The 115,343-nt window shown below is 38.3% G+C and carries 108 protein-coding genes, 6 tRNA genes, 1 other RNA gene, 1 pseudogene and 1 riboswitch (2 of these 117 cut by a window edge); of the genes and pseudogenes, 91 read left to right on the top strand and 25 right to left on the bottom strand.

All coding sequences use genetic code 11. From position 1 onward, the window contains the following. The 4 genes in view from TSYNT_RS08365 to TSYNT_RS08350 are tightly spaced (at most 7 nt apart) and all read left to right on the top strand, a layout consistent with a single transcriptional unit that may run on beyond the window. Nucleotides 1-478: the 3' portion of an ornithine cyclodeaminase family protein gene (locus tag TSYNT_RS08365; RefSeq protein WP_059033041.1), read on the top strand. The gene continues 539 nt to the left of window position 1, outside the view; the window shows 478 of its 1,017 coding nt (coding positions 540-1,017); the start codon falls outside the window, past its left edge; its stop codon occupies nt 476-478. After that, the gene (locus tag TSYNT_RS08360; RefSeq protein ID WP_059033040.1) at nt 469-1,140 is read left to right on the top strand and encodes an amino acid ABC transporter permease; all 672 of its coding nucleotides are present in this window, start codon (nt 469-471) and stop codon (nt 1,138-1,140) included. The genes TSYNT_RS08365 and TSYNT_RS08360 overlap by 10 nt, the downstream gene beginning before the upstream one ends. 7 nt (nt 1,141-1,147) lie before the next feature. Next, nucleotides 1,148-1,930, top strand: a complete 783-nt coding sequence (locus TSYNT_RS08355) for an amino acid ABC transporter ATP-binding protein (RefSeq protein WP_202859764.1) — start codon at nt 1,148-1,150, stop codon at nt 1,928-1,930. Continuing rightward, the gene (locus tag TSYNT_RS08350; protein ID WP_059033039.1) at nt 1,923-2,600 is read left to right on the top strand and encodes an amino acid ABC transporter permease; all 678 of its coding nucleotides are present in this window, start codon (nt 1,923-1,925) and stop codon (nt 2,598-2,600) included. Before TSYNT_RS08355 ends, TSYNT_RS08350 begins: the two co-directional genes overlap by 8 nt. Nucleotides 2,601-2,619: 19 nt before the next feature. On the opposite strand, the gene TSYNT_RS08345 is transcribed toward TSYNT_RS08350, so the two are convergent. Further along, the gene (locus TSYNT_RS08345; protein ID WP_059033038.1) at nt 2,620-2,901 is read right to left on the bottom strand and encodes a DUF503 domain-containing protein; all 282 of its coding nucleotides are present in this window, start codon (nt 2,899-2,901) and stop codon (nt 2,620-2,622) included. Between the two features lie 179 nt (nt 2,902-3,080). Here TSYNT_RS08345 and TSYNT_RS08340 point away from each other — a divergent pair. The 12 genes and pseudogenes from TSYNT_RS08340 (at nt 3,081) to TSYNT_RS08285 (ending at nt 8,949) form a co-directional block, all read left to right on the top strand. Further along, nucleotides 3,081-3,167 (top strand) — tRNA-Ser (locus TSYNT_RS08340). 47 nt (nt 3,168-3,214) lie between these two features. After that, nucleotides 3,215-3,309: transfer RNA gene (locus TSYNT_RS08335), tRNA-Ser, on the top strand. Nucleotides 3,310-3,316: 7 nt separating this feature from the next. Next, nucleotides 3,317-3,393, top strand: a tRNA-Arg gene (locus tag TSYNT_RS08330). A gap of 17 nt (nt 3,394-3,410) precedes the next feature. Continuing rightward, nucleotides 3,411-3,487, top strand: a tRNA-Arg gene (locus TSYNT_RS08325). A 31-nt stretch (nt 3,488-3,518) separates the two neighbouring features. Continuing rightward, nucleotides 3,519-3,989, top strand: a complete 471-nt coding sequence (tadA, locus tag TSYNT_RS08320) for a tRNA adenosine(34) deaminase TadA (protein WP_059033037.1) — start codon at nt 3,519-3,521, stop codon at nt 3,987-3,989. 44 nt (nt 3,990-4,033) lie between these two features. Continuing rightward, nucleotides 4,034-4,124 (top strand) — tRNA-Ser (locus TSYNT_RS08315). A 66-nt stretch (nt 4,125-4,190) separates the two neighbouring features. Beyond that, nucleotides 4,191-4,285 (top strand) — tRNA-Ser (locus TSYNT_RS08310). A 133-nt stretch (nt 4,286-4,418) separates the two neighbouring features. Beyond that, nucleotides 4,419-4,683: signal recognition particle sRNA large type (ffs, locus tag TSYNT_RS08305), an RNA gene on the top strand. Between the two features lie 63 nt (nt 4,684-4,746). Continuing rightward, nucleotides 4,747-6,483 (top strand): DNA polymerase III subunit gamma/tau, encoded by a 1,737-nt coding sequence (gene dnaX / locus TSYNT_RS08300; protein WP_059033036.1) that lies wholly within the window; start codon nt 4,747-4,749, stop codon nt 6,481-6,483. A 35-nt stretch (nt 6,484-6,518) separates the two neighbouring features. Continuing rightward, nucleotides 6,519-6,830 (top strand): YbaB/EbfC family nucleoid-associated protein, encoded by a 312-nt coding sequence (locus tag TSYNT_RS08295; protein WP_059033244.1) that lies wholly within the window; start codon nt 6,519-6,521, stop codon nt 6,828-6,830. Between the two features lie 11 nt (nt 6,831-6,841). Further along, on the top strand, nt 6,842-7,441 hold the full coding sequence (gene recR, locus TSYNT_RS08290) for a recombination mediator RecR (RefSeq protein ID WP_059033035.1): 600 nt from the start codon (nt 6,842-6,844) through the stop codon (nt 7,439-7,441). Between the two features lie 975 nt (nt 7,442-8,416). Then, nucleotides 8,417-8,949, top strand: a pseudogene (locus tag TSYNT_RS08285) (DUF2703 domain-containing protein). Between the two features lie 229 nt (nt 8,950-9,178). Here the strand turns inward: TSYNT_RS08285 and TSYNT_RS08280 are convergent. Beyond that, nucleotides 9,179-10,525: an acetyl-CoA hydrolase/transferase family protein gene (locus tag TSYNT_RS08280; protein WP_059033034.1), complete on the bottom strand. Its 1,347-nt coding sequence runs from the start codon at nt 10,523-10,525 to the stop codon at nt 9,179-9,181. A gap of 218 nt (nt 10,526-10,743) precedes the next feature. Between TSYNT_RS08280 and tsaA the strand changes: the two genes are divergently transcribed. From tsaA to TSYNT_RS08260, 4 genes are all read left to right on the top strand, one after another. Further along, nucleotides 10,744-11,178, top strand: a complete 435-nt coding sequence (gene tsaA / locus TSYNT_RS08275; RefSeq protein ID WP_059033033.1) for a tRNA (N6-threonylcarbamoyladenosine(37)-N6)-methyltransferase TrmO — start codon at nt 10,744-10,746, stop codon at nt 11,176-11,178. A 171-nt stretch (nt 11,179-11,349) separates the two neighbouring features. Continuing rightward, complete coding sequence (locus TSYNT_RS08270; protein WP_059033032.1) at nt 11,350-11,709, top strand: BlaI/MecI/CopY family transcriptional regulator; 360 nt, start codon at nt 11,350-11,352, stop codon at nt 11,707-11,709. Then, nucleotides 11,706-13,556, top strand: coding sequence for a M56 family metallopeptidase (locus TSYNT_RS08265; protein WP_202859762.1), 1,851 nt, complete (start codon nt 11,706-11,708; stop codon nt 13,554-13,556). Before TSYNT_RS08270 ends, TSYNT_RS08265 begins: the two co-directional genes overlap by 4 nt. A 286-nt stretch (nt 13,557-13,842) precedes the next feature. After that, complete coding sequence (locus TSYNT_RS08260; protein ID WP_059033031.1) at nt 13,843-14,319, top strand: VanZ family protein; 477 nt, start codon at nt 13,843-13,845, stop codon at nt 14,317-14,319. 25 nt (nt 14,320-14,344) lie between these two features. Here TSYNT_RS08260 and folK read toward each other — a convergent pair whose 3' ends face one another. The 4 genes from folK to queD are packed head-to-tail and all read right to left on the bottom strand — an operon-like array spanning nt 14,345 to nt 17,133. Continuing rightward, nucleotides 14,345-14,806 (bottom strand): 2-amino-4-hydroxy-6-hydroxymethyldihydropteridine diphosphokinase, encoded by a 462-nt coding sequence (gene folK, locus TSYNT_RS08255; RefSeq protein WP_059033030.1) that lies wholly within the window; start codon nt 14,804-14,806, stop codon nt 14,345-14,347. After that, entirely contained in the window at nt 14,794-15,984 is a 1,191-nt protein-coding gene (gene folP, locus TSYNT_RS08250; RefSeq protein WP_083497716.1) for a dihydropteroate synthase, read from the bottom strand. The genes folK and folP overlap by 13 nt, the downstream gene beginning before the upstream one ends. A 17-nt stretch (nt 15,985-16,001) precedes the next feature. Next, a complete protein-coding gene (folE2, locus tag TSYNT_RS08245) occupies nt 16,002-16,832 on the bottom strand; it encodes a GTP cyclohydrolase FolE2 (RefSeq protein ID WP_059033029.1) in 831 nt (276 codons plus the stop codon). Then, nucleotides 16,777-17,133 carry a 6-carboxytetrahydropterin synthase QueD gene (queD, locus tag TSYNT_RS08240; protein WP_059033028.1) on the bottom strand — a complete coding sequence of 119 codons (357 nt, stop codon included), beginning with the start codon at nt 17,131-17,133 and terminating at the stop codon, nt 16,777-16,779. The genes folE2 and queD overlap by 56 nt, the downstream gene beginning before the upstream one ends. Nucleotides 17,134-17,336: 203 nt before the next feature. Here queD and TSYNT_RS08235 point away from each other — a divergent pair, with 203 nt between their 5' ends. The 8 genes from TSYNT_RS08235 (at nt 17,337) to TSYNT_RS08200 (ending at nt 24,483) form a co-directional block, all read left to right on the top strand. Then, nucleotides 17,337-19,154 carry a BglG family transcription antiterminator gene (locus tag TSYNT_RS08235; protein ID WP_059033027.1) on the top strand — a complete coding sequence of 606 codons (1,818 nt, stop codon included), beginning with the start codon at nt 17,337-17,339 and terminating at the stop codon, nt 19,152-19,154. Continuing rightward, on the top strand, nt 19,144-19,614 hold the full coding sequence (locus TSYNT_RS08230; protein ID WP_059033238.1) for a PTS sugar transporter subunit IIA: 471 nt from the start codon (nt 19,144-19,146) through the stop codon (nt 19,612-19,614). The genes TSYNT_RS08235 and TSYNT_RS08230 overlap by 11 nt, the downstream gene beginning before the upstream one ends. A 63-nt stretch (nt 19,615-19,677) precedes the next feature. Then, nucleotides 19,678-20,010 carry a PTS sugar transporter subunit IIB gene (locus TSYNT_RS08225; protein ID WP_059033026.1) on the top strand — a complete coding sequence of 111 codons (333 nt, stop codon included), beginning with the start codon at nt 19,678-19,680 and terminating at the stop codon, nt 20,008-20,010. 2 nt (nt 20,011-20,012) lie between these two features. Next, nucleotides 20,013-21,359, top strand: a complete 1,347-nt coding sequence (locus TSYNT_RS08220) for a PTS sugar transporter subunit IIC (protein ID WP_059033025.1) — start codon at nt 20,013-20,015, stop codon at nt 21,357-21,359. Between the two features lie 62 nt (nt 21,360-21,421). Further along, nucleotides 21,422-21,943, top strand: a complete 522-nt coding sequence (locus TSYNT_RS08215; protein ID WP_059033024.1) for a GrdB-related putative oxidoreductase — start codon at nt 21,422-21,424, stop codon at nt 21,941-21,943. 66 nt (nt 21,944-22,009) lie between these two features. Further along, nucleotides 22,010-23,134: a Sapep family Mn(2+)-dependent dipeptidase gene (locus TSYNT_RS08210; RefSeq protein ID WP_059033023.1), complete on the top strand. Its 1,125-nt coding sequence runs from the start codon at nt 22,010-22,012 to the stop codon at nt 23,132-23,134. Between the two features lie 34 nt (nt 23,135-23,168). Beyond that, entirely contained in the window at nt 23,169-24,131 is a 963-nt protein-coding gene (locus TSYNT_RS08205; protein ID WP_059033022.1) for a glycosylasparaginase, read from the top strand. A 40-nt stretch (nt 24,132-24,171) separates the two neighbouring features. Next, nucleotides 24,172-24,483 carry a PTS sugar transporter subunit IIA gene (locus tag TSYNT_RS08200; RefSeq protein WP_238142666.1) on the top strand — a complete coding sequence of 104 codons (312 nt, stop codon included), beginning with the start codon at nt 24,172-24,174 and terminating at the stop codon, nt 24,481-24,483. A gap of 36 nt (nt 24,484-24,519) precedes the next feature. Here the strand turns inward: TSYNT_RS08200 and TSYNT_RS08195 are convergent, their stop codons facing one another. Genes TSYNT_RS08195 through TSYNT_RS08175 form a run of 5 tightly spaced genes read right to left on the bottom strand, consistent with a single transcriptional unit; the run spans nt 24,520 to nt 29,917 of the window. Then, a complete protein-coding gene (locus TSYNT_RS08195) occupies nt 24,520-26,388 on the bottom strand; it encodes a BglG family transcription antiterminator (protein WP_059033020.1) in 1,869 nt (622 codons plus the stop codon). Nucleotides 26,389-26,399: 11 nt separating this feature from the next. Next, on the bottom strand, nt 26,400-27,878 hold the full coding sequence (locus tag TSYNT_RS08190) for a M81 family metallopeptidase (protein WP_059033019.1): 1,479 nt from the start codon (nt 27,876-27,878) through the stop codon (nt 26,400-26,402). After that, complete coding sequence (locus tag TSYNT_RS08185) at nt 27,875-28,207, bottom strand: PTS sugar transporter subunit IIB (protein ID WP_059033018.1); 333 nt, start codon at nt 28,205-28,207, stop codon at nt 27,875-27,877. The genes TSYNT_RS08190 and TSYNT_RS08185 overlap by 4 nt, the downstream gene beginning before the upstream one ends. Nucleotides 28,208-28,247: 40 nt before the next feature. Continuing rightward, nucleotides 28,248-29,600 carry a PTS sugar transporter subunit IIC gene (locus tag TSYNT_RS08180; RefSeq protein ID WP_059033017.1) on the bottom strand — a complete coding sequence of 451 codons (1,353 nt, stop codon included), beginning with the start codon at nt 29,598-29,600 and terminating at the stop codon, nt 28,248-28,250. 17 nt (nt 29,601-29,617) lie between these two features. Further along, the gene (locus TSYNT_RS08175) at nt 29,618-29,917 is read right to left on the bottom strand and encodes a PTS sugar transporter subunit IIA (protein ID WP_059033016.1); all 300 of its coding nucleotides are present in this window, start codon (nt 29,915-29,917) and stop codon (nt 29,618-29,620) included. Nucleotides 29,918-30,147: 230 nt separating this feature from the next. Here TSYNT_RS08175 and TSYNT_RS08170 point away from each other — a divergent pair, with 230 nt between their 5' ends. From TSYNT_RS08170 to TSYNT_RS08135, 8 genes are all read left to right on the top strand, one after another. Next, a complete protein-coding gene (locus tag TSYNT_RS08170; protein ID WP_059033015.1) occupies nt 30,148-30,585 on the top strand; it encodes an ArsR/SmtB family transcription factor in 438 nt (145 codons plus the stop codon). Continuing rightward, nucleotides 30,557-31,522, top strand: a complete 966-nt coding sequence (locus TSYNT_RS08165) for an ABC transporter ATP-binding protein (protein ID WP_059033014.1) — start codon at nt 30,557-30,559, stop codon at nt 31,520-31,522. The genes TSYNT_RS08170 and TSYNT_RS08165 overlap by 29 nt, the downstream gene beginning before the upstream one ends. A 1-nt stretch (nt 31,523) precedes the next feature. Beyond that, a complete protein-coding gene (locus TSYNT_RS08160; protein WP_059033013.1) occupies nt 31,524-32,258 on the top strand; it encodes an ABC transporter permease in 735 nt (244 codons plus the stop codon). 177 nt (nt 32,259-32,435) lie between these two features. Beyond that, the gene (locus TSYNT_RS08155) at nt 32,436-34,454 is read left to right on the top strand and encodes a type I restriction-modification system subunit M (protein WP_059033012.1); all 2,019 of its coding nucleotides are present in this window, start codon (nt 32,436-32,438) and stop codon (nt 34,452-34,454) included. Then, complete coding sequence (locus tag TSYNT_RS08150) at nt 34,451-35,788, top strand: restriction endonuclease subunit S (protein ID WP_059033011.1); 1,338 nt, start codon at nt 34,451-34,453, stop codon at nt 35,786-35,788. The genes TSYNT_RS08155 and TSYNT_RS08150 overlap by 4 nt, the downstream gene beginning before the upstream one ends. Before the next feature lie 15 nt (nt 35,789-35,803). Next, complete coding sequence (locus tag TSYNT_RS08145) at nt 35,804-36,712, top strand: DUF5655 domain-containing protein (protein WP_059033010.1); 909 nt, start codon at nt 35,804-35,806, stop codon at nt 36,710-36,712. A gap of 19 nt (nt 36,713-36,731) precedes the next feature. Then, nucleotides 36,732-39,719: a type I restriction endonuclease subunit R gene (locus tag TSYNT_RS08140; RefSeq protein WP_059033009.1), complete on the top strand. Its 2,988-nt coding sequence runs from the start codon at nt 36,732-36,734 to the stop codon at nt 39,717-39,719. Nucleotides 39,720-39,870: 151 nt separating this feature from the next. Beyond that, nucleotides 39,871-40,548, top strand: coding sequence for a GGDEF domain-containing protein (locus TSYNT_RS08135; RefSeq protein WP_059033008.1), 678 nt, complete (start codon nt 39,871-39,873; stop codon nt 40,546-40,548). Between the two features lie 2 nt (nt 40,549-40,550). Here the strand turns inward: TSYNT_RS08135 and TSYNT_RS08130 are convergent, their stop codons facing one another. Further along, the gene (locus TSYNT_RS08130) at nt 40,551-40,943 is read right to left on the bottom strand and encodes a CBS domain-containing protein (RefSeq protein WP_059033007.1); all 393 of its coding nucleotides are present in this window, start codon (nt 40,941-40,943) and stop codon (nt 40,551-40,553) included. A gap of 195 nt (nt 40,944-41,138) precedes the next feature. Between TSYNT_RS08130 and TSYNT_RS08125 the strand changes: the two genes are divergently transcribed. After that, a complete protein-coding gene (locus tag TSYNT_RS08125) occupies nt 41,139-42,224 on the top strand; it encodes a VIT1/CCC1 transporter family protein (protein WP_059033006.1) in 1,086 nt (361 codons plus the stop codon). Nucleotides 42,225-42,408: 184 nt separating this feature from the next. On the opposite strand, the gene TSYNT_RS08120 is transcribed toward TSYNT_RS08125, so the two are convergent. Together TSYNT_RS08120 and bcp are read right to left on the bottom strand one after the other, a co-directional pair. After that, entirely contained in the window at nt 42,409-42,666 is a 258-nt protein-coding gene (locus TSYNT_RS08120; protein WP_059033005.1) for a CPF_0552 family protein, read from the bottom strand. Nucleotides 42,667-42,692: 26 nt separating this feature from the next. Next, nucleotides 42,693-43,157, bottom strand: a complete 465-nt coding sequence (gene bcp / locus TSYNT_RS08115; RefSeq protein ID WP_059033004.1) for a thioredoxin-dependent thiol peroxidase — start codon at nt 43,155-43,157, stop codon at nt 42,693-42,695. A 266-nt stretch (nt 43,158-43,423) separates the two neighbouring features. Between bcp and TSYNT_RS08110 the strand changes: the two genes are divergently transcribed. From TSYNT_RS08110 to TSYNT_RS08090, 5 genes are all read left to right on the top strand, one after another. Beyond that, on the top strand, nt 43,424-44,974 hold the full coding sequence (locus tag TSYNT_RS08110; RefSeq protein WP_059033003.1) for a coenzyme F420-0:L-glutamate ligase: 1,551 nt from the start codon (nt 43,424-43,426) through the stop codon (nt 44,972-44,974). 346 nt (nt 44,975-45,320) lie between these two features. Further along, nucleotides 45,321-45,899, top strand: coding sequence for a 2-oxoacid:acceptor oxidoreductase family protein (locus TSYNT_RS08105; protein WP_059033002.1), 579 nt, complete (start codon nt 45,321-45,323; stop codon nt 45,897-45,899). Beyond that, complete coding sequence (locus tag TSYNT_RS08100) at nt 45,896-46,237, top strand: 4Fe-4S binding protein (RefSeq protein WP_059033001.1); 342 nt, start codon at nt 45,896-45,898, stop codon at nt 46,235-46,237. The genes TSYNT_RS08105 and TSYNT_RS08100 overlap by 4 nt, the downstream gene beginning before the upstream one ends. After that, complete coding sequence (gene porA / locus TSYNT_RS08095; protein ID WP_059033000.1) at nt 46,227-47,408, top strand: pyruvate ferredoxin oxidoreductase; 1,182 nt, start codon at nt 46,227-46,229, stop codon at nt 47,406-47,408. Before TSYNT_RS08100 ends, porA begins: the two co-directional genes overlap by 11 nt. A gap of 12 nt (nt 47,409-47,420) precedes the next feature. After that, nucleotides 47,421-48,368 carry a thiamine pyrophosphate-dependent enzyme gene (locus TSYNT_RS08090; RefSeq protein ID WP_059032999.1) on the top strand — a complete coding sequence of 316 codons (948 nt, stop codon included), beginning with the start codon at nt 47,421-47,423 and terminating at the stop codon, nt 48,366-48,368. A 134-nt stretch (nt 48,369-48,502) separates the two neighbouring features. Here the strand turns inward: TSYNT_RS08090 and TSYNT_RS12045 are convergent, their stop codons facing one another. After that, nucleotides 48,503-48,628 carry a hypothetical protein gene (locus tag TSYNT_RS12045; RefSeq protein WP_272947403.1) on the bottom strand — a complete coding sequence of 42 codons (126 nt, stop codon included), beginning with the start codon at nt 48,626-48,628 and terminating at the stop codon, nt 48,503-48,505. A gap of 217 nt (nt 48,629-48,845) precedes the next feature. Here TSYNT_RS12045 and TSYNT_RS08085 point away from each other — a divergent pair, with 217 nt between their 5' ends. The 9 genes from TSYNT_RS08085 to TSYNT_RS08045 all read left to right on the top strand — a co-directional run bounded on the left by TSYNT_RS08085 (nt 48,846) and on the right by TSYNT_RS08045 (nt 59,716). Continuing rightward, complete coding sequence (locus tag TSYNT_RS08085; protein ID WP_059032998.1) at nt 48,846-48,974, top strand: RCKP-type rubredoxin-like domain-containing protein; 129 nt, start codon at nt 48,846-48,848, stop codon at nt 48,972-48,974. A gap of 8 nt (nt 48,975-48,982) precedes the next feature. Continuing rightward, nucleotides 48,983-49,390 carry a Fur family transcriptional regulator gene (locus TSYNT_RS08080; RefSeq protein WP_059032997.1) on the top strand — a complete coding sequence of 136 codons (408 nt, stop codon included), beginning with the start codon at nt 48,983-48,985 and terminating at the stop codon, nt 49,388-49,390. Nucleotides 49,391-49,800: 410 nt separating this feature from the next. Then, nucleotides 49,801-52,125: a vitamin B12-dependent ribonucleotide reductase gene (locus TSYNT_RS08075; protein WP_059033236.1), complete on the top strand. Its 2,325-nt coding sequence runs from the start codon at nt 49,801-49,803 to the stop codon at nt 52,123-52,125. Between the two features lie 274 nt (nt 52,126-52,399). Further along, on the top strand, nt 52,400-55,120 hold the full coding sequence (locus TSYNT_RS08070; protein ID WP_059032996.1) for a sigma-54-dependent transcriptional regulator: 2,721 nt from the start codon (nt 52,400-52,402) through the stop codon (nt 55,118-55,120). Nucleotides 55,121-55,260: 140 nt separating this feature from the next. Continuing rightward, complete coding sequence (locus TSYNT_RS08065) at nt 55,261-55,587, top strand: PTS sugar transporter subunit IIB (RefSeq protein ID WP_059032995.1); 327 nt, start codon at nt 55,261-55,263, stop codon at nt 55,585-55,587. A 28-nt stretch (nt 55,588-55,615) separates the two neighbouring features. Further along, nucleotides 55,616-56,893, top strand: coding sequence for a PTS sugar transporter subunit IIC (locus tag TSYNT_RS08060; RefSeq protein ID WP_059032994.1), 1,278 nt, complete (start codon nt 55,616-55,618; stop codon nt 56,891-56,893). Nucleotides 56,894-56,969: 76 nt separating this feature from the next. Then, the gene (locus TSYNT_RS08055; protein WP_059032993.1) at nt 56,970-57,296 is read left to right on the top strand and encodes a PTS sugar transporter subunit IIA; all 327 of its coding nucleotides are present in this window, start codon (nt 56,970-56,972) and stop codon (nt 57,294-57,296) included. Next, complete coding sequence (locus tag TSYNT_RS08050) at nt 57,297-58,385, top strand: DUF871 domain-containing protein (RefSeq protein ID WP_059032992.1); 1,089 nt, start codon at nt 57,297-57,299, stop codon at nt 58,383-58,385. 20 nt (nt 58,386-58,405) lie between these two features. Continuing rightward, nucleotides 58,406-59,716 carry a 6-phospho-beta-glucosidase gene (locus tag TSYNT_RS08045; RefSeq protein WP_059032991.1) on the top strand — a complete coding sequence of 437 codons (1,311 nt, stop codon included), beginning with the start codon at nt 58,406-58,408 and terminating at the stop codon, nt 59,714-59,716. A 19-nt stretch (nt 59,717-59,735) separates the two neighbouring features. Here TSYNT_RS08045 and TSYNT_RS08040 read toward each other — a convergent pair whose 3' ends face one another. The 6 genes from TSYNT_RS08040 to TSYNT_RS08015 all read right to left on the bottom strand — a co-directional run bounded on the left by TSYNT_RS08040 (nt 59,736) and on the right by TSYNT_RS08015 (nt 65,714). Continuing rightward, nucleotides 59,736-60,026, bottom strand: a complete 291-nt coding sequence (locus TSYNT_RS08040) for a TMEM165/GDT1 family protein (protein WP_059032990.1) — start codon at nt 60,024-60,026, stop codon at nt 59,736-59,738. Between the two features lie 138 nt (nt 60,027-60,164). Continuing rightward, the gene (locus TSYNT_RS08035) at nt 60,165-61,163 is read right to left on the bottom strand and encodes an ABC transporter ATP-binding protein (protein ID WP_059032989.1); all 999 of its coding nucleotides are present in this window, start codon (nt 61,161-61,163) and stop codon (nt 60,165-60,167) included. 13 nt (nt 61,164-61,176) lie between these two features. Continuing rightward, nucleotides 61,177-62,103, bottom strand: a complete 927-nt coding sequence (locus TSYNT_RS08030) for an ABC transporter permease (RefSeq protein WP_059032988.1) — start codon at nt 62,101-62,103, stop codon at nt 61,177-61,179. A gap of 12 nt (nt 62,104-62,115) precedes the next feature. Beyond that, on the bottom strand, nt 62,116-63,033 hold the full coding sequence (locus TSYNT_RS08025; protein WP_059032987.1) for an ABC transporter permease: 918 nt from the start codon (nt 63,031-63,033) through the stop codon (nt 62,116-62,118). 68 nt (nt 63,034-63,101) lie between these two features. After that, nucleotides 63,102-64,640, bottom strand: coding sequence for an ABC transporter substrate-binding protein (locus TSYNT_RS08020; RefSeq protein WP_059032986.1), 1,539 nt, complete (start codon nt 64,638-64,640; stop codon nt 63,102-63,104). 63 nt (nt 64,641-64,703) lie between these two features. Then, nucleotides 64,704-65,714 carry an ABC transporter ATP-binding protein gene (locus TSYNT_RS08015; RefSeq protein ID WP_059032985.1) on the bottom strand — a complete coding sequence of 337 codons (1,011 nt, stop codon included), beginning with the start codon at nt 65,712-65,714 and terminating at the stop codon, nt 64,704-64,706. A 666-nt stretch (nt 65,715-66,380) separates the two neighbouring features. On the opposite strand from TSYNT_RS08015, the gene guaB reads away from it, so the two are divergent. From guaB to radA, 7 genes are all read left to right on the top strand, one after another. Continuing rightward, entirely contained in the window at nt 66,381-67,829 is a 1,449-nt protein-coding gene (gene guaB / locus TSYNT_RS08010) for an IMP dehydrogenase (RefSeq protein WP_059032984.1), read from the top strand. A gap of 232 nt (nt 67,830-68,061) precedes the next feature. Next, a complete protein-coding gene (fusA, locus tag TSYNT_RS08005) occupies nt 68,062-70,143 on the top strand; it encodes an elongation factor G (protein ID WP_059032983.1) in 2,082 nt (693 codons plus the stop codon). 225 nt (nt 70,144-70,368) lie between these two features. Next, nucleotides 70,369-70,854, top strand: a complete 486-nt coding sequence (locus TSYNT_RS08000) for a CtsR family transcriptional regulator (RefSeq protein ID WP_059032982.1) — start codon at nt 70,369-70,371, stop codon at nt 70,852-70,854. Next, complete coding sequence (locus tag TSYNT_RS07995) at nt 70,851-71,411, top strand: UvrB/UvrC motif-containing protein (RefSeq protein ID WP_059032981.1); 561 nt, start codon at nt 70,851-70,853, stop codon at nt 71,409-71,411. Before TSYNT_RS08000 ends, TSYNT_RS07995 begins: the two co-directional genes overlap by 4 nt. Nucleotides 71,412-71,423: 12 nt before the next feature. After that, nucleotides 71,424-72,476 (top strand): protein arginine kinase, encoded by a 1,053-nt coding sequence (locus tag TSYNT_RS07990; RefSeq protein ID WP_059032980.1) that lies wholly within the window; start codon nt 71,424-71,426, stop codon nt 72,474-72,476. Between the two features lie 9 nt (nt 72,477-72,485). Continuing rightward, nucleotides 72,486-74,924, top strand: coding sequence for an ATP-dependent Clp protease ATP-binding subunit (locus TSYNT_RS07985; RefSeq protein WP_059032979.1), 2,439 nt, complete (start codon nt 72,486-72,488; stop codon nt 74,922-74,924). Nucleotides 74,925-75,019: 95 nt separating this feature from the next. Then, entirely contained in the window at nt 75,020-76,366 is a 1,347-nt protein-coding gene (gene radA, locus TSYNT_RS07980) for a DNA repair protein RadA (RefSeq protein WP_059032978.1), read from the top strand. 32 nt (nt 76,367-76,398) lie between these two features. Here the strand turns inward: radA and TSYNT_RS07975 are convergent, their stop codons facing one another. After that, entirely contained in the window at nt 76,399-76,794 is a 396-nt protein-coding gene (locus TSYNT_RS07975; RefSeq protein ID WP_059032977.1) for a nucleoside triphosphate pyrophosphohydrolase family protein, read from the bottom strand. Between the two features lie 433 nt (nt 76,795-77,227). Between TSYNT_RS07975 and TSYNT_RS07970 the strand changes: the two genes are divergently transcribed. From TSYNT_RS07970 to dapB, 3 genes are all read left to right on the top strand, one after another. Then, nucleotides 77,228-77,818, top strand: a complete 591-nt coding sequence (locus TSYNT_RS07970) for an IS110 family transposase (protein ID WP_162780996.1) — start codon at nt 77,228-77,230, stop codon at nt 77,816-77,818. Between the two features lie 69 nt (nt 77,819-77,887). Further along, nucleotides 77,888-78,484 (top strand): IS110 family transposase, encoded by a 597-nt coding sequence (locus tag TSYNT_RS07965; protein ID WP_059032975.1) that lies wholly within the window; start codon nt 77,888-77,890, stop codon nt 78,482-78,484. A 357-nt stretch (nt 78,485-78,841) separates the two neighbouring features. Then, nucleotides 78,842-79,615 carry a 4-hydroxy-tetrahydrodipicolinate reductase gene (dapB, locus tag TSYNT_RS07960; protein WP_059032974.1) on the top strand — a complete coding sequence of 258 codons (774 nt, stop codon included), beginning with the start codon at nt 78,842-78,844 and terminating at the stop codon, nt 79,613-79,615. Here dapB and TSYNT_RS07955 read toward each other — a convergent pair. Beyond that, nucleotides 79,582-79,944 (bottom strand): zinc ribbon domain-containing protein, encoded by a 363-nt coding sequence (locus TSYNT_RS07955; protein ID WP_059032973.1) that lies wholly within the window; start codon nt 79,942-79,944, stop codon nt 79,582-79,584. The genes dapB and TSYNT_RS07955 overlap by 34 nt on opposite strands. Nucleotides 79,945-80,112: 168 nt before the next feature. Beyond that, nucleotides 80,113-81,165: a nicotinate-nucleotide--dimethylbenzimidazole phosphoribosyltransferase gene (cobT, locus tag TSYNT_RS07950; RefSeq protein ID WP_059032972.1), complete on the bottom strand. Its 1,053-nt coding sequence runs from the start codon at nt 81,163-81,165 to the stop codon at nt 80,113-80,115. Nucleotides 81,166-81,263: 98 nt separating this feature from the next. Further along, nucleotides 81,264-81,454, bottom strand: a riboswitch (cobalamin riboswitch). A gap of 142 nt (nt 81,455-81,596) precedes the next feature. Here cobT and TSYNT_RS07945 point away from each other — a divergent pair. Together TSYNT_RS07945 and holA are read left to right on the top strand one after the other, a co-directional pair. After that, nucleotides 81,597-83,960: a DNA internalization-related competence protein ComEC/Rec2 gene (locus tag TSYNT_RS07945; RefSeq protein ID WP_059032971.1), complete on the top strand. Its 2,364-nt coding sequence runs from the start codon at nt 81,597-81,599 to the stop codon at nt 83,958-83,960. Next, nucleotides 83,957-84,913 carry a DNA polymerase III subunit delta gene (holA, locus tag TSYNT_RS07940; RefSeq protein ID WP_059032970.1) on the top strand — a complete coding sequence of 319 codons (957 nt, stop codon included), beginning with the start codon at nt 83,957-83,959 and terminating at the stop codon, nt 84,911-84,913. The genes TSYNT_RS07945 and holA overlap by 4 nt, the downstream gene beginning before the upstream one ends. Nucleotides 84,914-84,974: 61 nt before the next feature. Here the strand turns inward: holA and rpsT are convergent, their stop codons facing one another. Next, nucleotides 84,975-85,247, bottom strand: a complete 273-nt coding sequence (gene rpsT, locus TSYNT_RS07935) for a 30S ribosomal protein S20 (protein WP_059032969.1) — start codon at nt 85,245-85,247, stop codon at nt 84,975-84,977. A 289-nt stretch (nt 85,248-85,536) separates the two neighbouring features. Here rpsT and lepA point away from each other — a divergent pair, with 289 nt between their 5' ends. The 28 genes from lepA to TSYNT_RS07795 all read left to right on the top strand — a co-directional run. Then, a complete protein-coding gene (gene lepA, locus TSYNT_RS07930; protein ID WP_059032968.1) occupies nt 85,537-87,339 on the top strand; it encodes a translation elongation factor 4 in 1,803 nt (600 codons plus the stop codon). Between the two features lies 1 nt (nt 87,340). Then, complete coding sequence (gene hemW, locus TSYNT_RS07925; protein WP_059032967.1) at nt 87,341-88,468, top strand: radical SAM family heme chaperone HemW; 1,128 nt, start codon at nt 87,341-87,343, stop codon at nt 88,466-88,468. Nucleotides 88,469-88,553: 85 nt separating this feature from the next. Then, nucleotides 88,554-89,585 carry a heat-inducible transcriptional repressor HrcA gene (gene hrcA, locus TSYNT_RS07920; RefSeq protein WP_059032966.1) on the top strand — a complete coding sequence of 344 codons (1,032 nt, stop codon included), beginning with the start codon at nt 88,554-88,556 and terminating at the stop codon, nt 89,583-89,585. A 69-nt stretch (nt 89,586-89,654) separates the two neighbouring features. Then, the gene (gene grpE / locus TSYNT_RS07915; protein ID WP_083497715.1) at nt 89,655-90,266 is read left to right on the top strand and encodes a nucleotide exchange factor GrpE; all 612 of its coding nucleotides are present in this window, start codon (nt 89,655-89,657) and stop codon (nt 90,264-90,266) included. A gap of 15 nt (nt 90,267-90,281) precedes the next feature. Beyond that, nucleotides 90,282-92,135 (top strand): molecular chaperone DnaK, encoded by a 1,854-nt coding sequence (gene dnaK / locus TSYNT_RS07910; RefSeq protein ID WP_059032965.1) that lies wholly within the window; start codon nt 90,282-90,284, stop codon nt 92,133-92,135. Between the two features lie 38 nt (nt 92,136-92,173). Beyond that, on the top strand, nt 92,174-93,376 hold the full coding sequence (dnaJ, locus tag TSYNT_RS07905) for a molecular chaperone DnaJ (protein WP_059032964.1): 1,203 nt from the start codon (nt 92,174-92,176) through the stop codon (nt 93,374-93,376). Nucleotides 93,377-93,396: 20 nt separating this feature from the next. Continuing rightward, on the top strand, nt 93,397-94,341 hold the full coding sequence (gene prmA / locus TSYNT_RS07900; protein ID WP_059032963.1) for a 50S ribosomal protein L11 methyltransferase: 945 nt from the start codon (nt 93,397-93,399) through the stop codon (nt 94,339-94,341). A 19-nt stretch (nt 94,342-94,360) separates the two neighbouring features. Beyond that, nucleotides 94,361-95,113, top strand: a complete 753-nt coding sequence (locus TSYNT_RS07895; RefSeq protein ID WP_059032962.1) for a 16S rRNA (uracil(1498)-N(3))-methyltransferase — start codon at nt 94,361-94,363, stop codon at nt 95,111-95,113. Next, the gene (gene mtaB, locus TSYNT_RS07890) at nt 95,113-96,423 is read left to right on the top strand and encodes a tRNA (N(6)-L-threonylcarbamoyladenosine(37)-C(2))-methylthiotransferase MtaB (RefSeq protein ID WP_059032961.1); all 1,311 of its coding nucleotides are present in this window, start codon (nt 95,113-95,115) and stop codon (nt 96,421-96,423) included. Before TSYNT_RS07895 ends, mtaB begins: the two co-directional genes overlap by 1 nt. Before the next feature lie 98 nt (nt 96,424-96,521). Further along, on the top strand, nt 96,522-96,863 hold the full coding sequence (locus tag TSYNT_RS07885) for a histidine triad nucleotide-binding protein (RefSeq protein WP_059032960.1): 342 nt from the start codon (nt 96,522-96,524) through the stop codon (nt 96,861-96,863). A gap of 107 nt (nt 96,864-96,970) precedes the next feature. After that, nucleotides 96,971-97,156 carry a 30S ribosomal protein S21 gene (gene rpsU / locus TSYNT_RS07880; RefSeq protein WP_059032959.1) on the top strand — a complete coding sequence of 62 codons (186 nt, stop codon included), beginning with the start codon at nt 96,971-96,973 and terminating at the stop codon, nt 97,154-97,156. A 14-nt stretch (nt 97,157-97,170) separates the two neighbouring features. Next, nucleotides 97,171-97,617 (top strand): GatB/YqeY domain-containing protein, encoded by a 447-nt coding sequence (locus TSYNT_RS07875; RefSeq protein ID WP_059032958.1) that lies wholly within the window; start codon nt 97,171-97,173, stop codon nt 97,615-97,617. Between the two features lie 95 nt (nt 97,618-97,712). Beyond that, the gene (locus tag TSYNT_RS07870; protein ID WP_059032957.1) at nt 97,713-99,044 is read left to right on the top strand and encodes an NfeD family protein; all 1,332 of its coding nucleotides are present in this window, start codon (nt 97,713-97,715) and stop codon (nt 99,042-99,044) included. 3 nt (nt 99,045-99,047) lie between these two features. Next, complete coding sequence (gene floA, locus TSYNT_RS07865; protein WP_059032956.1) at nt 99,048-100,046, top strand: flotillin-like protein FloA; 999 nt, start codon at nt 99,048-99,050, stop codon at nt 100,044-100,046. 8 nt (nt 100,047-100,054) lie between these two features. Continuing rightward, entirely contained in the window at nt 100,055-100,459 is a 405-nt protein-coding gene (locus tag TSYNT_RS07860) for a hypothetical protein (protein WP_162780995.1), read from the top strand. A 214-nt stretch (nt 100,460-100,673) separates the two neighbouring features. Next, nucleotides 100,674-101,609 (top strand): PhoH family protein, encoded by a 936-nt coding sequence (locus TSYNT_RS07855; protein WP_059033233.1) that lies wholly within the window; start codon nt 100,674-100,676, stop codon nt 101,607-101,609. Nucleotides 101,610-101,618: 9 nt separating this feature from the next. Continuing rightward, nucleotides 101,619-103,712 (top strand): HD family phosphohydrolase, encoded by a 2,094-nt coding sequence (locus TSYNT_RS07850; RefSeq protein ID WP_238142664.1) that lies wholly within the window; start codon nt 101,619-101,621, stop codon nt 103,710-103,712. Then, complete coding sequence (gene ybeY / locus TSYNT_RS07845; RefSeq protein ID WP_238142663.1) at nt 103,709-104,185, top strand: rRNA maturation RNase YbeY; 477 nt, start codon at nt 103,709-103,711, stop codon at nt 104,183-104,185. Before TSYNT_RS07850 ends, ybeY begins: the two co-directional genes overlap by 4 nt. Nucleotides 104,186-104,203: 18 nt before the next feature. After that, nucleotides 104,204-104,575, top strand: a complete 372-nt coding sequence (locus TSYNT_RS07840) for a diacylglycerol kinase family protein (RefSeq protein ID WP_059032953.1) — start codon at nt 104,204-104,206, stop codon at nt 104,573-104,575. 35 nt (nt 104,576-104,610) lie between these two features. Continuing rightward, on the top strand, nt 104,611-105,363 hold the full coding sequence (gene recO, locus TSYNT_RS07835) for a DNA repair protein RecO (protein ID WP_059032952.1): 753 nt from the start codon (nt 104,611-104,613) through the stop codon (nt 105,361-105,363). 105 nt (nt 105,364-105,468) lie between these two features. Continuing rightward, complete coding sequence (gene ccpN / locus TSYNT_RS07830) at nt 105,469-106,101, top strand: transcriptional regulator CcpN (RefSeq protein WP_059032951.1); 633 nt, start codon at nt 105,469-105,471, stop codon at nt 106,099-106,101. A gap of 38 nt (nt 106,102-106,139) precedes the next feature. Beyond that, nucleotides 106,140-106,940: a pyruvate, water dikinase regulatory protein gene (locus tag TSYNT_RS07825; RefSeq protein WP_238142661.1), complete on the top strand. Its 801-nt coding sequence runs from the start codon at nt 106,140-106,142 to the stop codon at nt 106,938-106,940. 2 nt (nt 106,941-106,942) lie between these two features. Continuing rightward, the gene (gene ppdK / locus TSYNT_RS07820) at nt 106,943-109,597 is read left to right on the top strand and encodes a pyruvate, phosphate dikinase (protein ID WP_059032949.1); all 2,655 of its coding nucleotides are present in this window, start codon (nt 106,943-106,945) and stop codon (nt 109,595-109,597) included. Between the two features lie 186 nt (nt 109,598-109,783). Continuing rightward, complete coding sequence (locus TSYNT_RS07815) at nt 109,784-110,788, top strand: deoxyguanosinetriphosphate triphosphohydrolase (protein WP_059032948.1); 1,005 nt, start codon at nt 109,784-109,786, stop codon at nt 110,786-110,788. 152 nt (nt 110,789-110,940) lie between these two features. Continuing rightward, the gene (gene dnaG, locus TSYNT_RS07810) at nt 110,941-112,785 is read left to right on the top strand and encodes a DNA primase (protein ID WP_238142686.1); all 1,845 of its coding nucleotides are present in this window, start codon (nt 110,941-110,943) and stop codon (nt 112,783-112,785) included. Nucleotides 112,786-112,802: 17 nt separating this feature from the next. Beyond that, entirely contained in the window at nt 112,803-113,927 is a 1,125-nt protein-coding gene (gene rpoD / locus TSYNT_RS07805) for an RNA polymerase sigma factor RpoD (protein ID WP_083497725.1), read from the top strand. 56 nt (nt 113,928-113,983) lie between these two features. After that, nucleotides 113,984-114,667 (top strand): tRNA (adenine(22)-N(1))-methyltransferase, encoded by a 684-nt coding sequence (locus tag TSYNT_RS07800; protein WP_059032946.1) that lies wholly within the window; start codon nt 113,984-113,986, stop codon nt 114,665-114,667. Further along, a protein-coding gene (locus TSYNT_RS07795; protein WP_059032945.1) for a Nif3-like dinuclear metal center hexameric protein crosses the window boundary here: on the top strand, nt 114,664-115,343 show its 5' portion. 433 nt of this gene lie beyond the right edge of the window; the window shows 680 of its 1,113 coding nt (coding positions 1-680); it begins with the start codon at nt 114,664-114,666; its stop codon lies beyond the right edge, outside the window. The genes TSYNT_RS07800 and TSYNT_RS07795 overlap by 4 nt, the downstream gene beginning before the upstream one ends.

Below are 115,343 nucleotides of genomic sequence, written 5' to 3'. Positions count from 1 at the left end.
TGCAAATGAATTCAAGGATGAAATAGAAGTTATTCCTACAAATAGTGTAGAAGAAGCCGTAACCGGTGCTGATATTGTAGCTACAATGACTACAAGCAAGAAACCTTTTGTCAAGTCCGACTGGATAAAGAAAGGCTCCATGATTATACAGATGAGTTCCTGCGAAGTCGAGGGCGGCGTTGTAGAAAAAACCGAGAAGATTGTAGTGGACAGCTGGGATCAAATGAAAGAAAACGATCTTTCAATAATAAATCAAATGGTGCAGCAGGGCAAGATTGCTGAAGCAGACATATGGTCATTAAGCGATATAGTGTGCGGAAATAAGCCCGGCAGAGAAAATAATGATGAAATCACAATGTTTAGCTCCCGAGGAATGGGCGCTCATGATATAATAATCGGTGATTATCTGTATAAAGAAGCCGTAAAAAAAGGCCTCGGGCAGAAGTTGACATTATGGGATGAGGCGTTATGGGTTTAATGAACAGCAGTGCAATAAAAGTTTTTAAAAGCATTCCCTACCTCCTTGAAGGTGTGGGAATAACACTGGAAATTACAGTAATAGCCCTTGCCCTGGGAACAGTGGCAGGGCTTCTGCTTGCATTATGCAGGGTTTACGGCGGTACAATTCTGCACACTTTTGCACTATTTTACAGCAGGATAATACGAAGCCTGCCTTTGCTTGTGATATTATTTATGCTTTATTTTTTAGGTTCAGAAGTTGTAAATATACCGGCATTTTGGGCAGTAGTTATTGGCCTTGCCATTCATACAAGCGCGTATCAAATTGAAATTTTCAGAGGCGCGCTCCAATCCATAAGTAAGGGGCAGATGGAGGCTGCGTTAGCGCTGGGTATGAGCAAATATCAAAGCATATTTGCAGTTATTTTACCTCAATCTTTGCGTCGGGCTATCCCTTATTGGGCAAACGAAGCAAGCATAGTTTTAAAAGATTCTTCTATGGCATATGTGCTGGGCATTGCCGAACTTATGCGGCGAAGCGAATATGTAAGCGCTAGAACTGCTCAGCCTATGCTGACATATATAGTATCAGGGCTGATATATCTAATATTAACTTATGCATTTACGCGAAGCATGTCTAAAATCGAAATAAAAGTAAAGATTCCAGGTCTTGAAAGGTGAATTTTTGATGTCAAAACCAATTTTAAGAATCGACAATTTGCATAAAAAATTTAAAGATACAGAAGTGCTAAAAGGAGTAAGCCTTACCGTAGATGAGGGCGAAGTTGTTGTAATAATAGGCCCCAGCGGCACAGGCAAAAGCACCCTTCTTCGCTGCATTAATAGGCTTATAGAACCTGATGCAGGGGAAATTTACTTGGGTGATGAGAAAATTGAACCGGGTGTTTCGAATTTAAGTAAAGTCCGGCAGCGTATAGGCATGGTGTTTCAAGATTTTAATCTCTTTAACCACCTTACTGCTTTACAAAATGTTGCAATTGGCCCCATAAAGGTGAAAAAAATGGACAAAAAAGCTGCCTTAAAGCTTGCCATGCAAGAACTGGAAAGGGTCGGACTTGCCGACAAAGCCAATAGCTATCCGGCAGAGCTTTCAGGCGGACAAAAGCAGCGTGTGGCAATTGCCAGAGCCCTTGCAATGGATCCTGAGATTATGTTATTTGATGAGCCCACATCTGCCCTTGACCCGGAGCTGATAGGCGAGGTTTTGGAAGTTATGAAAAAACTTGCTGATGCCGGCATGACTATGCTGGTGGTAAGCCATGAAATGGGATTTGCCAGGGAGGCGGCAGACAGGATAGTGTTTTTAGAAGATGGCGTTATCGTAGAAATGGGACCTCCCGAAAAGATATTCAATAATCCTGAAAAAGAGCGCACACGGGAATTTATAAGCAAGATTGCAAGGCTGCACGGCAAGGCTCAAGATGTATCAGGGGCTGATTTGCATGATTGAACTGATACAGTTTTTTATCAAGATTTGGCCGGAACTTTACAAAGGTCTCATAGTTTCATTACAGCTTTCAGCAGGAGCTCTTGTATTAGGATTTGCAATCGGACTTCCCATGGCCCTTGCCAGAACTTATGGAAAAGGCCTTTTAAGGACATTAGCCACTGCATATATTGAGATTATTCGCGGTACCCCCATGATTGTGCAGCTGTTCATAATATACTACGGCCTGCCTGATTTTGGGATATTGCTTGACAGAATGCCTGCGGCTATTTTGGCTCTTGGAATAAACAGCAGTGCTTATCAGGCTGAATACTTCAGGGGAGCTATTTTGTCGATAGATGAGGGGCAGGGTCTTGCCGCTCAAGCCCTTGGAATGACGAAAAGCCAGACGATTGTAAACATCATACTTCCCCAAGCCTTAAGGATTGTACTGCCGCCTTGGTCCAACGAAGTGGTCTATATGGTAAAATATACATCAGTTGCATTTTTAATTGCCGTGCCGGAACTTATGGCCAGAGGCAAAATGCTTATTACTCAAACGTTTAAGCCTATTGAAACGCTGTTTTGGGTGGGTGTTGTGTATATCATTGTATTATCGATAATCGCAAAGATCGTGGATATATTCGAAAGAAAACTTGCAATACCCGGATTTCAAATGAGCAGAGAGGACTAAAATCTGCTCATTTTGCTTTCTACAATATTTCTTTATGAACCTCCTCTACGGTAAACCTGCCATCTGATTCCAAAAAGTCAAGGATAAGATCAAGCTGCCTGTCAACAAATTGTGTGTTATTTGATACACAAGCAATGCCTATAACGGCCCATCTCTTGACATCCTGCTGATCCACTTCGGCAATTGACACATTAAATTTATTTTTTACTTTGTCTATTACGCTTTTTACTATCTGTCTTTTTTCCTTTAAGGAAAAGAGATCTCCCAAAGAAAGCTTCACAGTAAGCGTTCCAACTATCACAAAAATCACCTGCCAAATATAATTACTTTTATCCTATCAGATGTAGCTGCTATATGCAATAATGCTGTATTTGGAACTTAAAGAATAGTAAGAGAGCCTTGAATCCAAATTTTATGTGGCTTTGACAGTGTTGACAAAAGAAGGATTATTGTGCTATACTTTAAAATAGTCATCGGACGGGAGGGGTGTCCGAGCGGTTTAAGGAGCTGGTCTTGAAAATCAGTGTCTCGAAAGAGCCGTGGGTTCGAATCCCACCCCCTCCGCCATAACTTGATACAAAAACAAAAGCCGTAAGATGCCGGGCTTTTGTAATGGAGAGATGGCCGAGTAGGTCGAAGGCGGTCGCCTGCTAAGCGATTATACGGACTAAAATCCGTATCGAGGGTTCGAATCCCTCTCTCTCCGCCATTTGCATGCGCCTGTAGCTCAACTGGATAGAGCGTCTGACTACGGATCAGAAGGCTGCGGGTTCGACTCCTGCCAGGCGCACCATTATATTGACCTTAATTGCGCCCGTAGCTCAGGAGGAAAGAGCAGCGGTTTCCTAAACCGCGTGCCGGGGGTTCGAGTCCTCCCGGGCGCACCATAAATATCTATGAAGTTTAGGGATTTTGAACATGTCTTTTTCTAAGCACTGCCAAGATGATGTTTTTTTTATGCAAGAAGCAATTAAAGAAGCAGAAAAAGCTGCCGAGTTAGATGAAGTGCCGATTGGCGCAGTAATTGTAAAAGACAACGAAATTATCTCGCGAGCTCATAACTTAAGAGAAACCCTGCAAGATGCTACAGCACACGCAGAGATTCTGGCAATTCGGCAAGCATGCAAGACTGTAGGCAGTTGGCGCTTGACAGATTGCACCTTATATGTTACTTTGGAACCCTGTCCTATGTGTGCCGGAGCTGCAATATTATCAAGGCTCAAAAAAGTAGTTTTTGGTGCAAAGGATCCGAAAGGCGGAGCTTGTGGAAGCTTGATTAATATTCTTTCAGATGAAAGATTCAACCATCAGCCTGAAGTAACAGGCGATGTGCTGGCCGATAAATGCGGCGATATTCTGAAGAAATTTTTTCAAGACAAACGGAAATAGTTGAACTATAAAGCTAGCAAAACCTGGCATTTACTTTTATTTGAGGAGAGATGGCCGAGAGGTTGAAGGCGCTCGCCTCGAAAGCGAGTGGACGGCAGCCCCGTCCCGTGAGTTCGAATCTCACTCTCTCCGCCATTTAGTAAATTTGCCAAGTGAATATATTATAAAAAAGTAAGTAGACAGCAATTCCAAAATCAACGTGGAGAGATGGCTGAGCTGGTCGAAGGCGCGCGACTGGAAATCGCGTAACCGTGCTAAAACGCGGTTCGAGGGTTCGAATCCCTCTCTCTCCGCCATTTAAATGTTAAAAGCAGCTGTTATACCAAAGGGCGTTTAGATCGCTGAGTGTAACAGCTTTTTTGATCCTTGATTTAAGGTGTAAAGTATAGTAAAATACAATTACTACTTAACAATTGGTTATAAGTTTTGCCGTGCTAGGCGGGGAGGTAGCGGTGCCCTGTACCCACAATCCGCTATAGTGGGGTCGAATTCCCTCCAGAGGTCTTTTCCCTGTGAGGACTGACTTTGGTAAGTGGTGACGATAATCGGGTCCTGCGCAATGAAAACTTTCGAACCCCGTCAGGTCCGGGAGGAAGCAGCGGTAAGGAAGCCCTTTCATGTGCCGCGGGGGAGCCTGATTGGAGCTAACTGCCATCGTAACGCTCGGAGGGTCAGATCGACGGAGGGTGCACGGCATATAAGTTTTAGCCGCCGGTTTATAATCGGCGGCTTTAAAAATAAGTGGGAGAGATTCTTAATGTCATATGTGGCCCTTTATCGCAAATACCGCCCCCAAACTTTTGACGAAATTGTAGGGCAAAAAGCCATTGTTACAACTTTAAAAAACCAACTAAAGACGGGGAAAATTGCTCATGCCTACCTTTTCTGTGGAATGAGAGGAACCGGCAAGACAAGTACTGCGCGAGTTTTTGCAAAAGCCCTAAATTGCGAAAAAGGCCCTGCTGAAAATCCATGCAATGAATGCGATACATGCCGAGCCATATCAAATGGCAGCATGATTGATGTAATAGAAATGGACGCAGCATCAAACCGCGGTATTGACGATATTCGAGATCTAAAAGAAAAAGTGAATTTTGCTCCTTCTCAAGGGCGATATAAAGTCTACATTATCGATGAAGTACATATGCTTACAACCGAAGCATTTAACGCGCTTTTAAAGACATTAGAAGAACCACCTGACTATGTTATATTCATTCTTGCCACAACAGAACCCGATAAACTTCCATCTACAATTTTATCTCGCTGTATGAGATTTGACTTTACACGAGTTTCTGTAAACGAGATTATAGGTCAATTAGAGAAGGTTACAGATGACTTAGATATAAAAGTGGAGAAAAGAGCATTATCCCAAATTGCAGCTTACTCCCAAGGCTCAGTAAGAGATGCGTTAAGCCTTCTTGACAAGGCAGCGGCTTTCGGAAAAGGAGAAATAACATATCAAGACGTTTTGGATTTGCTTGGAGCTGTTGGAAACGAAGTATTTTATGGGATTTCAAATGCAGCAGTAAAGGCCGATATCTCTGCAATGCTCAATGCAGTCGATGATATATCAAAAAAAGGCAAAGATATTTTTAGATTTACAGAAGGACTCCTAAAACATTTTAGAGACCTTCTTATGGTTTCCATAGATGCAGATAGAAGTCTTGTAGATGCAACCGACGAAGACTACGCAAGGCTTAAAGAGATTTCAAAGGAGTATACCAAGGAAAAAATACTTTCAATTATAGATATATTAAACGATGCCGAAAGCGAGATTAAATGGTCATCTCAGCCAAGGATTATAGTAGAGGCTGCACTGGCTAAACTTGTACTTCCGGCCCTTTGGAAAAAAGAAGAGGGGCACATTGCAAGGGTCCAAGAATTGGAAAAAAAGGTTGCAGCCCTTGAGGCAAGGCTTGAAAATGTAATGACTAATACAGGCAGCCATGTAATAAAAGAACCTGTTTCAGATATAAAAAATGTTACCGATAGTGTAAATGTAGCCGATTTATCTTCCAAGGCGGAACCTATAAAAGCTGATGAGCCCAAAAAGCCTGAAAAAAAGGTTAAACCTCTTGACAAAGATGAAACTGATGATAAAGAAGTATTGCAAACCATTCAAAAATCCTGGCCCAATATCTTAAAAACCCTGACCGGCAAAGGAAAAATGAAACTTATTTCAGTTATTAAAGCAGGAGAAATAAAGCCGGCAAAGATCGAAAACAAGAAACTTTATTTTATAAATGAGGGTGACGCAGTTTATGAAGAGATGATTCTTGCCGAAAAGCATACCATTGAAGAAATGATAAAAGAGATTGCAAACATAGACATAACAGTTAAAGGTTTCGTGCAAAAGGGCGAAGATGCGCCTTCTGATATCAAAAATTTTGAACCAGATAAAATTAAGAAAGACAAGAAAGAAATATCTGATGAGGAATACAGTCAGCAAGTTATAGATTTTTTTGGTGAAGACAATGTCACATTTGAAGACTAAGCAGAAAATTTGAGGGGGAATATAATTTGAAAAACATGGGAAATATGAATAAAATCATGAAACAGGTTCAGAAGATGCAGCAGGATATGGCAAAACTTCAGGAAGAACTTCAGGAGAAGACGGTTGAAGCTACTGCAGGAGGCGGAGTGGTAAAGGTAGTTGCCAGCGGAAAAAAACAAATTGTAAGTATCGACATAAGTCCGGAAGTAGTTGACCCGGATGATGTAGAAATGCTGCAAGATTTAATAATGGCAGCAACCAATGAAGCACTTCAAAAAGCTGAAGATATGGTGGCTGAAGAAATGGGAAAACTTACCGGCGGGCTAAATATGCCGGGACTCTTTTAGGTGGCGGTTAAATGGCTTATTATGCAGAACCGCTGGATCGCCTCATTAGTGAACTTTCCAGATTGCCGGGCATAGGTCCCAAAACTGCCCAGCGCTTAGCCTTTTATCTTTTAAAGATGCCAAAAGAGCGCGTAGAAAATCTTACAGACGCCATTATACAGGCAAAAAATTCCATTATTTATTGCTCGATTTGCGGCAATTTTACTGATACAGATCCATGCAGCATATGCCAATCTCCTTATAGAGACAAGAGCATTATAATGGTTGTAGAAGATCCAAAGGATGTAGTTGCCATTGAAAAGACCAGAGACTACAAAGGGGTTTATCATGTCCTCCATGGCGCCATATCGCCTCTAGAAGGCATAGGCCCTGACGACATTAAAATCAAAGAACTTCTTTCCAGGATAACTCCAGAAGTAAAAGAAATTATTATTGCCACAAATCCAAACGTGGAGGGCGAAGCCACGGCGATGTATCTTGCAAGACTTTTGAAAACCTTACAAGTAAAAGTAACCCGTATAGCTCACGGAATACCGGTTGGCGGGGACCTAGAATATGCAGACGAAGTTACACTGACCAAAGCCTTAGAAGGCAGACAGGAAATGGAATAAATAAAGCACTATTGTCTCCATCAAATAAACTCCTTTCATTTTGCAAATTTTCTTTGTAAATCAAATAAAGTTCTTTCAAAAAACATGGTTTATTAGGGAGAAGAAAAGCCCTGTAGGCCATGTTTTTTTATGTATTAGTTTTAAGGGATAAGGAACAAGGAATAAGGCTAAAAGCCAGAAAAATCAATGGATTAGAAGATTGAATGGAAAAGAAAATGGAATGAAAAATGGGTAAAATCTCTCCTTAACCCTTCCCCCTTAACCCTCAATCCTAAAAGCACTTTATTTTCATTTTTTGCCCTAAAAATTGAGGAATGAAAGGACTTTAGGAAGTAAGGAATAAGGAAAAAGGAATTAAATGGGAAATTGGAAGGGAATAACAAGCCAGTATTTTCAAGGGTTTGAGGGCTGTCTATAAAAGGACTTTATTTGAAAAGGGAAAGAAGTTTATTTGGGTTACATAACTATTAGAAGACCATAGTGAAAAGGTATAAGGAATGCCTTGAAACTATGGTTTTTTATTAGGTTTTTCATTAAACTTTCTCCCTTTGGAAAATCCCATAAAAAAGAAAATAAAGTTGTATTATTTATATGAATATAGGAAACAGGTTGCAGAAAATGTTAAAATAGTATAAGGAGATATCCATGAATCAAACTATAAAACTAAAAATATATAAAAAAGATTTAGAGGTGCTAGATAAATACAGGAAAAGTGGGTTTTCTTGTGATGATTTTAAAGGATGGGAAAATATGCTTCAAAAATAAATTAACAGGAGGTGCGCTACCGCATGAATTACTAACAACTATGGTGATAGCCAAACCATAGCTAAGAATTATTATTGGGGTAGGGACTACCCTTAGAGCTTGGGTAAACTTGGCAGGCTACTGCTATTGACCAAGAAGCTCCCACTTCAACGAATGAATGAGTAAGTGGTGAGTAGTTCACTATAGACTTATTTAGAGGAGGGAACATTCATGGACTGCAAATGTAACACAGGATGCTGCGGAAGCACAGAAAACAATCGCGTTGAAGGGGAAAATAAAATAATCATTGATTTTCTATATTTAGATTTAAATATCTGTAATCGATGCCAGGGGACCGGCGAAGGTTTAGAAGAAGCTATTGCAGACGTAGCAAAAGTGCTTGAGTCAGCAGGAATAGAAATAGTTGTAAATAAGATTCATATCAATAGTAAGGAAAAAGCAATACAATATAGATTTGTTACTTCACCAACTTACGAGTAAATGGAAGAGATATACAAATGGATTTCAAAGAATCTTTATGTGAGCCATGTGGAGATTTATGCGGTAATGAGGTGGATTGTCGAGTATGGGTATATAAAGGGAAGGAATACAATGTTCCTCCGAAAGCTATGATTATTGATGCTATCCTACGCGAAATATATGGCAACACCGAAAAAATGCCTGATAGCGAGGCTAATAAAGAACCGTATCAATTGCCGGAAAATTTAAGAAGATTTTTTGAATCAAACAAAAATGCAATCTAAATATATATTTATATTACCGGAAGATATCTGTCTCTTAGGGCTTTCTGCCTCTAAGAGACAGAGTGCATTTATAGCACTTTTTAACGACATCGTGAAATTATACTAAGCTCCTTAGGCTATTTTCCGTTAGACATACATGTCTGGTATTCTGAGACCGGCCCCCTGCTTTCACGCTAACATACACAAGGATTTTCTCTAAGGCGGCTAGAGGGCTGAAGAACTAACTATATTATTTGTTGCTGCGCCGCCAAATTTTCATCTTTTCTGCTTCTTTGATTAGCCCGTCCCTGAATTTAGGGTGGGCGATTGAGATTAGGGCCTCGGCTCTCTCCCAAGTGGTGCGTCCGGCAAGGTTGGCAATTCCGTATTCTGTTACTATGTAATGTGCTTGACTACGTGGGGTAGTGACGGCTCCTCCAAGAGGTAGAACGGGCACAATCCTAGAGTGAACATTGCCATCCTTATCCTTGTATGTGGAAGGAAGGCAAATGAAAGCTTTTCCTCCCCTGGACTGAAAAGCACCGGTAACGAAATCGAGTTGACCGCCTGTACCACTGATTTGTCTTAATCCGGAAGATTCTCCTGATATTTGACCAAACAAATCTACTTCTATGGCGCTGTTAATAGATACTGCGTTGTCATTTGCGGCAATTACAGTAGGATCGTTAGTGTAGTCTACCGGAAAAGAAGCCAATGCCGGGTTGTCGTCTACCCAGTCATAAAGCTCTTTACTGCCCACGCAAAAGGACCAAACCGTTTTGCCTTTTAAAAATTTTTTGTTCTTATTTGTAAGCTTTCCGGCCATATCCAAATAATAGTATGCGTCAACTAACATCTCTGTATGACATCCCAGGTTTTTTAGATCGGAATCAGCTAACATTGTTCCGATGGCATTTGGCAGACCGCCGATGCCGAACTGAAGATTGGAACCGTCTGTAAGCTGACTTACTACAAGATGTGCAATTTTTATTTCCTGTTGTGTTGGCAAGGCAGCTGGAATTGCCACAGGTGGCTCACCGGGCCCCTCTACTATGTAATCCACTTCAGAAATATGCACATTTTCCTGCCATCCGCCAAGACATCGGGGCAGACGAGGATTTACTTCGACAATCACTGTTTTGGCTTTTTCCACAATAGACCTAGTCGCAGAGTTGATCAGAGAAAAATTAAAAAATCCATGGTTGTCCATAGGAGCAACCTGAATCATTGCTACATCAACTGTAAGTTCATTGCGATAAAATAGAGGCTTGTTGCGGTAAATCATTGGAATGTAGTCGCAAAGTCCCTGGTCGTGCATTTTACGATCGATACCGCTAAAGTGCCAAGAATTATAAATAAAATGCTTTCGCTCCGGGTCAATCTTGACTACTTCCGGCTGCCAAAGAGAAAGCATGCCGCGTATTTTTACATCAGTCAGTTCATCTTTGCGGGCAGCCAGGGCCTTATCCAATTCCCTAGGGTGAAGATGAGCAAAATCATAATCCACCCAATCCCCGCTTTTGACCACTTTTACCGCCTCTGCTGCATCAACCAGTTTGGATTTATACTGAGTCTGATAAAGAGTTTGATTAGGCAATGGATTATTCGCCTCCGTAGTTTTCTATGATGATAGATATTATAAATATATTACAATAATACCATAAAAACGTCCATTATCGATTATAATATACCTGATTAGTTAAACTGATATGCAGCAGTTTCTAATATGACCATAAAAGGTTTATAATATATTCGAAAGAAGTTTCAGATATCGTTGCAGTTATAAAGTCAATATGTTGAGCAAGGAGGAAATCAATGGAGATTTTAATGAAACCTATTGGTTATATTCGATCGCCTTATAAAGACAAGACTGCTGCTCCCAAACAAGGTACACCATCAGAAGGAACAACAGCTGCTATTGAGATATTGGAGGAATACAAAGAAGGCATAGCCGATATTAAAGAAGGGGAATACGGTATCATATTATTCTATTTTCACAAATCCGAAGGCTATAAACTAACGACACTTTCTGCTAAAAGCAATAAAATTATGGGCGTGTTTTCTACAAGATCTCCTAACCGTCCAAACGGTATTGGAATGTCTATTGTCCGGTTTATTAAAAAAGAAAATAACCGACTGATTTTTGAAGGAGTAGATATGCTAGATGGCACTCCTGTGCTTGATATTAAGCCATATAGCAAAGAATTGTGTCCTAAAGATATAGCTCCGCCAAAAGATTTCTTATCTTAGCAATTTTTATACTGAAAAAGGTAAATGAATTAATTGAGCCGCCATTCAAGATACATTTTATATACTCTAAAGAATAAAGAAAAAAAACAACCTCTTGACAACATTGGTTTATTGGAATAAACTATACCTATAAAGATTTACTACAGTAAACCAATTGAGGAGGATTTGCTTATGAGCAAATTGAAACTTTTTGACGCAGAGTATAAACTTATGGATATTGTTTGGGAGCATGAACCTATAAATTCCACAGAGCTTACCAAGATATGCAGACAAAAGTTAGGTTGGAAAAAATCTACAACTTATACGATGATAAGAAAACTTGCCCAGCGAGATATTTTGAAAAACGAAAATGCCACAGTTACTGCTTTATTAAAACGGAAAGATGTTCAAAAATATGAAAGCGAAGCATTGCTAGAGGACAAATTTAACGGTTCACTTCCTGCATTTCTGGCGGCTTTTTTACAAGATAAAAAGCTTTCCGAAAAAGAAGCCAAAGAGATACAAAAGATGATTGAGGAGGCGACAAAGTGAGCAAACTTTTTATTACTGTACTAAATATGAGTATTACTGCAAGCTTTGCAGCTTTAATCATAATTTTCGCCCGTATGCTGCTTAGAAAATCACCAAAGATTTTTTCTTATGCACTTTGGGCAGTGGTATGGTTTCGCCTCATATGTCCCGTATCTTTTGAAAGCGCCCTAAGTCTTTTGCCCGGCCAAAACCTTATGTTTTATAACGTTGATACACTTGCAAATCCAAATGCACTATCCGAACAATATGGTGCAGGCAGTGCTGTAAAGCAAACATTGGAATCGACTTTAACAGCAGTAAATACCTCATCAAATGCGAACTTGATAGATACAGCAGTAAAAATTGCTGCAGCTGTCTGGATATTAGGGATTGCGATAATTTTGTGCCACAGCACTATATCCTATCTTAAACTCAGAAATCGTATTTCTACTGCAACTTTTTATAAAGACAATATCTTTGAAACTGATCAAATTCATACTCCTTTTGTCCTTGGGCTTATGCGACCGAGAATCTATATTCCCACAGGGCTTGAACAAAAAGAATTGGACTATATTTTAAAACATGAGCAGATACATATAAAGAGAAGGGATTATGTTATAAAGCCCATAGCCTTCTTTACTGTAGTTTTGCATTGGTTTAACCCTATTGTATGGATTAGCTATTTTCTTATGTCAAAAGATATGGAGATGTCTTGTGATGAAGAAGTAATCAGACAGTCAAAAGAAGATATACGTGTTAGTTACTCTCGCTCACTGCTTTCACTTTCGATGAAGCAGTCAGGTCTTTTAGCTCCGCTTGCCTTTGGCGAAAGCAATATCAAAACTCGAATAAAAAATATAATAAACTACAAAAAGCCGGCGCTTTGGGCTATATGCCCTGCTTGCATTTTAGTTGTAGCAATATCAATGGCACTTGCGGCAAATCCTTCGGACAAAATAGAATATTTAGCTTCAGCTGAAAAATTCTTAGAATATAAGACGGATTATGTAGGAGATGCGTCAAAGGTCGGCAATATTATTTCTCTGCTGGATTTCCCTGAAAATGTAAACTATAGCTACTTTGAACTTCACACAGAAAATGTTCCTTACGGTATTACAGTGCATTTGAATACCGATGCTAAGACGAGGAATAAATATACCGGCGCTATAAATCAGACACCTTTTGAGAAAAATGCCATTATCATGTTTTCACTCATAGGTAACGTGGATTATATCAATTTTAATTTGACTGACGGCCAAAATGATTATCTGATTCAATATACTAAAGATCAAGCAGATGCTATGGTAGGGAAAGATGTACGAGAATTTTCTTTAGATAAAAAAACATTTGCACAGCTTTTGAAAATAGGGGACAAGATAGAAGAAAGTTTTATCAACGAGAACAAAAATAGTTCTATTACCACAATTGGCGGAGCAGATGGACCGCTTAAAATGTATGAAACAGATAAAGTCGATAAGTCAGAACAAATTGTTGCTTTTGCATGGGAAGTAATAAACAAAGATATTGCATATTATGAAGAAAATCCGGAAGTTAAAATTATTGACAGCAAAATAACGCGTTTAGAACGCATAGAAAGCTTTGACGACTTAACAGATAAAACCATCGACGTATATGCATTGGAATATCGCCTGCTTCCGGAAGACTTAAGTAAAGTAGTTTTGGCAGGAGGCATGGACGTAGATGATGACGGCTGGCTCAAGGAAACCAGCAGTATGGGAAGCCCTTTGCTTGTAGTATCTCGAGATGATGATAGCATTGAATTTATCGGAATAGTTATGACAGGAACTGCGGTAGAAGAAGGCAGCCTGAAAACGGCTGTAAGGGAACTGCTTGAGAAAAACCAATAAAATATAATGCCCTGCAGTAAGTTTCTGATTAAAATAGAAATGCACTACTTCATAGCAAACTTTCAAGTGAAATAAAATGCGGTGCTTTACAATAAGCTTTATGATTGAATGTAAAGCCTGAATGCCTTTACAAATATGGCACTCAGGCTTTTTATACTTTTGCAGGAAAATTATTTGGACATAGAAAAGACCTGTATATTTTACAAGATAGTGTTTGATTTATACGTGGGATTTTTGTATATTTAAATAGGCGACAAAAATATTTAAAGCTTATAGGTGAAACGAAATGAACTATACAGTGACTGAAAATAGAAAAATGAAAATCGGAATTCGAATCTTATTTTGCATATATTTTATCTTTTTGATAAAAGTAATTTTGTTCAAATATCCTATAAATATTGCCATATCCGCTTTAAAAGCCGGCGAAATACCTCCCTTAGCTGTAAGGCTTGAAAGCGCAAACTTTATACCAACAAAAACCATCTTTAGGTTCATGGTTATAAGCAAAAATCTTAGAGTTTCCGCTGAAAATTTATTAGGGAATATAGCTATATTCGCGCCTCTTGGTTTTTTACTTCCCGTAATCTTAAAGAGAAAAATACACAGCCTCAAATCTGTCGTCACAGCTTCATTTTTTGTAAGCCTTGCCATGGAAACTGCCCAATTGTTATTTAATTTGGGAATTTTTGATGTGGACGATATATTGCTTAATATGCTTGGGGCGATACTCGGATACGCATTTTATAGACTAATCAAGCATTAACTTAATAAAAAGCGCAAAGCAAAAGCTATTTTTCCTTCAGTTCTTCATAAAGTTGTTTTACGGATTTGTTATATATTGGGTGCAAAAAAGATGGAGATATTTCACATACAGGACCTAAGACAAAAGAGCGGTTATGGGCATCGGGGTGGGGGATTTTAAGGTTGTCTTCATCAACTATAATATTTTCATAGAAGATGATGTCAAGATCTATATTTCTCGGTCCCCAGTGGATTTTTCGCACTCTCCCCATCTCTTGCTCAATAGAAAGCAGCTCTTTTAAAACTTCTTGAGGAGAAAGATTTGTATCTGCAATGCATGCTCCGTTTAAAAAAGTATCTTGATCTTCATAGCCGTATGGTTCTGTCTCTATTATAGTTGAAACCTTTATTATATTAAGTCCGCGAGCCTTCATTTTCTCCAAAGCCGTTTTAATGTTTTGCTCTTTATTGCCCATATTGCTTCCAAAGGCTATTATTACCTGCGGCACTTTATCGCCTCCACCATTTCAATAATCCTGACGTTTTCTCTTACATCGTGCACTCGCACCATATCCACATCGTGATAGGCGCAAAGTGCGGTAATAGCAAGAGTGCCTTCCAGCCTATTCTCGGGAGATTTTAAACCCAGTGCCTTACCGATAAAAGATTTTCTTGATGCAGCAATAAGTAAAGGCCTGTGAAGACTTTGAAGTTCACAAACTCTGTCCATTATCTCCATGTTATCTTCGTAAGTTTTTCCAAAGCCCAGTCCCGGGTCTAGAATTATATTGTTTTCATTCATGTTGAAACTTATTGCATAGTTAATCTTTTCGACAAAATACTGTGCGATTTCTTTTATAAGGTCATCATATGCAGGATTTTCCTGCATATTTTTAGGAGTGCCTTTTATGTGCATAAGGATATATGGGGCATTGCTTTTAGCTGCTACCTCTATCAGTCTTTGGTCAAAACTAAATCCGCTTACATCATTTATTATATCAGCGCCTGCCTCTAAAGCTTTTTCCGCTACATTTGACCTATAGGTATCTACGGAAATCATTACATCGTGATAATTTTCCCTGATAGCTTTTATAGCCATAACAACCCTTTTTGTTTCTTCTTCCTCGCTGATAGGGTCAGAGCCGGGTCTGGTTGACATTCCGCCAATGTCCACAACATCTGCGCCCGATTGTATCATATCCTGGGCAGTATCTAATATTTCTTGTATGCTCTGCTTTCGAGAACCAGGGTAAAAGGAATCTGAGGTGACATTTATTATGCCCATAACGCGAGTCTTATCGAAACTTAAAGTTCTGCCCCAGGGAGATTTTATAGAATTTGTCTTTTTGGCTGAAAAAAATTCTTTAAGCTCACCGCAAACATTATTCAGTTTGAAATAAGGCATCTTTTGAAGTTTTTCCATCAGGATATTGTAGTGTTTTTTAGTGCCTAAAAGGATTACATCTGAGGTTTCTACACTGCAATCTACTGCATTTTTGTGAACTGCGGCGTCACCGCCTGATGAAAGCATTTCTTGCTTTATGATATTTGCTCCGGGCGCAGGTATATCAAAGAGTTTCAGAGGAATTATCCGGGACTTATCTTTAAATATTTTAAAAGATGCGGGATGCGCATTGACTTTTTTCATTTCATTTTCCAGATATTCTTGAGATATTTCTAATATCATGTCAGAGCTATCTCCTTTCAACTTAATGCTTTTTCAACCCAAGCAAAGGCTTCGTGGTTGTGAATGCTTTCATGGCTTTCTACTTCTACTCTGTAGCATTTGAGCCCTTCTTCTTTTTCCAGCAAAAGAGCTGCATCTCTTGCCACATCCTCCACAAATTTTGGCGTATTATAGGCTGCTTCGGTTACATATTTTTCATCTTCACGCTTTAATAAGGAATAAACCGGGCTTGATGCTGACATTTCTGCAATTGCTGCTAAATGTTCAAACCAAATTTTCTTTTTGGTTTTCACCAGAATTTTAACATTTGCCCGTTGGTTGTGAGCGCCGACACTGCTAATAGCCTTAGAACATGGGCAAAGAGTCTGCACAGGAACCACAACTCCGATGATTATTTCAGTTTTATCGCGGTTTTTCTCACCCGATATTGTTGCTTCAATTTTAAGAGGCGATATATTCTTACTTACCGGTGATTCTTTCCAGATAAAATATGGGAATTTACATTCAAAAAAACTGCTTTCGGCATCAAGCTTTGTTTGTATTCTGCTTAAGATGCTCAAAATAACTTGAGGATTCAGTATATCTATATTATTTAAGACTTCTACAAATCTACTCATATGAGTTCCTTTTATATCATGCTTTAATGCTACAGATAGGCTGATATTGGCAACGGTATTTTGAAATCCGTTTGTCTGGTCATATACCTTCAAAGGCCAATCAATGTTTTTGATACCTACTCTATTTAGCGAAATGCCTCGAGTATCTACTTGGCTTTGGATATCTTTTAACAAATCATTCACCCCTGTATGTGACTCCACAATTTTCAGTTTCCCAAACCTGGATTTCATAAAGTCGGCAGTTTTCTCTGGATAATTCATTATATAGTCTGTCCCAAATCCATCTTGAGATGTTTTCTGCAGAAGGTTGTTTTATAAAGTCATTCAGATAGGAGTGGTCTAGCTGCTGCAATATTGTGGATTCAACAATGCGTTTTAGCTCAGAAAAATCCATAATCATATCTTCTTTTCCCGGCTTGCCCTCTAATTTAACTACAAGCTTATAAGTATGTCCATGGAGCCTTTCACATTTTCCATGATATTCTACAAGGTTATGAGCTGCATCAAACTTGAATATTCTTGTTAAAATCATTGATTCCCTCCTAGCTTATGGTATTCTTGAGATAATTTGACTCTATTATAACATGTTAATATAAATTTTATTAGGAGAAATCCCAAACTCGTTAGGTTTTAGGTTTTCACTGAACATATTTTACTTATCGTTAAGGAAGTCATATGTAATAGATTCGAAGAATATATACATATATAATCTTAATTAGAGAGGATTATTGAATTATGAATAAACGACAAGTAGATTTACTAAAAAAACTAATAATTCAAGATGATTATCAGCCAATAAGATATTTTTCTAATATATTTGGGACATCGGTGAAAACAATATCAAAGGACCTTGATGATATTGAGGAAATAATAAATCCCATCGGTGTCAAAATAGAGAGGAAACAAGGCAGGGGAATTAAGTTATGCTATGCCTTGCCTCAACTAGATAAACTAAACGAAATATTGAATGATATATCACTTCTTGACGGCGATAAGGCTGTAGAAGACAGAAGAACCGAAATCCTGTTAAATCTACTTATAAATACAAACAAGTACACCACAATACAGAAACTTTCAGATAAATATATGGTCAGCAGGACCTCCATTAATAACGATTTAAAAGAGGTTCAAAAAAGATTAGATAGGTACAACTTGCAGCTTTCAAAAACCTTGAAGGGAACCAGAATAATTGGCAGCGAAATAAACATTAGAAAAGCCTTGGTTTCGACTATTCAAGAGTATGCCAAAATCAATCCTAGCTATATATCCGAATATCAAAATATTCGACACAAGGAACTTAATATCGCCGAAATTAATACTATTTTAAGCGATGAATCTCTCTCCTTTTTCGAAGAGCTGCTAAACCACCTAGAAAATGAATTGAAGCTGGTAATCTATGAACCCTATTACACCAATCTGCTGAGCCATTTAGCTATTATGACTAATAGGATAATCAATGGAAATTATATTGAAGATAATCCAGATTACAATAATTCAACGCTAGCAATAAACGAAAGACTGTATGACGCTGCCGTATATTTGATCAAGGAAATAGAAAAGAAATTTGATATCAAGATTAACAAACAAGAAATTGTTTATGTGTATAAATATCTAATATCTGTCGGACTAAGTTTTGAAGATGATAAAAAATGCATTAAAGAATCTGATTTATCTTATGTATATTTTACCAAGGATTTAATAAGCATTATATCTCAAATGCTAAATGTCAATTACGATCTAAGCCTTGATTTATACGATAAATTATTGCTGCATGTAAGACCTATGCTCAACAGGGCAAAATACAATATTCAAATTACAAATCCTTTATTGGATGATTTCTTAAGAGAATTTAAAGAAGAATTTTTTATAGTAAAAGTTGGCTGCTTTTTACTCTGCAACAGATACGGAGTAAATATGATAAACGATCATGAAGTGGCATATATTCTATCCTATTTTATTTCCGAAAATGAAAAAATGGCCAGTGCCATAAAGGTACGAACAGTAGTAATATGCCATAGCGGCTATGGCACCAGCAGATTATTGGCTACAAGATTGGCAAAGACCTTCAGCAATATCGAAATTTCAGGGATAATTTCATCTAATGCGATTAACAATGCAGATTTAGAAAAAGTAGATTTGATAATTTCCACAGTAGATTTGGATATAAATAAACCTTATTTAATGGTATCGGCTTTTTTGAATGAGATAGATAAAGAAAATGTAAAAATTTATATAGAGAATATACTAGAAAATAAGAGAAAATCTTCTTCCTTAGAGTGTGAAGACATTTCTTTAAAGTTTATCGATGAAACAAAGGAGATAGGGGAGATTAAAAGCTTATTTATTGAAGATGGGCTAATCCGTATCAAAGACAATATCTATTTATACCTTAAGGCGGAAAAAGAAAACTCGGTTAAGAGATATTCAATCAAGAAAAAAGGCGCAGAAAGATATATAATTGCCATCAACTATTCTAATTATACTTATTTATCAAATCTTATAAGACTTTTGATAAGAGAAGGATTGAATAAGGATGGGCAATATGAAAAATAAAGGTTTAATCACTGAGGACAATATTCTTATAGACTGTAATGTAAGTTCCAAGGAAGAAGCCATAGATAAACTTGCGGAATTACTGGTAGAGCTGGGAGCTGTTTCGGATAAACCAGGTTTTTTAAAAGATATATACGAAAGAGAAAGTAGAGGTTTCACCTTTGCAGGAGATTATTTGGCGATTCCTCACGGCTGGTCCAAACATGTAGTTAGAACAGCGGCAGTTGTCTTAAAAACAAAGGATTCTATTGTTTGGGATGAAAAAGGAAATTTAGTGAAGCTTATTATTATGTTTGTTATTCCCGAAGGCGATGAAATGGGGCAAGGATTGAAGATGATAGGACAGCTGTTTTCTTCATTAGGAGATGTAGAAGCCGTAAAGAAGTTGTTAGATGCTGATACAAAGAAAGAAATAGCCCGACTGATTTGCAATTATGCACATACTAAATCCAAGTTTTAAGCACAAAAAGACCACCAATAATTGCAATTAATATGATTAAAACAATGATAGAGGTGAATATAAATGAAAAAGATTTATCTATTTTGCGATCAAGGAATGAGCACAAGCATGCTTGCTAAAAGGATGCAAGATATAGGGGAAAAACACAATTTACCCCTAGAAGTAAAGGCTCATTCAATTAAAACTTTAGAAAAAATTATGGAAGAAAAGAATCCCGATTGTATTTTGCTGGGTCCTCAAGTCAGCCATTTATTCGATGATACCAAAAAAAGGTTAGAAAACTATAATGTTCCGGTTGGAGTTATTGATTCCGCTGATTATGGGATGATGGATGGAGAGAGAGTTTTAAAGAAAGCAATATTACTTATGAAAAATCATAAAAAGAGGGGAGAATAACAATGCTTAATAAGCTAGAAAAAGCTCTAATGCCTATTGCGGATATGCTGGGCAAAAACAAGATTTTAGTTGCTATACGTGATGGATTTCTAATTTCCACTCCGGTAATCATTGTCGGTTCTATGTTTATATTATTTGCAAACTTTCCAGTGCCGGGCTGGTCAGAGTTTTGGGCAAAAATATTTGGAGTAGGTTGGGAATCATACTTTTCTAACGTTGCACGAGCGACTTTTGATATCATATCAATATTAACAGTAGTGGGCATAGGATATGCTTATGCTAGAGAAATAGGAGCAGACAAAATACAAGGAGCAATTGTTTCACTGGTATCTTTTATAATCTTAATGCCTACGGCAATTCCATATGAAGGCGTAGAAGGGCCATCTTTTGTAAGGGCTATAGGCTTCTCCTATATAGGAACAAATGGAATATTTTTGGCAATGCTCGTTTCGATTTTATCAGTTCGAATATTCAACTGGGGATACAAAAAGGGCTGGACTATAAAACTTCCCCATGGAGTACCGCCTGCTGTTTTTGATTCATTTGCAGCTTTAATACCAAGTTTTCTAGTAATGTTTGTATTTTTCTTGGTAAGAATCGGGTTTGAGCTTACTCCATATGAATCTGCGCATAATTTCATATATACTGTGCTGCAAGCTCCGCTAATGGGAGTTGGGAACAGTTTAGGAGCACAAATTGTATATGTTGTATCATGCTCTGTTTTCTGGTTCTTTGGAATAAACGGACCTGCAGTGGCAAATTCAGTTTTTTCGCCAATATTTAGAACTTTATCAATGGAAAACTTAGCAGCTTTTGAAGCGGGACTGCCATTACCTCATATATACACAGGGCAATTTGTTGATCTCTTTCAAACATTTGGAGGCGGCGGAAGCACCCTTTCTTTGGTTATTCTTATGGTGACAGTTTGTAAATCAGAAAGGATTAAACAATTAGGAAAATTGTCGATTGTACCGGGTATTTTTGGAATTAATGAACCTATTATATTTGGTTTGCCAATCGTGCTAAATCCTGTAATGATTATACCTTTTATAGGGGTACCTTTGATGAATACAATTTTATCGGCAATAGCCTTTGAAACAGGATTTTTGCCTTATACTAATGGTGTTTCGCTGCCGTGGACAACACCCTTGGGCTTTTCGGGATATTTGTCGACAGGCAGTTTAAAAGCATCGGCATTCCAAGTTCTATTACTGATTTTAGGCTGCTTCGTATATTACCCGTTCATAAAGATACTCGATAAGAGTTACCTAAAAGACGAAGAGAATCAGAGCGAAGAAGATGAGTTAGAGGATATTTCGTTTGACGATTTATCTTTAGATGATATTTAAGATTGCGATACGATAAGGTCAGTTGCCGGCGACGGCAGTAAACTGGAGGTTAAAAGGTTAATATGAAGGTTTTGATGATATTTGACCAAATACAAGCAGGAATGGGAGGCAAGGAAAGATCGGATCTTCCTCCGGGAGGTAAAAAAGGATCAATAGGTTCGGCTCCCATGATCGAGCCTCATCTTAAAAATGTAGATGGTGAAATCGTAGCTTGCTTGTATTGCGGCAATGATTATTTTAAAGAAAACGAAGAAGTAGTAACTAAAAAAATGACTGCTATGGTGAAAAAAATAAATCCTGATGTAGTTATCTGCGGACCTGCGTATAACTACAAAGGATATGCATATATGTGTGCCGTTATTGGTAAAAACTTAAAAGACAAAACAGATATACCGGTTGTAGCCGCTATGTCAAAGGAAAACGAAGATATTATTTCAGAATACAAGGATGCGCTGCATATTGTTAAGATGCCCAAAAAGGGAGGCATAGGATTAAGTGAATCATTAAATAATATCTGCGTATTAGCACGAAAAATGTTTGATAAAAAGGACATAGAGGAACTGGCAAAGAAAATATGCTATTGAAGATATTTATGAGGTAGCTCTGCAAAGGCTACCTCATATCTCAACTTTTACGATGGAGACTTAAAAATGGAACAGGATTTAAATAATAAAATTGATGAACATAAGGAAGAATTATTAAAGTCTATAATAGAAGTGGTCAATATACCCAGCATCAAAGATGAACCAAAGGATAATGCTCCCTTTGGAAACGAGATAAAAAAAGCTCTATTTGTGACATTGGATATAGCAGAGAATTTAGGCTTTAAAACAAATAATCTAGATAATTACATTGGATATGCTCAGTACGGAGATGGCAAGGAATATATAGGGGTTGTAGGGCATCTAGATGTAGTGCCGGCAGGAGAAGGATGGAAGTTTCCTCCTTTTAGCGGACACATTGAAGATGGGAAAATATACGGCAGAGGCGTATTAGATAACAAAGGACCTATTTTAGCTGCGCTGTATGCTTTATACGCCATTAAAGAATGTCGGCTAAAATTGAGTAAACCAGTCAGAATTGTATTCGGCACCGATGAAGAAAGCGGATTTGATGATGTTAGATATTATTTAAAAAAAGAGAAACCTCCCATAATGGGTTTTACCCCGGATTGCAAATATCCTGTTGTCTATGGAGAAAGAGGAAGGGCAAATATCCAATTTGAAATAGATTATGATGACAAAAACTATAAAAGCGCCGCCGATGAACTTTTTAGCTTTTTAAACGATTATATTCTATCCGGTAAAAGCAATGGGGACAGATTGGGTATTGATTTTAGCGATGAGGAATTTGGCGTTATGGAGATGAGAGGCCATAATATTCATATCGAGGATTCCAAATTTCTGTTTAATCTTAGCTTAAGCTATCCGGCGATTGTAAGCATCGATGAAATAATAAAAAGAATAAAATCAAAGCTCTCGAAAAACATAAAATTAAATCTTCTTTTAAACTATAATCCGGTTAAATTCGACAAGAATTCTTTTTTGATTAAATCACTGCAAAAGGCATATGAAGAGGTTACAAAATTAGATGGGACGCCTGTTACAACTACAGGGGGAACTTATGCAAAAATAATGCCTAACATTGTGCCTTTCGGACCTTCTTTCCCTGGACAGAAAGGAATTTCACATAATCCAAATGAGTATATGGATATAGAGGATATAATATTAAACAGCAAGATATTTGCTCAGGCTATATATAACTTAGCAAAATAGGTGAAATACAATGAAGAGATGCGGAGGCGATGGTATGAGTTGGGCGATTATAGGCACCTGGAGAATGGCCTTAGAAGGTATTGAAAAATCAGCAAAGCTGCTTTCCGGCGGAGGAAGTTCAGGAGATGCCATTGAAACAGCTATAAAGATGGTAGAAGATTTCCCTTACTATAAATCTGTTGGATACGGCGGTCTGCCCAATGAAAACGGAGAAGTTGAACTCGATGCAGCATATATGGATGGCGACAGCCTGTCTATCGGGGCTGTTGCGGCGATAAAAGATTTTAAGAATCCCATTAGTATAGCCAGAAAGTTAAGCGAAGAAAGATTTAATTCATTTTTGGTAGGATACGGCGCAGAGGAATATGCTCATAAAAATGGATTCGAAAGGATGAACATGCTTACCGAAAGAGCCGTTATTCATTATAAAAACAGATTAAAAGAAACGATAGATAAAGGACTGAGCCCCTACGACGGCCACGACACTGTAGGAATGGTTGCTCTTGATTTAGATAATTCTATGGCCAGCGGCACATCTACAAGCGGCCTTTTTATGAAGAAAAGAGGAAGGGTGGGGGATTCTCCTTTATCAGGCTCGGGTTTCTATGTAGACAGCAGGATAGGAGGGGCCACTGCCACAGGCCTGGGAGAAGATATAATGAAAGGCTGTATCTCTTATGAAATAGTCAGGTTGATGAAGGAGGGCTATACTCCTCAAGAGGCGGCAGATAAGGCCGTCTTCGAACTTACTAATCTGCTTGTAAGCAGAAGACAAAAGGCGGGAGATATATCCGTAGTTTGCCTCAACAATAAAGGAGAGTTTGGCGCTGCTACAAATATTGAAGGGTTCTCTTTTGTAGTAGCTACCGAAAAATTGCCTCCAACTGTTTATACGTGCTCAGTTGAAAACAATAAAACGATTTATCAAGTTGCTACAGAAGAATGGATGAATAATTACATGAAGACAAGAACAGCTCCTTTAAAATTAAAAGAATAATTTAAAACAGATATAGAAAGACGGTGGATATATGGAAGGTATGGAATTATTAAATTTTCAAATAATAAGTAATGTTGGAGATGCGAAATCATTTCTGTTTAAAGCTTTAAAAGCTGCCAGGGATGAAGACTTTAAAGCGGCAGAAAAACTTATTGAAAATGCAGACGAAAGCCTATTAAAAGCCCATGAAATACATGCAAAGTTGCTGCAGCAGGAAACCCAAGAGCCAATTGAGTTATCTCTTTTATTGATGCATGCCGAAGACCAAATGATGTCGACAGAACTGTTAAGAGATATTACGAATGAGATGTTATTAGTTCATAAAAAGTATCTGGGAGATGATAAAAAATAAGGGAAGACTTAATTCCCTTATTTTTTATTTGTACCTTTATTTTGTCAGCAAGATCTGCATAAAATTTTCAAAGTTCATTGCTTTACTTAAATTATAAATTTTTTGCTCGTCAATCATAATATCAGTTAAAAAATCAAAGAGCGGTTTTACTTTTTCCCTATCTTTCCTGCTTATTGCTATCAAAAATACAATTTTTACTTGAGCATCTCCCCATTTTATGGATTCCGGATTTACTAATGCGAATATTTTAGAACAAACTGCATTGTATTCTAAGGAGTGAGGGAGGGCAAAGCTATTCATAAAACCTGTAGATGAAAGCGCCTCTCTTTCATACAATGAAGTTATGAACCTTTCATCGATTATGCCCTTTTCCTTCATAATTTTTGTCATAACCTTAAAAGCTTCTTCTCTATTTTTTATCTTAGTAGTGTAGAGGAAGAGATCGGAACTAAAATAATAAGAGAGCATCTCGGTCAAGTGGCCGAATTCTTTTTCTTTGATAATTTTACTCATTGCCTCTTTTATTTTCGCAATGTCGTTTTCATTTATAAAAGGGCTTATTTTGCATATAGTGTATGGAAGAAGCTCATCGATATTTTTTGTAGTGATGAGAAGATCAAAGTTTTTTAATTCATATAGTTCTTTTGCGTTGCGCACTATGAAGCAATTAGAATGGCGAGGGATTAGCTTGTTTATATTTTTTAAAAAGTTCTCTTCGATGACGGTATAATTTTCAAAAAAGACGGCTATATTTAGATGCAAATTTTCTGCTTTGGGTTTTGTAGCCTCTTCTATTGCAAAGCCTATATGAATCGCGATTAGAGAAATTTCAAATTCAGGTATTGCAATTTGAAAGACAGAAGATAATTTATCAGCAATTTGCACTGCTATATCATATATAAAAAAACAACTATCTTTTATAGACAACATAGCTTGGGGAGGAATGTACTTATCCTGCCTGCAGCGCAAGATTAGTTGATATATATGAAGAGAAAAAACATTTATAAATTGTTTTAAATCAACTTTAAGCTTATTTCTTTCAAATACATCCAAAATAATATCTTTAATCTTGTTTACAAACTTTTCGTCTAAATTATCATAAGAAGCCAACAGTTTTTTTCGTTTTATAACGCCTGTCAACGAGTTTTGAATAGGAGTTTGAAGGTCTTTTCTGCCAAATTTGTCAGCAATATTATAAGCAATCTTTTCTATATCTTTGCTTAATTTGCCGGTATAAGATTTTTGATTTTGATAATTAGCGTCGAAAGTGAATATGGATAGTAAATTAATTAATAAATTGGACTCGTAAAATTCCGGTACATAGTAATTTGCCTCTTCGATGATGTGATAGACTTCTCTCCTGAAGGATGTAACATCAATATTCGGGAAAAACTTTTCCAGGTCATTAATTGTGTCGAAGTTGTTGTTTATTTCCTCTTGGATTAACATTGCAAGAAGCCGTTGTCTGTCTTTCTCGCTGCCCTCGATAAATATTTTTGCATCTTTTCTAATAAATTTCACAGAATAACTTTTAATCATATCATTTATATCAGTTAGCCGCTGTTGGAGAGTTGACGAGGAGATATAAAATTTATCTGCTACATCATCAAAAAGAGAGCCATTGTTTATAAATAAGTAGTGAAGTATCTCCTTTAAGTTTTTCTCTTTTTGAAAAGGAAGGACTGCAACCTCTTCTGTAAGCAAACTGCGGTACTCGGGATTTATAAAATATCCATTCCTAGACGAAAGAACAAGCTTCTTGCCAAAATTTGCGTTGATTTTCTTAATATCATTTCTGACAGTTTTTTCAGATACCTGTAAAAGATCTGCAATAACTGAGCATATCAACCTTTCATGCTGCAATAACAGAATCAATAGATTCTTTTCTCTTTCCGTAAGAGTCATTTGAATCTTCCTCACGAATTTACATTACTTTCTTCAATCCTATAATCTATATTATCATATGGGAACATGGGGCGTTTAATACGCTTGAATACTAATTTTTCAGTTCGCTGGTTTGTCGGTCCATCTGTCAGAGACATTATGCAAAATGGGCTTATTGCCTGAAAATCCGGAGAAATATATCCCTGTTTTACCACGATTACATCATATTGCAAAATGTCTACATTTGAGTACTTGAATTGCTCCAGTTCTGTATAACTTACAGATTCACCAAGCACGATTACGCTGATTGGGTAGTTGTCTAATTTTATAGTAATAGCAGAGCCTATATCAGGTCGCTTAATGTAATCTTTGCCTACAACTCCCCTGGAAATAACCGTTCCTTTAATATGAACCTTTGTGGATTGTTTATCTAAACCCATTCCCAAATCAAGCTCTACTTTCTCGCCAACATCTTTTTTCAATAAGACAGGATATATTTGTTGGTCTACTATTCCAGCTATAAGAATTGTTTTATTGTTGTAGTCTTTTAAATCAAGACACTGTCGCAAAACATAATTACTGTAACCGTCTGCCCCTGCTCCGCAATTATCGCCGGAGTCGGTTAGAAATACCGGTCTTCCTTGATGGTTAATAGCCCTTTCAAGTGCTTTATCAGGTTCATCTACAATTCCATGATAGTGAAATTGATATCGCCGCGCAAGAACGAAGTCATAGATTTTATCAGCAGTTTCATTTGCGTATTCCTTATGTTTTTCATCGCAAGGAACGACTACAACAGAGCAGCCTAATTTGTCCCCATCATGCCTAAGGTATCCTATATGAAATGAAGCCGATAATATTCTTTCGTCCTTTTCCACTTCATCCAGGTATTTATTAATAGATACCATAGGCTCATCTGTTGATACAGATTTCTCGCCGCCAATGATAATAGGGACCTTTCTATAAACTGGCGTTAGATACCTTTTATTTTTTAAAAGATCTACAAATAATTTTGCAACTTTTCTGTGGGTTTCCAGTATATCTGTATGAGGCGAATGCCTGTAGCATCTCACAATTGTTGTATTAGCAATAAATTGCTCTGATAGATTGCCGTGAGGATCCATGACTACAGCGATTGGAAGATACGGACCGGTAATTTTTCTAATTTCTTCTAATATTTTATGCTCTCCGGAATCCCCTTCCAAATCTTCTACTTTACTTGCGCCATGCAGATAAAGAAATATACCATCAATTTCACTTAGGTTTTTCTTTAAAGTATGCAAAATTCGCGTCAGAATAAAATCAAAAGCATCTTTTGTAACTAAACCGCCTGGATGACCATTTGCATAAATACTAGGGATTATTTCTATGTTATTGTTCTCAAAAATATCTCTTATCCCCATTGCATCTATAGAGTCTTCGCCATACTTAAAAATAAAATTCTCAAAACCCATTTTTTGATATGCATGTTCATTTGATTCTGAATTAAAATGCCCTGCTAAGACTTTCATTTCTGTGTTTGCCCCTTTTCACCGGCTTTAGACTCAAGCACCTTTTTCATCTTTTTGTAAACTGCATCCCCTTTCATTAGCCCATAATCTTCCGGGCTGATTATCATAATTGGAATAGCCGGGTCAACTTCTTTTCTTATATTTTGGGCTGCATACTTAACTTGAGGCGCAAGCAACACAATATCCTTATTTTCAGCACTTTTTGGAATTGATTCCAAACCTGCAGCAACTATGTTTATGTGATCGTTTATCTTTGCTGCTGCTTCTTGTATTTTTTTACACATAATTGTTGTGCTCATACCTGCCTGACAAACTAACAAAACATCCATGTTTTTTCCTCCTTGCAAATTTCAACGTTACACGCATAAGTTATAAAACTTCTATTTCTTCTAGATCTACGTCTTCTAAATTTGACGTATTTGCTTCTTCCTGCAGCTTTTGTTTTTCATAAACTTTAAAAAAGGGATAGTACACTATTACATCAGCTATAATACACACTACTGTTAAAATCAGTGATTTATAATCAAGACTTGATAACAACTGCCCAAGTCCTACAGGAACTGTAGAACTTACATTTACGAATGTCCTATTTATTAATCCCATACTCATAGGAACATAGCATAAAATGATATTTACAATTTGAGCCAAAAGAAAAGGAATAAGGAAAATAGGGTTTAAAACAATAGGTAGACCAAAGAGAACCGGCTCGTTTATTCCAAAAATTCCAGGAACAATAGCAAGCTTGCCTATAGTTTGTATTTGCTTAGACTTGCTTCTTAGCATTAAAAACACCAAACCTAAAGTAGCGCCTCCGCCTCCGATTGCAACAAAATTAAAATAAAAAGGTGAAGTTACTATTCTGGGCAGCTGCTTTAACGATGCACCCGCAGCATACGCCGCTGCATTTTCCAGTGTGTTTGCCTCAAGTGACGGCATTACAACTGATAGTATAGCACTACTGTGAATACCAAACCACCACCCAATTTGTGCAAACGTTGAAGATAGCGAGATTCCCCAAATAGTATCTACTGCAAGGTTTAGCGGCTTGCCTATTGCCATCATTATTTCAGGGAAAGAAGTGTTAAAACCTTCAGCTAGCAGTATTCTTCCCAACAGCATTATTATAAATATAAGGGTTATTGGAACCAAGTTTCCAAGGGAATTCCTCAATGATGCAGGCACTGTATCCGGAAAGTTAATATACCCGAGTTTTTTCTTTACAAACCAATGATACAGCTCTACTGAAACAAACGTAGTAATAATGGCAGAAAACAATCCTGTTCCTCCAAAATAGCTGGTATCCCAATTCCACTGCACATACTGGCTATTAATCAATAGAAATGATATAAACGCGACAAGCATTGTAAGAAATGTGTTCATATCATTTTTTAACGCTGTGTTATAAGCTATTGCTAAACTCAAGTATAAGGCTTGGCTTCCTAATGTTATACCGAATAAGAAACTCAAATGAGGACCATATACCTCAGAAAACTGTGCCCATGCCTTAAAAAAGCCGTATAAAACACTGTTTGGTTCCAGCATATTATAATCAAGAAAAGGCCTTGATAATATTAGAGAAAATGAACCTATCAAAATTATTGGAAGGATTGTCATAAATGAAGTTGCAATTATTTGTAGATACTTATTTTGAGCAACCTTTCCGGTGATTGGAGACAGATACTTTTCTACTACAGAAGAGAATTTGTCTAAAAAATTATTCACGTGAATCAAGCCCCCCATTAATTTTTCAATAATAGACTTGCCATGCGTTCCCAATTTATAGCACTGTTTAAGTGGTCTTGAGCATGTGTCATTATTAAGGAATATGGCACTTCTTCATTGTTTGCTTCAGCTTGTATCAGTTCCGTTTGTAAATTATGCACCTCATTTAAAATTTCTTTACCGCGATTTAGTTTTTTCAAAGCCTCGTCCTCATTGCTTCCTTTATACAGCAAAACAGCATTATAAAAGCAGTCTAATGCTTCGCCGGCATTTGCAATGATTTTAAAAGCCAAGAGCTGTACTTCTTCTTTTGTCATATTTTCCTCCTTCTTAGCAAATATTTGTAATTTATGTTGTAAATCTGTCTGTATTTTAAACTTATCATGTGTTTACTGGATTTTTCAAATCTGAAATTGCCAGGTAAGTGGTAATTTAGTATTTAGTATAAAAATCAATCCTCATAGACTAATTAAGCATTGACTTAATCAAAAACCGTGCTACAATTGAATTAAGTAAATATTTAATTAAAATTGGAAGGTGGCAGTTTATGGATATGTTAGTTATACTAAAGGCTTTGGGCGATGATACGAGATTTAAAATTATTGAGATTTTATTAGAGCATAATTACTGTGTGAGAACTTTGGCTGATGAACTGGGGATTTCGGAAGCTGCTGTATCTCAGCATTTAAAAGTGTTAAAAGAGGCAGGCCTGCTCGAAGGCGAAAGGCGAGGCTATTATATGCACTATGATGTAAATCGAGATGTTCTGTATAAGCTTGCATCAAAAATTGAAGAGTTAGCGGACATCCAGCGCAAGCCCTGCAATTTTAAAGAAAAAGAAGACTGCAATCACAACGAAAAACAACAATGCCATATGCAAAAAACCGGGCAGGAGTGCTCCGAGAAGGTTCGGTTTTTCTGCCACGGCAGCAGTAAAAAAGAAGGCGGAAAACAAGATGCCAATCATAACTGTCACGAATCTTAAAAAGATGTTTGGAGAAGTTTGCGCGGTAAATGATATTTCCTTTGAGATAGATGAAGGGGAAATATTTGGCTTTCTAGGACCCAACGGAGCGGGCAAGACTACAACTATCAACATGATGATCGGACTTGCAAGACCTACCGACGGTGATATTGTAATTTATGGTATTGATGCCGTAAGGGAGGTTAAAAAGGTTCAAGGGATTATAGGAGTGGTTCCTGATGAGAATAATTTATATGATGAGATGGACGGCTTCGAAAATCTTTGTTTTTGTGCCTCTTTATATGGAATAGGGAAAAATGAGCGGGAAAAAAGGGCGCGAGCATTACTGGAAGAGTTTAATTTAGTCGGTGCGGGAAAACGTCCATTTAAAGCATATTCCAAAGGGATGCGACGCAAGCTTACAATCGCTGCAGGGATTATACACGATCCTAAGATTCTGTTTTTAGATGAGCCGACTACGGGCATAGATGTGGAAAGCGCTCGACAGATAAGAAGGCTCATAGTGAGCTTAAAAGAGCAGGGCAAGACAATATTTCTTACCACCCACTATATTGAAGAGGCTCAGCGTGTATGCGACAGGGTTGCCTTTATTGCAAATGGAAGGATTGTAAAAGTGGGCACCGTGAAAGAGCTTTTGGAAAATGCGCAGCATGAACACAAAATGAAACTTGTGCTCGATAAAAGTATTGAAGATATAAAGGATGAAATCGAAAGCAGCTTAGAGAACTGCAAGCTCAAAATACAAGAAGAAAACTCCTGCATTATTATTTCAAAGGAGCGCATAGCCCTATATCCTATCCTTCGGATTTTAGACAGTAAGGGAGTATCGGTTTATGAAGCAATAGAGATAAAGCCATCTCTTGAAGATGTATTTGTCAGCGTAACAGGAATCGAAGCTCCTATGCTAAAAAAAGAAAAAGAGAGGGTAGGAAAATAAAATGAAAACATGGATTGCATTTTGGAATATTTTAAAAAAAGATGTTAGAAACTATTATTTAAAACCGCCTAACATCAGCTGGGGAATCATCTTTCCTGTTTCTTGGACGCTAATGCAGCTTCTCCGCTCACCTGAACATGTGGAAATCATAGAACTGCTGCCGGGACTAATGGCAATGAGCGTGCTGTTTGGAACAACCTCGATGCTGGCTGTTACGATTACCTTTGAGAAAAAAGGACGCTCCTTTGACAGACTGCTCCTTGCTCCAATAAGTCTTAACATGATGGTTCTTGCGAAATTATCCGGCGCAGTAATATTCGGGATAGTTAATGCCTTTGTGCCGGCTGTTTTTGCAGCTTTCTTTATAGATTTGAGCAAAATAAACTGGGCAGCAGTACTTGCTGCGATTTTTCTCATTGCGGCTACTTCTGCCTTAATAGGCCTATTTATTGCCGTATCGGCAAAGGAAGTTTTCGAGGCACAGACCTTTTCCAACTTCTTCAGGTTTCCCATGCTGTTTTTATGCGGACTGTTTATACCAATCAGCCAACTTCCTGCCCCGTTAAGACTTATCTCCTTTTGCCTGCCGCTGACCTATGGAACCGACATGCTCAAAGGCGCTATCATAGGGCCCCCTGCTTTCAATATCCTCCTGGATATCCTAGCCCTGCTGATCTTTGTCCTGCTGCTATTTCACCTCTGCCATAGAAATATAGAAAGAAAGTGGATCTTATGAGCACCCAAAGGGTGCTTTTTATGTGGAAAATTCTCCGCAAGATACCCGAAACAAAGGAAAACCGAAATAAATATAGAATATTAACATATGGCTTGGTATAATTTTGTACATACGATATTAAATCTGATAAAAGTTAGATTTAAAAAATTTATAATACATGCAGCAGGAGTGATATATTTGACCAACTTTCAAGACAAGGTTAATTTTATATGGAGCATAGCAGAGCTTTTAAGAGGTCCTTACAAAAAAGAGCAGTATGGAGACGTAATTCTCCCGATGGCTGTTCTTAGAAGATTTGATTGTGTTTTGGCAGAAACTAAGGAAGAAGTATTGAAAGAGTATGAAGCTTTAAAGAAAACAGGGCTTCAAAATATGGACCCTGTTTTGAATAAAATATCGAAACAGAAATTCAACAATACAAGCAAATATGATTTTGAAAAATTACTGGCAGACCCTGATAACATCGCAAGCAATTTAAGAAACTATATCAACGGTTTTTCAAAGAATGCCAGAGAAATCATAGAGCATTTTGATTTTGACAAGCAGATTACAAAACTTAATGATAATAACCTGCTTTATCTTATTGTATCTGAGTTTAATAAGATAGATTTACATCCCGATGTGGTAAGCAATACAGAGATGGGCTATATATTCGAGGAGCTTATAAGAAGATTTTCCGAACACGCTGAAGCCGGCGATCACTATACGCCTCGAGAAGTTATAAGGCTTATGGTAAATATACTTTTAAATGAGGATAAGGAAAGTTTGACAACTCCGGGTCTTGTCGTAACTGTCTATGACTGTTGTGCCGGTACCGGCGGTATGCTCTCAGTTGCCGAGCAATATTTGAAAGAACTAAACCCGGGCATACAGGTGGAATTATTCGGTCAAGAGATAAATCCGCAGTCCTACAGCATTTGCAAATCTGATATGCTCATAAAGGGGCAGGATGCAGACAACATTATTTTAGGTGACAGTTTTACAGAAGATGGGCACAAGGATAAAACATTTAGATATATGCTGACGAATCCCCCTTTTGGGGTAGAATGGAAGAAAGCAGAAAAGTTTATCCGCGAAGAATATGAAAAAGAAGGATTTAACGGCAGATTTGGTGCAGGTCTTCCCAGGATATCAGATGGTTCTCTTTTGTTCCTACAGCATTTAATATCGAAGATGAAACAAGACGAAAAGGGCAGCCGTATTGCCATTATATTCAATGGTTCGCCCTTGTTCACAGGAGATGCAGGTTCGGGGGAATCAGAAATAAGGCGCTGGATAATTGAAAATGATATGTTGGAAGGAATTATTGCTCTACCTGACCAGCTATTTTATAATACAGGCATTTCTACCTATATTTGGATAGTAACCAACCGCAAAAACAATGATTTGATGAAAGGTCCTGTAAGAACAGGGAAAATACAGCTGGTAAATGCAGTAGACTTTTACCAGAAGATGAGAAAAAGCCTCGGCAATAAGAGAAATGAAATCAGCGAAGAACAGATAGAGGAAATTACGCGGATATACGGAGAATTTAAGGAAAACGAATACTGCAAAATTTTTGACAACGAAGACTTTGGCTACCGGAAGATAGTCGTAGAAAGACCTTTAAGACTAAACTTTCAAGTAACCGAGGAGAGGATAAACAACCTTTACAATGAAAGAGCCTTTCAAAAACTTGCCGAATCTAAGAAAAAAGGTGCGGCGGGTCTTCGCGAAATAGAAGAAGGCAAGAAATTGCAGCAGCAGATTATAGCGGTACTGAAAACTATGAATTCTGATATTATGTATAAAAATAGAGATGTATTTACAAAAGAGCTTAAAAAAGCCTTCAAAAACAGCGATGTAAAGCTTGATAATACACTGCTTAAAGCTATTATTTCAGCCCTGTCTGAAAAGGATGAAACAGCGGATGTCTGTCTGGATGCCAAAGGAAATCCTGAACCGGATCCGGATTTAAGAGATACAGAGAATGTGCCCCTAAAAGAAGACATACATGATTACTTTAATCGGGAAGTAAAACCCCACGCGCCTGATGCTTGGATAGATGAATCCAAGACAAAAATAGGATACGAAATCCCCTTCACGCGACATTTTTATAAATATGAACCACTAAGACCTTCCGAGGAAATCTTAGAAGAAATAAAACAACTTGAAAAAAGCATCCAGCAAAAACTCCAAAAGGTGATAGGCGAATGAGCAACTTTAAAAGATATGACAAATACAAAGATTCCGGCATCGAGTGGATAGGAAAGATACCTGAGGGGTGGAAGGTAGAACCTCTGAAACGTATAGTTAAATTAATTCAAACAGGAAGGACACCAACGACAAAAAATGAGGATTATTTTAATGGAGAAATTCAATGGTTTACACCAGGAGATTTTTTAGAAGACAAGGTATTACGTGAGTCAAAAAGAAAGATTAGTAGCATAGCTATTATTGATAATGAGGCAAGATTGTTTCCAAAAAAAACTATAATAGTTGTTGGCATTGGAGCTACTGTTGGTAAAGTAGCTATATTAGGAATTGATGGAAGTTTTAACCAACAGATAACGGGGATAATCGCTGATGAGCAAAAAGTGAACAGTGATTATTTATATTACTGGTTGCATGCTAACCAAGAAGTAATAAAAAATATTTCCAATTATACAACGTTACCAATCATAAATAATGAGTCTTTGAAAAACTTTGAGTGTTTATTGATGCCATTGAGTGAGCAGAGAGAAATTGTCAACTTCCTCGACCAAAAAACTGCGGAAATAGACGACCTGATTGCGGATAAAGAAAAACTGATTGAACTGCTTCAGGAAAAGCGGCAGGCAGTTATAACCGAAGCAGTAACAAAAGGTCTTAACCTAAATGTAAAGATGAAGGATTCGGGGATTGAGTGGATAGGGGATATACCCGAGGGGTGGAAGGTCACAAAGCTGAAATATGCATGTATCGAATCTGCAATTTATGGATTAAATGAACCGTCAGAGAGCTATACGGAAGATGGTATAAGACTAATAAGAGCAACTGATATAAACAAATTAGGAAATTTAGATAGCAAAATGCAAGGCGTTTTTATCCCGATAGAAAAGGAAAGAAAAAATATTTTAAAAACTGGGGATATTTTAGTATCTAGAAGTGGTTCGCTGGGAATTTCGCTTTATTTCGATGAGGATAAATACGGAAAGTGCACTTATGCGAGTTATCTAGTTAAATTTAGAGCCAATAAATATAACTATTCCCGATATTTATTTTATTTTACAAAGTCAGAGAGCTTTTATAGTCAAATTAAAATAGCATTAGTAACATCGACAATCAGCAATTTCAATGGTCAAAAATATGCAAATATGAGGCTACCATTACCTCCCCTTGACGAACAAATATCCATCGCTAACTTCCTCGACCAAAAAACTGCTGAAATCGACAGTTTAGTATCAGAAATCCAAGAACAAATCCAGAAACTCAAAGAATACCGCCAAGCCCTTATTTTTGAAGCGGTGACGGGCAAAATTGATGTAAGAGATTATGCTGCTGTTAGTTAGATGGGGGTAAATTGTATGGGTGATTTAAAACTTTTTAGCATCAAAAACGGAGTAAAAGAGCTTGTAGGTACTTCGGTAGCTATCGAAAAGTCTATTCAAACTTTAATTGAGAATAATATGGAAGCATTTTTTGGCATAACCTTTTTAGCTTCAGAATATTCTACAGGGAAAACTCATGGTGGGCGCATTGACTCTTTGGGCATTGATGAGAACTATTGCCCAGTAATATTAGAATATAAGAGGGCTTTAAATGAGAATGTAATAAATCAAGGTTTATATTATCTTGATTGGCTAATGGACCATAAGGCAGAGTTTAAATTACTTGTTATGGAGAAACTAGGGAAAGATATTGCCGATAAGATAGAATGGTCTATGCCGAGACTTTTATGTGTTGCAGGTGACTTTACAAAGTTTGATGAATATGCTGTAAAGCAAATTAATAGGAATATAGAACTTATCAGATATAAAAAATATGTGGATGATTTAATTTTATTTGAACTGGTTAATGTTACTACAGCTTCACAAACAGCAAACATTTCCGATGATGGCATAACCAAATCGAACGTATATAAAACTGTTACAGAGAATCTTCAACAAGCCGATGAGGAACTGCAGGACATGTATTATTCAGTTAGGGATTTTATATTAAGCCTTGGAGACGACATACAGGAAAAGGTTTTAAAATATTACATTGCCTTTAAAAAGATACGAAATTTTGCTTGCGTGGAAATTTATCCAAAGAATAGAACAGTACTTATGTATTTAAATATAAACCCTGACGAAGTGGAACTAAAAGAAGGTTTTACCAGAGATGTAAGAAATATTGGTCATTATGGTACCGGGAATTTGGAAGTTAGGATAAATAATAGGGATGATTTTGAAAAGGCTAAAGAACTTATAGCAAAAAGCTATGATGAAAATTAGTTTATTTGAGGTGAGTTAATTGGCTAAAACTCCTGCAGAGCTTTTGGAAAAAGGTTTTGAGGAATATATCCAGGAGCATCTTTTAAATTCGGGTTATGTTAAGGGCGATCCTGCCGACTACAATAGGGAGTTTGCAGTTGATGCTAAGATTCTTTTTGAGTTTTTAGAGGACACTCAACCTAAGAAGATGGAAAAATTAAGGGAAATCTATAAAGATCAGTACAGATTTAAGATACTGAGCAGATTAAACCGAGAGCTTAACAATCGGGGTATGATCGATGTGTTAAGGCATGGAATTAAGGACTATGGCATATATTTGGACCTTGCTTATTTTAAGCCTGCCAGTAAATTAAACGAGGAAATGGTAAGACTCTACAAAAAGAATCGCATATCTGTTACAAGGCAGGTGCGCTATAGCACAAAAAGCGAAAATAGCATTGATATGCTCATCTGTGTCAATGGTCTTCCTGCTGTGGTGCTGGAACTTAAAAATCCTTTTACTGGTCAGACTTATGAAGATGCCATAATGCAGTATAAGCAGGACAGAAATCCTAATGAGCTGCTTTTTCAGTTTAAAAAAAGAGCCATAGTATTTTTTGCGGCAGATACCTCGGAAGTTTATATGACGACAAGGCTTGCAGGAGATAAGACCTTCTTTTTACCTTTTAATAAAGGAAAAGATGGAGGCAGAGGCAATCCGGAAAATCCTAATGGGTTTAAAACAGCTTATCTTTGGGAGGAGATACTCCAAAAGGATAGCTTAATGGATATACTAAAGAGGTTTGTATTCATTGAAACTGAAGAGAAAAAAGACATAGATGGAAAAACTTATATTTCAGAAAAAGTCATATTTCCAAGATATCATCAATTAGATGTAGTAAGAAAGCTAGAAGCTGATGTAAGAGAAAAGAGAGCAGGAACGAACTATCTTGTGCAGCACAGTGCAGGATCAGGAAAGACTAACTCTATTTCTTGGCTTGCACATCGCCTTGCTAATTTACATGATAATGAAGATAACTCGGTTTTTGATTCGGTAATCGTTATTACAGACAGAAGAGTTTTAGATAGGCAGCTGCAGGAAAGCATTTATCAGCTTGAACATAAACACGGAGTTGTTCAAAAAATAGATAAGGACTCTGGCCAGCTGGCTGAGGCCCTAAAAAGCGGTGCGAGGATTATTATTTCTACACTGCAAAAATTTCCTTTTATAATTGAAAAAGTGGGAGAACTGGAAAACCGCAAATATGCTGTTATTATAGATGAGGCTCATTCAAGCAGTACAGGAGAAAATATGGCTTCTTTACAAGAAGTGCTGTCGGCAAGCAGTCTTGAAGAAGCAGCAAGACTGGACGAAGAACTAGAGGGCAAAGGATACGATCCTGAAGAAGAAATCTTAAATACAATAAAGAAGAGAGGAAGGCAGCCCAATATTAGCTTTTTTGCATTTACTGCAACCCCCAAAGCTAAAACACTGGAAATGTTTGGAACTATAGGTGAAGACGGTTTGCCTCACCCCTTCCATTTGTATTCAATGAGACAGGCTATTGAAGAGGGATTTATCTTAGATGTGCTTCGAAACTATGTAACTTATGAAACCTATTTTAAATTGGCAAAAAAGATAGAAGACGACCCTGCTTTTGACAAAGCTAAAGCAACGAAGGCTCTTACAAGGTATGTAAGCCTTCATCCCCACAATATTGCCCAAAAAACTGAAATAATGGTGGAGCATTTCAGAAATGTGACCAGTCATAAAATAGGGGGAAGAGCGAAGGCTATGGTTGTAACAAGTTCCAGGCTTCATGCAGTGCGCTACAAACATGCCTTCGATGAATACATCAAAAAGATGGGCTATAAAGGGCTAAAAACATTAGTAGCATTTTCGGGGATAGTAAGGGACGAAGGCATAGAATATACGGAAAGCGATATGAACGGCTTTAAAGAATCAGAGCTTCCGGACCGCTTTGCAACTGATGAGTATCAAGTGCTTTTGGTTGCGGAAAAATACCAAACAGGTTTTGACCAGCCGCTTCTGCATACAATGTATGTGGATAAAAAGCTATCAGGAGTAAAAGCTGTTCAGACTCTATCTAGGCTAAACAGAACCTGTCAAGGGAAAGAAGATACTTTTGTACTTGACTTTGTAAATAAGGCAGAAGATATTCAGGAATCCTTTAAGCCTTATTATGAGGCTACTATTGTGGAAGAAGTGACAGAGCCGAATTTGCTCTATGATATTCAGACGATGCTTGATGCCTGCGGAGTGTATATTAAGGAAGAACTGGATAAGTTTGCTTATATATATTTTAAACCTAAGGAAAAAAAGAATTCAAAAGACAGAGCTGTATTAAACAGCCTTATAGATACGGCGGTAGAAAGATTTAAAAAGTTAGACGAAGAACATAAGGAGGATTTTAGCAGCCAAGCAGCAAAGTATATAAGACTTTATTCTTTTATCCTTCAGATAACACCCTTCGAGGATATAGAGCTGCATAAGCTGTATGTGTATTTAACATATCTGCTAAAAAAGCTGCCTAAGGAAAAGGGTTCTGCTATTCATCTGGCAGATGAAATTGCTATGGAATATTATACGGCTAAAAAGACATTCGAAGGAAGTATCTCGCTTGGAGAAAATTATGAAAATGTGCCGGTTTCTCCGCCAAGATATGGAGGAGGAATGGTGCGCGAAAGCGAAGAAGAATACTTGTCAAGCATTATTGAGCGTCTTAATGAACGCTTTGGCACTGACTTTACAAAAGCAGATCAGTTATCTGTAGAGCAGATTAAAGAAGAGTTTGCAGCAGATAAAGACTTAGTCCTGAAAGCTAAGACAAACACCATCGATGATTTTAGACTTGCCTTTGAAAAAGTCTTTATAAATAAGGTAGTTGACAGAATGGACCAGAACCGAACATTTTTCACTCGCGTCTTAGATGATGAACAGTTTAGGAATGCCCTTATGGAATATATGCTGACCGAGACCTATGAGAAGCTTAATAGAGGCGCATAGGTGCTTTGGATGTAGTCCGAGCACGCCAAGAAGTTTGTCTTCTAAGTGCAATCGCGGGCAAAGTTTAATATAAATGCTATAACTAAAACGTTTGCAAATGCCGTGCAATTGATGTACAATGGTATAATAAGCGGTTAGGGGCGGTGGGTAAATGATTAAAAAGAGGCATTCATTGAAATTATTTTTCATATTTCTTTCGTGGATAGGTGTTGGAATATCGCCTTGGGCTTTATATGTTCAGCATCTAAATGAAAATACATTTGAAAGGCGATTTGCCCCTGCATATTTAACTATTCATACGTCTTTTTGGCTTTGCACGGGATATTTTCTTGCGAAATTATACTTTTCTGCGTACAAAGATGAGCTGACGGGACTTTGGAATAGAAGATATTTGAATGAAATATTACATGATCTTACGAGAGATTTAAAAGATCAGAGAGCTGATAAAATTTTATCACTTGCAATCCTGGATATAGATAATTTCAAATCTATAAATGACAGATATGGTCATCTTTTTGGTGATGAAGTATTGAAAGAAATAGCACAAATATTACAGGACAACCTTCGAAGAACCGATATTATTGCAAGATGGGGCGGGGAGGAATTTGTAATAGTTATGCCGGATACTAATTCAACCGGAGCAAAAGCAGTTTTCGAACGCATAAGAAGCATCATAGAGGAGTATGATTTCGGCTGTAAAATTACCATCTCAGGCGGAATCGCCTCTGCTCAGGAGCTTGTTCAGGCTGCAGATTTGATAAATATGGCAGATAAGGCTCTTTATAAGGCAAAACTCATTAAAAATCTTATAACACTGCATCAAGAATAGATTTAGTTTTTGTTCATTTCTTTTGCTATATAATAATCCAATATATCTTCAAACGAAATAATTCCAACAACCTCATCATTGTCTTCTACCACAGGCAAAGCAATAATATTGTAATCCCTGAGCCGCTTTGCTACATCTAAAATTTCCTCGTCTGCATGAGCTTTTATGACATTTTTTGTCATGACCCACTCTACCGGGCAACTTTTATAGTGGCCTCGATCCATCAAAAAACGGTATATATCTGCTTTTACAATCATTCCAACTAAATGGTTGTCATCGTCTACAATGGGAGTGCCATTCACCTTCTCCTTATTCATTATTTCGAGCGCTTTTTCTACAGTCTCCTTAGGTTTTAAAACTATGACGGGAGACTTCATTATTTCTCTGATTTTCATGCTATCACCCTTTCTTGAGTAATACAGCCGCCTTTCTACCTTTAATATACCATCTTTTGACAGTAATATCGACAGCATAAAAAGAAATAATATGTTAAAATAATTTTACTGGTTAAGGGTAATATATATAGAATATTGTTTAATATGAAATATAATAGTAATTAGCAAAAGGATATATAAGAAGGGGTGGTTAAGATGTTCGACGAAATTAGTGCAGCATTATCATTTTATAAAGAAGAAACAAATGCGGCGAAGCTTTATGGATACCTTTCAAAAGTTGAAAAAGACGAAGAGATGAGGAAAAACTTTTACGAACTTTGCCAAATTGAAACAGCCCACGCAAATTTTTGGCGAAAATTTCTTGAAAAAAGAGGTCATACACCTTCCGGCGGTAGCAGCTCTTTTGCTCTAACTTGGTCAAAGATAATTCGCGCAATACTAGGTCCCAAACTCTATTTATCTATTTTAGAAATGACTGAGTCTTTGAGCACAGAAACTTATTATAAATTCTTACAGTTTGCAGAAATGTCCGAAGATGAAAGAAAGGTTCTTAAAAAAATAATTGAAGATGAATTAGACCATGAAAGCCTCTTTGAAAATCAACAAAGCGCACTTCCTGTTGGCAATATTAGAGATTTTATCATGGGAATGAACGATGGCCTGGTAGAGCTTTTAGGAGCCGTGACAGGTTTGTCGGCTGTATATCCGAATAATCCATTGTTTGTGGGAATAAACGGTTTAGTAGTAGGCCTTGCAGGGGCGCTTTCAATGGCCATAGGCAGTTTCATTTCTGTGCGCTCCCAGCGCCAGGTAAATGAAGGTGTAAAAAAGAAACTGGAATTGTTGTTTGGTGTTTCAAAAGATAGGGCTAAAAAAGAGTTAATAGATAAACTTACGGAATCCGGCTTGCCTGAAGATGTAGGAAAAGAAGTAGCTGACAAAATAGGTGAAAATCATGAATCGATGGTAAGCCTTCTCGTGGAAGAATCCAACGAAAACGAGATAAAATCAGCAATATTTACAGGAATTGCATATATCATAGGTGTCGGTTTTCCCGTAATTCCTTACTTTATAATGGGTTCATCATTTGCCGCTTTAGGACTCTCTGCTCTCCTGGCAGCTTTGGCTTTGGCTAGTGTGGCTACTATTGTATCCGTTACAGCGGGAAATCCTAACATAAAGGGCAAAATAGCGGAGATGGTAATAACAGGTTTGGGGGCTGCTGCAATTTCCTATGTCTTTGGTCTTTTGGTTCAAAATGTATTTGGAATCAGCGCATAAATAAAATCACATCAAACAAAAAAATTTCATAAGGGCTGTTGCCAAACTTTTATTTACAGATTCACATAATTAAAAGCCATACATGTAAGTAATAAAAACTTTTTACATGCATGGCTTTTAATTTTCTGCGGGGCTTTATGTATGATCATATAGCGGCCCCGGTATTCCTTTGCAAATTTGCAACCTAATCGGAGCAAATCTCAAGACTTTTAGCCTTGACACCGGGTATAGCATTTAACTCGTTTTCTAGAGCCTTGCGTTCCTCCTCGCTGCCGCCAAGCTGCAGCAAAACCAAGCCATCATCTGCGCAGACATTATCAGTTTCGTGCAGGCCAAGCCGCACTTTGATAATACACCCGTGCTTTGTGAGTGCTTGTTGCACTTGAACTGCATTTTCTACACGATGATTGATTAATACAGCCATTAAATGGTAACAGCTCATATAAATCCCTCCTGGTGATTTTATTTTTATTTAGCTTGTCTTAAAAACTCAAGTATTTCACTGCCGTGTTCGGCAGGCGTAACCTTTGGGTATACTTTTATTATCTTACCTTCTTCGTCTATGATGAAAGTAGAGCGTATAATTCCCACTGAAGTTTTTCCGTATGCTTTCTTTTCTCCCCACGCTCCATAAGCCTCTGCAACTTTATGATCTTCATCGCTTAAAAGATAAAAAGGCAGATTTTGTTTTGCTTTAAATTTCTGATGAGAGTCTGGGCTGTCAGGACTAATTCCTATTACTACAGCGCCTTCTTCAAGAATGTAATCATAAACATCCCTGAAACTGCATGCTTCCTTGGTGCAGCCCGGAGTATTATCCTTTGGATAAAAATACAAAACTACCTTTTTGCCTCGAAAATCTGATAGTCGGACTTCTTGCCCGCTAGCTTCTTTTAAGACGAAATCAGGAGCAATGTCACCTTCCTTTAGCATAAAAACGCCTCCCATTATTTTTTTAAATCAAAAGTTCTATTTGTAAATACTTGCCCTACATAAATATATTATCATGCTTTTGAATAATCCGTCAATAATAATTATTATTAAATAAGATTCAAGGCCAATATCCGAACATTTCGTGTAAAAATAAAAATTTTATATGGATTTTTTTTAATAAGTAGTGCATTTTTTAGTTTTACTGGTATAATATCTTATGGAGCAAATTTAATGTACTCCATACAGAAAAGAAAGGATGTTGTCCCATGGATAAAATTTCTCTTCCTACAAATACAGGCGTAGCGGCAATAGGTATTAAAACAGGTCTTATTTTCCCCAATGATGACATTACCGAAATCGCAGCAGATACGGTAAAGCCATTTGTAGAAAATGATGACATTATATGTGTAACGGAGGCGGTAGTTGCCCGCTCACAAAACCGCTATATTTCTTGCAGTGAGCTTGCTGAAGATATTCAAAAAAAATTAAACCTGCAGCCAAAAAGTACACTGGCAGTTATCAGCCCGATTGCAAGCAGAAACAGATTTGCATTGATAATGAAAGCGATGGCTATGGCTACTCGCGGCGGAAAGGTCATTGTTCAGTTTTCGATGCCGTTTGATGAAGTGGGTAATCAGGTAATGGATGAGGAATTTGCAACTACAAGAGTTCGACTAAAAAAGGTTCTAAAAAGCCTTAGAGAAGCTAGAGAAAATACACCACAGCTAAACGTGCTGATACGCGAAATTATAGCGGCGTTAAAACTACAAGAGCTTGGTTATAATATTATAAGCATCAGAAAAATCACAGGGACAGGCATCGCAGATTTGACAGTAAAAACTCCCGAAGGCAAGCTTGGCGTTGCCGAAGTAACATTTGCTAATTTACAAAAAGCCAAAGATAAAGTTATTGAAATCAAAAAAGATGTAGAAGGCGCAGAAATAGCCTTGGCAATAGGAGTTGATCTAGGACACCATAAGGTGATCGTAGCAAATGCCGAAAGCGCTGAAGAACCAAAAATTTACGATTACAGCTCTCAGCTTGAAAGCTACCACGATCCGGATGTAGTCTATATCGATGAACTGGGCAGCATTAAGTTTTCTCACCCCATTACAGGCATGGACTACAGAGATTTGTATTTAGAAATGATAAAAGAAGGTAATGCAGAAGGAGAAGTACTTTTCACAAATAACCCGCTTAAAGTTTATGACCGCGGATATATTAACGGCGTATGTATCTCGGCGGTTCATGAGCGCGACAAGCTAAAAGAACTTTTTGCATCCTTCGGCGCAATGGTTCCGGTTATAACGCTTAAAGACATGGGGCCGGGTCCGTGGGGTGTAATCGGTTCTAATGTATCGGATTTCGAAAAAGGCGTGCTTAAACTTTTGCCCGGCGATGCAGATGGAACAGCTGATGCTATTAAGACGAAAATTAAAGAAACTAGTGGAAAAGACGTAGAGGTTTTGATTTTTGGAGACGGAGCATATAAGGATCCGGATACAGGAATATTCGAGATGGCAGACCCTCGTCCTGCGATAGGAGTAAGCAAAGGACTTAAAAGTGCAGCTCTTAGGACCGGCACAAAACTTAAACTGCAATTGGATACACTATATAATAAAGGATACACTAAAGAGCAAATCGAAGACATACTTAAGAATAAAACGGATAAAGTAACAGGAGAAAGCCTTGGAACAACTCCGCGAAATGTAACAAGCATTATTGGTACATTAGCCGATCTTGTGGCAGGTTCTGCAGATGCAGGAACGCCTATTGTTCTTGTGAGAGGCTTTCAATATGCAAAACCGAATAAGTAAAGTTAATTAGAGCACTATAAAGAACGTGGCTTATGTAATATAATCCGCGTTCTTTATATTTATAAGCAACATTTTTAAAATACCATTTATAAATTTTATAAAAGAATCTTGACCACTTTTTAACAGTCTGTTATACTTAAGCAGAACAGCTGTTATATCCTATAAAATCTTGAAAATACTATAATAAGTAGACTGTACTAGCGTTTATGGTTAAATGTATTATAACACATCGTAAAACATAGTTCTTTATTACAACAGTTCCAGATTTATCAAAATAATTGCCCTAAATGTTAAAATCTAGTCTATAATAAATATAAATGATATTTGGTTGAAGGGAGGATTTTTTATGTCAAAGAAAGTGCTGGAAATACGCTGGCACGGAAGAGGCGGCCAGGGAGCCAAGACTGCAGCGCTTATGCTTGCAGAAACTATAGCTCAAATGGGCAAATATGTTCAAGGCTTTCCTGAATACGGTCCCGAGCGAATGGGAGCTCCAATTCTTGCATTTAACAGAATAAGTGATGAACCCATTCACATTCATTCAAATGTAATTAACCCGGACATTGTTATTGTGCTGGATGCTACATTGCTTAGCGAAAAAATCACTGAAGGAGTACCAGAAGACGGTATTTACATTGTAAATACCACAAAAACTCCTCAAGAAGTCAGAAAAAAACTTAATCTAAAAGGCGGGAAAATATTCACTGTCGATGCAAATCAAATTTCGCTGGAGACTATTGGCAGAGTTATTCCAAATACGCCTTTAATGGGAGCTTTTATAAAAGCGACCGGCTTTATGCCTTATGAAGAATTTATCGAAAATGTAAAGAGAGAACTGGAAAAGAAATTTAGAACAAAGCCCGAAGTCATAGATGGCAACATAAAAGCTATCGAAAGAGCCTACCGGGAGGTGAAGGGCGAATGACAGCTCCTAGAGAATTTATAAACCCCAAGATGAATTGGAAACAACTTACAAAAGCCGGTAATATATATGAACCCGGCAATAGTGTACTTTATGAAACAGGTGATTGGCGCACCAACAGGCCTATTATTGACAGAGAAAAATGCATTAACTGCCTTATATGCTGGCGCTACTGCCCGGATGCTTCTATAATACCTGATGAAGGCAAGTTTGGTTCTTTTGATTATAAGCACTGCAAAGGCTGCGGTATTTGTGCAAGTGTGTGCCCTACCCATGCAATAAGCATGATTTCTGAAGACGAAATAGAAAAAGAGGAGGAGGCGAAGGAAAATGGAAAATAAAGTTGCCTTAACCGGAAATGAGGCTGTTGCTGAAGCGATGAGACAAATTAACCCAGATGTAGTCGCGGCTTATCCGATAACTCCTTCCACTGAAGTTGTTCAAATGTTTTCCTCTTTTGTAGCCAATGGCAAAGTTGATAGCGATTTTGTCACAGTTGAAAGCGAACATAGTGCAATGAGCGCTACAATGGGCGCATCAGCAGCAGGCGCAAGAGCGATGACATGCACTTCGAGCCAGGGCTTGGCTTATATGTTTGAAGTAGTTTATATAGCAGCTTCTATGAGATTACCCATCGTTTTTGCTGTAGCTAACCGTACATTAAGCGCTCCCATAAATATCCACTGCGATCACAGTGATGCTATGGGAATCAAGCAATCCGGTGTTATACAGCTATTTTCTGAAAATGCTCAGGAAGCATATGACAACATGATACAGGCAGTTCGCATTGCTGAGCATCCTGATGTACATTTGCCGGTCAGCGTCAACTATGATGGTTTTATAACAAGCCATGCTCTTGATATACTTGAGATACTCGATGATGAAACAGTTAAGAATTTTGTTGGAGTATATAAACCGGAAGAATACCTACTAAATGTAAAAGAACCAATATCGATGGGCAATTTTGATATGTATGATTACTATTTTGAGCATAAATACCAACAAGTGGCGGCAATGGAAGCTGCTAAAAGAGTAATTGAGGAAATCGGTAAAGAATATGAAAAAATTTCCGGCAGAAAATACGGTTTAATAGATGCTTACAAGCTCGATGACGCTGACATGGCAGTCGTTGTAATGAATTCTGCTGCCGGCAGCGCAAAAGGAGTTTGCGACGAGCTTCGGGCAAAAGGGATGAAAGTCGGCGTGCTAAAACCTAGAGCATTTAGACCGTTCCCTCATGAAGCAATTGCCGATGCACTAAAGGGTGTAAAGGCTGTTGCGGTTCTAGATAGGGCAGAAACATTCTCGACCCTTGGAGGTCCGATGTTTGGCGATGTAAGGAATTCACTGTATGATTTAAAAAATGATATAAAAGTCGTAAACTATGTATATGGTCTTGGCGGAAGAGATTTAAGGCTTGAGGATGTAGAAAAGGTTTACAATGATCTTGCTGATATAATAAAGACAGGGAAAGCCGACAATTTTGTAAGATATTTAGGACTTAGGGAATAGGGAGGTGCGAAAATGGCTACATTAAAGGAACTTTCTAAAACAAAGGAAAGATTTGTTGGCGGACACAGGCTTTGCGCCGGCTGCGGCCATGGCATATCAGTGCGCATGATTTTAAATGCCCTCGGTGATGATGAAAATGTGGTAGTCGGTTGCGCTACCGGCTGCCTTGAAGTTGCTACTACTATATATCCATATACATCGTGGAACTGTTCTTTCATCCACAATGCTTTTGAAAATACCGGTGCTACTTTAAGTGGCGTAGAAGCTGCATACAAATCTCTTAAAAAGCAAGGCAAAATAAATGATGACTTTAAATTTGTAGCGTTTGGCGGTGACGGAGGAACTTATGATATAGGTCTGCAGTCGCTTTCAGGCGCGATGGAACGGGGCCATAATCTTGTATATGTTTGCCTTGACAACGAGGCCTATATGAATACAGGGATTCAGCGCTCCAGCGCAACACCAATGGGTGCTGATACTACTACAAGCCCTGCAGGAAAAGTTATTCCGGGCAAACAACAGCCTCGCAAAGACCTTACAGCTATAATGGCAGACCACAAGATACCCTACGTTGCACAAACTGCAGTAAGTAATTGGCAAGACGTGCACAAAAAGGCAACAAAAGCCTTTGAGACTGAGGGGCCGGCTTTTATAAATATGTTATCGCCATGTCCTAGAGGCTGGAGATATGATACTCCAAATATTGTCGAGATTGCTAAAAAAGCAGTTGAAACGCGCTTTTGGCCATTGTTTGAGGTGGAAAACGGCAAATGGAAGTTAAATTATAAGCCAAAAAGATATGTACCTATTGAGGAATTTTTAAAGCCTCAGGGAAGATTTAGACATTTATTTGCTCCGGGCAATGAGGACTTAATAAAGCGCATTCAGGAAGAAGTAGATAAAGAATGGCTTGCACTTTTGGAGCGTTGCGGCGAAGAACCAGAACTTCCGCCACGCTAATTTGTAGAGCTATTTTATAAATTTCTAGACCCCCTTAACCAAAATCCCGTATTCCGACATTTGCTTTTATCGGTATACGGGATTCAAATATTCAAGGAAAAGATCTCTATTTTTTCAACCATGATGGATCACCTTTAATATTCCATGTAACCTGATTTATACAGATAATCCAACATATAATCTTCTAGTACATCTAATACAACTTCCTGTTCTTTTTCCTCTTCGTTGATTAATAAGGCAGAGTTATCATTGTATAACATCGCGGGATCCCTCCTATTTGAATAATTGTATACAAGTATTACTGTATATTTTTATTATAACTTTTTGTTTTAAAAAGTCAATAAGTTTTTTAATAAAAAAATAATTGCCCGATATTATTTTATATTTAGCCAAAACTATTAAATTGTTGACATATAAAAAAACCTGCTATATACTATATATGAATAGTAATTATTACTAATACGGAGGTGTTTTTCAATGGCAGTATATAAATGCAGTGCTTGTGGGTATGAGAAAGAGAGCCGTTGTAAGCCTAGAAAATGTCCGGAATGCGAAGCCAAAGATACATTTGTTAAGGTAGAAGCACCTCAAAAGGAAGATAAATGAGGGATTAGATGGAAAGGAAAAGATTTGTTCGTAAAACAAAACAGAGAGACTTAATTCTAAAGGTTCTAAAAAGCACTGATACTCATCCTACAGCAGACTGGATTTATGAACAAGTAAAGAAAGAGATGCCAAATATAAGTTTAGGCACTGTTTATAGAAACTTGAGCATCCTTAAGGAAGCAGGAGAAATTCTGGAATTAAACTGCGGCAGCAAATTTAGCCGTTTTGACGGCAATCCGGAAAATCATTATCACTTTGTCTGTACCCAGTGCGGAAAAGTATCTGATGTTAAAGGATGCCCGGTGAATAAAGAACTAGATTCAGAGGTTTCTAAAAAAAATAATGTCCAGGTTTTTTTTCACAGAACTGAGTTTTATGGACTCTGTTCAGAGTGCAAAGAAAAACTTAAGCAATAGGAGTGCTGACGTGACGATCTTAAAAGATCGTCTTTTTATTTCTTAATTTTAATATGAAGAGATGTTGTTTTGTTTTAATATAGAAATATTTCATCGGATAAATAGACACCTTAATCAATTTATATTAATATAATATGGCGTAAAAAAGTGAAAGAAGTAATTTTGGTTATAAAAAATTAGCTTCTTTAACCTGGAGAGGAAATAAAGAAGGTGTTAAAATCCATAGTTGTAGTATAATATAAATATGCATACTACTACATATAGTAGCAAATTCTGAATTGTTTATTTTGGTATTGTATTATTATACTTTTACGAATTTAATCAATATTATATATTATACTATACTTTTCCAATTAAGCACAGAAATCTAATAAACCAAAAAAAGGGATGATTGAATGAAAAAAGGGAAGATAAATTTGACAGAAAATGCGAGAGTAGTTTTAGAAAAGCGATATCTCATAAAAGATGAAAACGGCAAAGTTATTGAAACTCCTGAAGAGCTAATGGAAAGAGTAGCCCGGGCGGTAGCTAAAGCAGAGTCTAAATATCCTGGCGCAGACCCTGATAAGTGGGCGGAAAAATTTTATGATATAATGGCGGAACTTAAATTTTTGCCAAACTCGCCTACCTTAATGAATGCCGGAAGAGAGTTGGGGCAGCTTTCGGCTTGTTTTGTTTTGCCGGTGGAAGACTCAATGGAAGGAATTTTTGATTCCATTAAATATGCCGCCCTTATTCATAAAAGCGGCGGGGGAACAGGATTTAGCTTTTCGCGCCTGCGCCCTAAAGGAGCCACAGTAAAGTCTACAGGGGGTGTAGCATCAGGGCCTATTTCCTTTATGAAGGTTTTCAATGCGGCAACAGAAGCTGTAAAGCAAGGCGGAACAAGGAGGGGTGCCAACATGGGCATACTTCGCGTAGATCACCCTGATATTTTGGACTTCATCCGCTGCAAGGAAGACGATAAAGAAATTACTAACTTTAACATAAGTGTAGCTATAACGGATAAGTTTATGGAAGCACTAAAAAATGATGAAACTTATGATTTGGTCGATCCTCACACAAAAAAAGTTGCAGGCAAGCTTAAAGCAAGAGAAGTGTTTGACTTAATAGTGGATATGGCTTGGAAGAATGGCGAGCCCGGTATTATATTTATTGACAGAATAAACAAATACAATCCCACACCGGAAGTCGGGGAAATTGAAAGCACCAATCCTTGCGGGGAGCAGCCCCTTTTGCCTTTTGAAAGCTGCAATTTGGGCTCGATAAATCTAGTTAAATTTGTGAAAAAATCAGGCGAAAAAATCGAAATTGATTATGAGGACTTAAAGGATACAGTTCATAAAGCAGTGAGATTTTTAGATGATGTGATTGATGTAAACGTCTATCCTCTAAAAGAAATTGAAGAGATGACTCTTTCTAATAGAAAAATCGGCCTTGGAGTTATGGGATTTGCTGATATGCTCATAGCCTTAGGCATCCCTTATAATTCGGATGAGGCTCTAAAGATTGCCGAAGAGATAATGAGCTTTATTGACAAAGAATCCAAAAACGCATCCTGCGAGCTTGCTAAGGAGCGGGGGGTGTTTCCTAACTGGGAAAAGAGTATTTACAAGGAAAAGGGCATAAAATTAAGGAATGCCACAACGACCACAATAGCTCCAACAGGGACAATAAGTATAATAGCAGGAGTTTCCAGCGGCATAGAGCCTGTATTTGCCTTAGCCTTTGAGAGACACGTATTAGATAATCAAAGATTAGTAGAAATCCATCCGATGCTGGAGCAAGTTCTAAAAGAGCGTGGGCTTTACAGTGAGGAATTAATGGAAAAAATCTTAGAACGAGGCACGCTGCAAGGCATAGAGGAAGTCCCTGAAGATATAAAGAGAGTTTTTGTTACAGCTCATGATATTTCGCCTGAGTGGCATGTAAAAATGCAGGCGGCATTTCAAAAATACACTGATAATGCTGTGTCAAAAACCGTAAACTTTCCACAGAATGCAACGCGTGAAGATGTTAAAAAGGTGTATTTACTAGCTTATGAATTAGGCTGCAAGGGTGTTACAATCTATAGAGATAGAAGCAGGGAAGAACAAGTTCTAAATAAAGGCGCAAAGATTGAAAAGAAAGTTAAGGAAGAAACGACTGAAAGCCAAGAAGAGGCAAATATGGATGATAAAATAAAGCCCAGGCCAAGGCCCAATGTTACTTATGGCAGCACGGAAAAAGTAAAAATAGGTTGCGGAAACCTTTATATAACAGTAAATTCAGATGAAAACGGAATATGTGAGGTATTTACAAATTTAGGCAGGGCAGGAGGATGCCCGTCCCAATCAGAAGCTACTAGCCGTCTGATATCCTTGGCTCTCAGGGCAGGGATAGATGTAAAAGCTATAGTTGAACAGCTAAAGGGCATTCGCTGTCACTCCACACTGCGACAAATGGCAACAAATAAAGATATAAAAGTGCTGTCATGTCCTGATGCTATCGGCCGCGCTCTTGAAAGAAGCATGGGAAAGACTATAGTAGTAAATGGCAACAGCGATGTAAGCGAAGCCGATATTAAACGCTATGTGGATATCAATAATGAGGAGTTAGAAAAGGCTAATAAGAAAAAACCGAATCCCGGCAAAAATAATTCAAATGGAGCCTTATGTCCGGAATGCGGCCACGAGTTAGAGCACGAAGGCGGATGTGTAGTCTGCCGCAGCTGCGGTTATTCAAAATGCAGTTAAAGAGGGAAAATATCTCCCTCTTTTCTTTTTTATCTTCACAAGCAAAATACATCGCTTAGATCTTTAGAAAGCAGGTTTTTACTATCCCGTTTGCTATTTCCTTATAGTCCTTTCTGCTCTACAAATCGGGTATATAGCCGCCTCTGACAAGTTAGATCTTTGTATAAGCATTTGTCGTTTTGAGCGCAGTGAAAAATCTTTCCGGCTTTACATTTCTGACTTTACATAATAATATAAACACTAGAAGGTGCTAAAAAATAAGCAGGGTGGTCTTATGAAAAAAATTGACGAAGTGTATGATATTCTTGTCCAATTAACAGAAGACAAAGAGAGCGGAGTTTGTGCGGCGGATATTGCCTTAAAAATTGGAATAGACAGAACCAATGTAAGCAGATACTTAAACGAACTATATAAAGCCGGTAAAATTGAAAAAATAAAAGGCAGGCCTGTACTCTACAAAGTTAAAGAAAAAAAGAGAAACTCGAAAGAAACTGCAAAAGCATTAATTTCTCTTGATAGACTCATAGGAGCAGATATGAGTCTAAAAGCTGCCATTCAGCTAGCAAAAGCGGCCATATCTTACCCTACTGACGGCTTGCCAATACTTATACTTGGAGAGACGGGAGCAGGTAAGTCTATATTTGCAGAAGCAATATATGGTTTTGCCGTAGAATCTAATTTACTGTCCTCTGATGCTCCCTTTATAAGTTTTAATTGCGCTGACTATGCCGATAATCCCCAGCTTTTAATAGCTCAGCTTTTTGGAGTTAAAAAAGGTGCCTATACCGGAGCGGCAGAAGATAAAACAGGTCTTTTAAAACAGGCTGACGGCGGTATAATTTTTTTAGATGAAATACATCGTCTGCCTCCTCAAGGGCAGGAGCTTCTGTTCATATACATGGATAAAGGCTGCTTTAGGCCCCTTGGAGAAACCGAGAAAGTTGTCACTTCAAAAGCACGCCTAATTGCAGCAACCACCGAAGAACCTCAATCTTATTTACTAAAAACATTCATAAGACGAATTCCGGTAACTATAAATCTTCCACCGCTTCGGGAAAAGACTCTTGCGGAAAGATGCGGCCTAATATGCGCTTTTTTAAGCGAAGAATCGGCCCGCATAAATAAAGACATATACATCGAAAGAAACTGTTTTATTTCATATTTACTTTATAATTGCGCAGGCAACATAGGTCAGCTTAAAAATGATATACAGATAGCTTGCGCAAAGGCATTTTTAAATTACAAATCTCAAAGCAGGGAGTATCTTTTCATTTCTTCAGAAGACCTTCCCCTCCATGTGAAAAGAGGCATCATGAATCTGCATAAATTCCGCGATGAAATAGAAACACTAATAAGCAGCAACGAGGAAGTGCTTTATTTTTCTCCGGACAAGGACTACCATACCATCTTTTTAAGGGACAGCAGCGAGGGGCATTTTTATGAAGTCATAGAAGAAAAGTTGGAAATTTTAAATAAAAGCGGAATTGAAGAACAGGAGATAAATAGAATTTTAAATGACGAGATAGAAAAACACTTCAAAAAATACATCCAAAATATGGCAGAAAAGTACCATAAAGATGAAATTTCTAAAATAGTAGGTGAAGAAGTAATAAATACAACTGAAGCAATACTGAATATGGCTGAGATAAAATTAAACAGATATATGGACGAAAAGATCTTTTTTGGATTGGCTTTGCATTTGCAAAAAACCATAGATAGAATAAAAGTCGGAGGGAAAATATATAATCCACGCCTTAATTTTATAAGAATAAACTATCCGGATGAATTCATAGCAGCTGTAGAAGCGGCAAAACTGATTGATCAGAAGTTTAAAATTGAAACACCTCTGGATGAGATAGGCTACCTTGCTATGTTTTTTGTTCCTGATGAAGATTTACAAAGCGAAGAGCTTGAGGGTAAAGTTGCGGTTTTAGTAGCAATGCACGGCGATACAACCGCAAGCAGCATGGCCAAAGTAGCAAACGACCTAGCGGGAACAGAGCATGTAATAGGTCTTGACATGCCTCTTGCCATGGATCCTGAAAAGATGTATAAAACAATAAAGGAATATGCAATAAAATGTGACAGGGGCAAGGGCGTTTTACTTTTTGTAGATATGGGTTCTTTAAAAAATTTTGGCAACATGATAGCCGAGGAAACAAATATTAAAATAAAAACAGTTGACATGGTAACCACTTTAATGGTAATAGATGCATGCCATAAAGCAATTACCGGAAAAGACTTAGATGAGATATACGAATCGGTATCAAAAATAAATAATAGAGAATCCGGCGGTTTTCGAAAAAGCACAGCACACATAGAAAATGTTATAATAACAGCGTGTTTTACCGGCCAAGGAGCAGCTAAGGAATTAAAAAAGATTGTTGAAGAAGAATATTTAAGAAATAACAGCAGCATAAAAGTAATTCCGGAGGAATTTATTAATAAAGGAGAGTTCGAAGAAAGCATTAAAAAACACAAGCAAAACTCTGACATTATAGCAATAATCGGTACTCTTGATTTTGCAGTACCTGATATTCCGTATATTTCTGCCGCGGATTTGCTTACAGGAAAAGCCAAAGATTTTTTACTTAGTCTTATAGATGAAGTCGAAACCTATAAAAAGATAGAGCAATCACTGTGCGAGCATCTAAAGGCGGTAAACGCTGAAGAATGTTTCAGAATGTCAAAATCATCCGTAATAAACATCTCAAAGGCGCTTGGTCTTTTAATTCCTTCAGAAGTAAAGATAGGTATAATACTTCATATGGCATTTTTGATTGAAAAACTGGCATCAGGCGGCAAAAGAGCCATTTTCGAAAACTTACAGGAATATGAAAAAAGGCATAAAAAAGAACTAGTTATTCTAGAAAACCATTTAAAGCCCCTTGAAGATTATTTTAATATTGATATAGGTCCTCACGAATATGCTTATCTTTGCAGGATGTTTCTTGAAAATGCAGAGGAAACCAGACAATTTTCAACTAGTGTGTAATGGTGCAAAAAGTGTGTATTTTTTAATACACACTTTCTTATTAAGCAAAACCCAGATCCCCCAATGGTTAGAAATTTTTTAGCCTCCATATAAACTTTGGCATGAGAATTGCTCTTATAAAAGAGCAAGGAGGTGAAAATATGAAAAGGATCATGCTGGTATGCTCTTCAGGGTCTTCCACAAGCCTTCTTGTAAAAAAAATGCAAGAAGCGGCTCAGAAAAAAGGGCTTACGGATGTGGAAATTGTTGCTACATCCCAAGCAGAAGCAAAAAATCATTATGACGATACCGATGTACTACTTTTAGGACCACAAGTAAGATATTTATACAATGAACTTAAAAAGACCCTTGCCGGCAAAAAAATTGCTTTAGATGTAATAAACAGCAAAGATTATGGAACAATGAACGGAGAAGCAGTATTAGAACAAGCGCTTAAGTTAGCGGAGAAAAAAGGGGAAGGCGAATAATTAAAATCTATAAAGGGGGATTTTATTTATGGAGGCTTTTATAAATTGGATGGATGAGCACTTTGTGCCGATAGCGGGTAAGATAGGATCTCAAAGACATCTTGTGGCTATACGTGACGGCTTTGCCGGTATTATGCCTTTAATACTTGCAGGTTCCTTTGCGGTTCTTCTTAATAATACATTATGTGTATGGATACCGGCTTTATCGTTTTTAGTTCCGATAAATGGCGCAGTTTGGTGGGGAACCTTTGCTATAATGACTTTGCTTATAGTGTTTTCCATAGGCTACAACCTGGCAAAGAGCTACAACGAAGATGGACTGATGGCAGGCTTAATATCAGTAGCAAGCTTTATAATCACACTTCCTCAAGCGCCGGAGGGGGTAGGATGGGGATTTATCAAAATCAATTATCTTGACGCCACTGCACTTTTTACAGGTCTTTTGGTGTCCCTTATAGCAACAGAGATCTTTGTAAAACTTACGAAAGCTCATCTTGTTATAACTATTCCGGGAGACGTGCCTCCTGCCGTAGGAAGGGCTTTTGCAGCGCTAATTCCCGGGATTGTTACAGTATATGTTTTTGGAATTTTAACGTCAATAATAACTGCCATGGGCGGGGTAAGCTTATATGATGTTATACTAAAGACTATCCAGACTCCGCTTCAAAATCTAGGTCAAAGCGTAGGTTCAGCTATGCTGGCAACTTTTCTGATAACGCTTTTTTGGTTTTTTGGTCTTCATGGGGCAAACTTATTAGATCCTGTGATGAATGCCATTTATCTGCCGGCACTGCAGGCAAATGCCGCGGCGATTCAGCAAGGAGCAGTTCCTCCAAACATTATTACAAGGGTGTTTTTCGATACTTATTCTCATCTTGGAGGTTCTGGCGCAACCTTGGGATTAATTATTGCTATATTACTTGTGGCAAGAAAAAGACAGGATTTAAAGAGCCTTGCAAAACTTGCACTACCTGCGGGAATATTCCAAATTAATGAACCAATTATTTTTGGACTACCTATAGTGCTAAATCCGATATTATTTATACCGTTTATAATAATTGAACCGATACTTACACTCATTGCATATTTAGCTACGGCTATAGGCCTTGTTCCGCCGACATATGTTGCAATTCCATGGACATCACCGGTTGGAATAGGAGCTTTTCTTGCAACAGGTGGAAGCGTGGGAGCAATGATACTTGCTATAATTAATCTTGTTATTGCAACCCTAATATATATACCTTTTGTAATATTATTGGATAGACAAAAAACTACAGAGACAGATAGCAAGGATTCAAGCAAATAATTGCAGCCGGGTGAGGCAGCGAATAAATTCGCTGCTTTCACCTTTATAAACAAATTTTGTAAGGAGAGATTATCTTATGGATTTAGAACAAGATATACTTAATTTAATAACATGCAGCGGAGAGGCCACAAGTCTTTCTATAGAAGCCATAGAATACGCAAGATCCAATGAATTTGAAAAGGCGGAGGAGTGCTTCGAAGAAGCTGATGAAAAGCTTATAATGGCACATAAAATCCAAACTTCTTTATTACACAGAGAAGCCGGCGGAGAGAATTTTTCTATCTCCATATTACTGGTACACGCCCAGGACCATTTAATGAATGCAATTACGATAAATACATTGGCCAAAGAGTTTATTAAGGTCTATAAAGAACTTAGAAGCTTAAAAGAAAAAGGTGATTAAATGAGAGAATTGGGGATTTCGGTATATCCTGCAAAGAGCAGCGAAGAGGAAGATTATAGATATATAGATAAGGCTTTTAAGTATGGATTTACCAGGATATTTACAAATCTTATCTCTGTAGAAAACGATAAAGCACTGCTTGAACGATTTAAAAGAGTTTGTTTGTATGCCAAAAGCAACAAAATGGAAGTTATAGCTGATATAAATCCCGAGGTGCTCAAAAATTTAGGAGTATCCTTCGAAGATATTGAGTTTTTTTATAATCTTGGTCTTTATGGAATTCGATTTGACACAGGTTCCGGCGGCTTTGAGGAAAGCCTTATGACATATAATCCTTACAATCTTAAAATAGAAATAAATATGAGCTCCGGTGTAAAATATATGGAAAGTATTATGGAATATAAGCCTAATTTGGAAAATCTCATGGGCTGCCACAATTTTTATCCGTTAAGATATACCGGCATTTCAAGAAAGCATTTCGAAAAGTGTTCAGCAGCCTTTAAATATTATAGTATACCTACGGCTGCCTTTGTTACATCACATAGCAGAGCGACATTTGGTCCTTGGCCGGACAGCGACGGGCTTTGTACTTTAGAAGAACACCGTAATCTTCCTATTGAAACACAAGCAAAAGATCTATTTAATACAGGGCTTATTGATACAGTGATAATAGGAGATTGCTATGCATCAGAAGATGAATTAAGAGCATTAGGGTCTCTTGATAAAAATATATTGTCTCTAAATGTAGAACTTGAAGAAGGCATATCCAACATTGAAAAGAAGATTGTTTTAGAGGAGCCCCATTTTAACAGGGGAGATATTTCTGAATACCTTATAAGGTCTACATTAAGCAGAATAAAGTATAAAGACAATGTTTTTAAGGTTTTCAATCCCGTTAAGCAAATAAAGAAGGGGGATATTTTAATCCCAAGCTCAGAATACAAAAGATATGCGGGAGAACTTCAAATAGCATTAAAAGACATGGAAAACAGCGGAAAAATAAATGTGGTTGCAAAAATTGCGCCTGAAGAGGTATTTTTATTAGACTACATTCAGCCATGGCAGAAGTTCAAACTAAAACTTAAATAAATAAGAGGAGGCTTGACAAATTGACTAAAAAATACAAAATAGCAGTTATCGGTGGAGGTTCAAGCTATACCCCTGAACTCATCGACGGCTTTATAAAGAAAGCCCCGGAACTTCCTGTAAGTGATATTTACTTGGAAGACATAGAACAGGGAAAAGAAAAACTGGAAATAGTTGGGGCTCTTGCAGAGAGGATGGTAAAAAAAGCAGGGCTTGATATAAATATTCATCTGACGCTGAATCAAGAGGAAGCAATTTCGGGTGCAGATTTTGTAGTATCGCAGTTTAGAGTCGGGGGTCTTGACGCCCGTATAAGAGATGAAAAAATACCTCTAAAATATGGAGTCATCGGACAAGAAACCACAGGCCCCGGTGGTTTTGCCAAAGCACTTAGGACCATTCCTGTTATAATGAATATCTGTAAAGATATCCAAAGACTTGCACCCTCTGCTTGGCTCATAAATTTTACTAATCCTTCCGGAATAATTACAGAAACGGTCTTAAATCATACAAAAGTTAAGGCCGTAGGCCTTTGCAATGTGCCCGTAAATATGATAAATTATGTTGCTCAAGTGTTCGAAGTTGAAATGGAAAGAGTTTATATAGAGTTTGCCGGATTAAACCATCTCGTATGGGGGCAAAAAATTTATTTAGATGGCGAAGATGTAACAGAAAAATTACTTGATATACTTATAACCGGCAAAAATTTTACCATGAAAAATATACCGGATTTGATATGGGATAAAGATTTGATTAAGTCTCTAGGCATGCTGCCTTGCCCTTATCATCGCTATTATTACATGTCTGATAAAATGTTGGAAGAGGAAATAAAAGAAGCCTCAAGCGAGGGCACCCGAGGCGAGGTAGTAAAAAATATAGAGAAGGAGCTCTTTAAACTTTATAAAAATCCTAGTCTTGATATAAAACCACCGGAACTTGAAAAGCGAGGCGGCGCTCTTTATTCCTATGCCGCTTGCAACCTTATAGATTCTATAGCAAATAATAAAAAGGACATACAGACAGTCAATGTTAGAAATAACGGAACTATTCTAGATTTGCCTGAAGATGTGGCGATTGAAACAAATTGTATTATAGGCAAAAATGGAGCATCACCTCTTACAGTAGGTCATGTGCCAGCAAAGATAAGGGGATTGATGCAGGCGGTAAAAGCCTATGAACAGCTTACCGTCGAAGCAGGCGTTAAAGGTGATTACTATACAGCCCTTCAAGCATTAACTATCCATCCCCTTGTGCCATCTGCTGATGTTGCAAAAAAGATTTTAGATGATATTCTTCGTCAAAACAAAGAGTTTTTGCCCCAATTTCAAGGTTAAAATCAAAATTTGTCGCCTATCAGTGATGCAAAAATTCAGGAACTGCCTCAATTAGAACAAAGAGGCCTATACCAACGAAAAGAATGCCGGCTGCAAGTTTAAGATATGCAGAGGGCACATAACGTGAGACTGCCTCGCCAAACAAGGCGCCTATAAGAGTTACCAAAACCAGCGCAAGTGATGCGCCAAGAAAAATTGGAAGCGGTTTTTTGTATTGGGTTACCAAAGTAAATACGGCAAGCTGTGTCTTGTCTCCCATCTCTGCCAAAAACAGCATGCCAAAAGCCATCAAAAAAAGTTTGAAGTCCATAAGGTTCCTCCTATATTGTATGCGATATTAAGGTTGTTTTAAAGCTAAAGACCTTTTCCCGGTAAGAAGTAAAAGAGGGTAAAGGTCTTTTTTATTATAACAAATATTTACCTGCTGATGCAATGATGGCATTACCGTTTATATAATTGTTTTTGAACCATGAAAATCTACAAAGCATGAAACAAAATGCCCCGGTGATTTTTCGATAAGTTCAGGATTTTCATCTTTACATTTTGCAATAGCGTATTTACATCTGGGATAGAACCTGCAGCCTGGCGGCGGATCAACCGGCGAAGGCACCTCGCCTTGAAGGATTTCTTTAGGGGCTCTCATTTTTGGATCTTCAATAGGTACCGCAGTTAGAAGAGCCTCTGTATATGGGTGGAGCCTATGTGCAAAAACCTCTTCTGCCGGCCCTGTTTCCACCAATTTACCCACATACATGACCGCAATATAGTCAGAAAGATAGTAGACAACTCGAATATCATGAGAGATAAATAAATAAGTCAAATTTAATTTTTTTTGAAGATCTTTTAGCAGATTTAAGATTTGAGCTCTAACCGATACATCTAAAGCAGAAATAGGCTCATCAGCCACAACGAAAGTCGGATTAAGCGCTAAAGAACGAGCTATACCGACACATTGCTTTTGGCCGCTTGATAGGGTGTGAGGATATTCTTTAGCAATCTCTGGCTTAAGCCCTACTAACTTTAGCAAATCATCGACCTTTTCTTTAAGCTCCTTACCCTGAGCTATGCCGTGAACTAAAAGAGGTTCGCCGACTATACTTTCTACATTTTTTCTTATGTCAAAAGAGCTGAAGGCGTCCTGAAAAATGATCTGGGCATTTCTACGGAATTCCTTTTCCTTCCAAAATTTTTCATCATAAATATTTTTACTGTTAAAAATCACTTCTCCACTAGTAGGTTCAATAAGTTTAAGAACAAGCCGGCCTACTGTTGTTTTGCCACAGCCGCTTTCACCTACGAGACCCAAAGTTTGTCCCCTCTTTATATTAAAACTTACATCATCTACGGCATGGACCCAAGAAGTGGGCTGCCCCAATAAGCCGCCTCGCAGCGGAAAGTATTTTACTAAATTTTTTACTTCAATGATATTATCATTATTCTCAGTCAATCCATACCCCTCCTCAATGGCGGCCTTTTTGCAGAGGATCAAATTCTTCTCTGACCCAGTTGCCTACTAAATTTAAGCACAAAACAGTAAGAGCGATTATTAAGCCCGGGAATACCACTATCCACCAAGCACTGGTTATATATTGCCGCCCTTCGCCAATCATCAAGCCCCAAGATGAAGCCGGAGGCTGAATTCCGTAACCGAGGAAACTCATATTAGCTTCAGCGCTTATCATGTGGGCCATTTCAAGAACAAAAGTGGTTATCAATGGAGAAATTACATTAGGGAGAATATGATTAAATAAGATGCGCGGCATACTGCAACCTATAGCCCTTGAAGCTTCAACCATAGTAGATTCGCGAGCGGTCAAAACTTGACTTCGCGCCATTCTAGCATATATCATCCATCCTACTAAAAGCAAAGCTATTGTTAAGTTTGCCTGACCGGGCCCTAATACCATAACGAAAGTTAAGGCGATAAGAAGTCCGGGAAATGACGATGCCACGTCAACGATACGCATTATTATTAAATCTGTCCAACCACCGAAATATCCTGCAATAAGACCCAACAATGTTCCTATAGTGCCGCCAATAGCAACTACCGTAAAACCAACACTCATAGAAACCCTACCGCCGTATATAAGCCTAGATAGTACATCCCTGCCCTGCTGATCCGTTCCGAGAATATGGGGGAAACTGCCATCTGCAGGCCTTTCAAAGGTAGGAGGCTTCAGCCTGTTGACTATATTGCCCTTTGCCGGGTTATAAGGCGCTATAAAGGGTGCAAATATGCTAATAGCAATAATTAAAATGAGTAATATAAAAGCAACTAGCGCTAAGCTGTTTCCCGAAAAGTGCTGCAAAAATCTTTGGAATGCATTCTTCTTGACTTCGGATTTGCTATTTTTCTCATCAATTCCTTGCTGTGTATTATTAGACATTTGCAGCCCTCCCTAATATTTTATTCTTGGATCTAAATAGGCATATGATATATCCACAATTAAGTTAATCAAACAAATTACGACTGCTACAAAGAATACTTCAGCCTGCAAAAGAGGAAAATCCTGCCTGCCTATTGTATCTACAATAAGGGTACCAAAACCAGGCCAGCCAAAAACCACCTCAACGGCAGCGGTTTCGCCGGCAAGGAGTCTTCCAAAATCCGATCCGCCCATTGTAACAATAGAGGTTGCAGCGTTTTTCAATGCGTGACCGAAAAGCACAGCAGTTTCGCTTGCTCCCTTAGCTCTAGCAGTTATGGCATATTGAGCGTTCAATTGCTCTGCCATGGAAAATCTAACTATTTGGGCCAGGTGCCCCATAGGCACTACTGCAAGAGTAATGGTGGGAAGAATCAAATGACGCAATGTACCATAGCCCGATGTAAAAAACCAACCCAATCTTACTGCGAAAAATAGAACAAGCATAAGGCCAAGCCAAAACGGAGGCAGACACAATCCGATAAGTGAAGCGGAAGTGAGAAATCTGTCTAAAAAAGTTCCGGGCTTATAAGCGGCTAAAATCCCCAATGGAATAGCAACTACAATTGATAGAATCATTGCTGCGCTCACGAGCATAAAAGTAGCAGGCATTTTATTTATCACAATTCCTAAAGCCGGTATTTGTTGCCACCAGGATATTCCAAAATCCAGTTTTACCATACTGCCTAAGAATGTGGTCAATTGTTCAAAAAGAGGCTTGTCAAGGCCAAGCTGATGACGTAGAGCGGCTCTTTCAGCTTCAGTTGCTTGAAGCGGCAGCATTGTATTTACCGGATTGCCTACCATGTGGGTTACAACAAAAACTAGTATTGAAACACCTAAAATTACTACAATTGTATACAGAAGGCGCACTATAATGTATCTTTTCATTAGCCTAACCTCCAAAAATAAATGGCAGGGAAGGCTTTTAGGCCCTCCCTATAATATCTCTAATATCTCTATTTCAACTTCATCTCAAATACAGTGATTCTGGAGTCCTGTCTCGGCTCCCATTCAAGGTTTGGCGACATGCCATAGATATCCTTTAAGTTTAAAAGAGGCAGCCCGAATGGATCTTCATATACGATTTTTGCAAGATCTTTATATAGCTGAAGTCGCTTTTCGGTATCCATTTCGCTTCTTGCAGCATCAATCATTTTGTCGACCTCAGGATTTGAGTAAGCAGACTGAGGTCCGCCGGTCTTGATTAAAGCCTGATAAAATCTGTCCATATCAAAGAGCTCATTTCCATTTGAACTAAACATCATATCCGGAGCCTTGTCTAAATTAAATAATGTGTCTAGCCATTCCTGCCAGCTTAAAAAGGTAAGCTTGATGTTAAATCCTGCATCGGTAAGCATGCCTGCAACAGCTTCAGTTAGTTCTCCATCTTTAAGCCATCTGCCGCGCTCAGATACAAGCTCTATAACCTCGCCATTATAACCTGCCTCTTTAAGCAGTGCCTTGGCCTTTTCGGGATCATACGGATAGGCTTTAATTTCGTCATTGTAGCCAAAATATCCGGGTTTTGCCAGTTGTCCCTGTGCCACGTTTGCATAACCTAGATAAAGGCTGTCTGCAAGGGCTTTCTTATCTACAGCATAACAGGCGGCTTGCCTCATAAGCTTGCTTTTCATCGGTCCCCTCAAAGTGTTGAACCGAATAAAAGTAAATTCAATACCGTCCGAAGTCTTATAAGCTGGTAGTTCGGACACATACTCAGGCAGCATGTTTACAGCTAAGTCGATTTCTCCTGCTTTTAAAGCTGAAAGTCTTGTAGAACTTTCTTGAATAAATCTATATGTTGCACCTTTTATTTGAGGCTTATTACCCCAATAATCCTCATTTCGCTCGATGGTTATATCGACACCTCTGTTCCATTTGGTTACCTTGTATGGTCCTGTGCCTATAGGCTCTGTTGCTACTTTATCCGGATTGCTTTCTATATACTTTTTATCAACTATATCTAATCTTGTAAGACGCTTTGGAAGTATCGGGTCAGGTCCGTCTGTTACAATCTGTATGGTTTTGTCGTCAATAACTTTTGCATCTTTTATTGTATTGAAATTGCCTGCGATTTGTGACTTATAGGCAGGATCCGTTACTCTTTTTATAGAGAATACAGCATCTTCTGCCGTAAAAGGATCTCCATTGTGGAATTTTACTCCTTCTCTGAGAGTAAGCTGCCATGTAACATCATCTATACTCTTTATATCTGTAGCAAGGCCGTTTATTGGTTCAAGAGTCTTGCCGTCAAGCTCTAACAATCGTTCAAAAACATTGTCAGTAACTGCTCTCATATTACCGTCATCAGCAAACTGAGGATCTAAAGTCGACGGTTCGCCTTGAAGAGCTATTATGATAGTATCTTTTGTGGCCGTGGAAGTTGTGCCTTCTTTTCCGGGCTGCTGGGTGGGCTGAGAACTTGAGCCTCCACATCCTGCTATTAAAGTTACAACAAGTGATAAAATAAGCAAAAATTGTAATCCCTTTCTCATACTTACAGTTCCCCCTTATCAAATTTTGTTATTTTTTACCTTGAAATTTCTCACTTTATATCTTTACAACAACGGAAAGTGGCACTTTACCCAACGACCTGAATTTTCAATTACTTCCTTGTATTCGGGTGTAGTGGTACGACATATGTCTTGGACATATTCGCATCTTGGAGCAAACCTACATCCCGGCGGGGGATTCAAGAGGCTGGGCGGATCTCCTGGTATCACCTCCAGTCTTTTGTTTTTGTTCTTTAAATCCATTACAGTATTTACAATACCTTTAGTATACGGATGCGCAGGGCTGTGGAATATACTAAAAACATCAGCATTTTCCATTATTTGGCCCGCATACATTATAGAAACTCTGTCAGCCATCTCTGCGACAACGCCAAGGTCATGAGTTATCAGGACAAGTGTCATGCCAATTTCAGTCTTTAACTGTTTTATCAATTCGAGTATTTGAGCTTGTATTGTAACATCTAAAGAGGTTGTAGGCTCATCTGCTATAAGGACTTTTGGCCTGCATGCTAAAGCTATAGCTATCATGACACGCTGTTTCATACCTCCGGAAAGCTCGTGAGGATAGTTTTCCATTCTACTTTCAGGCGCAGGGATTCTTACAAGTCTTAGCATTTCAAGGGCTTTTTCTCGTGCCTCTTTTCCTTTTAAACCCTGATTTAATTCCACCGCCTCCATAATTTGGCGCCCTATTGTCCAAGAAGGATTAAGTGAAGACATAGGCTCCTGAAGTATTAATGCAATTCCCTTGCCTCTAATATTTCTAAGCTGGGCAGAACTCATCTTTAATATGTCCTTGCCCTCGAAAAAAACACTCCCTGCCAGTATCTTTCCCGGCGGTGAAGGAATTAGTCGAAGCATGGAAAGGGCAGCAACTGATTTACCACAGCCAGATTCACCAACTATAGCCACGGTTTCGCCCTTTTTTACATGGAGGCTTATGCCTTCAACAGCGCTTATTTCCCCATCTCTTACGAAAAAATGTGTTACAAGGTTTCTTACAGAAAGTATAGCGTCTTCATTAGCTCTTTCCGATGCGCCCTGAACTGTAGACAAAATAATCCCTCCTAGTTAACTTTACAAAATTTTATGGTATTTTATTAATACATTCCTAAAAGTTTATAAAGGCATTTTACTTTTTATTATATAGCAAATGCAATAAAAAGAATAACAAAAAATATTATAAATTGTTTTGCTTATCATCAAAGATGAGCAGCTAGTCTCGCAAAAAAAAACTTTATTTTTATATAAGGATACTTAAAAGGATACTTAAATAGAATAAGAATAGAATAAAATAAGAAAGGCATATAACTAAATTACTTATTTTCGGCAATTTAGAAAAAGTGCTTAAAATTAAGGGAGGAATTGTATAAACTTTTTGCGGCTCACTCATTTACAAGTTTAACTACTTGGTAATTTGCAAGAAATAAAAATAAATTTTTTACATAAAATTATGATAATTCTTTCCGCAATAAGCTTTTATCAACCCCTGTAAACTGACTTGTTTTATAAAATAAATATATATTCGACAAAAATAAGTAAATTCCTCTTTTTTCAAAATTATTTTTATTTTTGATATCAATTTTCATTCTCATGGAAAAGGCGGCATTATAAATTTTACATACTTTATTTTGTATACATTTCCCCGTTGACAGTGATATTAAACTTTGATAAACTTTGAGACAATACAATAATGAAGTAAATATTGTTGGGGGCGATTTTTTGGATAAATTTTCCAAAGAGGGCTTAAGCTTTGACGATGTTTTGGTAATACCTGCCAAGTCTGAGATATTGCCAAGAGAAGTAGACATTTCTACAAGGCTTACAAATAAAATAAAACTAAATATACCTATTATAAGTGCCGGAATGGACACGGTAACCGAAGCCAGACTCGCTATTGCAATAGCACGTGAAGGCGGCATCGGTATAATCCACAAAAATATGTCAATTGAGATGCAGGCAACGGAAGTAGACAAGGTTAAAAGGTCTGAACATGGTGTTATCGTTGATCCTTTCTATTTATCGCCGGACAATGTCATAGGAGACGCCTTAGAACTCATGGAGCGATATAAAATATCGGGCGTTCCCATAACAGAAGGCACAAAACTTGTTGGCATCCTTACAAATAGAGATCTAAGGTTTGAAGATGATCCGACGAAGAAAATAAGCGAAGTAATGACAAAAGAAAACCTTGTTACAGCACCGGTAGGCACTACTCTTGAAGAAGCCATGCAGATTCTTAAAAAACATAAGATAGAAAAGCTTCCTTTAGTAGATGAAAACTATAATCTAAAAGGGCTTATCACTATAAAAGATATAGAAAAAGCAATTAAATATCCAAACTCTGCAAAAGATAAGACAGGAAGACTTTTAGTTGGGGCAGCCGTCGGGGTAACAGACGACATGAAAGAACGACTAAAAGCTCTTGTGGAAGCTAAAGTAGATGTTATAGTAGTTGATACTGCACACGGCCATTCAAAGGGTGTTCTAGATGCAGTGTATGAAATTAAAAAGATGTATCCCGACCTTCAACTTATAGCAGGCAATGTCGCAACACCCGAAGCCACAAGAGACCTTATAAACGCAGGAGCTGATGCGGTAAAGGTGGGAATGGGACCCGGCTCTATTTGCACGACACGAGTAGTAGCAGGCATAGGAGTGCCTCAGGTTACTGCAATTTATGACTGTTCACAGGAAGCTGCAAAATATGGCATTCCCATCATAGCTGATGGTGGTATAAAATACTCAGGAGACATAGTAAAAGCAATAGCTGCAGGGGCAGACAGCGTAATGCTGGGAAGCCTTTTTGCGGGAACAGAAGAAAGCCCGGGAGAAATTGAAATATACAGTGGTCGAAGCTTTAAAGTATACCGGGGCATGGGTTCTATAGGGGCTATGGAGCATGGCAGCAAAGATAGATACTTCCAGGAACATATGAAAAAGTTGGTGCCTGAAGGTATTGAAGGCCGCGTGCCTTATAAAGGACCTCTTTCTGAGACAGTATATCAATTACTTGGAGGGCTTAGGGCAGGTATGGGGTATTGCGGTGCAAAGAATATAGAGGAACTTAAGAAAGCAAAGTTTATCAGAATAACGGAATCCGGACTAAAAGAGAGCCATCCCCATGATGTTTATATAACAAAGGAGGCTCCCAATTACTCACAAATATAAAATCCGGGAATTATTTATATGACAGGATCGACAAGTATCGGTCCTGTTTGACTATATAAATATAACTTTTGCATTGCTCAAGATGCCGGACTATGATATTATTTTTATTAGCAGACATTTTTGTAAAAGCACAAGCAGGAATTAAATTATCAAAATAGAATTATACAATTAAACAATGTTTATATTTTCAGCAATTAACTATTTCACTATTTACTAAGAGGAGGAGATACGGTTGAAAAGCTACAAAAGCGACATGATAAGGAACATAGGCCTGATTGGTCATAGCGGCTCCGGAAAGACATCTTTAGCTGAAGCAATGCTGTATAACTCAGGCGCAATCGATCGATTAGGGAGAATCGATGAAGGTACTACGGTATGTGATTATGATCCGGAGGAAATTAAACGGAAAATTTCCATAAATAATGCGATTGCTCCCTGTGAATGGAAAGGCACAAAAATAAATATTGTCGACACCCCCGGATACTTTGACTTTGTAGGCGAGGTTAAAAGTGCCCTTAGAGTAGTTGAGAATGCAGTTATAGCTGTTTGCGCCGTATCTGGCGTTGAAGTTGGAACTGAGCAAGTATTTGAATATGCAGAAAAGGAAAATCTTCCGCGCATATTCTTTATAAATAAGATGGATCGGGAAAATGCCAATTTTTATAAAGTTGCCGACCAAATAAAAGAATTTTTTGGCCCAAAAGCAGTTCTAGTGCAGCTTCCCATTGGCTCGGAAGCAAATTTCAGCGGTATAGTTGATATAATATCTCAAAAAGCATTTGCCTTTGATGACAAAAAACTGAAAGAGTGCCCAATTCCAGAGGATTTAAATGATGCTGTTGAAGAAAACAGAACAGCACTGCTTGAAGCCATTGCTGAAACAGATGATGAGATTTTGGCAAAATACCTCGAGGGAGAAGAACTGACTGAAGAAGAAATCCAAAAAGGCTTACATAAAGGTATAGTATCAGGTCTCATATACCCGGTGCTTTGCGGCTCGTCCCTTACAAACAAAGGAATCGATTTACTACTGGATATGATTTGCAAATATGCCGCATCTCCGGAAGAAAGACCGGCAGAAAAAGGAGTAAAACCGGGCACAAATGAAGAAATCACCATAAAGTGCAGCACGTCCGAACCATTCTCAGCGCTTGTGTTCAAGACTATGGCAGATCCATATGTAGGAAAACTAACCTTGTTTAAGGTATTTTCAGGCAGCATAAAATCTGACAGCGTGGTATACAATGTTACCCAAAATCAAACTGAAAAGTTCGGGCAAATTTATATATTAAAAGGTAAAAAACAAGAAAATACGTCTGAAGTAGTAGCCGGCGACATAGCCGCAGTGGCAAAATTGCAGTATACTACAACAAATGATACCCTTGCAGACAAGGATCACCCTGTTTTGCTAAAGCCCATAGAATTTCCAAAACCCGTGCTTACACTTGCGGCACAGCCCAAATCATCAGGAGATGAAGACAAGATATCATCAGGCCTTGCAAGACTTATGGAAGAAGATAAGACTTTTGAAGTTACAAAAGATCCGGAAACAGGTCAGCTTCTTGTATCAGGAATGGGAGAAATACACTTAGAGGTTTTAGCGGCAAGACTTGCCAATAAGTTTGGTTCCGAAGTAGTTTTAGAACTTCCTAAAATCCCTTATCGCGAGACGATTCGCGAAAGCGTAAAAGTTGAAGGCAAACATAAAAAGCAAAGCGGCGGCCGAGGCCAGTACGGCCATGTTTGGATTGAGTTACAGCCTACTGACTTAAACGAAGAATTTCAATTTGAAGATAAAATTTTTGGCGGCGCTGTTCCGAAACAATATATCCCAGCAGTTGAAAAGGGTATCCGCGAAGCACTAAAAGAAGGCGTAGTTGCAGGTTATCCGATGATAGGAATAAAGGCAATTTTGTATGATGGATCCTTTCACCCTGTAGATTCATCTGAAATGGCTTTTAAAATAGCGGCTTCGATGGCCTTTAAGAAAGGGGCCCTTCAGGCGAAACCTGTTCTGTTAGAGCCTATCATGGACTTAACTGTTGTAGTGCCGGAAAGCTATATGGGCGATATTATAGGGGATTTGAATAAGCGGCGGGGCAGAGTTTTAGGTATGGAGCAAAAAGATGGAATGCAGCATATCAAAGCTCAAGTGCCTATGTCTGAAATACTTCGCTATGCTACGGATTTGCGGTCAATGACCCAGGGAAGAGGGCATTTTACTGCAACCTTTAGCCATTATGAAGAAGTTCCTGCTCAGATCGCAGAGAAAATAATAGCAGAGGCCCAAAGCCAGAAAAATAACAAAGAATAGTTATTTGGCTTAATATGCAGGAGAAGGGACACGAACCTTCTCCTGCATTTTTTAATCACGTTTTTAATTCTGCTGTAATTCTGAGCGCAGCGAAGAATCTTACTGCATATTTACATTTAATCAGATAGTACTTGCATATTTTCACTAGTTGCAATATAATATAATCAAAGGTCAGAGAAAGTCAATTATCAAGCGGCAAAACTATCCGCGGGAAAGGGGGATATTATGGCGAATTTGTCAGATATAATCGAAGACTTCATTAAAGAAATGTTTGATAATATCCCGGAAGGAATCTTAGAAATACAAAGAAACGAAATGGCAAATCAGTTTCAATGCGCCCCATCCCAGATAAACTATGTATTGACAACGCGCTTTACGCTAGAGCGCGGATATTTCGTGGAAAGCCGCAGAGGCGGCGGAGGGTATATAAGAATAAAAAAACTTAAGATGTGTGAAAATGAATGTTTAAGAGACATACTGGATTTTATCGGCGATTCCCTTTCTGCCTCTGACGCAAAAGATATTGTAAACAGGCTGTGGGAGGAGAATGTGATAACGGAACGGGAGAAAGAAATATTGCGGGCGGTAATGAATGAATATAATCTGCCGGCAGAACCTTCAGACCGTGATTTAATTAGAGCAAAACTTATGAAAGCGATAATCGCAGTTATAATGGATTTTCAAGCTAGAAAAGGAGGCAAAAAGCAATGATGTGTGAAGAATGCCATGTAAGACCGGCGACGATTCATATTACAAAGATAGTAAATAACGAGAAAGTTCAAATGCATCTATGCGAAGTATGCGCAAAACAAAAGCACTTAGGATTTCCTATGGGCTTTAGCATATTTGGAATAGGCGATTTTGGAGATGCTGATTTTTCGATGGGTAAACTGCTTTCGAGTTTTTTTGAACCGGCAGGAGAGCAGTTTGATAATATATCTACAGGTGTTAAATGTGAGGGGTGTGGTCTTACCTTCGATGATTTTATCCAGACAGGAAGGTTTGGATGCAGCAAATGTTACACCACTTTCAAAGAGCAGATAAATCCGCTTCTTCGCAGAATACACGGCAAAACTTATCATGTAGGCAAGGTTCCAAGAAGAACCGGAGGACAGCTTAGAATTAAGCATGAAATAGATCGTCTTAAAGCCGAGCTGCAGGAAGCGGTTAATGCAGAAGAATATGAACGTGCTGCGGTAATAAGAGATAAAATAAAGCAGTTGGAAGAAATAAGAGAAACAAAGGAAGAGAATCCGAAAAGCGAATAGGAGATGAGAGCGATGGGCATAGAACAACTGATGGATCCTTCAAAAATCAAATGGATAAGCTCACCAGGCCCGGAAAGCGACATAATAGTAAGCAGCAGGATTAGGCTGGCACGCAACATAAGCGATGTGCCTTTTCCTCATCTTCTATCAGATGAAGCGGCTGAAACCATCATAAATAATGTCTACGAAACTTTAAAATCAGATCCAAATATGGGTGCAGATATTGAGTTATATAAAATGGCCGATCTTTCAGATGAGCAGAAGATATTGCTTTCTGAACTGCATTTAATAAGTCCCGACTTAGCATCTGCAGCAGATGGCGCAGTAGTTGTCAATCAAGACGAAACAATAAGTATTATGATAAACGAAGAAGACCATTTGAGGATTCAGGTGATGATGCCTGGCCTTCAATTAGATGAAGCCTTTCAAGAAATTGATAAAATAGACGATCTCTTAGAATCTAAGCTGGATTTTGCATTTGATGAGAAGATAGGGTATCTTACAGCATGTCCTACTAATGTAGGTACAGGTATGCGAGCTTCAGTAATGATGCACCTTCCTGTACTTACGATGATGAATCAAATGGGACAGATATTTGCCACAATAGCCCAAGTCGGACTTGTTGTTCGCGGAATTTATGGAGAAGGTTCACAAGCTAACGGCAACTTATATCAAATATCTAACCAAATAACCCTTGGAAAATCAGAAGCTGATATAATTCAAAATGTAATGGGTGTAGCTCGGCAGATATTAATGAGCGAACGCAAGATAAGAAAGAGTCTGTCCGGAGAGGCAAGGATACGCCTGGAAGATAAAATACTTCGATCATATGGGATACTCACAAATGCAAAAATTATATCATCCAGCGAGGCATTAAGCTATATATCCGATGTGAAATTAGGTGTAGATTTAGGCATTATAGAAGATGTAGATCCAGTTATTTTAAACAGTTTATTTATTATGACGGGGCCCGCCTATATTCAGGGAGTTTCAAACAATGAAATGTCACCGATTGAGCGAGACCTATACAGGGCGAACTTTATACGACAAAAAATAAAAAAATGAGGTGAGAATATGAACGGAAGGTTTACCGAACGAGCACAAAAAGTAATAGCACACGCCCAAGAAGAGGCAAGGCGACTTAACCATAATGTGGTAGGCACCGAACACCTTTTACTGGGGCTTTTGAGAGAAGATGAAGGAATCGCAGCTCGCGCTCTTAAAAACCTTGGCGTTGATGCGGATAAAGTCAGGAATCAAGTTGAAATGATGATAGGCGTAGGACCCTTTGCAGTGCAGGGACCCATCGGCTATACACCAAGGGCAAAAAGAGTAATGGAGCTTGCTATAGATGAATCAAGAAGATTAGGCCATAATTATGTAGGCACTGAGCATATCTTACTTGGACTTATTCGCGAAGGCGAAGGAGTCGCGGCCCAAGTGCTGACTAATTTAGGCGTAAGCCTTGATAAAGCACGAGAGGAGGTATTAAGTCTCTTGATGGATGCAAAAGGGCAGACTAATTTTAGGAAATCCTCCAGTACGCCTACACTGAATCAATTTGGCAGAGACTTGACAGAATTAGCTTCTGAGGGCAAATTAGATCCAGTAGTGGGACGAGAGAAAGAAATTGAACGAGTTATTCAGGTTTTAACCCGCCGTACCAAAAACAACCCATGCCTTATTGGAGAGCCTGGTGTGGGGAAAACGGCGGTGGTGGAAGGGCTCGCCCAGAAGATTATTGAGCAAGATGTCCCGGAGATTCTAAAGGATAAACGAGTGGTAAGTCTGGACATGGCATCTCTTGTAGCAGGCACTAAGTTCCGCGGAGAGTTTGAAGAGCGCTTGAAAAAAATAATGGCAGAGATAAAACAAGCAGGCAATGTTATCCTATTCATTGACGAAATGCATACAATTATAGGAGCCGGTGCCGCAGAAGGCGCTATCGACGCATCTAATATATTAAAGCCGGCTCTAGCCAGAGGGGAAATCCAGACAATAGGGGCTACTACAATTGATGAATATCGCAAGTATATCGAAAAGGATCCGGCTTTAGAACGCAGATTCCAGCCTATAATGATTGAAGAACCCACTGTGGAGGAAACTATTGAAATATTAAAAGGGCTCAGAGACAGATATGAGGCGCATCATCGCGTAAAAATCTCTGATGAGGCTATCGAAGCTGCAGCAAAGCTGTCGCATAGGTATATTACCGATAGGTTTTTGCCTGATAAGGCCATTGATTTAATTGATGAGGCAGCCTCAAGAGTTCGCTTAAAAACATTGACGGCGCCGCCGGAGCTTCGCGAGCTTGAAGAAGAATTAGAAGGTATTCGCAAAGAGAAAGATGCTGCTATAAGAGCTCAGGAATTTGAGAAAGCTGCTGCCTTAAGAGATAAAGAACAGGAAATAAAGCAGAAGATAGAGAAACTAAAAGAACTGTGGCAAAAAGACTACAACTTCGAAAATTCCACAGTTACAGCTGAAGATATCGCAAATATCGTAGGTATGTGGACTGGAATTCCTGTAAACCGGCTTACCGAAGAGGAGTCAGAACGTCTATTAAAACTTGAAGAAGTTTTGCACAATAGAGTTATAGGGCAAGATGAAGCGGTAAAAGCTGTTGCAAAAGCTATCAGAAGGGCATACGCAGGACTTAAAGATCCGGCAAGACCCATAGGTTCATTTATATTCTTAGGTCCTACCGGTGTCGGAAAGACAGAACTTGCCAGAGCCTTAGCTGATGCGATGTTTGGCGATGAAGATGCGCTAATCAGGCTTGATATGTCCGAGTATATGGAAAAATTTGCGGTCTCAAGAATTGTTGGAGCTCCTCCGGGATATGTAGGTTATGAAGAAGGCGGAGAATTAACCGAAAAAGTTCGCCGCAGACCATATTCTGTAATACTATTTGATGAAATAGAAAAGGCCCATCCCGATGTCTTTAACATCCTACTACAGATTTTGGAAGATGGAAGGCTTACTGATTCTAAAGGCAGAACTGTGGACTTCAGAAATACAATCCTGATCATGACTTCAAATGTTGGCGCAAACCTAATCCAAAAACCGAAGACCCTAGGTTTTGGACCGGCGCAGGAAGAAAGCAAAAACTATGAAGATATGAAGAGCATGGTGCTAGAAGAACTTAGAAAGACATTTAAGCCGGAATTTTTAAACCGAATTGACGAGATTATAGTTTTCCATCCATTAAGCGAGGAACATATCAGAGAAATAGTAACGCTGATGATAGACGAACTTAATAAGAGACTTGGTGAAAAACAAATTTCTATTGAAGTTACGGACAGAGCAAAAGATATGCTGGCAAAAGAAGGTTATGATCCGATGTATGGCGCAAGACCCCTTCGCCGAGTAATTCAAAAGAGGATAGAAGACAGGCTTTCAGAAGAACTGCTAAAAGGCAATATCTCCGAAGGCGATGTAGTGTCGATAGATGTAGACGAAAACGGTGATTATGTATTTAAAAGGAAAGAAGTTTTTACACCGCTTAGCTAAAACTTAAAAAAATCCTAATGCAGAAGGCAGCAAAGACAGGATAAAAGTCTTCAGCTGCCTTCTGTTTTACTTGAATAGAAGCTGGAGGGAGAAGTTTGAAGGAGAAAAAGCGCTTTATTTGTCAGCAGTGCGGTGCTGTTTTACCTAAATGGATGGGAAAGTGTCCGGAATGCAGCAGCTGGAACAGTATTGTAGAAGAGATGATAGTATCTCCCGCCGGCAGCACTCATAGAACTTACAAGCAGCCAGTAAGTCTAAATGATATTGTTTATTCTGAGGAAGAAAGGATACTGACATCTATAGGCGAGCTGGACCGAGTGCTTGGAGGCGGGATTGTTCCGGGAAGCCTCATTTTAGTAGGCGGGGATCCGGGAATCGGAAAATCCACTCTCATGCTGCAGATCTGCGGAAATTTAAGTAAAAACAGAAAAGTTTTATATATATCGGGCGAAGAATCAGAAAAACAAATAAAACTTCGAGCTGACAGACTTGGAATTAAAAATGGCACTATGTATATAATGGCTGAAAATAATATGGATGAGATTGAGGCTGTCATTAGCGAGATAAAACCTGATATAGCGATTATCGATTCAATTCAAACGGTATACTTTCCCCAGATTTCCTCAGGGCCGGGAAGCGTAAGCCAAATAAGAGAGGCTACCGTAAAATGTCTAAGGCTTGCAAAGGAAACGGGTTCAGCCATATTTATTGTAGGACATGTTACTAAAGAGGGAAGCCTTGCGGGTCCGAAACTCCTTGAACACATGGTAGATTGCGTGCTCTATTTTGAAGGCGAGCGATATTATTCCTATAGGTTGCTTAGAGCAGTTAAGAATCGCTTCGGCTCCACAAATGAAATAGGTATCTTCGAAATGAGGGATAAAGGGCTTGCCGAGGTGGACAGTCCTTCAAAGTATTTGCTTTCAGGCAAGCCAAACGGTACACCCGGATCCGCTGTTGTATGTATTTTAGAAGGAACCAGGCCTCTTTTAGTTGAAGTTCAGGCCCTTGTATCTAAATCAGGATTTACCCTTCCAAGGCGTCAGACCTCAGGAATAGATTATAATCGAGCAGTTCTCCTGACTGCCGTTTTAGAAAAGAAGCTGGGATTTATACTGGCACAGCAAGACATATTTGTAAATGTAGCCGGCGGCATAAAAATAAATGAACCAGGAGCGGATTTGGCAATAGTTCTTGCTATAGCATCCAGCTTTAAAAACCGTCCCGTGGCAGAAAATACAGTGATAATAGGCGAAGTAGGTCTTGCAGGAGAAGTAAGAGCGGTAAATCATATGGAAAAACGCATAAAAGAAGCAGCAAAACTTGGATTTTCAAGAGCCATAATTCCCAGTGAAAACGCTGCTGAGATATCAAATATCGTAGAAATAAAAATTGATGGAGTAAAAAATATACGAGAGGCTGTAGAGGCAGGATTGGAATGAAAATAAAAAGCCGAGCAAACTCAGTCGGCTTTTTAGGATAGATTGTATATACCTAATGTTGATAACTTTTCATTTTCCTCATACAGAATATCTTTGAGGCTAAGGTCTAAAAGATTACAAAGTGCAGCAATATAAAAAAGATGGTTTCCTATTTCCTGTTCGATTACTTCTCTGCAGTTTTCGCAAAGCTTCCCGTCAAGATGAGTTTCCATATATGAAGCCAATTCGCAAAGACTTATGTCAGCGGGGATCTGCTGCTTTTTTGCGTTTATCTGTATACAACCGCAGCTGGTAACTGACTTGGATATGGCACGGTTAACCCTTGCAGAAGTTTCATCAATTTTTGCAAGCACATCTATGATACTTTTATGTCTGACTAAACAATTTGTGACAGTATTCTGAAATTCTTCCAAGTCAAGATCTTTCACTTGGACTCCCCCTTGCAATAGTATATCTTTCTTCTATTATAGGCATCAGGCGCCTCTTTTGTCAAATGAAAAATTCCGCAAGATAGCAGAAAGGCATCGCACTCATAGCACAGAGGGACGGTTCTTTTGTGTTGTCAGACAACACAAAAGAACCGTCCCTTGTAATATGAGATAGAAGGGTTATCCATTTTTTAATGCAGCAAAACCCGAATATTAGCTTTCTAGTATAGTATAATGTTTTTGAAGGATATTAATGCAACCGTCCCAGGGAAGATTTTTTCTATACCCGGCACAAAGACTATTAATCCATTTCAAAAAGTATATACGTTTTGGCTGGTTGGGATTTGCTTATTCCCGCTTAACGTGCAAGGCTGTAAACTTTGGCAGCGAAATGGATAATCCTTCTACAATATTTGTTTGGGGGTTGGTTTTTATGAATAATGTTAACCCTGTAGTTGGTGTCGATGTAGCTAAAGATTTTTGCTACTACTGTGTTCTTTCTCCTGATGGCAAAAAATATTTGGAGCCATTTAAAGCATTTAACACAAAAGAGGGATTGGATTTTGTCTTAGAAAAATTAAAAAAGGTGGAGAAGGCTTTTAAAAATAGGCCAGTAATCGTCTTGGAATCCACCGGACACTATTCTACACGCCTAGTCCACTTATTTGGTAAGAATGAGTTTGAAGTATTTTTAGTTAATCCACTTCAATCTCATTCTATCAAAAATTCTTCGATTCGAAAAGTAAAAAATGATAAAGCAGATGCAGAAGAATTGGCCAGGCTTTATTTCGTTTGTGATTTACAGCAGCATCGCCCCTTTGATGATTCTATAGCAAATCTTAAGGTATTGTCCAGGGCTTACTTTTCATTGTCGGAACAAAGGATAAGTATGCTAAATCAGTTAACAGCTGCTGTTGATCAAGTTTTGCCGGGCTTTACAAGGATTTTTAACATTTCTTCCAAGACTTGTGTTGAACTGCTTGCAAGATATTCTTCTCCGGATGCGCTTTTAAGCTCGCCTTAGGAGGATGTTGCAAGCTTAATTCGTTCTTGCTCCAGAAGGTCTTTAAAATATGCTCTAGATAAGTACCAGTTGCTTATTCAATGCGCAAAAGATGCTAAAGAAACCGGAATAACTTTAAGTGCTCTGTATGATGTCATCTGTATTTACGCTCAAAACTTAAAGTATTTAAACGATAAGCTTACAGAGCTAGATGAGATGATTCAAAGGCTTGCAATTACCATACCTGAGGTTTCTTTAATCAGCAGTATTCCGGGCTTTGGTAAAAGGCTGTCATCTGTTATTGTAAGCGAGGTTGGCGATATCAGCCGGTTTAATAACGCTAAACAATTGGTGGCTTATTGCGGCATTGACCCAAGTGTCAAACAATCAGGTAATTTTGTTGGAACTAAAAATAAATTTACCAAGAGGGGCTCTGCCTATATACGCAAGGCTCTTTATATTGCGGCCACTATATCCGTTAGAAAAGATTCCAAAGCAAGATGCGTTAATCCGGTTATCTATGACTATTACCAAAAGAAGATCAAGTCTAAACCTAAAAAACAAGCTTTAGGCGCAGTAATGAATAAGCTGGTTAGAATAATATTTTCGGTTCTTAAAAACAAGCATCCGTTTGTTATGATTACTCCTGAAGAACAAATTAAGCTTTATCGTTCAAAAGCTGCTTAAATTATGATGTTAAATGCGAATATTTTTCCTTGCCTTTGTAAAAATGTTTGTTATTTTTAAAGGCTTCTTTGTTATACCTATTTTTCTTAGAATTTATTTTTAAAAAATGACTTGACTTTAGTTAGCTGGTCTCTGTGTTCATGTAGTTAGCTGGTCTCTGTGTACTTTCAGCGGTCTCGAACCGTCCCTGTGTTAGCTGGTCCTCTATGTTTTCTGTTATATAAAATTTAAAAAATGCATTAAAATTATATAAAAATAGTTATTGAATAATAAAAAGTAACGTGGTATTATTACAAATAATTATAATTTTTATTGTTGATAATGAATAATTGTCGCAACTTAAAGGAGGTTAAAGGTATGATAAAAGTAGTAGTAAGCGGCGCTGGGGGTAAAATGGGACAGGCCGTTACAGACCTTATAAACACATCAGATGATATAAAAGTTATAGGAGGATTCGATTTATTTGCAAAAGGCAGCGAGAATTTAAAAATTTATGATGACTTATATAAAATTCCTGAGGTACCTGATGTAATAATAGATTTTTCAAATCCTTCTGCTATAAAAAATCTTACAAAATATGCTGTAGAAAAAAATGCAGCACTTGTTATAGGGACTACCGGACTTACAGATGAGCATAAGGAGATGCTTCATAATGCCGCAAAATCCGTGCCGGTATTTGTTTCGCATAATATGTGCCTTGGAATAGCGCTACTTTCCAACATAACAAGGCAAATGACTGAAGTTCTCACAGACCACGATATTGAGATTATTGAAAAGCACCATAATCAAAAAATAGATGCGCCAAGCGGCACAGCACTTATGATTGCTGATTCTGTAAAAAAAGTGCGCAAAGATGCTTTTTATGTCTATAATAGAGCAGATGTCAGAAAAAAGCGTGACAAAAACGAAATCGGAATACATTCCATTCGCGGCGGTAATTTGGTCGGGGAACACACTGTTCTTTTTATAGGAGAAGATGAGACCATATCAATTTCACATAACTTGACATCTAGGAAAGTTTTGGCCTCCGGAGCTCTTAAAGCGATAAGGTTTACCGCAGCCCAAAAACCGGGATATTACTCTATGGATGATTTGGTTCAAAGCAGCTTTTGTCCGCAAAAAGGACAATAAGCAAAGCTTGGATTTATAAAGCTTCCACAATTCGGGCAAATATTTTTTGGTATTTTTATCTTTTTAAGACGGTTGAAATCTATTTCACCATCTCGCTTCAGCTCTTTGGCATAATCCGGGTCTACCATGAATATGGCTCCGCAGCACCTTAATTTAATGTAATACTGACGATTCCATTTAAAAATAGGTATAAAGAAAAAATGAAAGTATGTAAATGACTCCCAAAGTTCTGCCCTGGTGAGCTTACCACATTCAGGGCAAATTACATTATCAAATTCTTTAATTGTACGCTCTTTTTGTTGGATTCCAAAAATGCCAAAGAAAAACATAAAACTCCTCCTGAAATTTTGAGTATTTTGTTAGGCCTTTTTGAATAAATTATACAGTATTGAACCTTTAAAATAAAGAGCAGCTTGTATACATAAAATTATATACAAACGACCACTCGCAAAATGAGTGGCCGTTTGTGCAAGATAGCGTGAACTTTATATATCTTTTTATTTTGAAGAAACACCGGCTTCACTAAATGTAGCCATTTCCCTTAATATTTTCAGACTTGCATCTACTAAATTCATTGCAAGGGCGGCTCCGGTGCCTTCACCAAGCCTCATGTTCATAATCAAGATAGGTTTGATGCCTAGAAAGTCAAGTATCACTTTATGACCAGGTTCTTCAGAAAGGTGAGAACCCAACATATAATCTTTTGCAAGAGGCGCTATTTGTGCTGCAATAAGTGCCGCTGCGCCTGAGATAAATCCGTCGATGATGACCGGAACGCGGTTTGCCGCGCATCCAAGTATTACCCCTGCAAGACCTGCTATTTCAAGTCCGCCGACTTTAGACAGGACATCTAACGGATCGCTGGGGTCAGGATTATTTACAGATAGAGCTTTTTCGATGGCGGATATTTTTATTTTAAGTCTTTCGTCATCTACTCCAGTGCCTCTGCCTACCACTTCTCTAACCGGCATTTTACTATATGCCGCAACGATAGCAGAACTTGGGCTAGTATTTCCTATACCCATTTCACCTATAGCTGTCAAACCGGCACCCTCGTTTATAGCCATTTCAGCCACTTCTATGCCTACCTCGATTGCCTTGACGGCTTCTTGACGAGTCATTGCAGGACCTTCTGCCATGTTTCTTGTGCCATAGGCAACCTTTTTCTTTATAATATTAGGCACGTCCGGCAAATCTTGGGCAACTCCTACATCTACCACATATAATTTAGCGTTTTCGTGCCGCGTAAGGACACTCATGGCAGCTCCACCGTTTACAAAGTTAAACAGCATTTGGGATGTGACTTCCTGAGGAAAAGGAGCTACCCCCTCTTTTACGATTCCATGATCGCCTGCCATTAAAATTGCGGCTTTTTTTGGTAAATCAGGTATAGGAGTGCGCGTTATACCGGCTATCTGTTTTGCAATAGCTTCCAACATGCCTAAGCTTCCCTGGGGTTTTGTAAGATCATCTAATCGAGCTTGGGCTTTTTTCATAGCATCTTGGTCCAAAGGACCGATTTTTTGAATTGTTTCTTCAATCTTGTCCATTTCAAATTACCTCCTTAGGGTAAATAAATAATTTTGTAGTAAAATAAAAAGTCCTAAGATTGAAAGTTCAATCTTAGGACTTTGCCATCATCCTAAAGACTCATAAACATTTTTAGGCAGGTCTCCTGGCTTGCAGTTCAATGCTGATTCACGCCTTCCCGAAAGACTTGTATCTTCGGTGGCAATTGTGAAAGCTCCCTGCTTACAGTGGCGGGTCCGCTGCAGGATTTTCACCTGATTCCCTATTCTCCCGTAATATATTACAGGCACCTAAAAAGTTTATTATTTATTTTCTATAATATATATTCTCCAGAGATTTGGTTTTTCCTCTTTTTTATCTAGTTAAATTTTAAATTTAAAAAGGGATTTTAGACACCACCGAAGAAGTAAGGATTATAAGGCTTTTCATAAAATCTTAAGGAGTTATATAAATGCATCGTCCCTTTCAATTTTTTGTTACATATTTCTCCATAGGAATAATAGCAGCAGCTTATAGGGAGAAAATCAGTATTATAGCTACAGTTGTTATCATTTTGGCTTTAATAGTTTCTTTAACTATTGTGCAAAACAAAAACAATAGAAGGAAAGTCTTATCCGGCATCTTAATCTTTGTAATAGGGATTTGTTACTGCAATTTTAGGATTTTAGCATCTAAGGGCACGATAGCTGAATTTACAGGAAGTCAACAGACCGTAATAGGAACAGTAAACGATACGCCTACCATAAAAGGCGATCGCGCTATTTATAATGTAAAAGTGTCTTCTGTGCTGCAAAACAGGAAATACATACCTGCCAGCGGAAAAATCAGGCTTTCCACTATTATTAATCAAGACAAGAGTATATATAACTATGGTGATATAATAAAGTTTTCGGGAAAGCTTAAATTGCCCCAGCAAAGGAGAAATCCAAATGGCATAGATTACAGAGCATATCTTTTGCAAAAAGGCATCGGTGCCAAAATGTTTTCTGATAAAGTAGAAAAGATATCCGAGGCTCGGAAAAACCCATTTATGGCAGCGGCTTTTTCTTTAAGACAGCATCTTACAGCATTTTATAGCCTTCATCTTCCCGAGGACATTTCTCCGATAATGACGGGAATTACTCTTGGGATAAAAGATGAAATTCCAAAAGATACAATGAAAGCAGTAAAAAACGTTGGAGCAGCGCACATCTTGGCGGTTTCCGGCCTTCATGCCGGCATAGTTTATGGGGCTCTTGAATTCTTGACTTATAAATTAAAACTTCCACCTGTAATATCTTTTATGAGCAAAACCGGCGCACTGATATTTTATAGTGCAATGGCAGGACTTTCACCTTCTGCGGTTAGAGCTGCCATAATGATAATAACTTTGATGTTTTCAAAACTTGTTGGCAGAAAAAACGATTCAATAAACACATTGTGTTTTTCTGCGACAGTTTTATTAATTATAAATCCGTTAAATCTTTTTTCGATAAGTTTTCAACTTTCATATGCGGCGGTCAGCGGGATTGTCGTTTTATTTGAGAAACTAAAGGCACTTTTTGATAAAATCCCGGCTTTTTTAAAAGACCCATTGGCTGTAATGATTTCAGCCCAACTTGCAGTAGCGCCTTTTGCCGCCTACTATTTTAACAGCATATCGCTTACGGGATCTATTGCAAATCTTCTCGTAGTGCCGCTGGCAAGTGCTGCACTAATTACAGGACTTGTATCCGGGATTACAGGTCTCTTATTTCCTGCTGTCGGAGCCTTTTTTATCAAGGTTCCATATGTTTTACTAAAACTTATTGAAAAAATTGTAATGACAGCATCTAAATTTCCCTTTGCTTCCGTAATAATTTCTACACCTTCTCCTTTGATCATAGCCCTATATTTTTTGTTATTACTCCTTTTATTTGATATTCTGCAGATTGCCGGGATAAGCGAGAAAAATAATGTAAAATGGAAAAAGCCTATAGCACTGATTTTATTTGTTATAATTGCGATTTTTTCTGCTGGGCCTTTCAAGAGTTTCGAGGTGACTTTTGTAGATGTGGGACAGGGTGATTGCATTTTGATAAAAACAAGAGGAAATAAAACAATCTTAATTGATGGGGGAGGAGCTCCTCCGTATTATGAAGGGGACTTTGATACTGGAGAAGATATAGTGATTCCGTTTCTTTATTCAAAGGGAATTAAAGAAATTGACCTGGTGATATTTAGCCACTTTGATGACGACCATGCAAAAGGGTTGCTTTCTGTTTTGGATTCCATGAACGTTGGAGCTATTATGTATGGAGTACCTGAAGACGTTGACATATACAATGAGATGATAGAAATTGCACGAAAAAGAGGAATCAAAACGCTAAAAGTTCAAAGAGGGGATAGATTTAGTGTAGACGGTGCACATTTTAAAGTGTTAAATCCCGATCCGCTTGCACAAGGGAGCCAATCGAGTAACGACAACTCTGTTGTATTAAAAATGAAATACAATGATATAAGTTTTCTTTTTACCGGAGATCTTGAATACCAGGTAGAAAGAGAGCTTGTGGCATCGAGGCTTGACATAAAAGCAGATGTACTTAAAGTGGGCCATCACGGCAGCAGATCATCTACATCCAAGGAATTTCTTGAAAAAGTTCAGCCGACATGTGCGGTGATTTCGGTAGGAGAGGATAATAATTTTGGCCACCCGACGCCGGAAGTTTTAAATCGGTTGGACGAAAACAATGTAAGGATTTTTCGAACTGATATCAGCGGTGCTATAATCTTTAAAATTTCCGGTCAAAATGTTAAAATATATAAAACGATTAATGAAGGGCCGAAGTTCTTATGAAAAACCTTATTCTTTTTTTTGGCGAAGAAAAACTGCTAATCGATGAAGCAATAGTTAATTTAAAAAATAAAACTATCCCTCAGGGCTTACAAGCTATAAATTTCATCTCTTTCGACGGTAAAAACGCAAAGGAAGAAGACATACTCGATGCTTGTGACACTGTTCCTATGATGTCCGAAAAGAAAATTGTAGTTGTCTATGATGCATCATTTTTTAAAAATGAAGGCAAGATGAGCAGTGAAAGGCAAAAATGGTTTTTGGACAGGCTAAAAAGGGTGCCTGCACATACTTATCTGATATTTACCACATCTCAAGTCGATAAACGCAGTAAGATTTTTAAGTTTTTTCAAGCAAACGGCGTGGCTTATGAGTATAAACCCCTTTTGCAAAAAGATAAAGCATTTTGGATTCAAAAAAGAGCCAAGCTTTACAATAAAAGCATAGATTTGAGAACCGCTTACTTTATCGCCGAATATACCACAGATTTATATCAGGCAGATAATGAATTAAAGAAGATAGCGTCATTTGTAGGAGAGAGAGTAAAGATTGAACAAAACGATTTAGATGAAATTTTTTCTAAATCCCTTGAAGGTAATATATTTGAAATGATGGACTATATAGGTTCTAAAAGACCTGCAGAGGCTATTAAATCCTTGAATTACCTTATGGAGCGAGGAGAAAAGGGAGCGGTAATTTTATATATGATATCAAAACATATAATGAATTTGCTTACAGTAAAATCTATGAAAGGCATAGAGCGTGAAATGATTCAAAAAAAGACAGGAATGCATCCTTTTGTGCTTAAAAAAGCAATATCTCAAGCCGAAAATTTTTCAGCCGAGGAATTAGAAAAGGCATTAAAACTTTGTCAAGAAATAGATATTGCGATAAAAACCGGTAAAATCGATGAAAAAATTGGCATTGAACTTTTAGCGGCTAAAACAGCTATTTGAGATATATTGTAAGCTTTAATCTTTTATAAAGAAAAAATGCGTAAGCTTTGCTTACGCTAATTTAGCTGGCATTGTTTAATTGGGAAAGTTTCTTGTATAGACTTGATTTTTTGCGAGCAGCTGCATTTTTGTGAATAACGCCGTTGGATGCAGCTTTATCAATAGTCTTAATAGCTTCCCTCAGGCTTGCCTGTATTTGCTCGGAATCAGCTGTACTGATAGCTTCCGAAAATTTCTTTATGGAATATCTTACCTGTGATTTGATCTTGTTATTGTGAAGCGTCCGTTTAATTGTCTGACGTGCACGCTTCTTTGCCGATGCAATATTTGCCAAATGTGTTCACCCCCTTAAACGCTAGGGATATTTTATCACGTCATTTACCAAAATGCAAGGGAAGGCCAAATATTTAAACTGGACTTTTTCACTTTAATCACAGGGAAGAATCTTATCAACTTTTTCAAGGATCCTTTGCTGCGTTCAAGATAGCAAGCACTATTTTCCGGAAAAGAAATTATTTCAGCTTCCAAATAGCATTAACTGCTTTGATACATGGTATATTGCTAAAAAATGCTTAAAAATATATAATTAGATTTAAGTTGAGAAATTAAGAGGAGGAACATCATTGCCCATACCTCGTGAGAGAATAAGAAATTTTTGTATTATTGCCCATATAGATCATGGCAAATCAACACTTGCTGATAGGCTTTTAGAATATACAGGCACTATCTCTGAACGAAAAATGCAAGAGCAAGTAATGGATAAGATGGAACTTGAAAAAGAAAGAGGCATTACCATAAAGGCCAAAGCAGTGAGAATGATATACAAGGCTAAAGATGGTGAAGAATATCTTTTAAATCTGATAGATACACCGGGGCATGTAGACTTTAACTATGAAGTATCAAGAAGCCTTGCTGCCTGCGAAGGCGCCCTGCTTGTGGTAGATGCTACCCAAGGTATTGAAGCCCAGACTCTTGCAAATGTTTATCTTGCCTTAGAACACAATTTGGAGATTATTCCTGTAATAAATAAGATTGATCTTCCAAGCGCTGATCCTGATGAAACAAAGCGAGAGATTGAAGATATCATCGGCCTCGATGCCCAAGACGCTATATTGGCTTCGGCAAAAACCGGCGAAGGAATAGAAGAGATATTGGAGGCTGTAGTCAAACGCGTGCCTGCTCCGACAGGATCCGCTTCTTTACCTCTAAGAGCTTTAATATTTGATTCCCTTTATGATGCTTATAAAGGAGCGGTAGCTTTTGTCAGAGTTATAGATGGAACCATAAGGGCAAAACAAATGATAAAGATGATGTCTACCGGAAAAAATTTTGAAGTAGCAGAGGTAGGCATGTTCAATCCTGATATGCAGCCGGTAGATTTGCTTGAGGCAGGGGAAGTAGGATATGTGGCAGCCGGCATAAAAAATGTTATCGATACCCGAGTAGGAGATACAATAACCGATGCGGAAAAACCGGCAAAACAGCCTCTACCCGGCTACAAAAAAGCTGTACCGATGGTGTTTTGCGGCATATATCCGGCAGAAGGAGAAGAATATGAAGATTTAAAAGATGCTCTCGGCAAACTTCGACTCAGCGATGCTTCACTATTTTTTGAGCCCGAGATATCTGCTGCCCTAGGTTTTGGATTTAGATGCGGCTTTTTAGGCCTTTTGCATATGGATATTATTCAGGAAAGACTAGAGCGAGAATATGATCTTAATATTATAACAACAGCTCCAAGTGTTGTCTTTAAAGTTATTAAGACCGATGGAAGTATAGTAGAAATAGATAATCCTACAAATTTCCCTGATCCTTCTGAAATTGACTATATTGAAGAACCTTACGTACGAGCATCTATAATGCTGCCAACAGAATATGTAGGTGCTATTATGGAACTGTGCCAAGAAAGACGTGGGGAAATGAAGGATATGGAATACATCAATGAAAAGCGGGTTATTTTGAGATACGATATGCCACTTTCCGAGATTATATATGACTTTTTCGACCAGCTTAAGTCAAGAACTCGAGGCTATGCTTCACTAGATTATGAAATAACCGGATACAGAAAATCCGAGATGGTAAAACTTGATATTCTCATTAATGGTGAAATCGTCGATGCACTTTCTTTTATCGTACACAAAGATAAAGCATATATTCGCGGGCGCCAAATAGCAGAAAGATTAAAGGATGTTATTCCCAGACATTTATTCGAGATTCCTATACAAGCAGCTATAGGAGGCAAAATAATCGCCCGGGAGACAGTAAAGGCATTAAGGAAAAATGTGCTTGCAAAATGCTATGGCGGAGATATAACCCGTAAGAAAAAACTTTTAGAAAAGCAAAAAGAAGGCAAAAAGAGAATGCGGAAAATCGGCAACGTAGAACTTCCACAAGAAGCCTTTATGTCAGTATTGAAGATGGATTAAGATGAAACCAATAGGACTTTATATTCATATTCCTTTTTGTGTTAAAAAATGCAATTACTGTGATTTTAATTCATTTACAAAACCGGAACTCATATCTTCGTATATTTCTGCTTTAAAAAAAGAAATCGAAACTCTAAAAGACAAAGACTATATTGCACAGACTATATTTGTCGGCGGCGGGACGCCTACCATCCTCAGTCCCGAGGAACTGGAAGATGTTTTCCATACAGTTTACAAAAATATCCCGGTATCAGATAATGCTGAAATTACGATAGAAGCTAATCCTGGAACGCTGACAGAAGAAAAGCTTCTGGCTTTAAAATATGCTAAAGTAAATAGGCTAAGTATAGGCCTTCAGGCATCTCAAGACAGATTACTAAAAATAATTGGCAGAATTCATACCTTTAAAGATTTTAAAATAAATTTCGAAGCAGCTCGCCGCATCGGTTTTGATAATATTAACGTAGATTTGATTTTTGGCCTTCCTACACAATCTGTAAATGATTTTAAGGAAACCTTACAACAAGTTTTGGAATTAAATCCTGAGCATATATCGTGCTATTCCCTTTCTATTGAGGAAGGCACAATATTTTATCGCCTATTGCAAGAAGAAAAACTTAAATTGCCTTCAGAAGATGAAGAAAGACAAATGTATTATGAAGCGATTAAAATTCTTAATCAAAGCGGTTACGAACACTACGAGATTTCAAATTTTGCGGTGCCGAAAAGACAATCAGAGCATAATAAAATCTATTGGAGCTATAAGGAGTATCTTGGACTTGGAGCAGGAGCCCATTCTTTTATAGAAAATCAAAGATTTTACAATTATCCACTGATTGAAGACTATATTTATTCCATGAAAAACTTATCAAGTGCTGTGGCCGAAAGAGAAGATATAAGCATTAGAGAACAAGAAGCAGAATTTTGTTTTTTGGGGTTGCGTCTTTTGGAAGGTATAGATAAAAAAGTTTTTAAACAGAGATTTGGTACAGAATTTATGCAGGTTTACAAAAATGCTGTTGAAAATATGAAAAAAGAAGCACTTATTGAAGAAAAAGGCGATAAAGTCAGATTAACCAAAAAGGGATTGGATTTTGCCAATATAGTTTTTGCAGAATTTTTACCTTAAATTCTTGACAAAAAGTAATGTAAGTGGTATTTATATATTAGGTTTAGCACTCTAAAGATGAGAGTGCTAAAGGAGGTGGAACAGGGTGCTTGATGAGAGGAAACTAAAGATACTAGCGGCAGTGATTGAGGAATATATTGCAACTGTCGAACCTGTCAGCTCTAGAACGATAGCCAGGAAATATAATCTAGGTATAAGTCCTGCGACTATACGCAATGAAATGGCGGATTTAGAAGAATTAGGTTATTTATTCCAGCCACATACATCGGCAGGACGAGTTCCATCACATAAGGGATATAGATATTATGTGGATTTTTTGCTGCCTTCGCGAAAACTTAATGAGATGGAACAGCAGTTAATAAGACGTGTTTTTGAAAAAAGATTAAATGATCTAGAAGAAATTACTAAGCAGGCTGCCCGAGTGATTTCAAGACTTACAAGCTATACTGCAGTAATAATGGGGCCACAACTTGAAAGCAGCTCCTTAAAACACATACAAGTCAGCAGAGTTGATGAAGAAAAAGGATTACTGCTTATTGTTACAAATTATGGCAACATCAGCCACCATATTATAGATCTGCCTAAGAACTTTACAGATTCTGATCTTACCAGAATATCAAATATACTAAACGACAATCTTACAGGAAAAACTTTCTCAGAAATTACGGGAGAATTGATGAATGCTATAAGAAATGAAATGATCGAATATGATGAGCTGCTGAATATATTGTTGGAAATATTACTAAACAATCTTGAAGAAATGCAGCAAAATGCGCCGCTTATTTCCGCGGGCAGTTCAAAAATGCTGGAATATCCGGAATTTCAAGATGTAGAAAAGGTAAAAACTTTCCTCTCATTGTTAGAACATCATGAGTTGATTACAAGAGCCCTAAAGGAAGTATCAAGACCCAATACAATTACCGTAACTATCGGCAATGAAAACAGGCTTGTTGAACTGCAAGATTTCAGCATAATAACGGCCGATGTTTCTATAAACAAAAAGAACGTGGGAATATTTAGTATAATGGGTCCTACGCGCATGGAATATTCAAGAGCGATATCGATACTTGAACAAGTTACAGATTATATTATTAAAACAATAGCCGAAATGCTATGATATTTAAGGCTTATAAAGCAACAAGATCACAAGCAGCTTGAGTAAAAAGGAAAGGGGGAAGGAGATACCATGACTGCGGATAACTTCTGTAGTAACGGTAATGATAAAGAAGGTAATATAGAGCCTAAAGGAAAGGCTTACGATAGCATGCAAAAAAATGGGCCGGATGGTGAGGCTCAAGGAGAAAATAAAGGAGAAATAACTGATAATATGGAACAAAATCTTGATATGAGCCAGATTATTGAGGCTAAAGAAAAGGAAATTGATAACTATAAAAATAAATGGTTAAGAACCCAGGCCGATTTAGAAAATTACAGAAAACGGGTTGAAAGAGATATCCAGGAAATTCACAAATATGCAGGTGAAAAATTAGTAAAAGACATCCTACCCATTCTTGACAACTTTGAAAGAGCTTTGTCTGCAATTGAAGATAAGGAAAGCGACCTTTATCGAGGCGTAGAAATGATATATGAAGAATTTAAAAGAATGCTGGAAAAACATGGTGTTAAAGAGATCGAAGCACTTGGAAAACCTTTTGATCCGTACTACCATGAGGCTATAATGACTGTAGAAAGTAATGAACATGAACCAGGTATAGTTGTTGAGGTTGTAAGAAAAGGATATATGTATAATTCTAAAGTAATAAGACCTAGCATGGTTAAAGTTTCTAAGAATAATTAAAAGGGGTGATTTGATATGACTAAAGCAATAGGAATAGATCTTGGAACAACTAACTCAGTAGTAGCATACATGGAAGGTGGCAAACCTGTAATAATACCGAATGCGGAAGGCTCTAGACTTACCCCATCGGTAGTTGCATTTACAAAAGATGGTCAACTTTTAGTCGGCCAATTGGCAAAAAGGCAAGCTATAACCAATCCCGAAAGAACTATTCAATCAATAAAAAGATATATGGGAACAGATTATAGGGTTCATATAGATGATAAAACTTATACTCCGCAAGAAATATCCGCGATGATTCTGCGAAAACTGAAACAAGATGCGGAGAGCTATCTTGGAGAAAAAATTACGAAAGCAGTTATAACGGTGCCTGCTTATTTTTCAGACAGTCAGCGGCAGGCTACAAAAGATGCAGGTACAATAGCCGGTCTTGAAGTGCTCAGAATAATAAATGAGCCTACAGCTGCAGCACTTGCTTACGGCCTTGATAAAACCGGAGATCATACGATTTTGGTCTTTGACTTAGGTGGTGGAACCTTCGACGTCTCTATCCTTGAAGTTGGCGATGGAGTATTTGAAGTAAAAGCTACCAGTGGAAACACTAGACTTGGCGGCGATGATTTCGATCAACGCATTATCGATTATATAGCAGAAGAGTTCAAAAAAGAGCACGGTATTGATTTAAGAAAAGATCGTATAGCTCTACAGAGATTGAAAGAAGCAGCTGAAAGAGCCAAGATAGAATTGTCAAGTGTTTTAAGCACTGAGATAAATCTGCCTTTTATTACAGCAGACGCGAATGGTCCCAAACACTTAGAGATGACCTTAACTAGAGCAAAATTCGAAGAACTTACAAGAGATCTGGTAGAGGCTACTTTAGGTCCTACAAAGAGGGCATTATCAGATGCCGGTTTAGAGCCTAAGGACATTGATAAAGTAATATTAGTGGGCGGTTCAACGAGAATTCCGGCAGTACAAGAAGCAATCAAAAAATTAATGGGTAAAGAACCTCAAAAAGATCTTAATCCGGATGAAGTTGTAGCCCTTGGAGCTGCAATTCAAGCCGGGGTTTTAATGGGAGAAATAGATGACGTGGTTCTCCTTGATGTAACACCACTGTCTCTTGGAATTGAAACTTTAGGCGGCGTATTTACGAAGATAATTGATAGGAATACAACTATTCCCACATCCAAGAGTCAAATATTTACAACTGCAGCAGATGGTCAAACAAGTGTTGAAATCCATGTGCTTCAAGGCGAACGTCCGATGGCTGCAGACAATATTACGCTTGGAAGGTTCCAGCTTACCGGAATTCCGCCGGCTCCAAGAGGAGTGCCGCAAATTCAAGTTACTTTCGATATAGATGCTAATGGTATTGTAAGCGTAAGCGCTAAAGACCTCGGAACAGGTAAAGAACAGAAGATTACAATTTCTGCGACTTCAACCCTCAGCCAAGATGAAATTGAACGAATGATAAAAGATGCAGAAAGATTTGCCGAGGAAGACAAGAAGAAGAGAGAAAAAATCGAGGCAAAAAATAAAGCTGACTCGTTAGTATACGAATCAGAAAAAATGCTGTCTGATTTAAAAGATAAGATTAGCAAAGAAGATGAAGAGAAAGTCAGAAATAAGATTGCAGATGTGAAAGCTGCTATCGAATCTGATGATATCAATAGAATCAAAAGTGCAACAGACGAACTTACAAAAGTATTCTATGATATTTCTTCCAAATTGTACCAGAGCGGAGCTCAAGCTGGTTCTACTCCTCATGATTTTTCAGGTTCTAGCCAAGAGGATGCGGGAGCCGGCGCTGCAAGCGATGAGAAAGTTGTAGATGCTGATTATAAAGTGGTGGATGATGATAATTAACGGCTCTTTTCGGGCTGACTTAGATGAGGTGATGCCGATTGGCACAAAAAAGAGATTATTATGAAGTGTTGGGCGTCAGCAGAGATGCAACCGAAGAAGAAATAAAAAAAGCATATAGAAAGCTAGCCCGTAAATATCATCCTGATGTAAACAAAGAGGATAAGGATGCTACTGAAAAATTCAAGGAAATAAATGAAGCTTACGAAGTTCTTAGCGATCCCGAAAAGAGAGCGCAATATGATCGATTCGGTCATGCAGGAATGGGTGAAGGTGGTTTTAGCACAAGCGGTACCGGTGGATTTGGCAATTTTGGTGGATTTAGCAATTTCGGTGGTTTTACTGATTTTGGTGATTTTGGCGGCGGTAGTATCTTTGATGATATATTTGATATATTCGGCGGAGGTTTCGGAAGCACAGGTTCCAGAAGGAGCCAAAGCAGAAGAAAGGCCCCTATGCGGGGAGCCGATCTTCAATATGAATTAGAGATAACTCTTGAAGAAGCCGCCTTTGGTGCGGAAAAGGAAATTGAACTTTACCGTATGGAAAATTGCGAGGCTTGCGCCGGCACTGGAGCCAAAGCCGGCACCGGCGCAAAGACATGTCCCACATGCCAAGGCACTGGTCAGGTAAGGCAAGCTCAAACAGTAGGTAATATACACTTTACCAATGTAACTACATGTCCAAAATGTGGTGGCAGTGGTCGTATTATCGAGGAAGTATGTCCTGAGTGCAACGGCCTTGGGAAAAAAAGAGTTGCTCGCAAAATTAAAGTAAATATTCCCCCCGGAGTAGATAGCGGTTCTAAATTGCGTATTGCAGGTGAAGGTGAAGCGGGAGAAAACGGCGGACCTCCAGGAGATCTGTATATTGTGGTTCGGGTAAAGCCCCACAAGCTTTTTGTAAGAGAAGGAGACGATCTTGTTTATAAAGTCCCGATTTCCTTTGTCCAGGCAGCTCTGGGAACCGAAATAGAAGTTCCTACTTTAGACGGCAAAGTTAAGCTTAAAATACCGGAAGGAACACAGCCGGGAACTCGATTCCGCTTAAGATCAAAAGGCATGCCGCGCAGTAAAGGCCGTGGCAGAGGGGATATGTATGTGGAAGCAGAAGTGATAATACCTAAGAATCTAACTGAGGAACAGCGAGAGCTTTTGGAGCAGTTTGCTAAAATCAGCGGAGAAGATGTAAAATCCTCATCAAAAGGTTTTTTTGGTAAAATGAAAGGCGCCTTTGGCGTATAATATCAAGCAGGAGGGTTTAAATGAACTGGGTAGAAATAAGAGTAAAGACTACAACAGAGGCCATTGAAGCGGTTTCGAACATTTTTTACGAAGCCGGCGTAGCCGGAGTTGTTATCGAGGATCCAAAAATCTATCTTCGCCCTCATGATACAGAGGAATGGGATTATATAGAAATCCCGGAAGGATTAGATTTTGAAGTAGCTCAAGTGACAGGGTATTTAGTAGAAGACAGCAGCCTTGCCGAGAGGGCGGAAACGATCCGAAAACGAATAAATGAACTTCCGAATTATGGTCTTAACATCGGTAAGGGTGAAATAATTCTAACAACTATTTCTGAAACCGATTGGAGTACCGCATGGAAAAAATATTACAAACCTACCCATATAGGAAATAGAATTGTAATTAAACCTTCCTGGGAGACATATACTCCAAAACCCGAAGAAATTGTTATAGAACTGGATCCGGGTATGGCCTTCGGCACAGGCACACATGAAACTACAGTTTTATGCCTTGAAATTTTAGAGAAATACGTAAAACAAGGAATGACAGTAATTGATGTGGGGTGCGGTTCCGGCATATTGTCCATAGCAAGCGGGAAGCTGGGAGCAAGCCAAGTGTTAGCAATTGATACAGATGAAAACGCTGTACGTATTACCCAAGAAAATGCCGAAAGGAACGGACTGGATACAGTTATTCAGGCTATAAAAAATGATAAATTAAAAGACATTGATTTTAAAGCCGATATAATAGTTGCCAATATAATAGCCGACGTTATAATCGATTTGAGTAAAGAAGCAGCATTATGCTTAAAAGATGGCGGCATATTTATAGCGTCCGGAATTATAAAAGACCGAAAACTTTCTGTAATTGAAGCTTTAGAAAGGAACGGTTTCGACTTGGTTGAACAATTTGAAAAGGGCGAATGGGTTGCTCTTGTGTCAACTCAGACCCCCATCGGCAAGTAGGATGGGGGTGTTTTGTTTTATGCCAAGATTCTTTATATTTAAAGATTTGAATATAGGTGAACACACTGGGATTTCGGGAGAAGAAGCCCACCACATTGCCCGAGTGCTTAGGTATAAAAAAGGCGATATTATAAGTATTTCTGATGGCAAAAATATAGAGTATACAGGCTTAATTTTAGATATCGACATTAAAGGTCCTATAATCGAAATTGAAATTATAGATAAGAAAAATGCAGATCCAATTCGACCTTATATTACATTATATTGCGGCTTGCCTAAGGGTGAAAAGTTTGAATGGATACTCCAGAAAAACACAGAAATAGGTGTAAGCGAATTCGTACCCATGATAACTGAGCGAACAGTAGCTAATATCATGCCTTCTAAATCTGAATTTAAATTAGCGCGATGGAGCAAAATCGTTCAGGAGGCCGCAAAACAATGTATGAGGATTAATATACCAGAAGTAAGAGAGATATGCGACTTTGACACGGCTCTTAGCAAAACTGGCGACTGCCAGCTAACCATAATTCCCTGGGAAAATGAACGTGAGACTTCATTAAAAGATGTATTAAAATATAAAGGTAGAGGTGCTTCGAAAGTTGCGGTATTTATAGGTCCTGAGGGCGGTTTTTCCGAAAAAGAGATAGAAAAGGCAGTGGCTATAGGAGCAACGCCTGTAAGCTTGGGCCCTAGGATTTTGAGAACAGAGACTGCTTCATTTGCAGTATCCAGCATTATTATGTATGAAATAGGCGACATAGGAGGAAGATAATGCCTAAAGTAGCTTTTTACACATTAGGGTGTAAAGTTAACCAATACGAGTCGGCAGCGATGGCCGAACTTTTTGAAAATAGAGGCTATACCATAGTGGATTTTGATAGCGAAGCAGATGTCTATATTATAAATACTTGCAATGTTACAAACGAAAGCGCCAGGAAATCGCGCCAAATCATCCGAAAAGCTATTCGCAGCAATCCGACGGCAAAGGTTGCGGTAGTCGGCTGCTATGCTCAGACAAATGCCGACGAAATCCTTAAGATACCAGGCGTATCAGTTATTCTAGGGACTAAAGACAGACAAAAAATTGTAGATTTACTGCAGCAGTCAGATAAAACCGAGGCCCCTGTAGTCGATATTAAAAATGTAATGAAAGAGGAGACATTTGAGGAAATAGCAGTAAAGGGACATCGCCAAAAAACAAGGGCTTTTTTAAAGATAGAAGATGGCTGCAATATGTTCTGCTCTTATTGTATAATCCCATATGCAAGAGGACCGGTTAGAAGCCGCATGCTTAATAACATTCTAAACGAAGCCGAGAATTTGGCTAAGGATGGCTTTAAAGAAATAGTGCTTACCGGCATTCATCTTGGCTTGTATGGGACCGACTTAAAAGATAAAACAAGTCTGCTGGATGTAATCTCTGAAATTGCAAAAATTCAAGGCATCGAAAGAATAAGGTTAAGCTCTATAGAAATCATAGAACTTACTGACGAATTTCTATTAGGACTTTCAAAAATAGATAAATTCTGCCATCATTTTCACGTGCCGCTGCAAAGCGGATGTGATAGCGTTCTACAAAGGATGAATCGCCGTTATACTACAGCTGAATTTGCAGAAAGGGTAAGCCGCATAAGAGAATTATTGCCGGATGCATCCATTACTACAGATGTAATTGTAGGATTTCCGGGAGAAACTGATGAAGAATTCGAACAAACCAAAAACTTTATAAAAGCAATCGATTTTTCAAAACTACATGTGTTCCCCTTTTCTCCCCGCAAAGGAACACCGGCAGCCGCTATGACAAATCAAGTTGAAAAAGATATTAAAAGTACAAGATGCCATGAACTCTTAAAACTGAGCGAAAAACTCGAGGGAAACTTTCGAAATAAATTTTTAAATTCTTCACAAAAAGTACTCTTTGAGGATAAAACAAGTAACGGCCTCTATGAAGGTTTTACTGAAAACTATATTAAAGTTGTAGCACCCTCGACTTCAAATGCCGATCTTCACAATAAAATAGCTTGCGTTAAGTTAATAAAGAACCTAAACGATTGTGTTTATGGCGAAATAGCAGAACCATAAAAAATATTTGCCGAAAAGAAGGAAATTGATAAGTCGATGTTGAATAAATTTAAATAAGCTTTTATTTAATTACGAAATAGTAAGGAGGTGGAATTTCGATGGACTGTGTATTTTGCAAGATAATAAACAAAGAAATCCCGGCTAAAATTGTTTACGAAGATGAAGATCTAATTGCTATTAACGACGCCAATCCCCAAGCACCCATCCATCTCCTTTTGATTCCAAAGCAGCATCTAAAGTCAATCATGGAAATAAACGACGAGAACGCACAAATACTTGAGCAAATTATCAAACTTGCACAAAAACTTGCAGGAGAATTTGGGATAGATGAAAAGGGTTTCAGGCTAGTAGTAAACACAGGTAATGATGGAGGCCAAACTGTCCCTCATTTGCATTTTCATTTACTGGGCGGCAGATTTATGAAATGGCCCCCGGGTTGATATTGACGATAACAAAATGAAGGCATATAATAAGCTATAATCCCAGCGTATTATATAATTAAAGCAATGTTTAAGGCAGAAAGTGCAGCGGAGGGAGGGAATAAAGAATGTCAGAAGAAGTAAGAGTGGGAGAAAATGAGTCGCTTGATAGCGCGCTTCGCAGATTTAAAAGAAAATGTCAAAGGTCAGGAGTACTTTCCGAAGTGAGGAAACGCGAACATTATGAAAAACCCAGCGTTAAACGCAAGAAAAAATCCGAAGCAGCCCGTAAAAGAAAAACCCGTAAGTTTTAAGGAGCGTATGCGGCATGTCGCTAAAAGATATGTTGAATGAAGATATGAAAGTTGCTCTAAAATCAGGAGATAAAGACAGGCTTTCCGTTATTCGGATGGCAAAGTCCGCTATTGTCTATGCTGAAAAAGAAAAATGCCACGAGCTAAATGATGAAGAAGTGGTAGAGGTTCTTTTAAAGGAAATAAAAAAACGCAAAAACGATATTAGCGAATATGAGCGATTAGGTAAATCCGAAGTTGTAGAAAGTCTGGAAAAGGAAATAGAAGTTCTATCAAAATATCTCCCTCAGCAATTAACTGCAGAAGAACTTGAAGAAATAGTGCGTCAAAGTATTCGTGAGGTTGGCGCGACAAGTATAAAAGATATGGGCAAGGTTATGGGTGCGGTAATGCCCAAAATAAAAGGCAGAGCTGACGGCAGCTTAGTCAGTGAGACTGTAAAAAAGTTTTTACAGCAGTAAATATAATTTAAGAGCTTGGTGTCTTGTGATACCAGGCTCTTTTAACAATTAGGCAAGAAAGCACATACACAGATTGAGAATTTAAGGAGAAAAGCATGAGATATAAAAAAGCTTTAATCACATTTGTTTCGATTTGCTTGATATTTACTTTTCTTCAGATATGCAAAGCTGAAAACAATTCGGATGGCAAGACATATATATATGTTATTCCGGTAGAAGGGGTAATAGATAACGGCGTTGCTGTATTTACTGAAAGAGCTATAAATGAGGCTGAAAAAACTCAGGCAAAGGCCCTGATTTTTGAAATAGATACACCTGGTGGCGAAGTCAATTCGGCTATAAAAATTAGCAACAATATTCTTCGCACATCTATCCCTACAGTTGCATTCATAAATAAAGAAGCTACTTCGGCTGGCGTTATTATCGCGATATCTTGCGAGAAAATCATGGCAGTTCCGGCAGCGACCATAGGGGCCGCTGAAACTCGCCCGAATGAGGAGAAATATATTTCTTATTGGTCTTCGGCCCTAAGAGCAGTAGCGGAAGCAAGAGGCAGAGATCCACAGCTGGTTGCGGCGATGGCAGATTCAGATATAGTTATCGAAGGGGTAAAAGAAAAGGGCAAGATTTTATCTCTTACTACCAAAGAAGCCCTAAAACTGGGGCTCATAGATGAGCAAGTGGAAAATTTAGACGAAGTTATACAAAAAATCTTGCCAGAAAACAAAGGCAATGCCCAGATTATTAGAGCAAAGATGAACCTTCCGGAACAAATTGCGCACGTAGCCTCAAATCCCTACATAGCACCGATTTTATTAATGATTGGGATAGTAGGCATTGTGACCGAGATACTCTCACCGGGTTTTGGAATTCCCGGAGTAATCGGACTTATAGCCTTTGGTCTGTTTTTTGGCGGAAGCTTCATGGCAGGGGCTGCGCCTGCTTGGGTTCTCGGCCTGTTTATATTGGGAATGGCACTTCTTTTAATAGAAATATTTATGCCTGGTTTCGGAGTTTTCGGAGTAACAGGGATTTTATCAATAATTGCAGCTATAATAATGGCTTTTCCAAATCTTGAGCAGGCACTGATATCTGTCATTTTTGCTATAGCAGCAAGTAGCATCATAATATACTTTTTGATGAAGAGAATTACCGTAAACCCGATCTTTAACCGTATAATATTAGGCACAAAACAAGAAAAAGCCAAAGGTTATGTAGCAACAAGCAAAGATGCAAGTGAATTTCTCGGAGCTAAAGGTAAAACAATTACCCCATTAAGACCTACTGGTGCAGCGGTAATAAATGGAGAAAAGGTCGATGTTTTGGCAGAAGGAGAATTTATACCAAAAAATTCAGAAATCGTAGTTATAAAAGTTGAGGGAAGCAAGATTATAGTAAGAAATGCTAACAATAAGGAGAGTGAATAATTTATGGGATTCACGATAGGAATGCTTTTAATTGTTGCTGTAGTTTTTATTTTCTTAGCAGTTGTTTTAAGCTTTGTCCCCTTGGGCCTTTGGATTTCGGCCTTAGCTGCGGGAGTAAAAATAGGGATATTCAATTTGATAGGCATGAGACTTCGCCGCGTCCCTCCACATAAGATCGTAAATCCATTGATAAAAGCAGTGAAGGCCGGATTAGATGTGGGAGTTGACAAACTTGAAGCTCATTATCTTGCAGGCGGTAATGTAGACAGAGTGGTAAATGCTTTAATAGCAGCTCAGAGAGCTGAAATTCCACTTACCTTCGAAAGAGCCGCAGCTATAGATTTGGCAGGTAGAAATGTTCTAGAAGCTGTCCAAATGAGCGTAAATCCTAAGGTAATCGAAACCCCTGTGGTAGCAGCAGTAGCCAAAGATGGCATTGAGGTGAAAGCGAAAGCCCGGGTTACCGTAAGAGCTAATATTGACAGACTGGTAGGAGGCGCAGGCGAAGAAACAATTATTGCAAGAGTTGGAGAAGGAATAGTTACAACAGTAGGCTCAGCGGAAAGCCATAAAGCCGTTTTAGAAAACCCTGATTCCATATCACGGACAGTTTTAAATAAAGGCCTTGATTCAGGAACAGCCTTCGAAATCCTTTCAATAGACATAGCAGATGTTGATGTAGGCAGAAACATAGGCGCACAACTTCAAACAGATCAAGCCGAAGCAGATAAGCGCATTGCCCAGGCGCGAGCCGAAGAACGCAGGGCAATGGCAGTAGCAAAAGAACAAGAAATGAAAGCTATGGTACAAGAAATGCGGGCAAAAGTTGTTGAAGCAGAAGCGGAAGTTCCAAAGGCTTTAGCTGAGGCCCTAAGACAGGGAAAGCTTGGAGTTCTGGATTATTATAATATGAAAAATATCATTGCAGATACACAAATGAGGGATTCTATATCAAAACTTGCACCTAAAACCGACGATGATTCTCAACATAACAAAGAGTAGGTGATTTGGTGGAAGATCTAATTGTAATAATTCTTCTTGCAGTGCTTGGCATGATAGCCAAAGGGCGAGAACGATCTCAAAAATCAAAAAAGCCGGATATAAAGCCGATTCCAAAGAAAGAAGTCATTGCTCAAAAAAGCACCCCTCCCCTTCCTACAGCTGATGTTTATAATCCAGTAGGAGAAGCTGCCTTGGCTTTTGAAGAGTCTGTAGGAGTTGAAGAGAAACCTAATTTATTACATGCTCAAATTAAAACGAGACTTCCGGAAAAACAAACAGAGGTGAAAAATGAGCAAAAACCTAAGGAGGGCATAGATCTTTCCGATGCTTTTGATCGTGAAGGCATTCTTAAAGGGATAATAGTGCATGAAATACTTTCACCACCGAGAGCACTGGATAATAAAAGGCGCTGACTAATAAATGTTTGATTATTAAACCTTATAGCTTAACTGCTGTAAGGTTTTTTACTATAAAATATGGAATTCTACTCAATACTATGGTATATTAAAAGTACAAAGAGAACAAAACAGAATGTTCTCGAAGTAATTTATTAATCTATATCAGGGAGGAAAGAATTTGAGAGATAACACAGCAGAAGCCAGGGTTGCCGTAGATAATATAAATAAAATGACATCCTTGTTTGGCAACCGCGATATAAATGCAAAATATATCGAAGAGCAATTCGATGTGAGAATAGTAACTCGCAATGACGAGATTTCAATAATCGGAGAGGAAAAGGATGTTAAAACCGTAGAGCAGCTTTTAAATCAGATGGTTGAAATGCTGCAAAAAGATGATGCTCCTACGGCAAATGATGTAAAATATTTTGTAAGACTTGCAAAGAATGGAGAGGGAGAAAAGATAAACGAATTATATGATGACGTGGTATGCTATACCCACCGTGGAAAACCGATAAAGCCAAAGACAATTGGCCAAAAGCTTTACACACTTGCAATGAAGAAAAACGATATAGTTTTTGGAATAGGCCCCGCTGGAACCGGTAAAACCTATCTTGCTATGGCGATGGCAGTTACAGCATTTAAAGAGAAAGAAGTCAACAGAATTATCTTGACAAGACCTGCTGTTGAAGCTGGCGAGAAACTCGGATTTTTGCCGGGAGACCTTCAAGATAAAGTTGACCCGTATTTAAGGCCGCTGTATGATGCTTTATATGATATTTTAGGGGTAGAAGCTTTCCGCCGTTACATGGAAAAGGGATTGATTGAAGTGGCTCCCCTTGCCTACATGCGCGGACGAACTTTAGATGATTCCTTTGTTATACTTGACGAAGCCCAGAACACTACATCGGAGCAAATGAAGATGTTTTTGACGCGCCTTGGCTTTGGGTCAAAAGCAGTGGTTACCGGTGACTTAACGCAAGTTGACTTGCCTAAAGGGGTTTATTCAGGCCTTGAAGAAGTGAGAGAGATATTAAAAGATATAAAAGGAATACAGTTTGTATACCTTGATGATAAAGATGTAGTAAGACACGAAGTTGTTCAGCGAATAATTAAGGCTTATGAAAGGTTTGACGAAAAGCGCCTTAAAAAGAACGTGGAGTGATATATAACCGTGGCAAAGCTTGCTTTTCCCAAGAGATTTATAGAATCAGTCCTTACTAGTTCAATGTTCCAGAAGGTGGCGCTGGGGCTTTTTTTCTTTATAGCACTGACAGCAATGATATTTTTTTCTGCAATTCCTCCAAAATACGATGTAAGAATTGGCGAGGTTCTCCAAGAAAATATTATAGCAAAGAAGGATACAATAAATTCAATTGAAACAACTAAACTTCGACAGGCCGCAGCCGATGCTGTCCCCAAAAAATATACCTTAAATCAAACCGTTACTGCTGAAGTAAAAAACCAAACTGATAATATATTCAATTACATTAAAGAAATTAGAAACAAAGATTTCCTGACTGATGAAGAAAAAATTAAGTCATTAAGAGAAGAAATCTCAACCGAGATATCCGATGAATCATACAACAAACTTGTTGCGATAAGCGACACATCTCTAAAAGAACTTGAGACAATAGTAAAGGCCGTAATTGAAGAAGTTATGGAGGAAGGCGTTAAAGAAGATTCATTAGAAAGGACAAAAAAATATGTAATAGATGAGTTTAAAGACCTAAAACTGCCTGCAGAATATAAAAATATAGGCGAAGAAATTGCCTTATTTACGATTAAGCCTAATATGATATATGACAGAGAAGCAACCGAGGAACAGCAGCGGGAGGCCATGGAAGCCGTAGCCCCAGTAAAAGTTGTTGCAAATCAGGTACTAATTGAAAAAGGAACAGTTATAACAAAAGAGCATAAAGAAATGCTAAAGGAATTAGGATTACTTGTGGGAGAGCCGTGGGCAGATTTAGGCTTGATTGCCGGAGCTTGCATAATATCGGCTCTCCTTACAGGTATGTTAGGCTACTCCATATATACTTTTCATAAAAATGTATACGCCAACAATGTATATTTAGCTCTATTTGTGACGATAATACTCGCTACTCTGGTTATTTCAGTAGGGATAAAACCTATTTCAAAATATCTGGTGCCTTTGGCAGCGGGCAGCATGCTTATATCTATTCTCATCAATCCCAATATAGCGATACTTTCAAGTTTTGCCATGAGTGCGGTATGTGGGATAATGTTTGAAAATGACTTTTCATTTATATTAGTTGCGCTTGCAGGGGCGCTTGCAGGAGTTTTTTGCTCAACAAAAGTGTCGCTAAGATCTGATCTTACAAAGGCTGGAGTGATAATTAGCACAATAAATGTTTTTAGTATAACGGGCCTTCTGCTTTTGAATAATAGCAGCACGTTTTTGGAAGTAGCAAGGCAAAGTGCCTGGGGACTCGTCAATGGGATTTTATCTTCCATACTTGCAATTGGCATGCTTCCTTTTTTAGAAACTGCCTTTGGAATTACAAGCGCCATAAAACTGCTAGAACTTTCAAATCCGAACCAGCCACTGCTTAGAAAATTAATGCTGGATGCACCGGGCACCTACCATCATTCCGTAATAGTCGGCAACTTGGCAGAGGCAGGCGCCGAAGCCGTTGGTGCAGATGCCTTACTTGCCCGGGTGGGGGCAGATTATCACGATATTGGTAAATTAAAACGCCCATATTTTTTTATAGAAAACCAATTTATGTCGGATAATCCTCATGATAAATTAACCCCTGCTCTTAGTGCGTTAATTATTACATCGCATGTAAAAGATGGGATTGAATCGGCGGATAAATACCATCTTCCATCCTGTATTAAGGATTTCATTCAGCAGCATCATGGGACTACCTTACTATCATTTTTTTACAATAAGGCTTTAGAAGAAAACGGTGACAATAAAGATAAAAAAGTAGATAAGGAAATATATCGTTATGAAGGCCCTAGGCCTCAGAAAAAAGAAGTTGCAATAGTAATGCTGGCAGACTGCGTTGAAGCTGCAGTTAGGTCTATGCCAAATCCTACTCCCGGCAAGATCGAGGGATTGATTCGCCAGATAATCAAAGATAAACTTTCCGACGGACAATTAGATGAGTGCGATTTAACCTTAAAAGACCTTGATAAAATAGCAATCGCTTTTTCTAAAGTGCTTACGGGAATTTTTCATACGCGTATCGAATATCCCGAAAAACTGAGGGAATTACAAGGAAAGGACTTGGAATGATGGCAGATGTAATAATAAACAATATGCAAAACAAAATTGAGGTTTCAAAAGAACTGGAAGATCTTATAGCGAAGGTGATTAATGCTGCACTACTAGCTGAAAACGTGTCAGGTGATGTGGAAGTCAGTATTGTGCTTGTAGATGATGAATATATTCAAAATCTTAATAAAAACTACAGATCAATCGATGCGCCGACAGATGTACTTTCTTTTGCTATGCGGGAAAGCGTGGATGAATCGGATATCAGCTTTGAATGTGAAGAAGAAGAGTTATTGGGAGATGTGGTCATTTCATTGGAAAGGGCTAGGAGTCAAGCTGAGGAATATGGTCATTCGATAGAACGGGAGATCGGATTTTTAGTAACTCACGGCATATTACATCTTTTGGGTTATGACCATGAGACTGAAAGCGAAAGAGCAGTTATGAGAAATAAAGAAGAGAAGATTTTAGAATCCATAGGTTTAACAAGATAACAAAAGAGGTTGGCTAAGATGAAAAAAACCCGAAGCCTGGGAGAAAGTTTTTTATGCGCTTTAGCAGGGGTGGTTTACGCATTTAAAACTCAACGCAATATAAAAATTCATTTTTTTGCTGCAATAATAGTCGTATTGCTAAGTTTTTTACTCAAACTTAGCATATCTGAAATCTTAGCGATTTCCTTGACGGTTACAATGGTATTAGTTGCAGAAATGATTAATACAGCAATTGAGACAGTTGTTGATATGTATACCACAGAATATCATCCGCTAGCTAAAGCTGCTAAAAATGTAGCGGCCGGCGCTGTGCTCATATCTGCAGTAAATGCAGTAATAGTCGGATACATAGTTTTCTTTAAAAAAATAATTATGTTTTTAAATATGTAAAATACTGATTGTATTAATGAAGGAGTAAACTTTAAATGGCTCTTTATAGAACTGATGCCGTAGTCTTAGGCCACAGAAATTTAGGCGAAGCAGATAAAGTGCTTACGCTTTTTTCGCCTGACAAGGGCAAAATCCATGTTGTGGCAAGAGGAGTTAGACGGCCTCGCAGTCCCATTTTAGCCGGTACTCAGCTTTTTTGCTACAGCAATTTTTTGATTTTAGAGAACAAAAGTCTGGATTCTGTAAGCCAATGCGAAATCAAGGAATCTTTTTTTAGAATACGCCAGAGCCTAGAGGCTGTAGCATATGGATTGTATTTTGCAGAGCTTCTGAGAGCATCGACGCCCTTAGAAGATAAAAATAAACAGCTTTTTGATTTCTTTTTAAAAACAATGTATCTATTGCAGGAATCAGAAAATCCGGAGGTACTAAGCAGGATTTATGAAATAAAGCTTTTAGCACTTAATGGTTTTACACCGGAACTTTTTAGGTGCGTGAACTGCGGCAAAAAAAATTTTAATATAATTTATTTTAGCCCTTCAATGGGAGGTATTCTCTGCAGAGATTGTATCGAAAAAGATAAAAAAGCGGTAAACATTACTACAGATACCTTAAATGTAATGAGAAAGATGCTGACAAAGACCTATGAAGAACTGGAAGACATTGAAATTAAAGAATATACTAAACAGCAGCTACAGGAGATATTAGAGCTTTTTATAGAATATCATATTGATAAAAAACTTAAAACAACCCAATTTATAAAAGACGTCCAAAGCTTTCACTCATAATGCCTAAAATAATTCTTTCTGTAAAAAAGAGGATTTTTGAAAGTTTTGTAGTATAATATTAGTTGGCATTTGCAGCCTGTGCGTTTTTGAAGGGAGTGAAAACTCATAAAATTATCACCAAGACAGGCTTTGATAGTGGATATAGTAAAAAAAAATGAGCCAATTACAAGCGAACAAATTGCGGAAAAACTTAATTTGACCCGATCGGCACTGCGACCGGATCTTGCAGTTTTGACTATGCTTGGTGTGCTGGAGGCAAGACCTAGAGTAGGCTATTTCTTTACCGGTAAAGCCGTAGATACTTTAATATCAGAGAAAATAACTGATATTAAAGTAGACGAAATCAAAGCAACTCCGGTAATCGTAAAAGAAAGCACTTCTGTATATGATGCAATAGTTACCTTATTCTTGACAGATGTGGGCACCTTATTTGTTTCAGACGATGAGGGGAATCTGCAGGGGATAGTTTCCCGAAAGGACTTGCTTAAAACAGCCATAGGGAATACTAATACGCATCAAATACCTATAGGTGTTGTTATGACTAGGATGCCCAATATAGTAACTGTAACTCCCGAGGAAAGCGCATATGAAGCCGCAAGAAAAATTGTAGATCATCAAGTCGATGCACTACCGGTGGTTAAAGCTGTAATAGAAAACGGTCAAGAAAAGTATAAAATAGTTGGCAAAGTGACTAAAACAACTATTACTAAACTTTTTGTTGAGCTTGGAAAGAACTGAAGGGAGGGATAATTATAAAAGAAGATAAAAACCAGCCGGTGGTTTTTGTTGTTTCAGATTCTATTGGAGAAACAGCAGAAATTGTAACCCGTGCAACAATGGTTCAATTTAACTCCGGAAAAGTAGAAATCCGTAAAATCCCTTATGTAACGGATAGTGAATATGTGACAGACATAATTGAAGAGGCAAAACATACGGACAACTGTATAATTGTTTGCACTATCGTCCTGCCTGAGGTAAGGCAGCTTCTTATAAATCTTGCAAACGAAAACAACATTCCAATTGTGGATTTAATGGGACCCATGATGGAAGCCTTCTCAAAAATAATTGATGTGAAACCTCATCTGCAGCCTGGCTTAGTTCATCGAACAGATGAAGATTACTTTAAAAAGGTAGAGGCAATAGAATTTGCCGTGCAGTATGATGACGGTAAAGACCCGAGAGGCCTTTCCCGTGCCGATGTAGTGCTTATCGGTGTTTCCAGGACTTCCAAGACTCCCTTAGCAATGTTCCTTGCTCATAAAAGACTTAAAGTGGCTAATTTAAGGCTCGTACCTGAAGTGGCGCCTCCGGATGAATTGTTCACTCTAGCGCCCAATAAAATTGTAGGTCTTACTATAACTGCGGAAAAATTATATGAAATAAGACGTGAAAGACTAAAGGCTATGGGACTTGACGAAAAAGCAAGCTATGCGCAACTTGACAGAATAAAAGAAGAACTTGAGTATGCTGAAAACATTATGAAAAAAATCGGATGTCCACAAATTGATGTTTCGAATAAAGCAGTAGAAGAGATAGCAAGTAATATATTGGAAATAATACAGAAAGGGGAAATGTAAAGATGGCAAAAAAATATGTTTACAATTTTCGCGAAGGCAATGCTCAAATGCGCAAGCTACTTGGAGGAAAAGGCGCAAATCTGGCAGAAATGACAAAAATAGGTTTGCCTGTACCTATGGGCTTTACAATTACCACGGAAGCTTGCTTGAACTATTATGAGGAAGGTGAAAAAATATCGGAGGATATTTTATCCCAGATTTTTCAAGCATTGGAAGAGCTAGAAAAAGAAATGGGCAAAAAGCTTGGAGATCCTAAAGATCCTCTCCTTGTGTCCGTAAGATCAGGCGCTGCTATATCTATGCCCGGTATGATGGACACGATACTTAACTTAGGCCTAAATGATGAGAGCGTAAAAGGGCTTGCAGAGAAAACCGGCAACGAGCGCTTTGCCTATGACAGCTACAGAAGATTTATTCAGATGTTTGGAAATGTAGTTATGGAAGTTCCTCATGAAAAGTTTGAAGAAATAATAAGTGAGGTCAAAAAGAAAAAGAATGCTACATATGATACAGAACTAGATGCTGAAGACTGGAAGGAAGTTATAGAGGGCTACAAAAAATTGATAAGAGAAGAGACTGGGCGAGATTTTCCCCAAGATCCAAAAGAACAGCTTCTAATGGCAGTAGAAGCGGTGTTTAAATCTTGGAACAATCAGAGGGCAAAAGTCTACCGCAGGATTAATAAGATACCTGATGATTTAGGAACTGCTGTGAATGTTCAGGCAATGGTATTCGGGAATAAGGGCAATGATTCAGGAACCGGTGTTGCATTTACAAGGAATCCCTCTACCGGCGAAAAAGAAGTTTATGGCGAATTTTTAATGAATGCTCAGGGCGAAGACGTAGTTGCAGGTATCAGGACACCTCAAGATATAAAACAGCTTAAAGAAGTAATGCCTGAGGTTTATGAGCAGTTTATAAATGTTTGCAACTTACTTGAAAAACATTATCGGGATATGCAGGATATAGAATTTACCATTGAAAACGGCAAACTATACATGCTGCAGACCCGCAGCGGCAAACGCACAGCACAAGCAGCCGTTAAAGTGGCAGTTGATATGGTAAAGGAAGGCCTCATAACTAAAGAGGAAGCAATTCTTAGGGTGCCGGCGGGCCAAGTAGAGACCCTACTACACCGCAGAATAGACCCAAATGCAAAAGTGCAGCCAATAGCCAAAGGATTGCCGGCTTCACCAGGTGCAGCCTGCGGCCGTGTGGTTTTTGATCCGGATGAGGCAGAAGCTCTTGGAAACAACGGCGAAAAAATAATCCTTGTCAGAACGGAAACTACTCCTGACGATATTCATGGTATTGTAGCGGCTCAAGGCGTACTTACAAGCCGTGGAGGCATGACAAGCCATGCTGCTGTTGTGGCAAGAGGAATGGGCAAACCATGTGTATCAGGTTGTGAAAGTATTCGAATCGACTATGAAAAACAAGAGTTTAAAGTCGGGCAGATTACAGTTAAAAAAGGTGATATAATTTCTATTGATGGTTCAACAGGAGAGGTTATGCTTGGCCAAGTTCCGTTAATTGATCCTGAGCTTTCTGAAGAATTTAATCAAATTCTTGCTTGGGCCGATGAAATACGCAAACTAAAAGTTAGAGCAAATGCTGATACACCATCTGATGCTCAAAAGGCATTGGAATTTGGCGCAGAGGGAATAGGCCTTTGCAGGACAGAGCATATGTTTATGGCTCAGGATCGGCTGCCGGTAGTTCAGCAGATGATTATGGCGGAGACCAAAGAAGAAAGGGAAGAAGCACTGAGTAAGATTCTTCCAATGCAGCAAAAAGATTTTGAAGGCATATTCCAAGCAATGGAAGGTCTGCCTGTTACCGTAAGATTATTGGACCCCCCGCTTCATGAATTTTTGCCTAATGAGGAAGAACTCATAGTTGAAATAATGGAACTTAAGGCGAAAGGCCCATCCAAAGAATTAGAAGAAAAACAAGAAATATTAAAGAAAGTTCGTGCGCTAAGCGAAATGAATCCAATGTTGGGACTTAGAGGATGCAGGCTTGGCCTCTTATATCCTGAAATATATACTATGCAAGTTAGAGCGATACTTACAGCAGCATGCAATCTTGCAAAGAAAGGCGTAAAAGTTCTTCCTGAGATCGAAATACCATTGGTAGGACATGAGGCCGAACTTAGAATTCTAAGAGAAGCCGTAGAAAAAACAGCAGAAGATGTGTTTGAAGAAGAAGGAATTAAAGTACACTACCTAATAGGTACAATGATTGAGCTGCCGAGAGCTTGCCTTACTGCTGATAAAATTGCAAATTATGCAGATTTCTTCTCTTTTGGAACAAATGATTTGACACAGACAACATTCGGCTTTAGCCGAGATGATGCTGAGGGCAAAATACTTCCACATTATATTGAAAACAAGATACTAAGCGATTCACCGTTTATTGTTTTAGATAGAGATGGAGTCGGCTTATTAATGAAGATGGCAGTAGAAAAAGGCCGCAGTGTAAAACCTGATCTTCTGATAGGTATTTGCGGTGAGCACGGCGGCGAACCCAGTTCGGTAGAGTTTTGTCATATGATAGGGCTTGATTTTGTAAGTTGTTCGCCCTTTAGAGTACCTATAGCACGACTTGCTGCGGCTCAAGCTCAGCTTACAAATCCCAGAGAGGATAATAATTAAGATAGGTTAAAAAGCTTATATTCGTAAATATAAAAACAAAAAAGCAAGAGTGCCAATTACATTGTGTTGCACTCTTGCTTTATCTATTTTTTAATAAATTAGAGGAAAAAGGGATCTTGATATCGAATATCATATATACGAGAATGACCAAAAGCTGATTCGGAAATCTTTAAGGAGTGGTGTCCTGTGAATTTTCGCGAAAGACAGGAGGACTTTGAAAGAAATTATCTTTCCCCTTATGCCTCTCTGAGCTGTAATACGAAAGGTAGATGCAGAGAGGAGGAAAAATGTAGTATAAGAACAGATTTTCAAAGAGACCGAGACAGAATAATTCACTCAAAAGCTTTCCGACGATTAAAACACAAAACCCAGGTATTTATTTCGCCTGAAGGCGACCATTACAGAACTCGTATCACTCATACACTAGAAGTATCTCAGATAGCACGGACGATATCTCGAAGTTTAAGATTAAACGAAGACCTAACAGAAGCTATTGCATTAGGGCACGATCTAGGACACACACCTTTTGGGCATACGGGCGAACAAGTGCTAAATGAGCTTTTAGACGAGGGCTTCAGACATGAAGAGCAAAGCCTTAGAGTCGTAGATTTTTTGGAAAAAGGCACAGGGCTTAATCTTACATGGGAAGTGCGAGATGGGATTAGAAACCATACCACAAGGGGAAAACCTGCAACATTAGAAGGATATGTGGTAAGGCTATCTGATTGGATTGCATATATAAATCATGATATTGATGATGCTGAAAGAGCAGGAATACTTAAAGAAGAGGACCTGCCGCGAAAATCAGTTGCCATTTTAGGCAAAAAGCACGGAGAGCGTATTGATACAATGATTAAGGATGTTATCGAGACAAGCTATGAAAAAGCCGAAGTAAAAATGAGTGATAATGTTTTTAATGCAACTTGGGAACTGAGAACATTCCTCTTTGAAAAGGTTTATATAGGTTCATCTGCAAAGACCCAGGAAAACAAAGTCAGAGAAATGATCAAACTCTTATTCGAACATTATATTAATAACCCGGATCTTATGCCTTTAGAATTTGTAAAAATATCCCAGGAGTCAGGAATTCAAAGAGCGGTGGCTGATTATATAGCAGGAATGACGGATATTTTTGCAATAAGCAAGTTCAAAGAGTTTTTTGTTCCATCATCATGGCCCTTGGAAATATAAAAAATTTTGCTCGTAGATTTGTAAAAATAAAAGAAGGAATAATGGGTATTAACGTAGAATAATGTTTTATGTAAATTTGAAAAGAGGAGAGATAAATCAATAAACCAAAAAAGAACTACTTTATTAATGATTGAGGAAGTTTTTGAGGTTTGGTGAAGAAAATGGGGTTTTATCCTGAAGATATTATCAAAGAAGTGCAAAACGCAGCTGATATAGTGGTTGTTGTTTCAGAATATGTTTCTCTCAAAAAGCAGGGTGAGAATTACAAGGGTCTATGCCCTTTTCACGATGAAAAAACTCCTTCATTTAGTGTAAATGGAGAGAAGCAGCTGTTTTATTGCTTTGGGTGCGGCGCAGGTGGAAATGTTTTTAACTTTGTAATGAAAAAAGAAAATCTTAGCTTTCCTGAGGCCGTCAGGTATCTTGCAGATAAATTTAATGTAAGACTTCCGCATGATATGAATCAGGAGTTTTCCGAGGAATTTCGAACAAAACGTGAATATTTTTCAATAAATAGGTTAGCGGCAAAATACTATAACTACTGCTTACTTCATACAAGCGAAGGTAAAAACGCGATAAATTATTTGAAAAAACGCGGTATAAGAGACGAGACAATAGAAAAGTTTTGCATTGGTTATGCTCCAAAATCCTGGGATTCGCTTATCAAATTTTACAAAAGTAAAGGTATAAGCGCTGAAGCCTTGGAGAAAATAGGTCTTGCCATACCGCGAAAGGATAAAAAAGGTTTTTATGACAGGTTTAGGAACAGGATAATTTTTCCTATAGAGGATATTACAAGAAACATAATAGGGTTTGGAGGGCGCGCCCTTGATGAATCCCTTCCGAAATATTTAAATTCTCCTGAAACGCCGCTGTTTTCAAAAGGCGATAATTTGTACGCTCTTTCAAAAATAAAAAAAGATCCGTCTTTAGACGTTATTATAGTCGAAGGTTATATGGACTGCATAATGCTGCACCAACACGGCTTTGAAAATACCGTAGCTTCTTTGGGCACTGCCCTTACAAAAAACCAGGCAAAGCTGCTTAAAAAATATACAAATAGTGTTATTCTCTCATATGATGGAGATGCAGCCGGAGAAGCTGCTACTGTAAGAGGAATGGAAGTATTGGCTCAAGAAGGACTTTACGTAAAGGTTCTAGCTTTGCCTGAAGGCAAAGACCCTGACGAAATAGTAAGCATATACGGTCCGGATTATTTCCGAGGTCTTCTAAATAATGCAGAAGATCTAATAAATTATAAATTGACTTTAGCAAAAAAAGGTATTAATATAAATAATTCGGAGGAGAAATTAAAATTTATTGAGCAAGCTATAGAGATCCTCAGTGCTGTGGACAGCGAACCGGAACTAGAGATATATGCTAAGAAACTAGCTTCAGAAATTGGCATTTCTGCCGGTTCTATAATAAAGGAAGCAAAGGAAAAAAGAAAAAAATCAGCTCAAGCAATGCCGCGAGCCGGTTCTAGAGAAAGTTTAACCGGTTCGAATAATTTTGTCTTATCTAAAGCGCCCGCAATCAGCGGAGTTCATAAGGCTGAGCGTAAGCTGCTAAAATTTATGCTTGAAAGTGATAACCGTATGTGGAAAAACTTGGGAGAAAAAATTGAACCTCGATTTTTTACAAATAAAAACACAAAAAAAATTGCTGAAATTATATTTGAAATGGTCAATAAAAATCAAGAGGTAAATGCCTCTGACATTTTTAATTATTTAGATGAAGAAGAAGGCGCAGAACTTTCAGCGATACTTCTTGAAAATCTAATTTCAGACGACAAAGAAATTATAAATTCTCTTGTTGTCAAGATAAAACAAGGATATCTTAAGAAAGCCATATCTCAAGTGAGACGAGAGATAAAGGAAGCTGAAATGCTAGGTCAAAGAGAGGAGATCAACAGTCTTTTGAATACCTATCAACAACTTAAGACTGAAATGAATGGATTAAAGACTTACACTAATCCGGGGAAGGAGGGGGCATAATGGCAGAAAAAGAACAGATGGAAAAGAAAAACAGCAAAAAAGCAACGCAGGACAAAATGCAGGATAAAATGAAAATTGTAAAGGACCTAATAGAAAAGGGCAAGAAAAATGGGTCACTTTCTTACGGAGAAATTATGAATGCCTTAGAAGATTTGGAGGATCTTGATGCTGATCAAATTGATAAAATATATGAATCCCTGGAAGAAATGGGGATTGAAATTATAGACGATAGCGAAGAAGCTTCTACAGAAGAAGATCTTGAACTTGAAGAGGTTCCTCCGGAAGAAATAGATCTTTCCGCTCCAGAGGGAGTGGCCATCGATGACCCGGTAAGGATGTATTTAAAAGAAATAGGAAAAGTTCCACTTCTTTCGGCTGAAGAAGAAATAATGCTTGCAAAGCGCATTGAAGCAGGAGATAAAGAGGCAAAACGCCGATTAGCAGAAGCAAACCTGAGATTAGTGGTCAGCATTGCAAAAAAATATGTAGGCAGAGGTATGCTCTTTCTTGACCTGATTCAAGAAGGCAACCTGGGTTTGATGAAAGCAGTAGAAAAATTCGATTATAAAAAGGGATATAAGTTCAGCACTTATGCTACATGGTGGATAAGACAGGCAATTACCAGGGCCATAGCCGATCAAGCAAGGACCATAAGAATACCTGTGCATATGGTCGAAACAATAAATAAGCTCATTCGGGTTCAGCGGCAGCTACTGCAAGAACTTGGCAGGGACCCTACCCCGGAAGAGATTGCGGAGGAAATGGAACTACCTGTTGAAAAAGTAAGAGAAATAATGAAAATAGCACAAGAACCTGTTTCCCTTGCAACTCCCATAGGTGAAGAAGAGGATAGCTTTTTAGGAGATTTTATCCCTGATGACGAAGCATTAGCCCCTGCAGATGCAGCAGCTTATCTTTTACTAAAAGAACAGCTGGAAGATGTATTGGAAACCTTGACACCTAGAGAAGAAAAGGTGCTGCGCTTGAGATTTGGTCTTGATGACGGGCGCCCTAGAACATTAGAAGAAGTCGGACAGGAATTTGGAGTAACCCGGGAAAGAATTAGACAAATTGAAGCTAAGGCCTTGAGAAAACTGCGTCATCCCAGCAGGAGCAAAAGGCTTAAAGATTTCTTGGAATAAGGCGAAAACAGTGGGGAATTTTCTCCGCTGTTTTGCTTACTTTGGCAGAGGTAGAAATGAGAATCAAAAAGAGATTACAACTTATAGCGTCAAAAATCCCTAAAGGTTCAAAAGTAGCCGATATAGGAACAGATCATGCTTATTTACCCATATATCTTGTGACTGAAGGCATCTGTCCTAAAGTTATAGCAACTGAAGTGCTGCCCGGACCATATCTAAAAGCAAAGGAAAACATTGAAAGATTCGGATTTATGGATCGCATTGAACTGCGATATGGTTCTGGATTTAAACCTTTAACATCAAAAGAAAGCGATGTAGCTGTGATTTCCGGAATGGGAGCCATGACAATTATCGACATTTTCGAAGAATCAAAACAAATTGCATCTTCATTTCAAACTATTATATTGCAGCCAATGAAAAATGTTGCCGAACTTCGAAAATATCTTCTGACTCATTGCTACAAAATAATAGATGAGGATGTTTGCAAGGAAGACGGAAAATTTTATGAGGTGTTAACGATAAAAAGCGTAGGAACTCTAGCTTTTGTTGAGGCAGATGTGCTGTTTGGTCCTATACTGCGGCACAAAAAGGATCCAATTACTGTATCATACATGAAATATCAAGAAAAACATCTTAAGATGATTATTGAAAGCCTAAAAGACTCTCGAAGGACAGACAGCAAACAGATGATTTTTGAATATAAAAAAAGGCTTGATGTGTTAAAGGAGGCCATAAAATGATTTCTTGCAAAATGTTAATTCAAATATTAGAAAAATGGGCAATGACGAACCTTGCATTAGACTGGGACAATCCCGGTTTAGCAGTAGGCGATCCGTCCAAAGATATATCAAAAGTCTTGCTGACTCTCACGGTAACCCAGGAGACAGTTGATTTTGCCTCAAAAAATGATTTTGATATGATAATTTCGCATCATCCGCTTTTTTTTAAACCTTTCAAATCATTAAGAACAGATACCCCCATTGGAAGGCTAGTTTCTACTGCAGTTAAAAATGATATAATTATTTATTCGGCTCATACCAATATGGATATAGCTTATGGAGGCATCAACGATATTTTAGCCAATACCCTCGGGCTTGAACAAGTTGAAATTTTGAAACAAACCTATGAAGAAAAATTAAAGAAAATAGTTGTTTTTGTGCCCAAGGGATATGAAGATACGGTAAGAGATGCGATGTGTGATGCAGGGGCAGGCCATATTGGAAATTACAGTCACTGCACCTTTAATATAAACGGCACAGGCACCTTTAAACCATTAAGCGGTACCCATCCATTTATCGGGGAAGAAGGTAAGCTGGAAAAAGTTGATGAAGTGCGTATAGAAACTATTATTCCGGAAAGTTTGCAAACTAAAGTTATAGATGCAATGCTAAAAGTTCATCCGTATGAAGAAGTTGC

The sequence above is a fragment of the Tepidanaerobacter syntrophicus genome, assembly GCF_001485475.2.
Classification (GTDB): domain Bacteria; phylum Bacillota; class Thermosediminibacteria; order Thermosediminibacterales; family Tepidanaerobacteraceae; genus Tepidanaerobacter; species Tepidanaerobacter syntrophicus.
The sequence above is the reverse complement of the archived record's forward strand: the minus strand, read 5'-3'. Positions and strand labels throughout refer to the sequence as shown.

What these genes read in the sequence shown, in the direction of transcription:
- bcp (WP_059033004.1), bottom strand. Translation starts at nt 43,157, where the DNA reads ATGCTAAAGGAAGGTGACATTGCTCCTGATTTCGTCTTAAAAGAAGCT.
- TSYNT_RS08105 (WP_059033002.1), top strand. Translation starts at nt 45,321, where the DNA reads ATGTCAAAGAAAGTGCTGGAAATACGCTGGCACGGAAGAGGCGGCCAG.
- TSYNT_RS07875 (WP_059032958.1), top strand. Translation starts at nt 97,171, where the DNA reads ATGTCGCTAAAAGATATGTTGAATGAAGATATGAAAGTTGCTCTAAAA.
- tsaA (WP_059033033.1), top strand. Translation starts at nt 10,744, where the DNA reads ATGGAGATTTTAATGAAACCTATTGGTTATATTCGATCGCCTTATAAA.
- TSYNT_RS08170 (WP_059033015.1), top strand. Translation starts at nt 30,148, where the DNA reads ATGGATATGTTAGTTATACTAAAGGCTTTGGGCGATGATACGAGATTT.
- grpE (WP_083497715.1), top strand. Translation starts at nt 89,655, where the DNA reads ATGACTGCGGATAACTTCTGTAGTAACGGTAATGATAAAGAAGGTAAT.
- TSYNT_RS08220 (WP_059033025.1), top strand. Translation starts at nt 20,013, where the DNA reads ATGCTTAATAAGCTAGAAAAAGCTCTAATGCCTATTGCGGATATGCTG.
- TSYNT_RS08150 (WP_059033011.1), top strand. Translation starts at nt 34,451, where the DNA reads ATGAGCAACTTTAAAAGATATGACAAATACAAAGATTCCGGCATCGAG.
- TSYNT_RS08350 (WP_059033039.1), top strand. Translation starts at nt 1,923, where the DNA reads ATGATTGAACTGATACAGTTTTTTATCAAGATTTGGCCGGAACTTTAC.
- TSYNT_RS08175 (WP_059033016.1), bottom strand. Translation starts at nt 29,917, where the DNA reads ATGACAAAAGAAGAAGTACAGCTCTTGGCTTTTAAAATCATTGCAAAT.
- TSYNT_RS07870 (WP_059032957.1), top strand. Translation starts at nt 97,713, where the DNA reads ATGAGATATAAAAAAGCTTTAATCACATTTGTTTCGATTTGCTTGATA.
- TSYNT_RS08295 (WP_059033244.1), top strand. Translation starts at nt 6,519, where the DNA reads ATGGGAAATATGAATAAAATCATGAAACAGGTTCAGAAGATGCAGCAG.
- holA (WP_059032970.1), top strand. Translation starts at nt 83,957, where the DNA reads ATGAAAAACCTTATTCTTTTTTTTGGCGAAGAAAAACTGCTAATCGAT.
- TSYNT_RS08355 (WP_202859764.1), top strand. Translation starts at nt 1,148, where the DNA reads ATGTCAAAACCAATTTTAAGAATCGACAATTTGCATAAAAAATTTAAA.
- TSYNT_RS07990 (WP_059032980.1), top strand. Translation starts at nt 71,424, where the DNA reads ATGGGCATAGAACAACTGATGGATCCTTCAAAAATCAAATGGATAAGC.
- TSYNT_RS07945 (WP_059032971.1), top strand. Translation starts at nt 81,597, where the DNA reads ATGCATCGTCCCTTTCAATTTTTTGTTACATATTTCTCCATAGGAATA.
- TSYNT_RS08100 (WP_059033001.1), top strand. Translation starts at nt 45,896, where the DNA reads ATGACAGCTCCTAGAGAATTTATAAACCCCAAGATGAATTGGAAACAA.
- TSYNT_RS07855 (WP_059033233.1), top strand. Translation starts at nt 100,674, where the DNA reads ATGACATCCTTGTTTGGCAACCGCGATATAAATGCAAAATATATCGAA.
- folE2 (WP_059033029.1), bottom strand. Translation starts at nt 16,832, where the DNA reads ATGAAATCCAGGTTTGGGAAACTGAAAATTGTGGAGTCACATACAGGG.
- floA (WP_059032956.1), top strand. Translation starts at nt 99,048, where the DNA reads ATGGGATTCACGATAGGAATGCTTTTAATTGTTGCTGTAGTTTTTATT.
- dnaX (WP_059033036.1), top strand. Translation starts at nt 4,747, where the DNA reads ATGTCATATGTGGCCCTTTATCGCAAATACCGCCCCCAAACTTTTGAC.
- ybeY (WP_238142663.1), top strand. Translation starts at nt 103,709, where the DNA reads ATGATGGCAGATGTAATAATAAACAATATGCAAAACAAAATTGAGGTT.
- TSYNT_RS07970 (WP_162780996.1), top strand. Translation starts at nt 77,228, where the DNA reads ATGAATAATGTTAACCCTGTAGTTGGTGTCGATGTAGCTAAAGATTTT.
- recR (WP_059033035.1), top strand. Translation starts at nt 6,842, where the DNA reads ATGGCTTATTATGCAGAACCGCTGGATCGCCTCATTAGTGAACTTTCC.
- TSYNT_RS08025 (WP_059032987.1), bottom strand. Translation starts at nt 63,033, where the DNA reads ATGAAAAGATACATTATAGTGCGCCTTCTGTATACAATTGTAGTAATT.
- TSYNT_RS08080 (WP_059032997.1), top strand. Translation starts at nt 48,983, where the DNA reads ATGGAAAGGAAAAGATTTGTTCGTAAAACAAAACAGAGAGACTTAATT.
- TSYNT_RS08200 (WP_238142666.1), top strand. Translation starts at nt 24,172, where the DNA reads ATGGAATTATTAAATTTTCAAATAATAAGTAATGTTGGAGATGCGAAA.
- TSYNT_RS08205 (WP_059033022.1), top strand. Translation starts at nt 23,169, where the DNA reads ATGAGTTGGGCGATTATAGGCACCTGGAGAATGGCCTTAGAAGGTATT.
- TSYNT_RS08135 (WP_059033008.1), top strand. Translation starts at nt 39,871, where the DNA reads ATGATTAAAAAGAGGCATTCATTGAAATTATTTTTCATATTTCTTTCG.
- TSYNT_RS08065 (WP_059032995.1), top strand. Translation starts at nt 55,261, where the DNA reads ATGAAAAGGATCATGCTGGTATGCTCTTCAGGGTCTTCCACAAGCCTT.
- TSYNT_RS08085 (WP_059032998.1), top strand. Translation starts at nt 48,846, where the DNA reads ATGGCAGTATATAAATGCAGTGCTTGTGGGTATGAGAAAGAGAGCCGT.
- ppdK (WP_059032949.1), top strand. Translation starts at nt 106,943, where the DNA reads ATGGCAAAAAAATATGTTTACAATTTTCGCGAAGGCAATGCTCAAATG.
- TSYNT_RS08050 (WP_059032992.1), top strand. Translation starts at nt 57,297, where the DNA reads ATGAGAGAATTGGGGATTTCGGTATATCCTGCAAAGAGCAGCGAAGAG.
- TSYNT_RS08040 (WP_059032990.1), bottom strand. Translation starts at nt 60,026, where the DNA reads ATGGACTTCAAACTTTTTTTGATGGCTTTTGGCATGCTGTTTTTGGCA.
- TSYNT_RS07955 (WP_059032973.1), bottom strand. Translation starts at nt 79,944, where the DNA reads ATGTTTTTCTTTGGCATTTTTGGAATCCAACAAAAAGAGCGTACAATT.
- TSYNT_RS08000 (WP_059032982.1), top strand. Translation starts at nt 70,369, where the DNA reads ATGGCGAATTTGTCAGATATAATCGAAGACTTCATTAAAGAAATGTTT.
- TSYNT_RS12045 (WP_272947403.1), bottom strand. Translation starts at nt 48,628, where the DNA reads ATGTTATACAATGATAACTCTGCCTTATTAATCAACGAAGAGGAAAAA.
- TSYNT_RS08030 (WP_059032988.1), bottom strand. Translation starts at nt 62,103, where the DNA reads ATGTCTAATAATACACAGCAAGGAATTGATGAGAAAAATAGCAAATCC.
- TSYNT_RS07885 (WP_059032960.1), top strand. Translation starts at nt 96,522, where the DNA reads ATGGACTGTGTATTTTGCAAGATAATAAACAAAGAAATCCCGGCTAAA.
- TSYNT_RS07800 (WP_059032946.1), top strand. Translation starts at nt 113,984, where the DNA reads ATGAGAATCAAAAAGAGATTACAACTTATAGCGTCAAAAATCCCTAAA.
- TSYNT_RS08270 (WP_059033032.1), top strand. Translation starts at nt 11,350, where the DNA reads ATGAGCAAATTGAAACTTTTTGACGCAGAGTATAAACTTATGGATATT.
- prmA (WP_059032963.1), top strand. Translation starts at nt 93,397, where the DNA reads ATGAACTGGGTAGAAATAAGAGTAAAGACTACAACAGAGGCCATTGAA.
- dnaK (WP_059032965.1), top strand. Translation starts at nt 90,282, where the DNA reads ATGACTAAAGCAATAGGAATAGATCTTGGAACAACTAACTCAGTAGTA.
- TSYNT_RS08215 (WP_059033024.1), top strand. Translation starts at nt 21,422, where the DNA reads ATGAAGGTTTTGATGATATTTGACCAAATACAAGCAGGAATGGGAGGC.
- TSYNT_RS08130 (WP_059033007.1), bottom strand. Translation starts at nt 40,943, where the DNA reads ATGAAAATCAGAGAAATAATGAAGTCTCCCGTCATAGTTTTAAAACCT.
- TSYNT_RS07840 (WP_059032953.1), top strand. Translation starts at nt 104,204, where the DNA reads ATGAAAAAAACCCGAAGCCTGGGAGAAAGTTTTTTATGCGCTTTAGCA.
- hemW (WP_059032967.1), top strand. Translation starts at nt 87,341, where the DNA reads ATGAAACCAATAGGACTTTATATTCATATTCCTTTTTGTGTTAAAAAA.
- porA (WP_059033000.1), top strand. Translation starts at nt 46,227, where the DNA reads ATGGAAAATAAAGTTGCCTTAACCGGAAATGAGGCTGTTGCTGAAGCG.
- TSYNT_RS08195 (WP_059033020.1), bottom strand. Translation starts at nt 26,388, where the DNA reads ATGACTCTTACGGAAAGAGAAAAGAATCTATTGATTCTGTTATTGCAG.
- TSYNT_RS08070 (WP_059032996.1), top strand. Translation starts at nt 52,400, where the DNA reads ATGAAAAAAATTGACGAAGTGTATGATATTCTTGTCCAATTAACAGAA.
- TSYNT_RS08235 (WP_059033027.1), top strand. Translation starts at nt 17,337, where the DNA reads ATGAATAAACGACAAGTAGATTTACTAAAAAAACTAATAATTCAAGAT.
- TSYNT_RS08120 (WP_059033005.1), bottom strand. Translation starts at nt 42,666, where the DNA reads ATGAGCTGTTACCATTTAATGGCTGTATTAATCAATCATCGTGTAGAA.
- rpsU (WP_059032959.1), top strand. Translation starts at nt 96,971, where the DNA reads ATGTCAGAAGAAGTAAGAGTGGGAGAAAATGAGTCGCTTGATAGCGCG.
- TSYNT_RS08185 (WP_059033018.1), bottom strand. Translation starts at nt 28,207, where the DNA reads ATGGATGTTTTGTTAGTTTGTCAGGCAGGTATGAGCACAACAATTATG.
- mtaB (WP_059032961.1), top strand. Translation starts at nt 95,113, where the DNA reads ATGCCTAAAGTAGCTTTTTACACATTAGGGTGTAAAGTTAACCAATAC.
- cobT (WP_059032972.1), bottom strand. Translation starts at nt 81,165, where the DNA reads ATGGACAAGATTGAAGAAACAATTCAAAAAATCGGTCCTTTGGACCAA.
- folP (WP_083497716.1), bottom strand. Translation starts at nt 15,984, where the DNA reads ATGATATTAGAAATATCTCAAGAATATCTGGAAAATGAAATGAAAAAA.
- dapB (WP_059032974.1), top strand. Translation starts at nt 78,842, where the DNA reads ATGATAAAAGTAGTAGTAAGCGGCGCTGGGGGTAAAATGGGACAGGCC.
- TSYNT_RS08110 (WP_059033003.1), top strand. Translation starts at nt 43,424, where the DNA reads ATGGATAAAATTTCTCTTCCTACAAATACAGGCGTAGCGGCAATAGGT.
- TSYNT_RS08145 (WP_059033010.1), top strand. Translation starts at nt 35,804, where the DNA reads ATGGGTGATTTAAAACTTTTTAGCATCAAAAACGGAGTAAAAGAGCTT.
- tadA (WP_059033037.1), top strand. Translation starts at nt 3,519, where the DNA reads ATGTCTTTTTCTAAGCACTGCCAAGATGATGTTTTTTTTATGCAAGAA.
- TSYNT_RS08210 (WP_059033023.1), top strand. Translation starts at nt 22,010, where the DNA reads ATGGAACAGGATTTAAATAATAAAATTGATGAACATAAGGAAGAATTA.
- TSYNT_RS08225 (WP_059033026.1), top strand. Translation starts at nt 19,678, where the DNA reads ATGAAAAAGATTTATCTATTTTGCGATCAAGGAATGAGCACAAGCATG.
- TSYNT_RS08055 (WP_059032993.1), top strand. Translation starts at nt 56,970, where the DNA reads ATGGATTTAGAACAAGATATACTTAATTTAATAACATGCAGCGGAGAG.
- TSYNT_RS08165 (WP_059033014.1), top strand. Translation starts at nt 30,557, where the DNA reads ATGCCAATCATAACTGTCACGAATCTTAAAAAGATGTTTGGAGAAGTT.
- TSYNT_RS07985 (WP_059032979.1), top strand. Translation starts at nt 72,486, where the DNA reads ATGAACGGAAGGTTTACCGAACGAGCACAAAAAGTAATAGCACACGCC.
- TSYNT_RS08230 (WP_059033238.1), top strand. Translation starts at nt 19,144, where the DNA reads ATGAAAAATAAAGGTTTAATCACTGAGGACAATATTCTTATAGACTGT.
- TSYNT_RS08160 (WP_059033013.1), top strand. Translation starts at nt 31,524, where the DNA reads ATGAAAACATGGATTGCATTTTGGAATATTTTAAAAAAAGATGTTAGA.
- rpoD (WP_083497725.1), top strand. Translation starts at nt 112,803, where the DNA reads ATGGAAAAGAAAAACAGCAAAAAAGCAACGCAGGACAAAATGCAGGAT.
- TSYNT_RS08090 (WP_059032999.1), top strand. Translation starts at nt 47,421, where the DNA reads ATGGCTACATTAAAGGAACTTTCTAAAACAAAGGAAAGATTTGTTGGC.
- TSYNT_RS08360 (WP_059033040.1), top strand. Translation starts at nt 469, where the DNA reads ATGGGTTTAATGAACAGCAGTGCAATAAAAGTTTTTAAAAGCATTCCC.
- TSYNT_RS07895 (WP_059032962.1), top strand. Translation starts at nt 94,361, where the DNA reads ATGCCAAGATTCTTTATATTTAAAGATTTGAATATAGGTGAACACACT.
- TSYNT_RS08060 (WP_059032994.1), top strand. Translation starts at nt 55,616, where the DNA reads ATGGAGGCTTTTATAAATTGGATGGATGAGCACTTTGTGCCGATAGCG.
- TSYNT_RS08125 (WP_059033006.1), top strand. Translation starts at nt 41,139, where the DNA reads ATGTTCGACGAAATTAGTGCAGCATTATCATTTTATAAAGAAGAAACA.
- queD (WP_059033028.1), bottom strand. Translation starts at nt 17,133, where the DNA reads ATGATTTTAACAAGAATATTCAAGTTTGATGCAGCTCATAACCTTGTA.
- TSYNT_RS07995 (WP_059032981.1), top strand. Translation starts at nt 70,851, where the DNA reads ATGATGTGTGAAGAATGCCATGTAAGACCGGCGACGATTCATATTACA.
- TSYNT_RS08020 (WP_059032986.1), bottom strand. Translation starts at nt 64,640, where the DNA reads ATGAGAAAGGGATTACAATTTTTGCTTATTTTATCACTTGTTGTAACT.
- TSYNT_RS08260 (WP_059033031.1), top strand. Translation starts at nt 13,843, where the DNA reads ATGAACTATACAGTGACTGAAAATAGAAAAATGAAAATCGGAATTCGA.
- recO (WP_059032952.1), top strand. Translation starts at nt 104,611, where the DNA reads ATGGCTCTTTATAGAACTGATGCCGTAGTCTTAGGCCACAGAAATTTA.
- TSYNT_RS08190 (WP_059033019.1), bottom strand. Translation starts at nt 27,878, where the DNA reads ATGAAAGTCTTAGCAGGGCATTTTAATTCAGAATCAAATGAACATGCA.